Origin of the sequence: Rhodococcus sp. NKCM2511, assembly GCF_014905595.1 — a bacterium.
GTDB classification, from domain to species: Bacteria; Actinomycetota; Actinomycetes; order Mycobacteriales; family Mycobacteriaceae; genus Rhodococcoides; species Rhodococcoides fascians.
In genome coordinates this window covers 225662-341004 of the sequence record NZ_BNHJ02000003.1, presented here as the reverse complement: position 1 = coordinate 341004, position 115343 = coordinate 225662, and the positions used below count along the sequence as shown (strand labels likewise).

Annotated in this window: 98 protein-coding genes (2 of these 98 running past the window's edge); 37 read left to right on the top strand and 61 right to left on the bottom strand. The window is 64.9% G+C overall.

Features of this window, described 5'->3' with window-relative positions; translation table 11 throughout:
• Window positions 1–98, bottom strand: partial view of a DUF4245 domain-containing protein gene (locus JLZ96_RS21075; protein WP_027498134.1) — the 5' end (the start) only. The gene continues 472 nt to the left of window position 1, outside the view; 98 of the gene's 570 nt are visible here — the first part of the coding sequence; its start codon is at window positions 96–98; its stop codon lies off the left edge, out of view.
• Between the two features lie 135 nt (window positions 99–233).
• Here JLZ96_RS21075 and glpX point away from each other — a divergent pair, with 135 nt between their 5' ends.
• Window positions 234–1274 (top strand): class II fructose-bisphosphatase, encoded by a 1041-nt coding sequence (gene glpX / locus JLZ96_RS21070; protein WP_027498135.1) that lies wholly within the window; start codon window positions 234–236, stop codon window positions 1272–1274.
• A gap of 32 nt (window positions 1275–1306) precedes the next feature.
• A complete protein-coding gene (locus JLZ96_RS21065) occupies window positions 1307–2710 on the top strand; it encodes a class II fumarate hydratase (RefSeq protein ID WP_027498136.1) in 1404 nt (467 codons plus the stop codon).
• Between the two features lie 151 nt (window positions 2711–2861).
• Here the strand turns inward: JLZ96_RS21065 and JLZ96_RS21060 are convergent, their stop codons facing one another.
• Complete coding sequence (locus JLZ96_RS21060) at window positions 2862–3719, bottom strand: acyl-ACP desaturase (RefSeq protein ID WP_032381336.1); 858 nt, start codon at window positions 3717–3719, stop codon at window positions 2862–2864.
• Window positions 3720–3848: 129 nt separating this feature from the next.
• Here JLZ96_RS21060 and JLZ96_RS21055 point away from each other — a divergent pair, with 129 nt between their 5' ends.
• On the top strand, window positions 3849–5441 hold the full coding sequence (locus tag JLZ96_RS21055; protein WP_201011263.1) for a serine hydrolase: 1593 nt from the start codon (window positions 3849–3851) through the stop codon (window positions 5439–5441).
• Entirely contained in the window at window positions 5438–5845 is a 408-nt protein-coding gene (locus tag JLZ96_RS21050) for a limonene-1,2-epoxide hydrolase family protein (RefSeq protein WP_373453784.1), read from the top strand. Before JLZ96_RS21055 ends, JLZ96_RS21050 begins: the two co-directional genes overlap by 4 nt.
• A gap of 53 nt (window positions 5846–5898) precedes the next feature.
• On the opposite strand, the gene JLZ96_RS21045 is transcribed toward JLZ96_RS21050, so the two are convergent.
• The 3 genes from JLZ96_RS21045 to JLZ96_RS21035 all read right to left on the bottom strand — a co-directional run bounded on the left by JLZ96_RS21045 (window position 5899) and on the right by JLZ96_RS21035 (window position 10197).
• Window positions 5899–7224: a PhoH family protein gene (locus tag JLZ96_RS21045; RefSeq protein ID WP_201011170.1), complete on the bottom strand. Its 1326-nt coding sequence runs from the start codon at window positions 7222–7224 to the stop codon at window positions 5899–5901.
• Window positions 7225–7653: 429 nt separating this feature from the next.
• Window positions 7654–8937 (bottom strand): serine hydroxymethyltransferase, encoded by a 1284-nt coding sequence (gene glyA, locus JLZ96_RS21040; RefSeq protein ID WP_027498141.1) that lies wholly within the window; start codon window positions 8935–8937, stop codon window positions 7654–7656.
• A 63-nt stretch (window positions 8938–9000) separates the two neighbouring features.
• Window positions 9001–10197, bottom strand: coding sequence for a DUF885 domain-containing protein (locus JLZ96_RS21035; RefSeq protein ID WP_201011169.1), 1197 nt, complete (start codon window positions 10195–10197; stop codon window positions 9001–9003).
• Between the two features lie 126 nt (window positions 10198–10323).
• Between JLZ96_RS21035 and coaA the strand changes: the two genes are divergently transcribed.
• On the top strand, window positions 10324–11256 hold the full coding sequence (coaA, locus tag JLZ96_RS21030) for a type I pantothenate kinase (RefSeq protein WP_027498143.1): 933 nt from the start codon (window positions 10324–10326) through the stop codon (window positions 11254–11256).
• 83 nt (window positions 11257–11339) lie between these two features.
• Here the strand turns inward: coaA and JLZ96_RS21025 are convergent, their stop codons facing one another.
• Window positions 11340–12122 (bottom strand): isoprenyl transferase, encoded by a 783-nt coding sequence (locus tag JLZ96_RS21025; RefSeq protein WP_027498144.1) that lies wholly within the window; start codon window positions 12120–12122, stop codon window positions 11340–11342.
• Window positions 12123–12255: 133 nt separating this feature from the next.
• Here JLZ96_RS21025 and JLZ96_RS21020 point away from each other — a divergent pair, with 133 nt between their 5' ends.
• A complete protein-coding gene (locus tag JLZ96_RS21020) occupies window positions 12256–12921 on the top strand; it encodes a hemolysin III family protein (RefSeq protein WP_201011168.1) in 666 nt (221 codons plus the stop codon).
• A gap of 36 nt (window positions 12922–12957) precedes the next feature.
• Here JLZ96_RS21020 and JLZ96_RS21015 read toward each other — a convergent pair whose 3' ends face one another.
• Genes JLZ96_RS21015 through mca form a run of 3 tightly spaced genes read right to left on the bottom strand, consistent with a single transcriptional unit; the run spans window position 12958 to window position 16111 of the window.
• Entirely contained in the window at window positions 12958–14967 is a 2010-nt protein-coding gene (locus JLZ96_RS21015; RefSeq protein WP_201011167.1) for a thioredoxin domain-containing protein, read from the bottom strand.
• The gene (locus JLZ96_RS21010) at window positions 14967–15239 is read right to left on the bottom strand and encodes a hypothetical protein (RefSeq protein WP_032381331.1); all 273 of its coding nucleotides are present in this window, start codon (window positions 15237–15239) and stop codon (window positions 14967–14969) included. The genes JLZ96_RS21015 and JLZ96_RS21010 overlap by 1 nt, the downstream gene beginning before the upstream one ends.
• Window positions 15236–16111, bottom strand: a complete 876-nt coding sequence (mca, locus tag JLZ96_RS21005; protein WP_176458524.1) for a mycothiol conjugate amidase Mca — start codon at window positions 16109–16111, stop codon at window positions 15236–15238. The genes JLZ96_RS21010 and mca overlap by 4 nt, the downstream gene beginning before the upstream one ends.
• A 103-nt stretch (window positions 16112–16214) precedes the next feature.
• Here mca and JLZ96_RS21000 point away from each other — a divergent pair, with 103 nt between their 5' ends.
• Both JLZ96_RS21000 and greA read left to right on the top strand, forming a co-directional pair.
• Entirely contained in the window at window positions 16215–16655 is a 441-nt protein-coding gene (locus tag JLZ96_RS21000) for a DUF4307 domain-containing protein (protein WP_027498149.1), read from the top strand.
• A 223-nt stretch (window positions 16656–16878) separates the two neighbouring features.
• Window positions 16879–17373: a transcription elongation factor GreA gene (gene greA, locus JLZ96_RS20995; RefSeq protein ID WP_027498150.1), complete on the top strand. Its 495-nt coding sequence runs from the start codon at window positions 16879–16881 to the stop codon at window positions 17371–17373.
• A 68-nt stretch (window positions 17374–17441) separates the two neighbouring features.
• Here the strand turns inward: greA and JLZ96_RS20990 are convergent, their stop codons facing one another.
• From JLZ96_RS20990 to ilvA, 4 genes are all read right to left on the bottom strand, one after another.
• Entirely contained in the window at window positions 17442–18236 is a 795-nt protein-coding gene (locus JLZ96_RS20990) for an ABC transporter permease (protein WP_027498151.1), read from the bottom strand.
• Entirely contained in the window at window positions 18233–19201 is a 969-nt protein-coding gene (locus JLZ96_RS20985) for a daunorubicin resistance protein DrrA family ABC transporter ATP-binding protein (RefSeq protein ID WP_027498152.1), read from the bottom strand. Before JLZ96_RS20985 ends, JLZ96_RS20990 begins: the two co-directional genes overlap by 4 nt.
• 55 nt (window positions 19202–19256) lie before the next feature.
• Window positions 19257–22388, bottom strand: a complete 3132-nt coding sequence (locus JLZ96_RS20980) for an arabinosyltransferase domain-containing protein (RefSeq protein ID WP_201011166.1) — start codon at window positions 22386–22388, stop codon at window positions 19257–19259.
• Between the two features lie 74 nt (window positions 22389–22462).
• Entirely contained in the window at window positions 22463–23626 is a 1164-nt protein-coding gene (ilvA, locus tag JLZ96_RS20975; protein WP_236254201.1) for a threonine ammonia-lyase, read from the bottom strand.
• A gap of 136 nt (window positions 23627–23762) precedes the next feature.
• Here ilvA and JLZ96_RS20970 point away from each other — a divergent pair, with 136 nt between their 5' ends.
• The 3 genes from JLZ96_RS20970 to JLZ96_RS20960 are packed head-to-tail and all read left to right on the top strand — an operon-like array spanning window position 23763 to window position 25647.
• Complete coding sequence (locus JLZ96_RS20970) at window positions 23763–24686, top strand: DUF6286 domain-containing Asp23/Gls24 family envelope stress response protein (RefSeq protein ID WP_201011165.1); 924 nt, start codon at window positions 23763–23765, stop codon at window positions 24684–24686.
• Window positions 24686–25237: a hypothetical protein gene (locus tag JLZ96_RS20965; protein WP_032369687.1), complete on the top strand. Its 552-nt coding sequence runs from the start codon at window positions 24686–24688 to the stop codon at window positions 25235–25237. Before JLZ96_RS20970 ends, JLZ96_RS20965 begins: the two co-directional genes overlap by 1 nt.
• Before the next feature lie 20 nt (window positions 25238–25257).
• Window positions 25258–25647 carry a hypothetical protein gene (locus tag JLZ96_RS20960; RefSeq protein WP_201011164.1) on the top strand — a complete coding sequence of 130 codons (390 nt, stop codon included), beginning with the start codon at window positions 25258–25260 and terminating at the stop codon, window positions 25645–25647.
• 70 nt (window positions 25648–25717) lie between these two features.
• Here the strand turns inward: JLZ96_RS20960 and JLZ96_RS20955 are convergent, their stop codons facing one another.
• The 17 genes from JLZ96_RS20955 to JLZ96_RS20875 all read right to left on the bottom strand — a co-directional run bounded on the left by JLZ96_RS20955 (window position 25718) and on the right by JLZ96_RS20875 (window position 46837).
• Window positions 25718–28243 carry a polynucleotide kinase-phosphatase gene (locus tag JLZ96_RS20955; RefSeq protein WP_201011163.1) on the bottom strand — a complete coding sequence of 842 codons (2526 nt, stop codon included), beginning with the start codon at window positions 28241–28243 and terminating at the stop codon, window positions 25718–25720.
• The gene (locus JLZ96_RS20950; RefSeq protein ID WP_236254193.1) at window positions 28240–29550 is read right to left on the bottom strand and encodes a 3' terminal RNA ribose 2'-O-methyltransferase Hen1; all 1311 of its coding nucleotides are present in this window, start codon (window positions 29548–29550) and stop codon (window positions 28240–28242) included. Before JLZ96_RS20950 ends, JLZ96_RS20955 begins: the two co-directional genes overlap by 4 nt.
• 262 nt (window positions 29551–29812) lie before the next feature.
• Window positions 29813–31003 (bottom strand): elongation factor Tu, encoded by a 1191-nt coding sequence (gene tuf / locus JLZ96_RS20945; RefSeq protein ID WP_032365471.1) that lies wholly within the window; start codon window positions 31001–31003, stop codon window positions 29813–29815.
• Between the two features lie 102 nt (window positions 31004–31105).
• Complete coding sequence (gene fusA, locus JLZ96_RS20940; RefSeq protein ID WP_027498159.1) at window positions 31106–33208, bottom strand: elongation factor G; 2103 nt, start codon at window positions 33206–33208, stop codon at window positions 31106–31108.
• 95 nt (window positions 33209–33303) lie between these two features.
• Entirely contained in the window at window positions 33304–33774 is a 471-nt protein-coding gene (gene rpsG / locus JLZ96_RS20935) for a 30S ribosomal protein S7 (protein WP_003941856.1), read from the bottom strand.
• Between the two features lies 1 nt (window position 33775).
• On the bottom strand, window positions 33776–34150 hold the full coding sequence (gene rpsL, locus JLZ96_RS20930) for a 30S ribosomal protein S12 (RefSeq protein WP_027498160.1): 375 nt from the start codon (window positions 34148–34150) through the stop codon (window positions 33776–33778).
• A 276-nt stretch (window positions 34151–34426) separates the two neighbouring features.
• Window positions 34427–34969, bottom strand: coding sequence for a DUF3558 domain-containing protein (locus JLZ96_RS20925; RefSeq protein WP_201011161.1), 543 nt, complete (start codon window positions 34967–34969; stop codon window positions 34427–34429).
• The gene (locus tag JLZ96_RS20920) at window positions 34966–35484 is read right to left on the bottom strand and encodes a DUF3558 domain-containing protein (protein WP_094652102.1); all 519 of its coding nucleotides are present in this window, start codon (window positions 35482–35484) and stop codon (window positions 34966–34968) included. Before JLZ96_RS20920 ends, JLZ96_RS20925 begins: the two co-directional genes overlap by 4 nt.
• Before the next feature lie 72 nt (window positions 35485–35556).
• Window positions 35557–36972, bottom strand: coding sequence for a guanine deaminase (locus JLZ96_RS20915; RefSeq protein ID WP_201011160.1), 1416 nt, complete (start codon window positions 36970–36972; stop codon window positions 35557–35559).
• A 46-nt stretch (window positions 36973–37018) separates the two neighbouring features.
• Window positions 37019–37642 carry a TetR/AcrR family transcriptional regulator gene (locus tag JLZ96_RS20910; protein WP_032375521.1) on the bottom strand — a complete coding sequence of 208 codons (624 nt, stop codon included), beginning with the start codon at window positions 37640–37642 and terminating at the stop codon, window positions 37019–37021.
• 25 nt (window positions 37643–37667) lie between these two features.
• Window positions 37668–38420 carry an enoyl-CoA hydratase family protein gene (locus JLZ96_RS20905; protein WP_032375412.1) on the bottom strand — a complete coding sequence of 251 codons (753 nt, stop codon included), beginning with the start codon at window positions 38418–38420 and terminating at the stop codon, window positions 37668–37670.
• Window positions 38420–39580 (bottom strand): acyl-CoA dehydrogenase family protein, encoded by a 1161-nt coding sequence (locus JLZ96_RS20900; RefSeq protein WP_201011159.1) that lies wholly within the window; start codon window positions 39578–39580, stop codon window positions 38420–38422. Before JLZ96_RS20900 ends, JLZ96_RS20905 begins: the two co-directional genes overlap by 1 nt.
• The gene (locus JLZ96_RS20895) at window positions 39577–41553 is read right to left on the bottom strand and encodes a biotin carboxylase N-terminal domain-containing protein (RefSeq protein WP_201011158.1); all 1977 of its coding nucleotides are present in this window, start codon (window positions 41551–41553) and stop codon (window positions 39577–39579) included. Before JLZ96_RS20895 ends, JLZ96_RS20900 begins: the two co-directional genes overlap by 4 nt.
• A 7-nt stretch (window positions 41554–41560) precedes the next feature.
• Entirely contained in the window at window positions 41561–43159 is a 1599-nt protein-coding gene (locus JLZ96_RS20890) for an acyl-CoA carboxylase subunit beta (protein ID WP_094715043.1), read from the bottom strand.
• The gene (locus JLZ96_RS20885) at window positions 43156–44304 is read right to left on the bottom strand and encodes an acyl-CoA dehydrogenase family protein (protein ID WP_201011157.1); all 1149 of its coding nucleotides are present in this window, start codon (window positions 44302–44304) and stop codon (window positions 43156–43158) included. Before JLZ96_RS20885 ends, JLZ96_RS20890 begins: the two co-directional genes overlap by 4 nt.
• Entirely contained in the window at window positions 44301–46028 is a 1728-nt protein-coding gene (locus tag JLZ96_RS20880; protein WP_201011156.1) for an acyclic terpene utilization AtuA family protein, read from the bottom strand. Before JLZ96_RS20880 ends, JLZ96_RS20885 begins: the two co-directional genes overlap by 4 nt.
• A complete protein-coding gene (locus JLZ96_RS20875) occupies window positions 46025–46837 on the bottom strand; it encodes a TIGR03084 family metal-binding protein (RefSeq protein ID WP_201011155.1) in 813 nt (270 codons plus the stop codon). Before JLZ96_RS20875 ends, JLZ96_RS20880 begins: the two co-directional genes overlap by 4 nt.
• A gap of 94 nt (window positions 46838–46931) precedes the next feature.
• Between JLZ96_RS20875 and JLZ96_RS20870 the strand changes: the two genes are divergently transcribed.
• Together JLZ96_RS20870 and JLZ96_RS20865 are read left to right on the top strand one after the other, a co-directional pair.
• On the top strand, window positions 46932–48005 hold the full coding sequence (locus tag JLZ96_RS20870) for an endonuclease/exonuclease/phosphatase family protein (protein ID WP_201011154.1): 1074 nt from the start codon (window positions 46932–46934) through the stop codon (window positions 48003–48005).
• 7 nt (window positions 48006–48012) lie between these two features.
• A complete protein-coding gene (locus JLZ96_RS20865; protein WP_201011153.1) occupies window positions 48013–48411 on the top strand; it encodes an ASCH domain-containing protein in 399 nt (132 codons plus the stop codon).
• 241 nt (window positions 48412–48652) lie between these two features.
• Here JLZ96_RS20865 and JLZ96_RS20860 read toward each other — a convergent pair whose 3' ends face one another.
• Both JLZ96_RS20860 and JLZ96_RS25140 read right to left on the bottom strand, forming a co-directional pair.
• The gene (locus JLZ96_RS20860) at window positions 48653–49324 is read right to left on the bottom strand and encodes a class F sortase (RefSeq protein WP_236254192.1); all 672 of its coding nucleotides are present in this window, start codon (window positions 49322–49324) and stop codon (window positions 48653–48655) included.
• Between the two features lie 7 nt (window positions 49325–49331).
• Complete coding sequence (locus JLZ96_RS25140; protein ID WP_201011152.1) at window positions 49332–50765, bottom strand: ice-binding family protein; 1434 nt, start codon at window positions 50763–50765, stop codon at window positions 49332–49334.
• Window positions 50766–51171: 406 nt separating this feature from the next.
• Here JLZ96_RS25140 and JLZ96_RS20850 point away from each other — a divergent pair, with 406 nt between their 5' ends.
• A complete protein-coding gene (locus JLZ96_RS20850; RefSeq protein WP_032365304.1) occupies window positions 51172–51849 on the top strand; it encodes a TetR/AcrR family transcriptional regulator C-terminal domain-containing protein in 678 nt (225 codons plus the stop codon).
• A 7-nt stretch (window positions 51850–51856) separates the two neighbouring features.
• Here the strand turns inward: JLZ96_RS20850 and JLZ96_RS20845 are convergent, their stop codons facing one another.
• The 3 genes from JLZ96_RS20845 to JLZ96_RS20835 all read right to left on the bottom strand — a co-directional run bounded on the left by JLZ96_RS20845 (window position 51857) and on the right by JLZ96_RS20835 (window position 55681).
• On the bottom strand, window positions 51857–52582 hold the full coding sequence (locus JLZ96_RS20845) for an alpha/beta fold hydrolase (RefSeq protein WP_201011151.1): 726 nt from the start codon (window positions 52580–52582) through the stop codon (window positions 51857–51859).
• Window positions 52583–52586: 4 nt separating this feature from the next.
• A complete protein-coding gene (locus JLZ96_RS20840; protein ID WP_052068758.1) occupies window positions 52587–54299 on the bottom strand; it encodes an MDR family MFS transporter in 1713 nt (570 codons plus the stop codon).
• Between the two features lie 92 nt (window positions 54300–54391).
• Window positions 54392–55681, bottom strand: a complete 1290-nt coding sequence (locus JLZ96_RS20835) for a nitrate/nitrite transporter (RefSeq protein ID WP_201011150.1) — start codon at window positions 55679–55681, stop codon at window positions 54392–54394.
• A gap of 73 nt (window positions 55682–55754) precedes the next feature.
• Between JLZ96_RS20835 and aroQ the strand changes: the two genes are divergently transcribed.
• The 5 genes from aroQ (at window position 55755) to JLZ96_RS20810 (ending at window position 60131) form a co-directional block, all read left to right on the top strand.
• Complete coding sequence (aroQ, locus tag JLZ96_RS20830) at window positions 55755–56189, top strand: type II 3-dehydroquinate dehydratase (protein ID WP_045840697.1); 435 nt, start codon at window positions 55755–55757, stop codon at window positions 56187–56189.
• A gap of 79 nt (window positions 56190–56268) precedes the next feature.
• Window positions 56269–57039 (top strand): thioredoxin domain-containing protein, encoded by a 771-nt coding sequence (locus JLZ96_RS20825; protein WP_032390677.1) that lies wholly within the window; start codon window positions 56269–56271, stop codon window positions 57037–57039.
• Between the two features lie 20 nt (window positions 57040–57059).
• Window positions 57060–57644, top strand: a complete 585-nt coding sequence (locus tag JLZ96_RS20820; RefSeq protein WP_201011149.1) for a vitamin K epoxide reductase family protein — start codon at window positions 57060–57062, stop codon at window positions 57642–57644.
• A gap of 134 nt (window positions 57645–57778) precedes the next feature.
• Entirely contained in the window at window positions 57779–59302 is a 1524-nt protein-coding gene (locus tag JLZ96_RS20815; protein ID WP_094692752.1) for an NlpC/P60 family protein, read from the top strand.
• A gap of 37 nt (window positions 59303–59339) precedes the next feature.
• Complete coding sequence (locus JLZ96_RS20810; protein ID WP_236254191.1) at window positions 59340–60131, top strand: acyl-[acyl-carrier-protein] thioesterase; 792 nt, start codon at window positions 59340–59342, stop codon at window positions 60129–60131.
• On the opposite strand, the gene JLZ96_RS20805 is transcribed toward JLZ96_RS20810, so the two are convergent.
• From JLZ96_RS20805 to JLZ96_RS20775, 7 genes are all read right to left on the bottom strand, one after another.
• Window positions 60035–61597 (bottom strand): AMP-binding protein, encoded by a 1563-nt coding sequence (locus tag JLZ96_RS20805; RefSeq protein WP_236254190.1) that lies wholly within the window; start codon window positions 61595–61597, stop codon window positions 60035–60037. The genes JLZ96_RS20810 and JLZ96_RS20805 overlap by 97 nt on opposite strands.
• Window positions 61488–62135 carry an energy-coupling factor transporter transmembrane protein EcfT gene (locus JLZ96_RS20800; protein ID WP_201011148.1) on the bottom strand — a complete coding sequence of 216 codons (648 nt, stop codon included), beginning with the start codon at window positions 62133–62135 and terminating at the stop codon, window positions 61488–61490. The genes JLZ96_RS20805 and JLZ96_RS20800 overlap by 110 nt, the downstream gene beginning before the upstream one ends.
• A complete protein-coding gene (locus tag JLZ96_RS20795; protein ID WP_032369706.1) occupies window positions 62132–62812 on the bottom strand; it encodes an energy-coupling factor ABC transporter ATP-binding protein in 681 nt (226 codons plus the stop codon). The genes JLZ96_RS20800 and JLZ96_RS20795 overlap by 4 nt, the downstream gene beginning before the upstream one ends.
• Window positions 62809–63930 (bottom strand): thiolase family protein, encoded by a 1122-nt coding sequence (locus JLZ96_RS20790; RefSeq protein ID WP_201011147.1) that lies wholly within the window; start codon window positions 63928–63930, stop codon window positions 62809–62811. Before JLZ96_RS20790 ends, JLZ96_RS20795 begins: the two co-directional genes overlap by 4 nt.
• The gene (locus JLZ96_RS20785; protein ID WP_201011146.1) at window positions 63927–65075 is read right to left on the bottom strand and encodes an AMP-binding protein; all 1149 of its coding nucleotides are present in this window, start codon (window positions 65073–65075) and stop codon (window positions 63927–63929) included. Before JLZ96_RS20785 ends, JLZ96_RS20790 begins: the two co-directional genes overlap by 4 nt.
• Window positions 65072–65623: a biotin transporter BioY gene (locus JLZ96_RS20780; protein WP_371828234.1), complete on the bottom strand. Its 552-nt coding sequence runs from the start codon at window positions 65621–65623 to the stop codon at window positions 65072–65074. Before JLZ96_RS20780 ends, JLZ96_RS20785 begins: the two co-directional genes overlap by 4 nt.
• Window positions 65624–65781: 158 nt before the next feature.
• Complete coding sequence (locus tag JLZ96_RS20775; RefSeq protein WP_201011145.1) at window positions 65782–67992, bottom strand: HNH endonuclease signature motif containing protein; 2211 nt, start codon at window positions 67990–67992, stop codon at window positions 65782–65784.
• Between the two features lie 75 nt (window positions 67993–68067).
• On the opposite strand from JLZ96_RS20775, the gene JLZ96_RS20770 reads away from it, so the two are divergent.
• On the top strand, window positions 68068–68580 hold the full coding sequence (locus JLZ96_RS20770) for a GNAT family N-acetyltransferase (protein ID WP_201011144.1): 513 nt from the start codon (window positions 68068–68070) through the stop codon (window positions 68578–68580).
• Here the strand turns inward: JLZ96_RS20770 and JLZ96_RS20765 are convergent.
• Together JLZ96_RS20765 and JLZ96_RS20760 are read right to left on the bottom strand one after the other, a co-directional pair.
• Window positions 68570–69517 (bottom strand): CPBP family intramembrane glutamic endopeptidase, encoded by a 948-nt coding sequence (locus JLZ96_RS20765; protein WP_201011143.1) that lies wholly within the window; start codon window positions 69515–69517, stop codon window positions 68570–68572. The genes JLZ96_RS20770 and JLZ96_RS20765 overlap by 11 nt on opposite strands.
• Window positions 69518–69708: 191 nt before the next feature.
• Window positions 69709–70914, bottom strand: a complete 1206-nt coding sequence (locus JLZ96_RS20760) for an MFS transporter (protein ID WP_201011142.1) — start codon at window positions 70912–70914, stop codon at window positions 69709–69711.
• Window positions 70915–70976: 62 nt separating this feature from the next.
• On the opposite strand from JLZ96_RS20760, the gene JLZ96_RS20755 reads away from it, so the two are divergent.
• Window positions 70977–71519 (top strand): GtrA family protein, encoded by a 543-nt coding sequence (locus JLZ96_RS20755; protein ID WP_027498197.1) that lies wholly within the window; start codon window positions 70977–70979, stop codon window positions 71517–71519.
• Window positions 71506–72039, top strand: a complete 534-nt coding sequence (locus JLZ96_RS20750) for a histidine phosphatase family protein (RefSeq protein ID WP_027498198.1) — start codon at window positions 71506–71508, stop codon at window positions 72037–72039. The genes JLZ96_RS20755 and JLZ96_RS20750 overlap by 14 nt, the downstream gene beginning before the upstream one ends.
• A 6-nt stretch (window positions 72040–72045) precedes the next feature.
• Here JLZ96_RS20750 and JLZ96_RS20745 read toward each other — a convergent pair whose 3' ends face one another.
• On the bottom strand, window positions 72046–72246 hold the full coding sequence (locus tag JLZ96_RS20745; RefSeq protein WP_027498199.1) for a membrane protein: 201 nt from the start codon (window positions 72244–72246) through the stop codon (window positions 72046–72048).
• 157 nt (window positions 72247–72403) lie between these two features.
• Here JLZ96_RS20745 and JLZ96_RS20740 point away from each other — a divergent pair, with 157 nt between their 5' ends.
• From JLZ96_RS20740 to JLZ96_RS20730, 3 genes are read left to right on the top strand one after another with little or no spacing between them, the layout of a single operon-like run.
• Window positions 72404–73003, top strand: a complete 600-nt coding sequence (locus JLZ96_RS20740) for a hypothetical protein (RefSeq protein WP_236254189.1) — start codon at window positions 72404–72406, stop codon at window positions 73001–73003.
• Window positions 73003–74289: a sensor histidine kinase gene (locus JLZ96_RS20735; RefSeq protein WP_201011141.1), complete on the top strand. Its 1287-nt coding sequence runs from the start codon at window positions 73003–73005 to the stop codon at window positions 74287–74289. The genes JLZ96_RS20740 and JLZ96_RS20735 overlap by 1 nt, the downstream gene beginning before the upstream one ends.
• Window positions 74286–74942 carry a response regulator transcription factor gene (locus JLZ96_RS20730; protein ID WP_048316135.1) on the top strand — a complete coding sequence of 219 codons (657 nt, stop codon included), beginning with the start codon at window positions 74286–74288 and terminating at the stop codon, window positions 74940–74942. The genes JLZ96_RS20735 and JLZ96_RS20730 overlap by 4 nt, the downstream gene beginning before the upstream one ends.
• 13 nt (window positions 74943–74955) lie before the next feature.
• Here the strand turns inward: JLZ96_RS20730 and JLZ96_RS20725 are convergent, their stop codons facing one another.
• Entirely contained in the window at window positions 74956–76293 is a 1338-nt protein-coding gene (locus JLZ96_RS20725) for an NAD(P)/FAD-dependent oxidoreductase (protein WP_201011140.1), read from the bottom strand.
• Between the two features lie 131 nt (window positions 76294–76424).
• Between JLZ96_RS20725 and JLZ96_RS20720 the strand changes: the two genes are divergently transcribed.
• The gene (locus JLZ96_RS20720; RefSeq protein ID WP_201011139.1) at window positions 76425–77324 is read left to right on the top strand and encodes a LysR substrate-binding domain-containing protein; all 900 of its coding nucleotides are present in this window, start codon (window positions 76425–76427) and stop codon (window positions 77322–77324) included.
• On the opposite strand, the gene JLZ96_RS20715 is transcribed toward JLZ96_RS20720, so the two are convergent.
• A complete protein-coding gene (locus tag JLZ96_RS20715) occupies window positions 77258–78298 on the bottom strand; it encodes an MsnO8 family LLM class oxidoreductase (RefSeq protein WP_374758058.1) in 1041 nt (346 codons plus the stop codon). The two genes, JLZ96_RS20720 and JLZ96_RS20715, sit on opposite strands and share 67 nt — an antisense overlap.
• Window positions 78299–78362: 64 nt before the next feature.
• Here JLZ96_RS20715 and JLZ96_RS20710 point away from each other — a divergent pair, with 64 nt between their 5' ends.
• The gene (locus JLZ96_RS20710) at window positions 78363–78737 is read left to right on the top strand and encodes a VOC family protein (protein ID WP_027498203.1); all 375 of its coding nucleotides are present in this window, start codon (window positions 78363–78365) and stop codon (window positions 78735–78737) included.
• Here JLZ96_RS20710 and JLZ96_RS20705 read toward each other — a convergent pair.
• Complete coding sequence (locus JLZ96_RS20705; RefSeq protein WP_201011138.1) at window positions 78734–79684, bottom strand: endonuclease/exonuclease/phosphatase family protein; 951 nt, start codon at window positions 79682–79684, stop codon at window positions 78734–78736. The two genes, JLZ96_RS20710 and JLZ96_RS20705, sit on opposite strands and share 4 nt — an antisense overlap.
• A gap of 136 nt (window positions 79685–79820) precedes the next feature.
• On the opposite strand from JLZ96_RS20705, the gene JLZ96_RS20700 reads away from it, so the two are divergent.
• Together JLZ96_RS20700 and JLZ96_RS20695 are read left to right on the top strand one after the other, a co-directional pair.
• Window positions 79821–81461 (top strand): GMC oxidoreductase, encoded by a 1641-nt coding sequence (locus JLZ96_RS20700; protein WP_032390571.1) that lies wholly within the window; start codon window positions 79821–79823, stop codon window positions 81459–81461.
• Window positions 81462–81484: 23 nt separating this feature from the next.
• Entirely contained in the window at window positions 81485–82051 is a 567-nt protein-coding gene (locus JLZ96_RS20695; RefSeq protein WP_094622710.1) for an N-acetyltransferase, read from the top strand.
• Window positions 82052–82068: 17 nt separating this feature from the next.
• Here JLZ96_RS20695 and JLZ96_RS20690 read toward each other — a convergent pair whose 3' ends face one another.
• Window positions 82069–83688 carry an alkaline phosphatase gene (locus tag JLZ96_RS20690; protein ID WP_032390572.1) on the bottom strand — a complete coding sequence of 540 codons (1620 nt, stop codon included), beginning with the start codon at window positions 83686–83688 and terminating at the stop codon, window positions 82069–82071.
• Window positions 83689–83808: 120 nt separating this feature from the next.
• Between JLZ96_RS20690 and JLZ96_RS20685 the strand changes: the two genes are divergently transcribed.
• Window positions 83809–84231 carry a VOC family protein gene (locus JLZ96_RS20685; protein ID WP_032390573.1) on the top strand — a complete coding sequence of 141 codons (423 nt, stop codon included), beginning with the start codon at window positions 83809–83811 and terminating at the stop codon, window positions 84229–84231.
• Between the two features lie 31 nt (window positions 84232–84262).
• Here JLZ96_RS20685 and JLZ96_RS20680 read toward each other — a convergent pair whose 3' ends face one another.
• On the bottom strand, window positions 84263–84757 hold the full coding sequence (locus tag JLZ96_RS20680; RefSeq protein ID WP_032390574.1) for a MarR family winged helix-turn-helix transcriptional regulator: 495 nt from the start codon (window positions 84755–84757) through the stop codon (window positions 84263–84265).
• Window positions 84758–84833: 76 nt separating this feature from the next.
• On the opposite strand from JLZ96_RS20680, the gene JLZ96_RS20675 reads away from it, so the two are divergent.
• A complete protein-coding gene (locus JLZ96_RS20675; RefSeq protein WP_032375382.1) occupies window positions 84834–85196 on the top strand; it encodes a nuclear transport factor 2 family protein in 363 nt (120 codons plus the stop codon).
• Between the two features lie 38 nt (window positions 85197–85234).
• Here the strand turns inward: JLZ96_RS20675 and soxR are convergent, their stop codons facing one another.
• On the bottom strand, window positions 85235–85672 hold the full coding sequence (soxR, locus tag JLZ96_RS20670) for a redox-sensitive transcriptional activator SoxR (RefSeq protein ID WP_174557295.1): 438 nt from the start codon (window positions 85670–85672) through the stop codon (window positions 85235–85237).
• A gap of 67 nt (window positions 85673–85739) precedes the next feature.
• On the opposite strand from soxR, the gene JLZ96_RS20665 reads away from it, so the two are divergent.
• Window positions 85740–87125, top strand: a complete 1386-nt coding sequence (locus JLZ96_RS20665) for an MFS transporter (protein WP_201011137.1) — start codon at window positions 85740–85742, stop codon at window positions 87123–87125.
• Window positions 87126–87142: 17 nt separating this feature from the next.
• On the opposite strand, the gene JLZ96_RS20660 is transcribed toward JLZ96_RS20665, so the two are convergent.
• From JLZ96_RS20660 to rpoB, 3 genes are all read right to left on the bottom strand, one after another.
• Window positions 87143–87532 (bottom strand): VOC family protein, encoded by a 390-nt coding sequence (locus tag JLZ96_RS20660; protein ID WP_045840689.1) that lies wholly within the window; start codon window positions 87530–87532, stop codon window positions 87143–87145.
• Window positions 87533–87732: 200 nt separating this feature from the next.
• A complete protein-coding gene (locus JLZ96_RS20655) occupies window positions 87733–91689 on the bottom strand; it encodes a DNA-directed RNA polymerase subunit beta' (RefSeq protein ID WP_027498213.1) in 3957 nt (1318 codons plus the stop codon).
• Between the two features lie 95 nt (window positions 91690–91784).
• Window positions 91785–95291 carry a DNA-directed RNA polymerase subunit beta gene (gene rpoB, locus JLZ96_RS20650; RefSeq protein ID WP_032365281.1) on the bottom strand — a complete coding sequence of 1169 codons (3507 nt, stop codon included), beginning with the start codon at window positions 95289–95291 and terminating at the stop codon, window positions 91785–91787.
• A gap of 409 nt (window positions 95292–95700) precedes the next feature.
• Between rpoB and JLZ96_RS20645 the strand changes: the two genes are divergently transcribed.
• The 5 genes from JLZ96_RS20645 (at window position 95701) to JLZ96_RS20625 (ending at window position 106751) form a co-directional block, all read left to right on the top strand.
• Complete coding sequence (locus tag JLZ96_RS20645; RefSeq protein ID WP_201011136.1) at window positions 95701–96075, top strand: hypothetical protein; 375 nt, start codon at window positions 95701–95703, stop codon at window positions 96073–96075.
• Window positions 96076–96198: 123 nt separating this feature from the next.
• The gene (locus JLZ96_RS20640) at window positions 96199–102621 is read left to right on the top strand and encodes a type I polyketide synthase (RefSeq protein ID WP_201011135.1); all 6423 of its coding nucleotides are present in this window, start codon (window positions 96199–96201) and stop codon (window positions 102619–102621) included.
• Window positions 102618–103994, top strand: coding sequence for an aminotransferase class I/II-fold pyridoxal phosphate-dependent enzyme (locus tag JLZ96_RS20635; protein ID WP_032369719.1), 1377 nt, complete (start codon window positions 102618–102620; stop codon window positions 103992–103994). Before JLZ96_RS20640 ends, JLZ96_RS20635 begins: the two co-directional genes overlap by 4 nt.
• Entirely contained in the window at window positions 103991–106147 is a 2157-nt protein-coding gene (locus tag JLZ96_RS20630) for an MMPL family transporter (RefSeq protein WP_201011134.1), read from the top strand. The genes JLZ96_RS20635 and JLZ96_RS20630 overlap by 4 nt, the downstream gene beginning before the upstream one ends.
• The gene (locus JLZ96_RS20625) at window positions 106137–106751 is read left to right on the top strand and encodes a GNAT family N-acetyltransferase (protein ID WP_236254188.1); all 615 of its coding nucleotides are present in this window, start codon (window positions 106137–106139) and stop codon (window positions 106749–106751) included. The genes JLZ96_RS20630 and JLZ96_RS20625 overlap by 11 nt, the downstream gene beginning before the upstream one ends.
• Here JLZ96_RS20625 and JLZ96_RS20620 read toward each other — a convergent pair.
• From JLZ96_RS20620 to JLZ96_RS20590, 7 genes are all read right to left on the bottom strand, one after another.
• Entirely contained in the window at window positions 106748–109318 is a 2571-nt protein-coding gene (locus JLZ96_RS20620) for an aminotransferase class III-fold pyridoxal phosphate-dependent enzyme (RefSeq protein WP_236254187.1), read from the bottom strand. The genes JLZ96_RS20625 and JLZ96_RS20620 overlap by 4 nt on opposite strands.
• Before the next feature lie 212 nt (window positions 109319–109530).
• The gene (locus JLZ96_RS20615; protein WP_201011132.1) at window positions 109531–110418 is read right to left on the bottom strand and encodes a hypothetical protein; all 888 of its coding nucleotides are present in this window, start codon (window positions 110416–110418) and stop codon (window positions 109531–109533) included.
• 58 nt (window positions 110419–110476) lie between these two features.
• A complete protein-coding gene (locus JLZ96_RS20610; RefSeq protein WP_032365277.1) occupies window positions 110477–111154 on the bottom strand; it encodes a hypothetical protein in 678 nt (225 codons plus the stop codon).
• Between the two features lie 83 nt (window positions 111155–111237).
• Window positions 111238–112485, bottom strand: a complete 1248-nt coding sequence (locus JLZ96_RS20605; RefSeq protein ID WP_032365276.1) for an MCE family protein — start codon at window positions 112483–112485, stop codon at window positions 111238–111240.
• Window positions 112482–113747 (bottom strand): MCE family protein, encoded by a 1266-nt coding sequence (locus tag JLZ96_RS20600; RefSeq protein WP_094622919.1) that lies wholly within the window; start codon window positions 113745–113747, stop codon window positions 112482–112484. Before JLZ96_RS20600 ends, JLZ96_RS20605 begins: the two co-directional genes overlap by 4 nt.
• A 29-nt stretch (window positions 113748–113776) precedes the next feature.
• Window positions 113777–115057 (bottom strand): MCE family protein, encoded by a 1281-nt coding sequence (locus tag JLZ96_RS20595; protein WP_032381287.1) that lies wholly within the window; start codon window positions 115055–115057, stop codon window positions 113777–113779.
• Window positions 115057–115343: the 3' portion of an MCE family protein gene (locus tag JLZ96_RS20590; RefSeq protein WP_032365273.1), read on the bottom strand. 712 nt of this gene lie beyond the right edge of the window; 287 of the gene's 999 nt are visible here — the last part of the coding sequence; its start codon lies beyond the right edge, outside the window; it ends in the stop codon at window positions 115057–115059. Before JLZ96_RS20590 ends, JLZ96_RS20595 begins: the two co-directional genes overlap by 1 nt.

Sequence of the window (115343 nt, the reverse complement as noted above, 5' to 3'; positions counted from 1 at the left end):
GCCACGCCTGCGATCAACAAACACGCAATGACCAGCGGAATCAGCGACCAGACCATGTCGCGGTTGTTGTTGAGAATCCGAGGTTTGCTGTTTGCCACATCTCCAGTATCCCCTCTGTGCAGCAGTGCTCGGTCGGCGCGTACCTCACAGTCGACCCGACCCCACCGCGGGCATCACAGAAGTGAGATAATCCTGCCTGGGTAACACCCCACCAACCAGGAGGCTACAAACCGATGACGGCCAGCACCGAGTCCACTCGCGCCATGGCGCCAGATCGCAACCTCGCACTCGAACTCGTCCGCGTCACCGAGGCCGGTGCGCTCGCCTCGGGTCGCTGGGTCGGTCGGGGCGACAAGGAAGGTGGCGACGGAGCAGCCGTCGACGCGATGCGTCAGTTGGTCAGCTCGGTCTCCATGCGCGGCGTCGTCGTCATCGGCGAAGGCGAGAAGGACGAAGCGCCGATGCTCTACAACGGCGAGCAGGTCGGCAACGGAAACGGACCCGAGGTGGACTTCGCCGTCGACCCCGTCGACGGAACCACCCTGATGGCCAAGGGCATGCCCAACGCCATCTCGGTACTGGCCGTCGCCGAACGCGGCGCGATGTTCGATCCCTCGGCCGTGTTCTACATGGAGAAGATCGCCGTCGGACCCGATTACGCCGACGTCATCGACATCACCGTCCCCGTCGCCGAGAACATCGCCCGCATCGCCAAGATCAAGAAGGGTTCCGCCTCCGACGTGACGGTGTGCATCCTCGACCGCCCCAGGCATGCCGAACTGATCCAGCAGGTGCGCGACGCCGGATCACGCATCCGGTTGATCTCCGACGGTGACGTCGCCGGTGCCATCGCCGCCGCTCGTCCCGACTCCGGCACCGACATGCTCATCGGCACCGGCGGAACGCCCGAGGGCATCATCGCGGCCGCCGCGATGCGCTGCATGGACGGCGCGATCCTGGGCCGTCTGGCACCCACGGACGACACCGAGAAGCAGAAGGCCATCGATGCCGGGCACGACCTCGATCGCGTCCTCGACACCAAGGACCTCGTCTCGGGCGAGAACGTCTTCTTCACCGCAACCGGCGTCACCGACGGCGACCTGCTGCGCGGCGTCCGCTACGCGGGCGGCGGAGCCCACACCCAGTCCATCGTCATGCGCTCCAAGTCCGGCACCGTGCGCATGATCGACGCCTACCACCGCCTCGAGAAGCTGCGCGAGTACTCCTCGGTGGACTTCGACGCCGACGAATCCGGCCAGGCACCGTCCTTCTGATCCCCGAAACCACGACTGGCAAAGTAAGGCTCATGACGCAGACAGACGAACAGCAGTTCCGGATCGAACACGACACCATGGGAGAGGTTCGCGTCCCCATCGACGCGCTCTGGCGCGCCCAGACGCAGCGTGCGGTGGAGAACTTCCCCATCTCGGGCCGCCCGCTCGAGCGCACCCAGATCCGCGCGATGGGCCTGCTCAAGGCAGCCTGCGCGCAGGTCAACAAGGATCTCGGTCTGCTCGACGGCGCATTGGCCGACGCGATCATCGCCGCCGCCAACGAGATCGCCGAGGGCAAGCACGACGATCAGTTCCCGATCGACGTCTTCCAGACCGGCTCGGGCACCAGCTCCAACATGAACGCCAACGAGGTCATCGCGTCGATCGCCAAGGCCAACGGCGTCGAGGTGCACCCCAACGACCACGTGAACATGTCGCAGTCGTCCAACGACACGTTCCCGACGGCCACGCACGTCGCCGCCACCGAAGCAGCCGTCACCTCCCTGGTGCCCGCGCTGCGGCACCTGCACGAGGCTCTGGTGACCAAGGCCACCGAGTGGAAGCACGTCGTGAAGTCCGGACGCACCCACCTGATGGATGCCGTCCCCGTCACTCTCGGTCAGGAATTCGGCGGCTACGCCCGGCAGATCGAGGCCGGCATCGAGCGCGTCGAAGCCACCCTGCCGCGTCTGGGTGAACTGCCCATCGGCGGCACCGCCGTCGGCACCGGCCTCAACGCACCCGACGGCTTCGGCCCGAAAGTTGTTGCTGCTCTGGTGAAGTCGACGGGCATCGACGCCCTCACCGCCGCCAAGGATTCGTTCGAGGCGCAGGCCGCTCGTGACGGACTGGTCGAGGCATCCGGCGCACTGCGCACCATCGCAGTGTCACTGACCAAGATCGCCAACGACATTCGCTGGATGGGATCGGGGCCGCTCACCGGACTCGGCGAGATCGCACTCCCCGACCTGCAGCCCGGCAGCTCGATCATGCCCGGCAAGGTCAATCCCGTTCTCCCCGAGGCTGTTACGCAGGTCGCCGCACAGGTCATCGGTAACGACGCGGCAGTGGCCTTCGGCGGCGCATCGGGTGCCTTCGAGCTCAACGTCTACATCCCGATGATGGCCCGCAACGTTCTCGAATCCTTCAAGTTGCTCGCCAACGTCTCGGTGCTGTTCGCCGACAAGTGCGTCGTCGGCCTCGAAGCCAATGTCGAGCACCTCAAGACCCTCGCCGAGTCCTCGCCGTCCATCGTGACGCCGCTGAACTCCGCAATCGGCTACGAGGAAGCGGCCGCAGTCGCCAAGCAGGCCCTCAAGGAAAAGAAGACAATCCGCCAGACCGTCATCGACCGCGGACTGATCGGCGACAAGCTCAGCGAAGCCGAACTGGACAAGCGCCTCGACGTCCTGGCCATGGCGAAGGTCAAGGACTAGTTTCGCTGCTCTACCCGCAGGACCCGCAGGACCCGCTGCACCCTTGAACGCGCCCGCCCCCGGTTGGATCAATGTGGGTTTCAGTCACTCTGACTGCAACAAAGTCGCATTGATCCAACCGGGGGCGGGTCGCTTTCGAAAGGGGCGAACCTCAGGCCAGGTGCGCGAGTTCTTCGCGTGCCTTCAGGCCGTCCTCACCCAGATCGGTGCGGTCGAAGATCTTCCAGCCTGCGAGCAACGGCTTGAACACCTTGTCGCGTTCCTGGTCGGCGTCGTAGATGCCGGCTTCGGCGAGGGCGGCGATGCTGCTGCCGCGGTCCGGAAGCTCGATCTCGGGGATCTTGAAGCCGTTGATACGGTCGGCCACTGCGCGCGCAGCCTGATCGGGTACGACAGCGAATGCCTCGTCGAGGATGCTGGCGAAGAATGCCGACTGCAGCTCGTCGTCGTCGGCGATTCTGCCGAGGATGGTGGCCAGCACCGGATCCTTGCCGAGGGCGATGGTGTTGCGGTTACGCAGGGCGGCGGCAGCTTCTTCGATGGCGAAGTGCGCCAGGATGTCGAGCAGCCGCTGGCTGGGCGCGTCGAATCCGAGGGTCATGTGTTCCATCCGGACTCGCTCGAGGGCGACCGGATCGACAGCGCGGGTGAGCACCAGGAAGTTGCGCAGCACGATCGACTGTCGGTTCTCTTCCGACGTCCAGCGGCCCGTCCACTTCCACCAGGCACCGAGGCCGGTGAGGGCGTGGGCCAGTTCCCGGTGGTAGGCGGGGAGGTTGTCGGCCACCAACACGCCCACCGTGGCGGACAGAATTTCGACGTCGCTCAGGTGCGACTGCTCGGGCGACCAATCCTCGCCGCCGAGGAACGCGAAGTTCTTGCCGTCGTCGAACGGCGCGAGCTCATGGGGGTGCCAATCACTCGCTGCCTCGATATGGCGTCGTAGATTCTCTTCGACCGCGGGCTCCAAACGGACCAGCAGATCACCGTCGGACAGGTTCGTAGACATGCGGTAACCGTAGCGCCTGCCGCCGAGCGTCCGACGTCGCGCCCCTGACCTCTGTGAATTCTCCTAACGCCAGGTCGTTGCGGGTCTATCCTCAGGTGCATCCAGTCATCGACGTGAGGACTCCTCATGATGCGGTCGGGTCGAAATTTTTTGTGTCTTTCTGTCGTGTGGTCTCTGGTTCTGTTGGCCGGGTGCTCCGACGACGCACCCACCGCAGACAGTCCACCGGCGTCCGAGCCGGTGCCGACCGAGGATCTGTCCCCCGGCCAGGTTGCCGGCGTCGACGTTCCGGCCGGTCGCGTCGACGATGCGGTCGGCAAGCTCGACGGTATCGCCGACGAACTGATGGCGTCGTCGAACATTCCGGGTATGGCCATTGCCGTCGTGCACGGTTCCGACGTCGTCTACTCGAAAGGCCTCGGCGTTCGCGAAATGGGCAAGGACGACCCGATCGACGGCGACACCGTGTTCCAGCTTGCCTCGCTGTCCAAGTCGGTGGGTGCGACGGTGGTCGCGTCACAGGTGGGAGCGGGTGTGGTCGACTGGTCGACGCCGGTGGTCTCCGAGCTGCCGTGGTTTGCGTTGATCGATCCGTGGGTGACTCAGAACATTACGGTCGGCGACTTCTACGCGCATCGAAGCGGACTCCCAGAGCACGAAGGCGATCTGCTCGAAGACCTCGGCTACGACCGCAGACAGATCCTCGAGCGCCTTCGGGAGGTGCCCCTCGATCCGTTCCGATCCACGTATCACTACACCAATTTCGGGATCACAGCCGCGGCCGAGGCCGTCGCTGCCGCCTCGGGCAAGGACTGGGACACCCTCAGCCAGGACACGATCTACGGTCCGCTCGGCATGACCTCGACCAGCTCGTCGTTCTCCGACTACATCGGCCGCGCCGACCGAGCGGTACCTCACGTCCTCGTGGACGGCGAGTATCAGGCCCGATACCAACGCGAACCCGATCCGCAGACGCCGGCCGGTGGCGTCAGCTCCTCGGTGAACGATCTCGCCAGGTGGCTGACGATGCTCATCGCCGACGGCACCCACGACGGGAAGCAGATCGTCGAGATCGACGCCCTCCTTCCTGCCATCAGCGCGCAGATCGTCTCGAGCCCATCGACGACGGCGGATTCGCGCGCGGGCTACTACGGATACGGATTCAACGTCTCCACCAGTGCAGCCGGCCGCACGACCGTCAGCCATTCCGGAGCGTTCGCACTCGGGGCGGGCACGAACTTTCTCTGGATCCCGTCGCTCGACGTCGCCATCGTCGTACTGACCAACGCCGCGCCACTCGGCATCGCAGAAACGGTCACGGCCGAGTTCGCCGACCTCGTGCAGTTCGGCGAGGTACGCGAGGACTGGCGAACGCTGTACAAGAATGCCTTCGCCGGTATGAGCGAGCCGGAGGGCGAGCTCGCGGGGAAGACCGCTCCGACGAATGCCGCTGCGCCACAACCGCTCACGTCGTACACCGGGGTGTACCAGAACGCCTACTGGGGGCCGGCGACCGTCGCGGAGGTCGACGGGAGGCTGGTGTTGACCCTCGGACCGAACTCGACTTCCTACGAGTTGTCGCACTGGGACGGTGATACGTTCGCGTTCGAGCCGACCGGTGAGAACGCACCGGACGGAACGATTTCACAGGCGACATTCGAGGGGAACACGGTCACACTCGAGTTCTTCGACGGCGATGGATTAGGACGGTTCACCAAGTGACTGATACCCGACAAGCAACCGATATCGTGCAAAACCTGTTCGACGCGTTGAGGCTTCGCGAGACCGATCGCGCGCTGGCCCTTCTCGACGAGAAAATTGTGTGGCACAACGTCGGGCTTCCCAAGGTGCGCGGAATCTCGAACGTAGGCAGATTTCTGACGCTGCTGGCCAAGCCGGGTTACGGCTTCGACGTCGTCGTGCACAACATCGCGGCCGACGGAGATGTCGTGCTCACCGAGCGCACCGACGTCCTGATCTGGCGTCGGCTTCGTGTCGAGTTCTGGGTGTGCGGAACATTCGAGCTGCGCGACGGCAAAGTAGCTGTGTGGCGCGACTATTTCGACAACGTCGATTTCCTCCAAGGCGTTGTGCGAGGAGTACTACGGGCTGCGGTGGGCCGGTGACCCATGTGAGTGGGACTTCGTAGCAGGCTACGAAGTTCCACTCACGAGGGGCGTCAGGCCCCTGACGGACCGAATTCCTCGAGCATTTCGGTCACCAGTGCAGCGATCGGTGAACGCTCACTGCGAGTGAGGGTGATGTGCGCGAAAAGCGGGTGCCCCTTGAGCTTTTCGATGACGGCAGCGACGCCGTCGTGTCGGCCGACCCGCAGGTTGTCTCGCTGCGCGACGTCGTGGGTGAGTACGACGCGGGAACCCGACCCCAGCCGTGACAGCACCGTGAGCAACACGTTGCGCTCGAGCGACTGCGCCTCGTCGACGATCACGAACGAATCGTGGAGCGAGCGACCGCGAATGTGCGTCAGCGGCAACACTTCCAGCATGCCGCGGGCGATGACCTCCTCCATGACCTCCGGGCTGGCCAGCCCTTCGAGGGTGTCGAAGACGGCCTGGCCCCACGGGCCCATCTTCTCACTCTCACTGCCGGGGAGGTAGCCGAGTTCCTGCCCACCGACGGCGTAAAGAGGCCGGAAGACAACAACTTTCCGGTGTGAGCGACGTTCGAGGACGGCCTCGAGTCCGGCAGTGAGAGCCAGTGCGGACTTACCGGTGCCGGCCTTGCCGCCGAGCGAGACGATGCCGATGCTCTCGTCGAGCAGAAGATCGAGCGCCACACGTTGTTCCGCCGAACGACCGTGCAGGCCGAACGCCTCACGCTCGCCGCGCACGAGCTGAAGCTGCTTGTCGGGCGTGACGCGCCCCAGTGCGCTCTGCCGTCCGGCAAGCAGTCGAACTCCGGTGTGACACGGCAGGTCTCGGGCCTCGACGAGATCGATGACGCCGTCGTTGAACAGTGCGTCGACTGCGTCGGACGGCACGTCGAGCTCGGTCATTCCGGTCCATCCGGACGGTACGACGTCATGAGCGTGGTACTCGTCGGCGGGAAGCCCGACAGCACCGGCCTTGACGCGCAGCGGGATATCCTTGCTGACCAACACCACATCTTTGCCCTCGGCCGCCAGATTCAGGGCGCAGGCGAGGATTCGAGAATCGTTGGAGTCGGTACGGAATCCGACGGGAAGCACCGACGGATCGGTGTGATTGAGCTCGACTTGCAGTGTGCCGCCGGACGTTCCGATGGGGACCGGCTGATCGAGTCGGCCGAATTCTACGCGAAGGTCGTCGAGCATGCGCAAGGATTCCCGCGCGAACCATCCCAGTTCGTGATGGTGGCGTTTGCCCTCCAACTCGCTGATCACGATCAACGGAAGTACCACATTGTGCTCGGCGAACCGGATGACTGCCCACGGATCCGACAGCAGGACCGAGGTATCGAGCACGAATGTCCGAAGAGGGGCGGAAACGGAGCGTGAAGTGGTCACGTGGGGCTCCTACGTTTGCGCGGCACCGCGCAAACTCTGTCGCTCGGCCGGTCGGGTCCGATGTGTCAGGTGACACGAGGACCGGGTACCGGCCCTCTCGCGCTCACTAGCTCAGTCACGTATCAGAACCTCCCGCACAGGCAGCTTCCCCGCTGCCTGTTACTGCCGACGGTACCGCCGAAATCCGGTATCGGCTCGCTGGAAGTCTGGCGTGTCGGTGAACAACGCGTTACGGCCGATTCGCCCCAGGTCGGCGGGACGTTCGGTGCCGAGACCGCCCTCCCCCGTCGGATCAATGTGGCTTTGTTGCACTCAGATCGACTGATAGCCACATTGATCCGACCGGGGGCCAGCGTGAATGAACCACTGCAGACGTCTGAACGCTGCAATGGTCCATTGACGCGACCGGGGTGGGCAGGAAAGCCAGGGTCAGCCCAGCAATCCCCAGTCTTCGAGGCCCTCGTACAGCGGCTTGCTCTGCGCCAGTTTCACGACGCGTTCTTTGAGGGCGTCGGTGGCCTGACCCGTGGCCAGGGCGGTTGCGATAATGTCGGCGACCTCGGTGAACTCGGCTTCGCCGAATCCGCGGGTGGCGAGTGCGCCGGTGCCGATGCGCAGGCCGGAGGTGACCATGGGCGGGCGTGGGTCGAAGGGCACGGCATTGCGGTTGACGGTGATGCCGACCTCGTGCAGGAGGTCTTCTGCCTGCTGGCCGTCGAGCTCGGAGTTGCGGAGGTCGACGAGGACGAGGTGCACGTCGGTGCCGCCGGTGAGGACGGAGACGCCCTTGTCGGCGACGTCGGCACCGGTGAGCCGCTCGGCGAGCAGCGACGCGCCGAGGAGGGTGCGTTCCTGACGTTCCTTGAACTCGGGCGTCGCAGCGATCTTGAAGGCGACGGCCTTCGCGGCGATGGCGTGCATCAGCGGCCCACCCTGCTGGCCGGGGAACACGGCGGAGTTGAGCTTCTTGGCCCATTCCTTCTTGGCGAGGATGATGCCGGAGCGCGGTCCGCCGAGGGTCTTGTGCACCGTCGAGGACACGACGTCTGCGTAGGGCACGGGTGAGGGGTGCACGCCCGCGGCGACCAGTCCGGCGAAGTGCGCCATGTCGACCCAGAGCAGGGCACCCACTTCGTCGGCGATGGAACGGAACGCAGCGAAGTCCTGGTGGCGCGGGTAGGCCGACCAGCCGGCGATCAGCACCTGGGGCTTGGCGGCGATGGCCTGTTTCCGCACCTCGTCCATGTCGATGCGGTGATCCTCTTTCGACACCCCGTAGGACTCGACCTCGTAGAGCTTGCCCGAGAAGTTGAGCTTCATGCCGTGGGTGAGGTGGCCGCCGTGGGCGAGATCGAGTCCCATGATCTTGTCGCCCGGGTTGATCAGTGCCATCAGTACCGCGGCGTTGGCCTGCGCACCGGCGTGCGGCTGCACGTTGGCGAACTCGGCACCGAAGAGTTCCTTAGCGCGATTGCGGGCGAGGTCCTCGACGATGTCGACGTGCTCGCAGCCGCCGTAGTAGCGGCGTCCGGGGTAGCCCTCGGCGTACTTGTTGGTCAGGACGCTGCCCTGGGCCTGCAGAACCGCGCGGGGCACGAAGTTCTCCGAGGCAATCATCTCGAGGGTGTCGCGCTGACGTCCCAGTTCACCTGCCATCGCCGCGGCGACCTCGGGATCGAGCTCGGCCAGTGACAGGTTGTTGACGTCAGTCATAACAGGAGTCTCCAAGGGACAGCAGAGTAAGGGGGCATCAATAAACAACGGACCTGGGCCAGTTTACGAGACGCGTACTGCGCCCGGTGTCAGTGGCTCGTCGAGCAGTCTGCCGAACAGCTGCGCCCGCTCACTGGCGGTCTCTCCCTGGTCCAGCCAGCCGGCGAGAAGCCTGTAGCCCTCGACGTAGGTGCTGATGTACGCCCGCCACAGCGGCGAGGACAGAAAGCGCAGACTGTGCCGTGCGCGCTGCGGCGAGGCAAGCGACCATCGCTCCAGGTAGGCGGCCACATCGTCCTCGCTCTTGTGCTGATCGTGCAGCAACAGCGCGGCATCCTGGCGAACCCCCAGCAGTTGGCTCGACGCCGCCGAGAGTCGCTCGGCCTTGTCTCCGTCGAATCGCAGTCCGAGGTCGGCGTAGATTTCCTGCGCCCACGCGCCCCAGCCTTCGCCGACTATCGCCCCGAGAGCGTGGTCGGCGAGCCCCTCGGCCATCAGGCACTGCGGAGTGTTGACCACGAACAACGTCTGCTCGAGTTGTCCTGCGCCGACGAGACCCGTCTCCTTGCGGCAGTGCTCGGTGTGGTGGCCGGGGTAGGACTCGTGCGCGATCAGGTGGGGCAGGTTGGCCATCTGCTGTTCGATGTCGGAGTTGATCGCTACGGTGGACTGGAAGTTGCCGAGGTAGTAGTTGAATCCGGACCACGGCTTGTCGCCGACTACCTCGTACGTCACCTTCTCGTTCTCGGGCAACGAGTATTCGGCGCGGACGCGGTCGCGCAATGCGGACGAGAACGCCTCGACGCAGTCCTGCAGTCGATCCGCTGGAACGACGTCGGCGCGGCGGTGCGCGATCAACCGTTCGCTCAGCGAGCCGGGTCCGGGGAGCACCTCGTCCATCTTGCGATGCGCCTGCAGGTACTGGTCCTGATCCCCCGGTGCGATTCGAACGTCGAAGTAGGCGTGGACCTCGTCGACGAAGCCGATGTTCTCGCCTGCGAACTTGCGCGCGGAGCATTCCAACGCCCGCAGGTGGACGTCGAGAAACGTCCGGCGTTCCGCTGTCAGTTCGACGTTGCCGAGCTCGGCGCGCAGTGTCTGCGCTCGACGGACGAGCTCACGCGGCTCCGGCGCCGGGGCGTTCTCGGTGATTCGACGCAGTTCGGGATCACCGGTGTACGCGTCGACGAAACCGTCTTCGAGTCGGTCGAAACTCAGGCCCAGCAACAGGTATTCGCGAACCAGGGAAGCAGCATCCATATCCGAACCCTAGTACGGCGAACGACCCCGCCCGTGCGCGGTGGACAGGCACCGAGCACAATCTGGAACCATGCGACTCGCGCCCGACAGGAGCACCGCCGAATCCTCAGCAGCTCCGATGCTCAGGTGGCGTGCGTGAGCGAGTCCAGTCCGTACGTCGAGTTCGACCGTGTGCAGTGGCGCACGCTGCGTCAATCCACACCGTTGGTACTCACCGAGGAAGAACTGGTCGGCCTGCGCGGCCTCGGTGAGCAGATCGATCTGGACGAGGTGGCCGAGGTCTATCTGCCGCTGGCCCGGCTGATTCATCTCCAGGTGGCCGCGCGCCAGCGGTTGTTCGCGGCAACGGCCACGTTCCTCGGTGAGAAACATCCCGATCGACAGGTTCCGTTCGTCATCGGCGTAGCGGGCAGCGTCGCGGTCGGTAAATCCACCACTGCCCGTGTGCTGCAAGCACTCCTGGCCCGGTGGGATCACCATCCCCGAGTGGACCTCGTCACCACGGACGGTTTCCTGTATCCGACGGCCGAGCTCATGCGCCGAGGGATCTTGCACCGCAAAGGCTTTCCCGAAAGTTACGACCGACGCAAGCTGCTCAGGTTCGTCACCGAGGTCAAGTCCGGAACCGAAGAGGTGGGCGCGCCGGTCTATTCGCACGTGTCGTACGACATCGTCAAAGGCCAGTACCACATGGTTCGCCAGCCCGACATCCTGATCGTGGAGGGGCTCAACGTACTCCAGACCGGACCTCGGCTGATGGTCTCGGATCTGTTCGACTTCTCGATCTACGTCGACGCTCGCATCGAGGACATCGAGAGCTGGTACGTCAAACGATTCCTGGCGCTACGCAAGACCTCGTTCACCGACCCGTCCTCGCATTTCCATCACTATGCAGGTCTGTCCGACGATCACGCGCAGATCGCGGCCGAGGACCTGTGGCATTCGATCAACCTGCCGAACCTGGTGGAGAACATTCTGCCGACGCGTCCGCGAGCAACGATGGTGCTGCGCAAGGACAACGACCACGCGATCAACCGGCTGCGCCTGCGAAAGTTGTAGGTCCAGGTCGTGAGTGGAAGTTCGTAGCAGGTTACGAGCTGGAGTGGAGCCTGCGGAATGACCAGACGGTCCAGCCGCGCACGTCAGATACCGAACCGGCGGTGCCGTGCGGCGAAGTCGCGGAGTGCGCGCAAGAAGTCGACGCGGCGAAATTCCGGCCAATAGGCCTCGGTGAACCAGATCTCCGAATATGCGCTCTGCCACAGCAGGAAACCGGACAACCGTTGCTCTCCCGAGGTGCGGATGACGAGATCGGGATCGGGTTGACCCGAGGTGTACAGGTGACTGTCGATACCGTCGACGTTGATGGAGGCCACCAACTCGTCCCCGGTGATGCCCTCGGCGATTTTCTCGGTGACCAGCGACTGCACGGCGTCGGCGATCTCCTGACGGCCGCCGTATCCGACGGCGACGTTGACGTGCGTTCCGGTTCGGCCCTCGGTGCGCGCAGCCGCCTCCTTGAGCCGTCGCGAGGTCGATGCAGGCAGCAGATCGAGAGTGCCGACGAGTTTGACACCCCAATTCATCTCGGGTCCGCAGATCTCCTCGACGACGTCGGTGATGATGTCGAGCAGCGAATCGAGTTCGTCGGCATCCCGTCGGAGGTTTTCGGTCGAGAGCAGATAGATGGTGGCCATCTCGATTCCGGCAGCGTCGCACCAGCCGAGCATCTCGGCGATCTTGAGCGCCCCCATGCGGTGGCCGTGCGCGACGTCGGTGAACCCGTTCTCCCGTGCCCACCGCCGGTTGCCGTCACACATCACCGCGACGTGCCGCGGGTGCTGCACACCCTCGAGCTGACTCAACAAACGCCGCTCGTACACGTTGTAGAGAACGCCGCGCACCTTCTGCGGAATGATCACCACTACTTCGTCACCGCTGCTCTCATCACCACGGAGGATCACCTTACGCCGACGTCTTCGAGCGGGCGGCCGGTACAGTAGCGTCCGAACCTACGGTTGCGTAGGTTCACTACGGCGGAACGGGAGGTCATCTGTCATGACGATGTTCGGACTGGACGAGATACCCGTCAAGCCACGCATGCGTGGCTGGATTCACCTGTACGCCTTCGGCGTCGCGGTAGTGTGCGCGATCACCCTCGTCACGATGGCGTTCAGCCTGGTGTCGGTCAGCGCAGGCCTCGCGACGGGCATCTATTCGATCACCGTGTGCGGGGTGTTCGGCGTCAGCGCCACCTATCACCGCGTGCACTGGAAGACCACCGCGTCGCAGATCTGGATGAAACGCGCCGACCACTCCATGATCTTCCTGTTCATCGCCGGTAGCTACACCCCGTTCGCCGTACTGGGTCTGCCGGCCGCGACGAGACGAACTCTGTTGATCGTCGTGTGGATCGGAGCGATCTGCGGGGTGGCTCTGAAGATGCTGTGGCCCACCGCTCCCCGCTGGGTCGGGGTACCGCTGTATCTCGTTCTCGGCTGGGCGATCGTGCCGGTCGCTCCCACCCTGATCGAGCACGTCGGCTTCGCACCGTTCCTGCTGCTGTTGGTCGGCGGCATCTTCTACAGCGTCGGGGCGGTCCTCTACGCCACCAAGTGGCCGAATCCGTGGCCCACGACATTCGGCCATCACGAATTCTTCCACGCAGCAACGGTGTTGGCGGCAATTTGCCACCTCGTGGCAGTGTGGCTCGTCCTGTTCTGACGACCCGTCGGAAGGCGGAACACCGCGTCGGCGACGTCACTTCCGCAGTGCGACCGCCAGATCCTCGACCGACGTCACAGGCCGGTCGCAGACGAATCCGCGACACACGTACGCCGTTTCCTGCCCGTCGACGGGCGGTCGGCCCGTCAGCAGCGCAGACGAGTCTGCGGAGCCTCCGACCACCACGGAACCTCCGGGCGCCAGCGACCGCGCGGCGGCGAGCAACTCACCGCCCGGTGCGAGCGATACGGCGATCTGAATCGGGCCGCGCACTGCTGCCTCGGCCACGGCCAGCCAGTGACCACCCGACCTCGGGGCGCGTTCGAGGATGGCCGCTGCTCGCGCGAGCGAGGCAGCGGCCAGTTCGGCGTACCGTGCGGACGATTCGTGATCGACGAGTGCGGCGGCGGTGAGCAGCGCCTCGGCCATCGTCGACGCTCCCGACGGAGTCGCGCCGTCGATCGGATCCCGCGGCCGGGTCACCAGGGTCTCGGCATCGTCGGCCGTGTCGAACCAGCTGCCGGCGTCGTCGGGATCGGCGAAGTGCTCGATCGCGGCGTCGAGGATCGTCGTCATCCGCCGGGTCCAGACCGCGTCGCCGGTGGCCTGGAACAGCGTGGCAGCGGCCACGGCGAGGCAGGCGTAGTCCTCGAGCACTCCGGTGGCCTCACCCACTGCGCTACCGAGGGACGCCCGCCGGACACGTCCCGATTCGACGTGAGTGGCGAACAGTTGCTCGCCGCATTCGACGGCGGCGTCGACCCAGGTCGGTTCGTTCGCGCCGGTTCCGGCCTCGGCCAACGCGGTGATGGCCAGTGCGTTCCACGCGGTGACCACCTTGTCGTCTCGACCGGGTTGCGGCCGCGACGCTCGAGCCGCCGACAACGCGTTCCGTATGCGGGCGAACCGGTCGTAGTCCTCGGGCTCGGCGGGCAGTTGCAGCACAGACATACCGGCCTCGAACGTGCCGGCGGAGTTCACCGCGAACAGGCCTGCCGCCCACACACCGTCCTCGAAACCGAGGGTGTCGACCAGCTGCTCGGGGGTCCACACGTAGGTCAGACCCTCGACTCCTTCGGTGTCGGCATCGAGCGCCGACGCGAAACAGCCGTTGGCCGTGCGCAATTCACCGAGCATGAAGCGTGCGGTATCCGACGCCACCCGACGCACCAGCGGATCATCGTCGACCCGGGCGGCGTGCGCGTAGAACCGCAGCAGCAGCGCATTGTCGTAGAGCATTTTCTCGAAGTGCGGAACGATCCATTCGGCGTCGACCGAATACCGTGCGAAGCCGCCGGCGAGTTGGTCGTACATGCCGCCGCGCGCCATTGCCGCCGCGGTACGTCGAACCACGTCGAGTACCTCACCGTTGCCGGTGCGCTCGTAGTGCCGGAGCAGACCCTCCAGCAGTGCACCCGGTGGAAATTTCGGTGCCCGGCCGAAGCCGCCGTAGGTGGTGTCCTCGTCGGCGCAGACCGCCGCGACGGACGCGGCCAGAAAATCGGCGTCCAGCGATCGTCCGCCGGCCAGAATTCCGGAACTCTGTTTGCGCAGTTCGGTGACGATGGCCGCGGACGCGTCGAACACCTCCTGTCGCCGGGTGGACCAGGTATCGGCGATTGCGGTCAGTAATTGTTCGAAGGAGGGCATCCCCTGGCGCGGGGCCGGTGGGTAGTACGTCCCGCAGTAGAAAGGTTCGGTCTCGGGTGTGAGGAAACAGGTCATCGGCCAACCGCCTTGACCGGTCATCGCGACAGTGGCGTTCATGTACACCGCATCGAGGTCGGGGCGTTCTTCCCGATCGACCTTGATGCACACGAAGTGCTCGTTCATCAGGGCCGCGGTGGCCTCGTCCTCGAACGATTCGTGTGCCATGACATGACACCAGTGGCACGCCGAGTACCCGATGGACAACAGGATCGGGACGTCGCGATCACGCGCGGACTGCAGTGCCTGCGGTCCCCACTGTTGCCAGTGCACCGGATTGTCGGCGTGCTGACGCAGATACGGACTGGTGGATTCGCCCAGCGTGTTCGCGTCGAGCATCAGGGTTCGTCGGGAACAGCGGGTTTCGGACGGCTGGTGTCCGGTTGTGGGCTCGGCGTGATGCCCCCACGATCGGTGCCCTCGTCGAGCGCCTGATCCAGCGTGGGATCTTCTTTCTCGAAGGTCGCGGGCAGACGCTTGATCTTCTTGTTCATGGACCAGATCAGCAGCGCCGTTCCGACCAGCAACGCCACGAGGATCACCAGACCGATCGGCGACGACTTGCCGAACTCGGGCCCCGTGGGCTGCTGGGCGAGGATCGACACGATCATTGTTCGGTCTCTTCTATTCCCGCGAACAGGTCGGTCTCGGGCAGTGACGTGGTCACGCGGGTGCGGGCGAGCTCGAACTCCTCGGTGGGCCACAACTTGCGTTGGACGTCCACCGGCACCGCGAAGAACGCTCCGTTGGGATCGATCTGCGTCGCATGGGCTCGCAGTGCGTCGTCGCGCTGCTCGAACCAGTTGCCCACGTCGACCTGCGTGGTGATGCGCTCCATGATCTCGTCGCGCTGACCGTCCCACCGCTTCAGCCAGTCGACGAACGGGCTCTCCTCGCCGCGGTCGATGAACCAGTCGTGGAAGAGCTGCATGCGCTTACGCAGGAAACCGTGCGAGTAGTAGAGCTTGAGCGGAGTCCACGGCTCACCCGCATCGGGGAAACGCTCGGGATCGCCCGCGGCTTCCCACGCGGCCATCGAGACCTCGTGGCAGCGTATGTGATCGGGATGCGGGTAGCCGCCTCGTTCGTCGTAGGTGGTGATGACGTGGGGCTTGAAGTCTCGCACCACCTTCACCAACGCCTCGGTGGACACCTCCAACGGCACCAGCGCGAAACAGCCCTCGGGCAGCGGCGGCAGCGGATCGCCCTCGGGAAGTCCCGAGTCCTCGAATCCGAGCCACGTCTGCTGTACCCCGAGGATGCGCGCCGCCTCGGCCATCTCCTCGCGTCGAACCTCCCTGATCCGTTGGTGGACGCCCGGAATGTCCATCGCCGGATTGAGGATGTCCCCTCGCTCGCCGCCGGTGAGCGTGACGACCAGAACGTCGTGCCCTTCGGCCGCATAGCGGGCCGTGGTCGCAGCACCTTTGCTGGACTCGTCGTCGGGATGGGCATGCACTGCCATGAGCCGCAGTCCGGACACGTTCTTCCTCACCTCGGATTCGCCTTGTTCTTGCCTGCCCTATAGTTCCACCTGACGCCGACATGCCCCCAGCGGCACCCCCGATTTCACTCCGAGAGCTGACATGACCAACGCACTTCCCGCAGGTAGATACCCGTCGGGTTCCGGTCCGAGCGGCATTCGGCGAGCTCCGAAACGTGCGACGAAGATCGCACTGGTGGCACTGGTCCTGCTGGTCGGGCTCGGCGTGGCCTACTACGCGTACACGAAATTCTCGGTCAAGCCCGTCGAAGGCAGCCAGCTTTCGTTCGACATCGTCGACGAGAGCACGATGTCGATCCGATTCAGCGTCACCCGGGAGAACCCGGAGCAGCCGGCGGTGTGCATCGTCCGCGCTCGTTCTCGCGACGGTTCCGAGACCGGACGGCGCGAGGTGTACATCCCACCGGAGTCCTCCTCGACCACGGTGGAGCTCACCACCGACGTGACGACGTCGTCCCCACCCGCCGTCGGAGACGTGTACGGCTGCAGCCTCGATGTTCCCGAGTATTTACGAGCCCGATAGGCGAAGAGCCTGTTCGTGGTAAGCTCGGGTCGTACACGGCTGCCGCACAGGTGCCGTGTATTGCTGCATTGCGGGCAGGGTTACCTGCGTCAACGATGTCGACGGCTCCAGGATGCGGGCCGACCAAGGGGATCCATCCATTGGAGTCCCCTCTTCGTTGCGTGCCCTACCGCCTAGAAACCGGAATCGAACTCGAGATTCCGACTACGAGGGAGTGATCGAGATGACCGAGACCCAGGTGACCTGGCTTACCCAGGAATCACACGACAGGCTCAAGAGCGAACTCGACCAGCTCATTTCCAATCGCCCCGTCATCGCCGCCGAGATCAACGAGCGTCGCGAAGAGGGCGATCTGAAGGAGAACGGCGGCTACCACGCTGCGCGCGAGGAGCAGGGCCAGCAAGAAGCACGCATTCGTCAGCTGCAGGAACTGCTCAACAACGCGAAGGTCGGCGAGGCGCCCACCCAGTCGGGCGTGGCTCTGCCCGGATCCGTCGTCAAGGTCTACTACGACGGCGACGAGTCCGACACCGAGACCTTCCTGATCGCCACTCGCGAAGAGGGTGCCCGCGACAGCAAGCTCGAGGTGTACTCCCCCGCGTCCCCGCTGGGTGGATCGCTCATCGACGCGAAGGTCGGCGACACCCGCGAGTACACCCTGCCCAACGGCAAGACCATGAAGGTCACGCTGGTCAGCGCAGAGCCGTACCACACCTGATTCGAGCCTTTTCTCGAACAACACCCCCGGTCGCCCAGCGGCCGGGGGTGTTGTCGTTTCGGACGATCTCAGGCAGTCATCGTCTTCTGGTACTTGCGGACCGACAGCGGCACGAACACCACGAGCATCACCACGACCCAGATCAACGTGTACAGGACCGGGTTCTGCAACGGCCACACCTCGGGCGGTGGGGCCATCGGATTGGTGTTGCCGAACTGCTCACGCACCGCCAGGGTCACCGACGAAATGGGGTTCCATTCCGCGATGGTCTTGAGCACGCTCGGGAAGTTGTCGATCGGCACGAAGGTGTTCGCGATGAACGTGAGCGGGAAGATCACGATGAACGACGCGTTGTTGAAGATCTCCGGGGAGCGCACGATCAGTCCCACCAGAGCCATCACCCACGAAATCGAGTACGCGAACAACAGCAACAGCACGTAACCGAGCAGAGCGTCGAAGAACGACGACGTGATGCGCCAGCCCACGATGAGTCCGGTGATGGACATGATCGTGATGGTGACGACGTTGTTGCCGACGTCGGCGGCCGTCCGCCCGATGACGACGGCAGATCGCGCCATCGGCAGGGACCGGAAGCGATCCATGACGCCCTTCTGCAGATCCTCGGCCAGTGAGGATCCGGTGATGGACGCACCGAAGATCATCGTCTGAACGAAGATGCCACCCATCAGGAAGCTCTTGTAGTCGATGCCGGGTACGTCGATGGCACTGCCGAAGACATAGGCGAACAACAGCACGAACATGATCGGTGACAGCGTTGCGAAGAACAGCAGATCGGGAACTCGCTTGAGCTTGATCAGGTTTCGCTTGGTGATGATCGCCGAATCCAGGAGAACGTTGCTCATTTCTCTTCCTCCGCAGCCTCGGGCTCGCCGGTGGTCTGACCGGTCAGAGACAGGAACACATCGTCGAGGTTCGGCCGTCGCAGACCGACGTCGACCACCCCGATTCCCGCAGCTTCCAGACGACTCAACGCCGTGGACAGATCCTTCGATCCACCGTTGACCGGCATGACGATCCGTCCCACCTGTTCGTCCAGGGTGGGCGGCTCGACGCCGATCGGGGTCAGGATCTCTTTGGCGCGATCGGCCTGAGATCGGTCCGTGAGTACGAATTCGATTCGCTCGCCGCCCGTTTGGGCCTTCAGCTCGTCGGCGGTGCCGCGCGCGATGATCTTGCCCTTGTTGAGCACGATGATCGAATCGGCGAGCCGGTCCGCCTCCTCGAGGTACTGCGTCGTCAACAGGATCGTCGTTCCGTCACGGACGAGATCTGCGATGAACTCCCACATCGTGATTCGGCTGCGCGGGTCGAGACCGGTGGTGGGTTCGTCGAGGAACACCACCCGTGGCCTGCCGATCAGACTGGCCGCGATGTCGAGTCGGCGACGCATGCCTCCGGAGTACTGCTTGGCGGTGCGGTCGCGTGCATATTCGAGGTCGAATCTGCTCAGCAGCTCGTCGGCGCGTTTCCTCGCTTCGGCCTTGCGCAGCCCGAACAGTCTGCCGACCATCTCCAGGTTCTCGTACCCGGTCAGATACTCGTCCACGGCTGCGAACTGGCCCGTCAGGCCGATCGTCCCCCGAACCTCGTTGGCTTGCTTCGCTACATCGAGCCCGAACACCCGCGCCGAACCGGACGTTGCCTGCAGCAGAGTGGCCAGGATCCGCACCGCCGTCGTCTTGCCCGCACCGTTGGGGCCGAGCACACCGAGCACCGTGCCCTCGGGAACCGTGAAATCGATCCCGTCGAGCGCGACGTTCTTCCCGTACCGAAGTACCAGGTTCTCTACTTCTATAGCGTTCGCCATGGCCCTCTCCCCGTTTCTTCCACTGTCGGTATAAGGACTTCCGAACGCGTAGAGATTAACCGGTTTTGATGGGACCGGGCGTCCACAGGCCGGAACGCTGGATCTCGGTGGCTGTGATCTTCGCCGGCTCAGCCGATCGGTCGTACGGTGTGTACTGCTCGATCGATCCCCAGTCGCGATCCCAGTCCCCGTCCAGGTACGACGGGATGGTGCGGGCCGAGGCAACGACATCGATCCATCCGAGCGGGCCGCCGCCGAAATGGTCCTGCCATGCGTTGGTGATGACGGCACCGCTGCGGTCCGGCAACACCCGGTACTGCGGAACTTCGGCAACCCCGAGTCGGTGATCGAACGGATGCTGACACGGAAAGTTGAAGCCCACCTCCCAGTCCAACAGCACCGGATTCTCGCGCCCGACAACCTCGTTCAACGTCTGCGTTCGCGGCACCCGCGGCGGGGTGACCGCAAGCCACTGGTCGGGGTCGCGGTCGGTGTCACTCAGTACCAAACGAATCATGTTGCTGCCGGCGGGAATCAGGTCCATCGGCACCCGCAGGTTGCGCCACGACGGCGTCGGGCCGATGTCGATGGGCGTCACCCGCCCCTGCGCCCGGCCGTCCACTCCGTACTCGAGTTCGAGGTTCTGGCCGTAGGTGACGATGCCGTCGGAGTTCACCGAGCGGATGCGTCCGGCCGCGGCGATGGAGACGAGCTGACCGGGATCGGCGGGCAGCGCGTACCAACCGGTGGTCAGGGTGGCGGGAGTGTCCGATCCGAACGACCCCAGTACCGGCACGGTCGCAGGGTCGAGGCCGTACGGCAGTGCACTGCCCCCGGTTCCGGCTCCGGTGGTCGACGTCGGCTGTTGCTGATCCTCGGTGTCGACGGTGTTCGAGGTGCCCGACGCCGAGGATTCCTTGTCTGCGGTGAGGTCCCGCGCAACCCCGTCCGGGGTGAAACCGTCGTTCTCGGCCCCGAGAGCAGCGAAGGCGTCGCCGCTGACCGGTTGCAGCACATCGGCATTGGGGTTCGTCTCGAGCAGCACGTCGTTCGCGAGTCCACACGTGTTGCCGGCCAGCGCCGACAGGTTCGATTTCGCGACCGAGTACGACGGCCACTGAGCCACCGCGCCCTTGGCCATCGATGCCACGGCCAGCAGCACCATCAGACCTGCGGCCACGGCGATCGGCGGCACCGACCACCATCGCGCCATCGGCTTGTCGGCGCGGACGTACGGCGCACGCAGATGGAACCACACGGCGGCGAGCAACAGCAGTACCGTCAGGCCGAGGAACATCGTCGAGATGCCGAGACCGGCCACGAGAATCGGCTTGTCCCAGAACGGAACTCCCCACGCCGAGACGTACCAGTAGCCGTTGGTTCCGGTGAAGGCGACCGCCGTCAGGAACGATACGGCCGCCGCGAACAGCAAACGGTTGCGCCGCGAACGGAGCACCGCTGCGCCGGTTGCCACGGCCGCGAGCACCGCAACCGAGGCCGCGAGCCCAGCGAACACGCCGAAGTGATGCGTCCACTTGGTGGGGGTGATCATCATCAATGCCATGGCCCCGACGGTGATGCCGACGATGCGTCGAGCGGGCCCGGTGGCGGTGCCGGGAATCTTGCCGCCCTTGCGCAGCATCGCGATCACCACCGCGATCAGCGAGACGACCATGACGAACACCCCGAAGCGGCGCGCCAGCGAGCCGTCGATGTCCATGTTCATCAGCCACTGGTAGCGCAGGTACTCCTCGAACCACGCCTGGCTCGGCCCGGCCGCAGTGTGCACCCGCTGCATCTCGAGCATGCCGGCCACGGTCTGATTCCCGAACGCGAAGACCAGTACCACCGTGCCCGACGCCACCAGCGGGGCGAGCAGTGTTGCCGCGCCGAGTGTAGTGGTGCCGAACGCGCGGGCGCGGCCGACGACGATCTGAATCACCGGCCGGGCACCGGCAATCAGTGGCGCGAAACAGATGAAGCCCGACGGTGCGCACGTGACCGTCAACGCGGCGATCAGAATCGCCGCTGCCGCAGGCAGCAGTCGCCGTGTCGCGATGGACCGCTCCACCGAACACCACGTCAGCAACACGCCCAGAGCAACGAACGGCTCCGGGCGCAGACCGTTGTTGTACGGCAACCAGAACGCCAGCATCACCAGCCCGCCGGTCCACAACGCAGTTTTCGACGCGCGGGCAGCGGCACCGAACCGCGGGATCACCTCACGACTGAGGACGAGCCAGACGACGACGCCGCAGATCAGCGTCGGGATCCGCATCCACACACTGGCCGTCGAGACGTGAGAGAGGAGGGTGAACATGTCGTACAACGGTGTGCCGAACGGTGTTTCGGGCACCCCGAAGTAACGGAAGTAGTTGGCCATGTACCCGGCGTGATCGGCCGTGCGTGCCATGCCCAGTTGATAGCCGTCGTCGGAGGTGTTCGCGCCGATGACGTGCCACACCAGCAGAGTCCCGATCACCACCGCGTCGGCCGGCCCGAAGCTCCACCAGCGACGCGGCAGGAACCGGCGGGCGCGACGGCCGTCGGACAGATCGAGGCGGTGCAGGGCCACCAGCGAGATTCCCGTGGCGAGCACTCCGAAAATCATCGCGAACCACTTGAGCGCACTCGGCGTGGACGAGAACCTACTGTCCAGCTCGGCCTGCAGCTGCAGACCGCGAACGTTGCCCTGCAGATCGCTGAACACTCCGACCAGCTGGGGCCGCACGTCGCCCTCGCGGGAGACGGTGTCGTCACCGGTCAGTCCGACCGTTGTCGCGGTGCCGTTCGAGGTGATCGTCAGCGAGCAGTCGCCCGCAGTCGATGGGCTCAGTTCCGCGACCGGCTTCTCGAGCAGGACCGAATCGCGCAACGTCACCTTCAGTTGCGACGCCTCGCCGCCGGTCACCTCGGCGACAAGACCATAGCGATAGGCGTCGGGCGATCCCTTGGGCGAGGTGGACAGCAACAGGCCGCCGTCGGAGAGATCGGCCGCGGCCGCACACGGGACGGTCGCTTCGACGCTGATCGGGGTGTAGCCGACGAGCGGAGCCTCGACATTGCCGACGGTTCCGCCCTGCGGCCAGGTCAACGACGACTGTTGTTGTTCGATCGGCAACAGCGGTATCGAGATCGTCAGCAGGATTCCCACCAGTGCGGAAACGATCGCGACGAGCCGTGCCATGCAAACTTCTCCCACCGATGTCCTGGTCCAGGTCGCTGATCAAGGTACCAGTGCGACCTGTGTGAACCCGGCCGTCAGCTCTCGACCTGCACCGCATATCCCGCTGCGCCCAGGGCGTCGAGAACCGTGCCGCGGTGATCGGGTCCACGTGTCTCGACGGTCAACATGACGTCGACTTCCTCGAGACCCAGACGTCCCCCGGTGCGGGAATGCACGACGTCGACGACACTCGCACCGGCGTCGCGCACGACGCCCAGGACGCCGGTGAGTCCGCCGGGCTTGTCCGAAATCGTCACCCGCACGGCCAGATAACGTCCACCGGCCCGAAGCCCGTGGGTGATGACATGAGTGAGCAGCAGCGGATCGATGTTTCCGCCCGACATCACCGCGCACACCGACCCCGTCAGACCCAATTCCTCGGCCGAGTGCGTCATCAGCGCTGCCACCGCAGCGGCACCCGCCGGTTCGACGATGAGCTTCGCTCGCTCGATGCACAGCACCAAGGCGCGGGACAGCGCGTCCTCACTGACGGTGACGACGTCGTCGACCCAGCCCTGCACATGATCGAACGGCACCGACCCGGGGAGACCGACAGCGATGCCGTCGGCCATCGTCGACATCGACGTCAGCGCGATCGGGTGGCCCGCCTCCAACGACGCCGGCCACGCGGCCGCGCCCTCGGCCTGCACGCCGATTACTCTGACGTCCGGTTTCGTCAGCTTCACCGCAGCAGCGACCCCCGCCAACAGTCCCCCGCCGCCGGTGGGGATCACGATGGTGCCGACGTCCGGCATCTGCTGCAGCAGTTCGGTTCCGAGCGTCGCCTGCCCGGCGACGATATCGAGGTGGTCGAACGGGTGGATGAGCGTGGCACCGGTACGGTCGGCGAATTCCCGTGCCGACGTCAGAGCCTCGTCGACGGTATTGCCCACCAGATGAACCGTCGCGCCGTACGCCTTGGTGGCGACGAGTTTGGGCAGCGACACTCCGACCGGCATGAACACCGTCGAGGTGATCCCCACCTCCGACGCGGCCCACGCGACACCTTGAGCGTGGTTGCCTGCGCTGGCCGCCACCACGCCTCGGGCGCGCTGGTCGGCGTCGAGCCGGGCGATGCGGTTGTACGCCCCGCGCGGCTTGAACGATCCGGTGCGCTGCAGGTTCTCGCATTTGAGGCGCACCTCGTGACCGGTCAGGTCGGACAGAATCCGTGACGCGACCACCGGCGTCCGGCGCATGACCGGCTCCAGCAACGCCTCGGCCGAGGCAATATCCGACGTGGTCACCCGAACGATTTCCGACACAACCGCAGTATGCCAGGAAGAATTGCGCCGCCGATCCGGCCGAGGTGCACCGCGTCACTACAGTTGTGGAGTGCAACACCACAGTGCCCACGACGAGTCGCGCGGAAGTCTGGAGATCAAACACCGTGCGCTGTCGAGAACGGCCATCGCGGCGGCATCGAAGGACCCTCGGGTCACCCGCACCACCGGCGGCATGTCGCGTTTGACCGGCCGCGAACTTCCCCGAGCCGACGTCACCCTCGGAGAAGACACCGTCTCGGTCAACCTCTACATCGGAGTGCGCTGGCCCTCGCAGATCACCGACGTGACCGAGTCGGTTCACCGCACCGTCGAGGCCGCACTGGCGACGATGACCGGTGTGCACGTGCATCGGGTGAACGTGCTGGTGTCGGATACCGCGCTGGACCGTACGGCGCGCGGTTCTGCTGATGATGTTGCTGCTGCGGTGGTTTCACCTCGACCACCCACGGCCGGTCCTGCGGCCATGCCGGTGGCGCTGGTGTTCGGGTTCGCCCTCCTCGCCGTGGCGTTCGTAGCCGGCCGCGAATTCTTCATCGCTCAGGGACACATCGTCGGCAGTCCATGGATTGCCGATGCCGTGCACTGGGTTTCGCAACTGCACTGGCAGGGGTGGATGATCGCGCCCGCCGTCGGATCGATCGTCGTCGGTGCACTCTTCGTCTTTGCGGGCGTCAAACCTCGGACGAGAACTCATTCGGGATTGGGCGGCCCGACACCCACCGTCTGGGCCACACCGACCGACATCGCTCGATTGTGCAGTGCTGCAGCGCAGTCCACTCGCGGAGTCGTGGACGCGCATACCGTCGTCACACGCAGGAAGATCGAGGTCCGGGTGCAGCGAGATCGAGCTGTTTCTCCGGACAGTGCCGACGCTGCCGTGCGCGCTGCCCTCGGTCCGTTACTGTCCGTCGCCGAGGGTGGGCGGCGTCTGACGGTGCAGCACTCGGTGTCGCAACCGACACGGGTGTCGTAGTGAAAACCTTTGTCGCCGGAGTGGATCGACTCGTTGCCGTCATCGCGGGAGCCACTCTCCTCGCCGGTGGCGGCTTCGCACTTGCGTGGCACTACGACGTTCCGTGGGCACGGGAGACGCTCTCTCGCTTCGAGCGTGCTCGTATTGCCGAACTGCCGCAGCAGGGTTGGTGGGTACCGACTCTGGCAATCGTCGTCGCGGTGGCCGTCGTCGCGGCGCTGGTGTTGTTGATCGGCAACTTCTCACCACGCACGACCGGAACGGCGAGCGTTATCGAGGAGCCACACTTCTCGGCGCATGTGGACCTGAGTGCGATCGCGTCGGGCGTGGCCGCGGAGTTGGCGCAGTTCCCTGGCGTCAGACGGGCCAGAGGAACTGCCATCGACGACCGAGGTATGCCCACCATCACCGTATCGGTCTATGCTGCAGCCGATTTCGACGTCGTCGGCTTCACCGCCGAAGCCGAGTCCCGCGCCGCGTTCGTGGCGCGGTCGCTGGGCGGCGCGGACGTGGCGACACGCGTCCAACTGCACATCGACAAACGGACCTGACGTCACGTTACGGTGGATCCATGACGGCATCGACGCGTAGCAGATTCGAGCGATGGTCCGGCGGAATGCCCCTCTCTGTCCCGGTGGCATTCGGAGCAGTACTGGTGATTGCCGCGTTCGCCTCGAAACTCGGTGACAGTTCCCTCTACTTCTACGTCCCCCTGGTGTTCGCGACGACCGGGACGACGATCTGGCTCAACGCCCGTCGTGCCCCCGATCGAACCGGCCTGCTCCACGCCGCTGTTGGATCAGCACTGCTGATCGGATGCGGCATCGTCGTCGCGGTCTGCGGACTTGCCGGAGGCGTGATGCTGGACTCGACCACCTTCTGGGCATCGATAGCGGTGACCGCGGCAATTGCCGCACCCATCGGTGCCGGAATCACTCCGTTTTCATCGCCGCGGGCCTGAGTGCGGCTTCGCCGCAGTGGTGTGGTTATGTGCCCCAGATGGCGCATAGCCACACCACTGCCGCAGGCACCTACAACCGCGGGTCCACCGGCTCCGATTCCAGTGCGAGTACCGCGAACACGGCCTGGTGGATGGAAAAAAGCGGTTCACCACGCACCGATCGGTCCAACGCCTCCATGCCGAGCGCGTATTCGCGCAGCGCCATCGACTGCTTGTGTCCCACGTTTCGGTTACGCAGTGCAGTGAGACGATTCGGGTCGGTGTAGTCCGCACCGTAGATCAGTCGCAGGTACTCCCGGCCCCGAACCTTCATGCCGGGCTGCATCTTTCCGCGCGGCATGTTGGCCGCCGGTTTGACGACCATGCCCTCACCGCCCTGTGCCGTCAACTCCTCCCACCATCTCTCCCCTGCCGCAACCGAATCCGACGATGCCAGATCGACCTCGATTCGACGGGTCGTCGTGAACAGCTTCGGCGCAGTGGCCACCAGTCGATCGGCCAGTGCAAGGTGCCATTCGTGCGGGCGGTCCGCATACGTTCCGGCGTCGGAGGCCAACAGCTGGAACGGGGCGAGGCTGACGCCTGCCAGTCCATCCGTCGGCCAGCTGTACCGCCGATACGCAGCAGTGAACTCGGCGAGGTTGCGCTGCCGACTCACGTTCCGTTCCTGCAGTTCGGACACGGCCAGGCCGCGCGAGGCCGCCCGAGCGAGCACCGACTCCTCGGCCTCGAGATTCGCCCGGGACACGGCAGCAGGTGCCGCATACTCGGACTTGATCAGGCCCTCCGCCTTGGCAGACCACGGCATCAGTTCGCAGTCGAGAACCAGCCAGTGCGAGGACAATTCGTCCCACACACCGGCCCCCTCCAGAGCGGCTGCCACCCCAGCGATCAGCACCCCGGTCACGGTCTCGTCGAACACCGGCCGACCGGTCCGCGTGTACGCGGTGCCGAGGACACCGTCGGGAGCGTCGAACTTCGCCCGAGCGGTGTCGGCATCGCGGCACACCACGACGACCACCCGCGAGCCCATGTGCTTCTCCTCGCAGATCACCGTCGACGCACCGAGCGCCCGATACGCGTCGAATGCCTCCGTCGGGTACTCGAGATAACCCTCTCGCTCCGAGGTACGACTCGGTGCCATGGTCGGCGGAAGGTAGTGCAGCCACTGCGGAGCCAAGGCGAACCGGCTCATCACTTCCAATGCGCCCGCGGCATTCTCCGGACGAACCGACACACGCCCACGCAGCGCAGTCTCCACTCCGGTCGGTCCGATGACGTCCGACAGATCCAGCGACGACGACCCCCGAACGAACCCGCCCAGCGGCCGGGTCGGCTCGTACCAGACCTGCTCTGCCGGCACCGAGACGACCTCCCGCTCCGGATACCGCAGCGCCGTCAACTTGCCGCCGAAGACACACCCCGTGTCCAGACACGCAGTGTTGTTCTCCCACTGCACCTCCGGCACCGGAGTGTGTCCGTACAGCACAGTCGCCGACCCGCGATAGTCCTGAGCCCATGGATACCGCACCGGCAGCCCGAATTCGTCGGTCTCGCCGGTGGTGTCGCCGTACAGGGCGAAGCTGCGCACTCGGCCCGACGCGCGGTTGTGGTACTTCTCGATCAACCCCGCGTGCGCAACGACGAGTCTTCCGCCGTCGAGCACCAGGTGTGCGACGAGACCATCACAGAATTCGAGCACCTCGCGGCGGAACTCGTCGGTCTCGCCGTCGAGCTGCTCGAGTGTCTCGGCCAAACCGTGTGAGGCAGTGACCTTCCGCCCGCGCAGCGCCTTGACGAGCTTGTTCTCGTGATTGCCCGGAACTGCCAGTGCTGCGCCGTTTGCCACCATCCCCATCACGAGCCGCAGCACACCGACCGAATCCGGCCCACGGTCGACGTAGTCCCCGACGAACACCGCCGTTCGACCCTCCGGCGGCGTTGCACCGACTGCCCTACCGTCTGCGTCGCGCTCGAGCGTGTAACCCAAAGTCGTGAGCAGGCTTTCGAGCTCCGACAGACATCCGTGAATGTCGCCGATCACATCGAAAGGCCCGGAAAGCTCCCGGCGGTCGCTACGCAGCGGGGTACGAACGAACGTCGCCGACGCCACCGCGTCGACGCCGTCGAGTACATGGACCGAGCGAAAGCCTTCTTTGGACAGCCCTCGCATCGAGCGCTGCAACTGGGACTGCTGGCGGCGCAGCACGTCTCGGCCGAACGTCCTGTCGCTGCGGTCCGCGTTGCGCTGTGCGCAGACCGGTTCCGGCACGTCGAGCACCACGGCAACCGGAAGGACATCGTGCTCACGAGCCAAGGCGATCAGGGCCTTGCGAGCCGCCGGTTGCACGTTGGTGGCGTCGACTACGGTGAACAGACCGGCCCGCAGCCTGGTTGCGACGAGAAATTCCAGGAGCGCGAACGCGTCCTTCGTTGCGCTCTGCAGGTTGGGGTCGTTGCTGACCATCCCTCGACAGGCATCACTCGACACGGTTTCGTACGGGCCGAACCGGTCTGCAGCGAAGGAGGACTTCCCCGATCCACTGATGCCGACGAGGACGACGAGGGACAGGTCCGGAATCTCGTAGGTACTCACTGGGACTGCTCCTCTCTGGTGAAAAACGCGATCTGGGTAGGGCTGCCGAGCACGTCGTCGACGGGTCCGATGCGGTCGAAGCGAACGGTGTAGGCGTGTGCGTCCGCCACCGACGTTGCCCACTGCTCGAATTGGGCACGGGTGAACTCGAATCGGTGATCGACGTGCCGAAAGGCCCCGGCGTCGAGGCCCGGGTACAGCACGTTGTATTCCGAGTTCGGCGTGGTGACGAGCACCGTCCTCGGACGGGCCTCTCGAAAGACCGAGCGCACCAACGCCGGAAGGCGTTCGAGGTCGATGTGCTCGATGACCTCCATGAGCACCATCGCGTCGAATCCCTGCAACCGCACGTCTCGATAGGTCGCCGACGACTGGAGCAGTTCGATGCGTCCACGCTGCCGATCCGACATCTCGTCGAGCCGGAGCCTGCGCTGCGCCTTCGCCAGCGCACGATCACTCACGTCGGCACCGAGTATCCGCTCGATTGTGTTGTGCGCAAGCAACTCACGCAACAGGCGACCCTCGCCGCACCCCATGTCGATGACCGACTTCGCACCGGCAGCATCGAGTGCAGCCAGCACCGCATGTAGTCGTTGCTCGGCCAACGTCGGATCCCGTGGGATGACAACCTCTCCGGGGGCATCCGGGACCAGACGATCCAGTGCGGACTCGACGAGCTCCCGACGGTGCGCCAGATACCGGGAGGCGATCAACGACGACTCCGGGTGATCACCGAGCCAATCCCCTGCTGCCCGAACGAGTTTGTCCGCCTCGTCCTCACCGACCCAATAGTGCTTGGTGTCGTCGAGCACTGGCAGCAGTACGTACAGGTGCCGCAGCGCAGCCGACAGAGCAAAGGTGCCGGTGAGTACCAGATCCACGTATTCGGAGTCGCCCCAGTTCGGCTGCGTCGAATCCAGTGGGATCGGGGTGGCCTCGACATTCCATCCGAGGGGACCGAACAGTCGAGGCGCAAGATCAGTCGCACCGCGCGACGGCGCGGCCGGCATCGTGACGATCAAATCGATTGCTGCAGAGACCAATTCGGGTCTTGTGGTACAGACGCCTGCCAGCGTCTGCTTGAACAGGCGAGACAACGCCACAGCAAGCCCTGATGCAGCCGGACTCTTGCCGTCTGTGGCGTCGAGCAGTACTGCAAGGGTTGTCCGCTCTGCCGAGACCTCGGGATACAACACCGTGGTCTGACCCATGGGCAGATTGCGGGTCTGTACGCGATCGGGGTGCTTGTGCAACAAATACCCGATATCGGAGGCGTCCGGGAAATCGGTTGTGGCATTTGCAGTCACGGTCAGTAGCACCGCAGCGACGTTACGGGACAGCCGCGTCCGATGCGTCCCATTTTTCGGTCGTGTACTCCCCTCTACCCGCCGGATCAATGCGACTTTGTTGCAGTCTGAGCGACTGAAACCCACATTGATCCCAACGGGAGGGCCGTCCAACGGGAGGGCCACACAAGGGAGGCCGCACATTGAGGAGGTCGCGTGCACACGCAAAAGCGGCACCCACCAGAAGGTGGGTGCCGCTTTCGTAGAGCTGGGTGAAGCTAGATCACTTGATGATCTTCGTGACGCGACCGGCTCCGACGGTACGACCGCCCTCACGGATTGCGAAACGCAGGCCGACGTCCATGGCGACCGGCTGGATCAGCGTGACGGACATCTCGGTGTTGTCACCGGGCATGACCATCTCGGTGCCCTCGGGGAGGGTCACAACGCCCGTAACGTCCGTGGTACGGAAGTAGAACTGCGGGCGGTAGTTGTTGAAGAACGGCGTGTGGCGGCCGCCCTCGTCCTTGGACAGGATGTAGGCGTTGCCCTCGAACTCCGTGTGGGGAGTCGTGGTGCCGGGCTTGATGATGACCTGTCCACGCTCGACGTCTTCGCGCTTGATGCCACGAACGAGGAGGCCGACGTTGTCGCCTGCCTGACCCGAGTCGAGCAGCTTGCGGAACATTTCGATGCCGGTGACGGTGGTCTTGGTCGAGCCGGGGCGGATGCCGACGATCTCGACCTCTTCGTTGACGTTGACCGAGCCGCGCTCGATACGTCCGGTGACCACGGTGCCACGACCGGTGATGGTGAAGACGTCCTCGACGGGCATGAGGAACGGCTTGTCGGTCTCACGGACGGGGTCCGGAACCGAGTCGTCGACGGCCTGCATGAGCTCCAGAACCGACTCGCCCCACTTCTCGTCACCCTCGAGTGCCTTGAGTGCGGAGACCTTGATGACCGGTGCGTCCTCGTCGAACTCCTGCGAAGCGAGGAGCTCGCGGACCTCCATCTCGACGAGCTCGATGATCTCGTCGTCGTCGACCATGTCGGCCTTGTTCAGTGCGACCAGGATGTACGGCACGCCGACCTGGCGGGCCAGGAGCACGTGCTCGCGGGTCTGCGGCATCGGGCCATCGGTAGCTGCCACGACCAGGATTGCGCCGTCCATCTGTGCCGCGCCGGTGATCATGTTCTTGATGTAGTCGGCGTGACCCGGTGCATCGACGTGCGCGTAGTGGCGCTTGTCGGTCTGGTACTCGACGTGGGAGATGTTGATCGTGATACCACGAGCCTTCTCCTCCGGAGCCTTGTCGATCTGATCGAAAGCCGAGGCCTCGTTCAGGTCCGGGAACTTGTCGTGCAGAACCTTGGTGATTGCAGCCGTCAGCGTCGTCTTACCGTGGTCAACGTGACCGATGGTGCCGATGTTGACGTGCGGCTTCGTCCGATCGAACTTCGCCTTCGCCACTGTGTGTCCTCCTGGACTGATCTGTGCGCGCCCCTGCGGGGCAAGCACGCGTATGTGTTGTTACTTATTACAGGTCGAGCGTGGTCCAGCAAACGAAGAGAATTACTCTCCGTTGACCTTCGCGATGATTTCCTTCGCTACGTTCGCGGGAACTTCTGCGTACGAATCGAAGACCATGGAGTAGTTAGCGCGGCCCTGCGTCTTCGACCGAAGGTCTCCGATGTAGCCGAACATCTCCGACAGCGGAACCAGTGCCTTGACGATACGGGCACCGCTGCGTTCCTCCATGGCCTGGATCTGACCACGGCGGGAGTTCAGGTCGCCGATGACCTCACCCATGTAATCCTCGGGCGTGATGACCTCGACGGCCATGACGGGTTCGAGGATGACGGGGCTGGCCTTACGGGCGGCTTCCTTGAACGCTTGTGAGCCGGCGACCTTGAAGGCCATTTCCGACGAGTCGACGTCGTGGTACGCACCGTCGAGCAGTGTGACCTTGACGTTGACCAGGGGGTATCCGGCGAGAACACCGTACTGCATGGCGTCCTGTGCACCGGCGTCGACCGAGGGGATGTACTCCCTGGGCACACGACCACCGCTGACCTTGTTCTCGAACTCGTACGTCGCGCCGTCTTCGCCCTCGAAAGGCTCGAGCTTGATGATGACCTTCGCGAACTGGCCGGAGCCACCGGTCTGCTTCTTGTGCGTGTAGTCGTGCTTCTCGACCGTCTTGCGGATGGTCTCGCGGTACGCAACCTGCGGCTTGCCGACGTTGGCCTCGACCTTGAACTCGCGACGCATACGGTCGACGAGGATGTCGAGGTGGAGCTCACCCATGCCGCCGATGACGGTCTGGCCGGTGTCCTCGTCCAGCTTCACCGAGAACGTGGGGTCCTCTTCGGCGAGCTTCTGGATCGCTGTTCCCAGCTTCTCCTGGTCGGACTTGGTCTTGGGCTCGATCGAGACCTGGATGACCGGGTCCGGGAAGCTCATGGACTCGAGGATGATCTGGTTCTGCGGATCGCAGAGCGTGTCACCCGTCGTGGTGTCCTTGAGGCCGATGACGGCGTAGATGTGACCGGCAGACGCGGTCGCGATCGCGTTCTCCTTGTTGGAGTGCATCTGGAACAGCTTGCCCAGACGCTCCTTCTTGCCCTTGGTCGAGTTGATGACCTGAGCGCCGGAGTCGACCTTGCCCGAGTACACCCGGACGTAGGTCAGCTTGCCGAAGAAGGGGTGCGTCGCGATCTTGAACGCGAGAGCCGCGAACGGCTCGTCTGCGGACGGCTTGCGAGTGATCTCCTTCTCCTCGTCGCCGACGGCGTGTCCGATGGTCTCGGCAACGTCGAGGGGAGACGGGAGGTAGTCGATGACCGCGTCGAGCATGGGCTGAACGCCCTTGTTCTTGAACGCGGATCCACACAGGATCGGGTACAGCTCGCTGTTGACCGTCATCTTGCGGATGGCGCCCTTGATCTCGTCGATCGTGAGCTCTTCGCCGCCGAAGTGCTTCTCCAGAAGCGCTTCGTCGGACTCGGCCACGGTCTCGAGCAGCTGCGTGCGGTACTCGTCTGCGCGCTCCTTGAGGTTTTCCGGGATCTCCTGGATCTCGTACTTCTCGCCGAGCTTGGTCTCGCCACTCCACACGAGAGCCTTCATCTGCACGAGGTCGATGACGCCCTCGAACTCGTTCTCTGCACCGATGGGCAGCTGGATGACCAGCGGCTTGGCACCGAGACGATCGATGATGGTCTGCACGGTGTAGTAGAAGTCCGCGCCGAGCTTGTCCATCTTGTTGACGAAGCAGATACGCGGCACGTCGTACTTGTCGGCCTGACGCCACACCTGCTCGGACTGCGGCTCGACACCTTCTTTGCCGTCGAACACTGCGACAGCGCCGTCGAGGACGCGGAGCGAACGCTCCACCTCGACGGTGAAGTCGACGTGACCGGGGGTGTCGATGATGTTGATCTGGTTGTCGTTCCAGAAGCACGTCGTGGCAGCAGAGGTGATCGTGATGCCACGCTCCTGCTCCTGCTCCATCCAGTCCATGGTGGCTGCGCCATCGTGAACTTCACCGATCTTGTAGGAGATACCGGTGTAGAAGAGGATGCGTTCGGTAGTGGTGGTCTTGCCGGCATCGATGTGGGCCATGATGCCGATGTTGCGGACCTTGTTGAGGTCGGTCAGCACGTCCTGTGCCACGAGTTAACCCGCCTTGGTGTTGGAAGAGGTATTGCCTGAGCTGATCAACGCTCGGGCGGCATCGGAAAGTTCCGAATACCGCCCGAGCGAGGAGATCACCAGCGGTAGTGGGCGAACGCCTTGTTGGCTTCGGCCATCTTGTGAGTGTCTTCGCGGCGCTTCACAGCGGCACCGAGGCCGTTGCTGGCGTCGAGCAACTCGTTCGCCAGACGCTCGACCATGGTCTTCTCGCGACGAGCGCGCGAGAACGTGACCAGCCAGCGCAGTGCCAGCGTGGTGGAGCGGCCGGGACGAACCTCGACGGGCACCTGGTAGGTGGCACCGCCGACGCGTCGGCTGCGAACCTCAAGGGCCGGCTTGACGTTGTCGAGTGCACGCTTGAGCGTGACGACGGGGTCGGTGCCGGTCTTCTCGCGAGCCTGCTCGAGCGCCTGGTAGACGATGCGCTCTGCGGTCGACTTCTTGCCGTCGAGAAGGATCTTGTTGACGAGCTGCGTGACCAACGGCGATCCGTAGACCGGGTCGTTGATCAGCGGCCGCTTGGGTGCTGGGCCCTTGCGTGGCATATCAGCTCTTCTCCTTCTTGGCTCCGTAGCGGCTGCGAGCCTGCTTGCGGTTCTTGACACCCTGGGTGTCGAGCGAGCCGCGGATGATCTTGTAACGCACACCCGGGAGGTCCTTCACACGACCGCCGCGAACGAGCACCATCGAGTGCTCCTGCAGGTTGTGGCCCTCACCGGGGATGTACGCGGTGACCTCTACCGAGGTGGTCAGGCGAACGCGCGCGACCTTACGGAGAGCGGAGTTCGGCTTCTTGGGGGTGGTGGTGTACACGCGAGTGCACACACCACGGCGCTGGGGACTGCCCTTGAGGGCAGCGGTCTTCAGTTTCGCGACCTTGTCGGTGCGACCCTTACGGACCAGCTGGTTGATCGTTGGCATAAACCGGCTTTCTTCGTGTCGATAAACAGGGATCTAGCAGTTGGAGCAAGAGAACACTGCTCCTCACCCATGACGTCTCCGCGGGTCTCTTGCACCCCGCGGTCGGGTGTGTCGCATACCCCCACACGTCCAGCCGGTTGCGCGCTCTCGAGACGAACGTGCGCACGGCTGTACCTCGCATAGGCACACAAACGGTCCGGCCAGGCCGGACACGACCCATAACGATACCCGGCGGCGCGGCCTCGGGTCAAAACACCCTTCGCTCTGATACGCAACCTATCTGCTCAGGTTGAGTGTGAGGTCTGCCAGCTTCGCTGCCCCCTGGCAGGGATCGGGGTGTGCGACGCCTGGACGGTACTGCACCCACCACCCGAAGATGCCCGCCTGGTCCGCTCCGGCCGACACTCCGCACGAGTCCGGGTCGTTCGGGCGTTGAGCCTGTATTGCCTTGCGGCCCTGCACTGTTGTGTCGCTGACGGTGTACGTCATCTTCTCGTCGGCCGCCCGCTCGGCGGCCAGGGTGCCGGACTCGAACCAGTTGAACGTCACCTTCACGATGCCCGCGGAACCGATCAGATCCCATCGGCAGATCGCTCCGAAGAAGCCACGAGCGATGTCGTCGGCTCCGGTGGCATCGGCAATCTGGTCGTCGGAGACGGCATCGCACTCGGTCAACAACTTGGTGAATTCTTGGTTGCCCGATCCGGCGAAGCTCGCCGGCCGCGGCGTGCCCTCGACCGACTGAGAGCAACCGGCCGCGAGCAGCAGAGTCGCGGCTGCGGCGAAAACCCGTCTCGAAGTACTTGCTCGCGATCTCATTGTTTGCGCTCCACGGTCAGCTTCGCCAGCTCGTTGCCGACGTCGCACGGCGGGCGCGCTGGGATCTGTTCGGAGTAGGTGACCGACCAATGGAAGAAGTCGTCGCCGAATTGCACACCGATCTCGCACAACGGGCCCTGCTCGGCTTCGAACCCGGGGTTGCCGTCGATGGCGATGTCCTTGGCCGGACGGCCGATCAGTTCGGAACCGGCGCGTTCGCGGCCGATCGGGCTACCGCGGTACCAGGAGAAGCTGACACTCGGTCCGCTGATGGCCACGGTTTCCCACTGGCAGCCGACGGAGTTGCGGGTGACTTGGGCAAACGGTCCGGCACCGAACGCGGCCTGCACCTCGGCGTCGCTGATCGATCCGCATTCGCCGAAGAACGGGCCGGGCTCGTACGCGGCCTTGCTCGTCGACGGCTCGGGCGCGGTATCGGCGGCGTCGGTATCCGAGCCACCGCAACCTGCGATCAGCGCGGCGACCGCGGTGATCACCAGTGCCACTCGCTTCATGCCGTCCTTCGCGTGCTGGTCCGATGCTGCAGTTCGCGTCGCACCGAACCTACCAACCGAACAGGGCAGCGGTCATGTGCCGTGCACAGCGCGCCCTTGGACGTACACACCCACGATGGCCGGCTCTCGCATGGCCATCAGCAGGGCGAACAGGTTCTGGTCGCGGGCCAGCTCGGGGTCCTCGGCCCGCACGCCGTGGTCGACGGCCGCGGCCAGCTGCGGCCACGCGTCGGGATCGACCACGACGAAGTCCGCCTCTTTCCCCACGTCGAAGTTGCCGATGCGCTCCTCCATGTCGAGTGCACGTGCCCCGGCGAGCGTCCCGGTGAACAACAGTTCGGCCGGATGCAGCGACAGGCCTGCGTCTCCCGGTTCGGAGATGTGCACCTTGAACGCGTCGGCCAGTACCTGCGGGAGCAGCCACTCGTCACCGCCTCCGAAGTCGGACCCGATGGCGATGTTCACCCCGGCGGCGACGGTTCTCTTCCACGGCATCGTGCCCGAGCCCAGGAACTGCTGCGAGGTGGGACAGTGCGCGATGGACGTACCCGTCTCGGCCAACCTCGTCAGTTCCGCGTCTTCGCAGTGCACCGCGTGCGCCAGAATCGACCGTCGACCCAGCAGGCTCTTGCCACCTAGCTGCGAGCCCGGCAGGAACTTGCCGTCGTAGGTGTCCAGGTAACTCTCGACCTGGTACGCACCCTTGGTGGCGTCGATCTCGCCGGTGCCCGGTCGGTTGTTCTCGTTGAGGTGCGTGTGAAAGTAGACGCCACGTGCCCGCACCGAGTCGTAGAGCTCGCCGAGGTTCCTCAGCGTCTCCGTGGTCACCGACAGAGAAAAACGCGGTACGACGGCGACGTGCAGCATCGCGGTGTCGACATCGCCGGTGTCGGCGGCGTGCCACTTCTCTATCTCCTCGGACACCAGGCGGATCGCCTCGTCCTCACCGGTGATCAGCGCGTGCGCCGACGCGGGGCCGGTGGTCTGGATCCCGCGGCCACTGACGATGCGCAGTCCGTGCTCGAGCGTCTCGGAGAACAAAGAATCCTGTGCGTGCGGGAATGCCGACCCGAACACCATGGCCTGCGTCGTCCCAGCGCGAATGCGTGCTGCGCAGAAGTCGCGCGCGGCCGCCGCCGCGAATTCCGGATCGGCGAATCGTGCTTCGGACGGAAAGATGCACGTGTTCAGCCATTCGAGCAATTGCCCGCCGCCGTAGGAGTCACCGGCGTAGGTCTGTGGGAAATGAATGTGCGTGTCGACGAATCCCGGCAGCAGAAAGCCGGGCCGGTGATCCGACACATCCACATGGGTGTATTGCGTTGGCAGAGAATCGAACTCGCCGCAGAACTCGATCCTGCCCTCGCCTGAGACCACGAGGGCACCGTCGGGAATCGAGACCAACGACGCGGCGGCGTCCAGCACTGTGGGCGAGCCCGCGATGTGAAAGATGTGGCCACGGTGGACGCGTGCGGAATCGGAAGTCACGAGCAGACTCAAGCACAGGTGGATCGGAACTGCAGATCGTGCGCGTCTAGTGCGCTACCGCTCCTACGGCGGACAGCCGCGCGTTCAGCGAGGCGTCGAGCACATCGGCCCAGGCTCGCACGATTTCGACGCGGCGACGCGCGTCATCGGTCAGGACGTCTGCGAGACCGAGCCCACGCGCCAGGTCGAGCGTCGCCTGAACGAGACGGTGGGTGACGGGATCGTTGTCGTCGACTCCGAGGTTCTCGACGGCCATCGAGTGCGCTCGACGACCGAATCGCTCTTCGAGTGGAACGATCCGGTCGCGCAGCTCCGGGTCGGCCGACGCGGCTGTCCAGACCTGCAGCGCCGCCTTGAACATCGGACCCGTGTAGTACTCGACGAGCCTCTCCACCACCAGTTTCGTTCGGCCGGGGCCGGGCGGAATCTCCTGCGCCTCGCGGCGCGCGTGGTCCATCCGGGTGTCGAACATGTACTCGAGTGCCCCGGTGATGAGGTCCTCACGCGTCGGGAAATGGTGTTGGGTGGCACCGCGAGAGACGCCGGCGCGCTCGGCGACGACCCCGACCGTCGTTGCGCTCCAGCCCTGCTCGGCGAGCGAGTCGATCGTCGCCTCGAGCAGTCGCTGACGCGTCACCCTGCTGCGATCCTGCTTGGGTTCGCGCGCCATCACCATCTCCCTGCTCCTTCTCGACCTACTTTTCGGCAGCCCAGGACGGCGGCCTCTTCTCCAGAAAGGACATCATCCCCTCTCGGGCTTCCTCCGATGCAAACAACCTGGCCGATTGCTCGGCGACGGCCGTTCCGCGCTCGTCGATCTCGCGTCGGATCGCGGCGGTGGTGAGCTGTTTGGACTCGGCCAAGCCCTGCGGCGAGCACTTCCTGAACATGATCATGTAGTCGGCCACCGCGGCCGCGGGAACGGCGTCGGCCACGGTGACGAGACCGATCTCCTGGGCGGTGGCACCGTCGAACGTCTCGCCGGTGAGGAAATATCGACTCGCCGCCCGGGACGACAGTCGCGGCAACACGGCGACGGAGATGACCGACGCCGCCAGTCCGAGGCGAACCTCGGTCAGCGCGAACGAGCTTTCCGGTCCGGCAATGGCGACGTCGCACGCCGCCACGAGCCCCATCCCGCCTGCCCGCACATGACCATCGATCTGTACGACGACGGGTTTCGGGGTGTCGATGATCAGCCGCATCAGATCCAGCATCTGCCGAGTCCGAAGCTCCGGCGACGCCCCGGCCTCTCTGAGGTCGGCACCGGCGCAGAACGTCGTGCCGGTGTGACCGAGCACGATCGTTCTGATGTCGTCGTCGTGCGCCGCAGCGATGAGGCCCGCTGTCAGCTCCTCGACCAACACCGACGACAGCGCGTTTCGGTTCTGCGGCGAATCCAACGTCAAATACGCTGTGTCTTTGCCCGACTCGACGAGAACGGCCATCAGTAGCTTCTCGGCAGGCCGAGCGAGTGCTGGCTCACGAAGTTCAGGATCATCTCCCGGCTCACCGGAGCGACGCGGGCGATGCGGGCCGCTCCGAGCATCGCAGCCAATCCGTATTCACTGCTCAATCCGGCACCGCCGTGGGTTTGGATCGCCTGATCGAGTGCCTTGATACTGGCCTCGGCCGCAGCATATTTGGCCATGTTCGCGGCTTCTGCCGCTCCGAAATCGTCGCCGGAGTCGTAGAGCACCGCGGCCTTCTGCATCATCAATTTCGCCAACTCCAGCTCGATCTTGCACTGCGCCAACGGGTGCGCCAAGCCCTGGTGAGCGCCGATCGGCGTCTTCCAGACCGTCCGCTCGTTGGCGTATTTGACCGCCGCGTCCAGAGCGTAGCGACCCATACCGACAGCCATCGCGGCACCGAGAATGCGCTCGGGGTTCAAGCCGGCGAACAGCTGCATCAGGGCAGCGTCGGCCTCACCGACGAGCGCCTCGGCGGGCAACCGGACGTCGTCGAGGAACAGCACGAACTGATGATCGGGCTCGACGATGTCCATCTCCATCTGCGTCTTCTGCAGTCCGGGAGCGTCGGTGGGCACGATGAACAGCGCCGGCTTGAGTTTGCCGGTCTTGGAATCCTCGGTCCGCGCAACGATCAACACGGCGTCGGCCTGATCCACGCCCGAGATATAGATCTTGTTGCCCTTCAAGATCCATTCGTCACCGTCGCGACGCGCGGTGGTGGTGATCTGGTGCGAGTTCGATCCGGCGTCGGGCTCGGTGATGCCGAAGACCATGATCTTGGAACCGTCGGCGAGGGCGGTGAGCCACTCCTGCTTCTGGTCTGCCGTGCCGTACTTGCCGATGATTGTGCCGCAGATGGCCGGGCTGACGACGACGAGCAGTAGACCGGCACCGTGCGCGGCCAACTCCTCCTGGACGAGCGCAAGCTCGTAGATGCCTGCGCCGCCGCCGCCGTATTCCTCGGGCAGATTGACGCCGAGGAAGCCGAGCTTGCCCGCCTCGTTCCACAGTTCGGTCAGTGGCTCGCCCCTGCGAGCCTTGGGCAGCACGTAGTCGATGTAGTTGTACCGCTTGCCCAGTGACGAGACTGCGTTGCGCAGACCCTTCTGCTCTTCGGTTTCGATGAAACTCATGGTTGCTCCACTCCCTGCTCGGTGACTACTGGCGTGTCGGTGACTACTGCCAAGACCTGTCCTACCTCGACTTGCTGACCCTGCTGCACGTTCAGTTCGGTGAGCACACCATCGGCGGGTGCAGTCACGGTGTGCTCCATCTTCATCGCCTCCAGCCACAGAATGGGCTGGCCCGCGGTGACGGTATCTCCCTGCGCAGCAGCAATTCTGATGACGCTGCCCGGCATCGGCGCAAGCAGTGATCCGGCCGCCACCTCGTCGGTGGGGTCGGTGAACCTCGGTGCCCGAGCCAATCGAACGGGGCCCAGGGAAGAATCCACGAACACGTCGGACCCGTAGGTGCTCACTGCGAAGATACGACGAATCCCGTTGTCGTCGAGCGTCACCGAGGTCGGTGTGTGCTCCACCAGTTCGACACCCTCCACCGAGGAGGTGAGTCCGCTGCGTTCGATCGAGTATTCGACGGTGATGTCGTTGTACGTCTTGCGCTGCGGTTGCGACCGGAGATTGCGCCAGCCGCCGGGTAGACCCCGGTTCACCCGAGCTCGCGAGACGTTGCTCGCCGCGTCGGCCAAGGCAGCCGCGAGCGCCGACAATTCCTCGGCCCGGCCGTGCGCGATCGGCTGAGCCAGGACATCGAGGCCGTGCGTGTCGAAGAAGGCGGTATCGGTGTCGCCCGCCAGGAACGCCGGATGGCGCAGAATGTTGACCAGCAGATCGCGATTGGTCTTCAGACCGTGAATGGTGGCGTTCTGCAGTGCTTTCGCCAACAGAGTCGCCGCTCGGTCCCGCGTCGGGGCGAAGGAGATCACCTTGGCGAGCATGGGGTCGTACTGCGTTCCCACCACGCTGCCCGTCTCGACGCCGGAATCGACTCTGATGTATCCCGCTTTGTCCGACACCTCGAACTGCGCACCGGGGATGTCGAATCGGTGCACGGCACCGCTCTGCGGCTGCCAGTCCTGAGCCGGATCCTCGGCGTACAGCCGAACCTCGATCGAGTGTCCCCGTGTCGTGGGCTGTTCGGCCGGTAGCCGCTCCCCCGCCGCAACCTGGATCTGCAGGGCAACGAGATCCAGACCCGTCGTGCATTCGGTGACCGGATGCTCCACCTGCAAGCGGGTGTTCATCTCGAGGAAGAAGAAGTTTCCCTTTTCGTCGGCGAGGAATTCGACGGTGCCTGCACCCTCGTAGCCGATGGCCTCGGATGCCAGTGTGGCTGCCTCGAACAGCTTCTCGCGCATGCCGTCGATGCGTTCGACGAGCGGCGACGGAGCTTCCTCGACGACCTTCTGGTGCCTGCGTTGGATCGAGCATTCACGCTCGCCCACCGTCCACACCGTGCCGAATCGATCGGCCATGACCTGAACTTCGATGTGCCGCCCGGTTTCGATGTACCGCTCGATGAACACCGTTCCATCGCCGAAGGCCGACAGGGCTTCTCGTCCGGCTGCCTCGAGCTCCGACTGCAGTGCATCGAGACTGCGGACGATGCGCATCCCCCTACCGCCGCCGCCCGCGGAGGCCTTGATCAGTACCGGTAGCTCGTTCTCGGTGACCGACTCGGGATCGAGCCGAGTCAGCACCGGCACTCCGGCGTCGGCCATCATCTTCTTGGACTCGACCTTCGAGCCCATCGATTCGATGGCCTTGACGGGCGGTCCGATCCAGGTCAACCCGGCGTCGAGTACCTGCCGGGCGAATTCGGCGTTCTCGGAGAGGAATCCGTATCCCGGATGGACCGCGTCGGCTCCGGCCTGCACCGCGGCGGCGATGATCAATTCTCCGCGCAAGTAGGTCTCGGACGGGCTCTGCCCAGGCAGGCGCACAGCGGAGTCAGCCTCCCGCACATGGGGAGATGCCACGTCGGCGTCGGAGAAGACCGCGACGGTATCGATGCCCTCCGCGCGGCAGGTGGTGAAGACGCGTCGGGCGATTTCGCCGCGGTTGGCCACGAGGACTTTGTTCAGCATGCGGGCATCACATCCGGAAGACACCGAAGTTCGCGGTGCCTTCGATCGGGGCAGAGGCGATGGCCGACAGGCACATTCCCACTACCGTGCGGGTGTCACGGGGATCGATGACGCCGTCGTCGTAGAGGCGCCCGGACAGGAACATCGGCAACGATTCGGCTTCGATCTGATTCTCGATCATCGCGCGCAATCCGGCATCTGCCTCCGCGTCGAACGCTTGACCACGAGCTTCTGCGGCGGCGCGTCCGACGATGGAGATGACGCCGGCCAGCTGTGCGCCACCCATGACGGCGGATTTGCTGGACGGCCAGGCGAAGAGGAAGCGAGGATCGAAAGCACGGCCGCACATGCCGTAATGGCCGGCTCCGTAGGACGCCCCGAGCAGGATCGAGATGTGCGGCACCTTCGAGTTGGAGACGGCGTTGATCATCATCGATCCGTGCTTGATCATGCCGCCTTCCTCGTACTCCTTGCCCACCATGTAGCCGGTGGTGTTGTGCAGGAACAGCAGTGGCGTGTTCGACCGGTTGGCGAGCTGGATGAACTGCGTCGCCTTCTGCGATTCCTCGCTGAACAGCACGCCGCGTGCGTTGGCCAGGATGCCGATCGGGTAGCCGTGCAACTCTGCCCAACCGGTGACGAGCGAGCCGCCGTACATGGGCTTGAACTCGTCGAAGTCGGAACCGTCGACGATGCGGGCGATGACCTCACGGGGATCGAACGGGATCTTCAGGTCGGTGGGGACGATGCCGAGCAGATCCTCGGGATCGGCGAGTGGCTCGATGACCTCGGCCCGTGGCTCGGGCCCCTTCTTCTTCCAATTCAACCGGGAGACGATGCTGCGTCCGATACGGATGGCGTCCTGCTCGTCGACGGCGAAGTAGTCTGCGAGACCCGACTTCCGGGCGTGCATCTCGGCTCCGCCGAGCGACTCGTCGTCCGAATCCTCACCGGTGGCCATCTTCACCAGGGGCGGTCCGGCCAAGAACACCTTGGATCGTTCCTTGATCATGACGACGTGATCGGACATGCCGGGAACGTAGGCACCGCCCGCAGTCGAGTTGCCGAACACCAGGGCGATGGTCGGAATACCGGCCGCCGAGAGCTGCGTCAGATCGCGGAACATGCGTCCGCCGGGGATGAACACCTCTTTCTGCGTGGGCAGGTCGGCACCGCCCGACTCGACGAGAGAGATCACCGGCAGTCGGTTCTGGGTGGCGATGTCGTTGCCGCGGAACCCCTTCTTCAGGGTCCACGGGTTGCTGGACCCGCCACGGACCGTGGGATCGTTGGCCACGATGAGACATTCGACCCCGCACACGACACCGATTCCCATGACGGTGCTGGCACCGACGGGAAAGTCGCTGCCCCACGCCGCAAGTGGGCACAGTTCGAGAAACGCGGAATCCTCGTCGATCAACAATTCGATGCGCTCACGGGCGAGCAGCTTGCCACGCTTCTTGTGTCGATCGACGTACTTCTGACCGCCACCGAGCAGCGCCTTGTCGTGTTCGGCGTCGATCTCGGCCAGTTTGGTGTGCATGGCCTCGGTGGCACCGGTGTACTGCTCCGATGCGGTGTCGAGAGTGGACTTCAGCACGCTCATGCCTGGTATCCCAATCGTTTTGCGGCGAGGCCGGTGAGAATTTCGGTGGTTCCGCCGCCGATACCGAGGATGCGCATGTCGCGGTATTGCCGTTCGACCTCGCTCTCGCGCATGTACCCGAGTCCGCCGAAGAGTTGGACGGCTTGATTGGCCACCCACTCCCCGGATTCGACGGCGGTGTTCTTGGCGAAGCAGACCTCGGCGATGAAGTCACCGTCCTCCTGCATGGACCGCTCGACGAGGGAGCGGGTGTACACGCGGGCGATGTCGATCTTGCGCGCCATCTCGGTGACGGTGTTCTGTACGGATTGCCGTGCGATGAGCGGCTTTCCGAAGGTCTCCCGGTCTCGAACCCACTGCAGCGTCAGATCGAGGCACCGCTGCGCGCTGGCGTAGGCCTGAGCGGCGAGAGCGATACGCTCGGTGAGAAATGCCTGCGCGATCTGGATGAAGCCGCTGTTCTCGGCACCGACCAGGTTGGCCACCGGAACCCGGGCGTCGACGAAGGAGAGTTCGGCGGTATCGGAGGCGCGCCACCCCATCTTGTCGAGCTTGCTGGTGACCTCGAATCCCGGTGTGCCCCTCTCGACGACGAGGAGCGACACTCCGGCTGCCCCCTCGCCTCCCGTCCGGACCGCGGTGACGACGAAGTCCGCACGGCACCCCGAGGTGATGTAGGTCTTCGACCCGTTGACGACGTAATGGTCGGCGTCTCTGACCGCCTTGGTCCGCAGATGACCCACGTCGGAGCCGCCGCCCGGCTCGGTGATCGCGAGCGAGCCGATCTTCTCCCCCGCCAGCGTCGGCCGCACCCACTTGTCGATCTGCCCAGGATCTCTCGCGGCAACCAAGTGCGGCAACGCAATTCCACAGGTGAACAGAGAAGCGAACAGTCCGCCCGACGCGCCGGCCTGGTGCATCTCCTCGCAGATCAGCACCGCGTCCGCGAGATCACCGCCGTCGCCGCCGACGTCCTCGGGAAACCCTGCGCCGAGCAAACCGAGAGCGGCCGCTTTCTTGTGCAGCTCGCGCGGAATCTCGCCCTCGGTCTCCCACTGGTTCATATGCGGCGCGATGTCCTGCTCCACGAAACTGCGAACGGTCTTGCGAAGCTGCTGACGCTCCGGCGTCGTCCAAATGTTCATACGAGTGCTGCTTTCTTGTCGGGTCGTTCCGCAGGCTCCACTCCTGTGAACACGAGTGTTTCGGGAATGTCGATGTGCCGCGACCGCAGCCACTCACCGAGCCCCTTGGCCTGTGGATCGAATCTGGCCTGCGATGCAACGCCCTGGCCGAGAATGCCGTCGATGACGAAGTTCACCGCCCGCAGGTTGGGAAGTACATGCCGAGTGACAGTGAGTTTTTCGGCCTCGGGCAACATCTTCTTCAGGGTCTCGACCGTCAATGCGTGCACCAGCCAAGCGAATTCGTCATCGGTGCGCACCCAGACCCCGACGTTGGCGCTCCCACCCTTGTCTCCGCTGCGGGCGGCGGCGATGGTGCCCAGTGGTAGTCGGATGGTGTCCTCGGCGGCTCGCGGTGCCGGCAGCTTCGGTTCGACCAGCGATTCCAGGACTCGCGTCTGCGCCGAGGGTGCAATGCTGCGTTCGGTGCCGTCGGCCAGGTGGGCCGTATGCGGTACGTCGTGTGCGTCGACGAAACCTGCGGTGAACACCCCGTACGGGGCTCCGTTTCCGGGCGGTGCGGTGACCGAGAAGCCCGGGTAGCTGGCGAGCGCGAGTTCGACCGCCACAGCCGAGAACTGGCGTCCCACCGCGTCGGGGTTACTGTCGCGGGCGACGCAGCGCAGCAACGCGCTTGCGGTTTCCTCGGTCTCGGCGTCGGGCTTGTCGGTACGCACCAGAGTCCAGTCCAACTCGGTCGGTCGGGCGGGCAACCACGACTCGAACTGCCGTTGCGCCAGTTCGGCTTTGGCCTCGATGTCCAGGCCGGTCAACACCATCGTGAATTCGTTGCGGAAGCCGCCGAGTGCGTTGAGCGAGACCTTGTAGGTGGGCGGCGGCGCTTCTCCGGTGACCCCGCTGATCGATACTCGGTTGCTGGACTCCTGCGCCAGGACCGCCGTGTCGATGCGCGCGGTGACGTCGGGGTTCGCGTATCGGCCACCGGTGATCTCGTACAGCAGTTGCGCGGTGACGGTACCGACGCTGACGGCACCGCCGGTGCCCTCGTGCTTGGTGATGACGGAGGATCCGTCGGCTTCGATCTCGGCGATGGGGAACCCGGGACGGGACATGTCGGCGATCTCGGTGAAGAACGAGTAGTTACCGCCGGTCGCTTGAGTACCGCACTCGATGACGTGGCCCGCGATGACCGCGCCGGCCAGTGCGTCGTAATCGGTTGTCGACCAGCCGAAGTGAGCGGCGGCGGGGCCGACGATGACACTGGCGTCGGTGACGCGACCGGTCACCACGACGTCGGCACCGGAGTTCAGGCATTCCACGATTCCCCACGCACCGAGGTAGGCGTTTGCCGTCAGCGGGCTGCCGAGGCCGAGTTCGCCTGCCCTGCCAAGGAGGTCGTCGCCGTCCACGTAGCCGATCTTCGCGCCGGAATCCAGCTTCTCCAACGCCTCGACCAGTCCGCGCGGATTCAGTCCGCCGGCATTGGCGACGATCTTCACGCCCTTGTCGAGTGCCAGTCCGAGACAGTCCTCGGCCTGCCGCAGAAAGGTTTTGGCGTAGCCACGGGTCGCGTCCTTCATTCGGTCGCGTCCCAGGATGAGCATGGTCAGCTCGGCGAGGTAGTCACCGGTGAGGTAATCGAGGTTTCCTCCCTCGAGCATCTCCCGCATCGCGGACAGTCGATCTCCGTAGAAACCGGAGCAGTTGCCTATACGTACGGTCATGCTTTCTCGCGTCCTGCCTTGTCTCGTCCCTGTCCGGGAGGGCCTGCGAAGGCTTGGGCGATGGTGAGCCAGTGTGCGGCGTCGGCCCCGTCGGCTCGAACATCCAGGTCGTCGCGGTGTGCGCGCTGAGTGACGAGAAGGCAGAAGTCGAGTGCAGATCCGGTGACACGCTGTTCTGCGTCGTCGGGACCCCACGTCCACACTTCGCCCGAGGGTGCGGTGAGTTCGACTCCGAACGGTTCCGCCGGCGGAGTCTGCTCGTTGACGGCGTAAGCGAAATCCCGTGTCCTCACGCCGATGTGTGCGACTCCGCGGATTCGGTCGGTCGGCACGCGGGTCACGCCCAGCGCGTCGGCGACATCCTGTCCGTGGGCCCACGTCTCCATGAGACGGGCGGTGGCCATGGACGCGGCACTCATGGGCGGCCCGAACCACTGGATCTTGACGCCCGACGGGACCTGCTTCAGCGCGTCCGTCATGGCGTGGCGGCGGGTTCGCCAGGCGCTCAACAGTTCCGGATTGCCCGCTTCCTCCTCGGCGGCGGCGTCGACGAACCCGGTGGGATTCTCCCAGGCCTTTTTCAGCGTGCGAGCGAACTCCTCCTCGGCCGCGGTATCACCGGACGCTGCGGATGTGGTTCGCTCCGCGACGTGATCCGTCCACGACAGGTGCGCGATCTGATGTGCGATCGTCCAGCCCGCCGCCGGAGTAGGTGCCGCCCAGTGTTCGGGTGCCAGCTCGGCCACCAGCGCGTCGAGGTCGTCACCCTCGGCACGGAGATCGCCGACGAGTAAGTCGAGGTCTGCCATGGAACCAGCTTCACAAAGGCACGAGAAAAAAGCAAGCACGCTTGCTTGTTAATTCGTAACCTTACGTTCGCTTACCGTCTCTACGGTCGGAAACGTGAAAACGTCGAGACTTGTGGCCGTCGCCGTTACCCTCGCCGTCATGGCTGCCGGCTGTTCCACCACGGACCCGTCTGCTGCAGACCCGACCCCCGACGAACCGTCGAGCATCCGGGTGGCGACGTTCAACGCCAGTCTCAATCGGTCCGCGGCCGGACAGTTGGTCACCGACCTGAGCGCGGAGAACGCCCAGGCTCGCGCAGTAGCCGACGTGATCTCCGCGAACTCACCGGATGTGTTGCTGATCAACGAGTTCGACTATTCGGGGTCCGATGGCCCCACCCTCTTCAACGAGAACTACCTCGACGGGCAGTACCCGTTCTTCTTCACTGCTCCGGTGAACACCGGCGTCGACTCGGGACTCGACCTGGACGGGGACGGCGCACTCGGTGGCCCCGGTGACGCCTGGGGATTCGGACAGTTCCCCGGCCAGTACGGCATGGTGGTGTACTCGAAGTTCCCGATCGACACCGGTTCGGTACGCACGTTCCAGAACTTTCTGTGGAAGGACATGCCGAACTCGCTGTTACCGCGCGACTATTACGGAGAGAACGCAGACGCGCTTCGACTGTCCAGCAAGTCTCATTGGGACGTGCCCGTCGACGTGAACGGGAAGACGCTGCACGTGTTGGCTTCGCATCCCACTCCCCCGTCCTTCGACGGACCCGAGGACCGTAACGGTAAGCGCAATCACGACGAGATCCGGTTGAGCGCCGATTACATTTCCGGTGCCGACTACCTCTACGACGACAACGGCGTGCGAGGCGGACTCGACGAGGGAGCCTCGTTCGTGATGATGGGCGACCAGAACAGCGATCCGGTCGACGGCGACTCCGTGGCCGGTGCCATCGCACAGCTTCTGGATCTTCCGCGGGTTCGAGATCCGGCACCCACGTCCGATGGACATGGCACGGACACAGCTGATTTCGCTGATCCGACGCCGGGTGACCTGCGCGTGGACTACGTACTGCCCTCGGACGATCTGACCGTGCGCGGCTCGCAGGTGTATTGGCCCGATCAGGCCGAGCATCCGTCGGACCACAGACTGGTGTGGGTAGACCTCGAAATATGATGCGTGAGTGGCCGATCTGCCGATTGTCGAGTTCGCCTACCCGGGCCCACTACGGGACACGCTGGTTGCGGCCGTGCTGTCCGGAGCGAAGACCAGCACGGCAAGCCTGTTGGCTCAGTACACCGACGAGGAGCTGCCGAGGGTCGGTGAACGCGGTGCGGTGGTGAATTCGACGGGTGCCGCGGTCGGGGTCATCGAGACCACGGCCGTCGATGTCGTTGCGCTGAGCGATGTTCCGCTGCAGCATGCGCTCGACGAGGGTGAGGGATACGCCGATGTGGCGCTGTGGCGTGCCGGACACGAACGATTCTGGCAGTCCGTCGAAGTCCGCGAGGAGCTGGGCAATCCGAATTTCACGGTGAACGACGACACTCAGGTGGTGCTGGAGCGATTCGAGCTGGCATGAGGGTCTGCCTGTGCCGCTGTCACCACAGCCTGAAGACCGCGGGCCTGTGGACTCCGGTCATCCTTGCTGATGGCGTCGAATTCTGGGTCTCCAATGCTGGCACCACTGCCGTCACCGTGCCTGCAACAACGCAGCTCGCCGATTGCGGCCACCTACCGACCGTCTACCGCAGACCCCAAGGCGCGGAACAGCAGGTAGATTCATCGACCTCGAACTCGAGCCGGGCTAGGAAGGTAGCGCGTCAGACCCGATCCGCGTAGACGACGATGTTGTCCTCGTAACTGGCGACATCCGAATCGAATTGGCCACCGCATGTGATCAGACGCAACCCTGGGTGGTCGAGATCGCCGTACACCTTCTGGGTGGGGAAAGCATCCTTCGGATACTGCTCCACAGCGCTGACGACGAACCGGACCGTACTTCCATCCTCGGCAGTGACGGACACATCGTCTCCCTGCTCCAGTTCGCGGAGTCGGTAGAAGACACCTGGACTACCGGCCCAATCCACGTGGCCGGCAACGATGGACGGTCCCAGCTGACCGGGGACCGGCGATCCGGTGTACCAGCCTGCGGGAAAACCGCCCGGCGGGACTTCCATTGCTCCATCGGGATTCAACCCGAGGTCCATCACATCGGAATCGACACCGATCGCGTCGATCTCGATACGTTCGGGCGGAGACGCAACATCCTCGGCCGAACCACCGCCCTGGGCAGGGATCGAATTGGGTTGAGCAACAACGTCAGCCGATGTCGCCGCTGACGTTCGAGTCGGAGCGGGTTCATCGACGGGTGTCGCACACCCCGACACGAGGGCCACCACCATCAGGCAGGCTGCTGCCGCAGCCCGCACTGCAACCCGGCGACGGGTTACAGTGCGGGAAACTTCTGCAGCAGTATCGATCTCAGTGGTCACGTGTTACTCAGCGTCGACGACGGCTGAGCGCCAAGGCGGAGACCCCGCCTGCAGCGAGTACCAACAGCACAGCCCACATCGACGTCATCGACGCCGCGCTCGGCCGCACGCTGGTGCTGCCATCGCCCGTTTCGACTCCACCGTTGGGAATCTGGGTGATCTGGCCACCGGGGTTGTATGTACCCGGCTGATCAGGGCCGCCCGGCTGATCGGGAGTGCGCGGCTGATCGGGAGTGCGCGGCTGGTCCGGAGTCCGAGGCTGGTCCGGGGTGTTCGGCTGATCCGGAGTCCGAGGCTGGTCCGGAGTGTTCGGCTGATCCGGCGTGTTCGGCTGATCCGGCGTGTTCGGGTTGTCCGGCACGTTCGGGATACCCGGAATCGGCGGAAGCGTGATGCCGGGGATCGGCGGCAGACCCGGAATCGGGGGTACTTCGATGACGATCGGCGGCGTACCGCCACCACCGCCGTCACCCGGTGTACCCGGCGTGCCTGGCGTACCGCCACCATCACCCGGCGTACCGCCGCCGCCACCCGGGGCGGTCGTCGTTGTCGTAGGTGCCGGTGTCGTTGTCGTAGGCGCCGGCGGTGTGGTCGTCGTGACCGGAGGCGTCGTGGTCGTGACCGGAGGGTTCGTGGTCGTGACCGGCGGTTCGGTGATCCCACACTCTGCGTTGCTGATCGTGTTCGAGTCGAGGGTGACTGCGCCGGTCAAAGCCAGGAGTCGTCCCCGCACATCGGCATCCGTCGTCGCGGTGATCGAGGCCTGCGCCATGACCGTGCCGACGAAATCGGTGCCGGTACCGAGAGTGGCCGAGCTTCCCACCTGCCAGAACACGTTGCACGGACTGGCCCCGTTGATCAGCGACACACTGCTGTTCGACCCCGTGATGAGAGTGGATCCAGCTTGGAAGATGAAGACCGCAGCGGAATTGCCTTGCGCATCGAGGACCAAAGGCAGAGATCCAGTCAGTCCGAGCGTGTCGCCCTTGTACAAACCGGCATACCGAGTGGTACCGCCCAGCTCGACCGGGACCAGTTCGGGACCAGACCTGTTGGCAGCGTTGGTATATGCAACCTGCAGAGCAGCTTTCGCATTCAAGGCCCGTTCGTTCTTGTCATCGATCACGCCGTTGGTAATTTGGCCTTGCAGCAGGCCGCTGACGCTCGAAGGGTTCCCGTCACCAGGGCTCACACCCACGGAGCCGTTGATCACAGATCCACCCGCATCGGTCACGGTGGAGCCGGCAAGAATTGCGTACGGCTCTGCGGCACCGAGACCGACGGTGGGGACGACGACAGCAGGTGATTGAGCGTCGGCCGAAGAGGCGTTGACCAGCATGAGCGCGCTGGTTGCCAGTGCGACGGTACCGACGAGGGGAATCAACGCCGAGCCCTTGCGTCGGGATGTGGACGGCGCAGGACGGTGTTGCGGAGAGTACATGGTGTGTACCGATCTGCTCGAGGAGATGCGTGCGAGGCTTGTTGCCGCACAACGCGTTATGAATATCGATTCCCCCGACGAGATTCGACAGAATTTAAGATGTCACGCGACGGTCGACGATGGTCACTGGAATTCACCAGGGGCGTCGAGGTCTCGCGGAATCCGTAGATCGGTGGCGTCGCCGGCTGGCTGTTCAACTGCGCGACATGAGTAGAGGGGGCGCGGAGGCTCGTGGCCCACTCCGCAACAGCGAGTTTCCCCGTATCTCTACGGTGTAGAACTACAGCACACCATGTGTAAGGTCTGGGGTCAAGCGAAAAGCGTTGGTGAACAATAAGATTGTTTGTCGACCGAAAGCCGATCGGCGTGCCGCTTACTCGAATACCGACATCGGCGGAGCAATGTGATGACCCCCTCGGATCGCAGTAGCCACAACTCTAGGGACAGAATCGACCACGAATTCGTCGTGTCGGCCGCCCTCGCCATCATCGACGACACCGGACTCGACAGCCTGACCATCCGCAGTCTGGCTGTCTCGATCGATCGCGACCCCATGACCGTGTACCGGTACGTCGCCACCAAGGAAGCACTACTCGACGCCGTTGCCGATTCGATTCTCGGAGACCTCGTGTCGGTGGACGGATCGGACACCGATTGGCGACGTCAGCTGACGATCTTCGGCCGGCACTATCGCGAACTCGCCTTGGCACACCCGCGCGCGGCCGTTTTGCTGGCGACTCGGCCCCGGTCCACTCCGCTGGGCCTGGGCACCACCAGGTCCCTGATGTCACTCGAAGGCATATTGAGCCTGTTTGCCACCGCGGGATTTACTGTCCCCGAGGCGCTCTCGGCCTACCGGTTGCTGATGTCGATGCTCCGCGGTCACGTGCTCAGTGAAACGCAGGAGACGACGGACAACCCGGACGAGACCGTCGACAGACTCAGCCTCGCGTTGCGCAGACTCCCGATCGAGGACTTCCCGATCATGTCCGTACTGCCACCACTCATCACCGCATACGACGGTGCCCGCGAGCTCGATCGCGGATTGAAGGCCCTGTTCGACGGCCTGCGTCACACACCGTGACCACGGATCAGGCTCGGCGAATGGGCGCGAACGTCTGCACTGCATCCCGGGTGAAGAAGTCCAGCAATATCGCATTGGACAACGCGGGCTTCTCGACCAACACACCATGCGAGGTACCCGGGACTATTGCCAGCTCGGCGACCGGCATACCTCGGTAGAACTCGGCAGCATGCTCGATGCTCACCTCGTCGTCGTCACCGATCATCACCAGAGTGCGCACCGACAACGCGGCGAGATCGCTCGCAGTCAGTGCGGGATCTGCACTGTGCATATCGTCGAGCCGGCGTACGAAATCGCTACGGTCGGCGTCGCCGAGTCCGGACTGCCCGCCGCCCCAACCGTCGCGATGAAAGACACTCGCGACGCAGGCGAGACGATCCACCAGATCCGGGCGTAGCAGTGCGACCAGTAGCGCTACGACACCGCCGTCGCTGCACCCGGCCAACCGCGTAAGTCGCCCGACGACCTGCTCGATGAACGCAATGGTGTCGTCGACCATGTCCGAGAACGTCAACTCGGAGGAGAGACCAGGCCCGGAAACATCAGGGGTGCGGCCATGCCCTCGACGTTCGGGGGTGAGCACCCGAAACGCCGAGGACAGCCCGGCGACAGTGACATCCAGCGCTCGCGCATCAGCGCCCCCAGGATGGAGAAGGACCAGCGGTTCCCCGTCGCCCACCTCGGCGTACCAGGTGTCCACCGAGCCGAGCCGAACCCAGTTCTCCGAACTCACGCCATCAATGTAGACCGGTGCCCACGTCGTTCGCTCGCTCTTCGTCGCGTTCCTGCTGAGCTGCCGCCAGACCCGACATCGTGCGCAGCGGCACCTCCTTGAGGAAGAGCACCAGGACGAATCCGAGGAGCATCAGGATCGACACGGCCAGGAACACGTAGTCCATCGCGTCGGAGAAGCCGATGCGGAACGGCTCGGCGAGCGCGGGATCGAGCTTCTGGATGAACGAACTGTCCTGCAAGGCACTACCGGCAACGGATGCATCACCCGAGGCGATGGCCTTCGCGAACCCGGACTCCAACGGATCGGCACTGGTGGCCGCGCTCTGCACGGCCTGCTGGAACGCGGGCGTCGAACCGGCGGCGACCAACGCATCGCCGGTCTTGGGCGTCAGCTGAGTGAACAGCATCGACAGGAACACCGCCACGCCGACCGTCGCACCGATCTGACGGAAGAACGTTGCCGCCGAGGTGGAGACACCCATATCCTTGGGCGGCATCGCATTCTGGATGGCCAACGTGAGCGGCTGCATCATCGAACCGAGACCGAGACCGAACACACCCATCACGACCATCGTCTGCCACAACGGAGTGTCGGCGTGCACGTAGTGGAACGTGAACATGGCGATCGCCATCAGCGCAGTGCCGACGATCGGAAAGATCTTGTACCGCCCCGTCTTCGAGATGATGGAACCCGACACGATGGACGCGATCATCAGTGCGCCGACGAGCGGCAAGGTCTGATAACCGGCGAGAGTCGGCGAGGAACCCTTGACCACCTGCAGGTACTGCGGCAGCAACGAGATACCGCCGAACATGGCTGCGCCTGCGATGACACTGACGGCAATACACAACGAGAACAACGGGTTTCGGAAGAACCGCATAGGGATCAGGGCGTCGTCGCCCATCTTGATCTCGGCGAGAACGAACGCGATGACGCCCACGATGCCGATCCCGAAGCACAGCAGTGCCCGCGGCGAACTCCATCCCCAGACGCGGCCCTGCTCGGCGATGATCAGCAGCGGCACGAGCCCGACGCTGAGAAGCACTGCGCCCCACCAGTCGACGCGGGCCTCGCGGCGGTAGACCGGCAGGTTCAGGACCCGCCAGACGACGACGAGCGCGATGATGCCCAGCGGAACGTTGATGTAGAAGACCCAGCGCCAGCCGGTGATGCCGAGGATGGACGACTGTCCGGCCAGCAGACCGCCGATGACCGGCCCGAGCACACTGGACGTACCGAACACCGCCAGGAAGTAACCCTGATACTTGGCGCGCTCACGCGGGGGCACGATGTCGCCGATGATCGCCAACGCCATCGACATCAAGCCACCTGCACCCAACCCCTGCACGGCCCGGAAAGCTGCGAGCTCGTACATCGATGTCGCGATGCCGCACAGCATGGACCCGACGACGAATATCGAGATGGCCGTCATGAAGAACGGCTTGCGCCCGTAGAGATCGGAGAGTTTGCCGTACAGCGGAGTCGAGACAGTGGACGTGATCAGATATGCCGTCGTCACCCAGGCGAGAACGGAGAACCCGTTCAGGTCGTCGGCGATGGTACGTACCGACGTGGACACGATCGTCTGGTCGAGAGCCGCCAGGAACATGCCCATCATCAGACCCGACAGAATCGTCATGATCTCGCGGTGCGAGTACTCGCCACTCACCGCACTCGCTTCACGCTCGGCGGTCGCTTCAGGCTCGCTTACCATCTCTTTGTTTCACCTTTACGTAACGTTTGCTTGTGTCCTACAACGATATTCGGACCACCAGCATGCTCGTAGAAAGCCGACTAAGCAAAGGTTTATTTGCGGCGCATCCGGTCTCGGACCTCGCGCATCGTGTGCGGGTGGATGCCGTCGGCCGCGAGCACCTTGCGCGTCTTGCGCCGTGTCGCCAGCACCCCGATGATCGCGATGATCCACACGGGAAACTGCACCAGCATCGCGACCCGGAAACTGTCGAAGTCGTAACCGCCCATGGCGTCGAGAATCCACCCGATCGCCGCGATGACCAACAGCGATGCCAGGAAGCCGCCGATGTTGACCATCCCCTGAGCCGTCCCCAGATTGGCACTCGGATTGAACGTGCGGGCGAGGTCGAATCCGATCACCGACCCGGGCCCACCCACGGAAATCACCACGACGAGCAGAACGAGCAGCCACAGCGGCGCAGGTCCGGGCAGCGACAGCACGATGGCCCACATCGTGGCGTTGCTGACCATGATCGCCAGCACCAGCCAGGACCGACGCATCGGGTAGCGCCCGGTGAGCAAACCGAGCACGATGCCCGACGCCACCGCCGACAGCACCGACAACGTCAGCAGCGCTCCGGCCGTCGACGCCGACAATCCCTGAGCGGTGGTCATGTACGGCACACCCCACAACAAGGCGAACGTGGTGATCGAGAACTGGGTCCCCATGTGCGAGAAGAATCCGAGCCGGGTTCCCGGTCGTCGCCACACCTCGCCGATGGAGTCCAGCGTCTGCCGCAACGACGTCGGCTCCGGTTCCGGAACAGTGCTGTCGTCGGGACGATCTCGAATCAGAGCGAGCGAGAGGACGAGTGCGAGCAAACCCAGTGCCGCCGCGCTACCGAAAGCGAACGTCCACCCCGGCCCGTTCAACAGAATCAGAAACGGCACGGCCGAGAGCACCTGCCCGAGCTGACCCAGCAGCCCGGTCAACTGGGACACGATCGGCACCCGCCGCGGCGAGAACCAACGCGGCACCAGACGCAGGACCGAGATGAACGTCAGCGCGTCGCCGATGCCCACGAATGCACGTGCCGCCACCGCGACCGGCAGCGATTCGGTGAGCGCCAACGTGATCTGCGCCGACGCCATGATCAGCGCACCGGCAGCGATCATCTTGCGCGAACCGATCCGATCCAGCAGCACTCCGGCCGGAATCTGCATCGCCGCATACACGACCACCTGCAGCACCACGAACGAGGACAACAGAGACGGGGAGATCGAGAACCGGTCCGCAGCGCTCAGCCCTGCGACCCCGAAGGCCGTCCGATGCAGCACCCCGATGACATACGCGAAGACACCGACGCCCCACACCACCCAGACTGTCTTGCCAGTACTCACCGGACGATTGTGTCAACCACGCTGTGGAATGATCGGACCCGGTAGTTCGTAGAGCAGGAAAGCGAGTGACGTCATGGCCAAGCAAGTGCTGGTGCTCAACGGTCCGAACCTGAACATGCTCGGCACCCGCCAGCCCGAGGTGTACGGCAGCGCCACCCTCGCCGACGTCGTCGCCCTGTGCGAGAAGACCGCCGCCACACACGGACTCGACGTTAAAGCAGAGCAGTCCAACCACGAGGGACAGTTGATCGACTGGATCCACGAGGCACGCGGGGTGGCGTCGGGCATCGTCATCAACCCCGGCGGACTGACCCACACGTCGGTGGCGCTGCGTGACGCACTCGTCATCCCCGAGGTCCCGATCATCGAGGTGCACATCTCCAACGTGCACGCCCGCGAGGAGTTCCGGCACCACTCCTACGTCTCGCCGATCGCCAGCGGAGTCATCGCCGGACTCGGCATCGACGGATACCGATTCGCGATCGAACGACTCGCTGCTCTTATTTGATACTGCTCTTATCTGATACTGCACTTGTTCGACACAGCTCTCATCTGACACTCAGGTTGTCCTGCATAAACTGGTCGCCGTGAACACCAGCAACAAGGCATCGAGAGACGGCAGAGCGTCCAAGGACATCCGGGCAATGCAGAACGGCGACAAGAATCGTCGAACGCTGATCCAGATTGTCGTCGCGGTCGTTCTCATCGCACTCGTTGCAGCCATTGCTCTGTTCATCGTCAACAAGGATTCGACGTCGGGTGAGGCATCTCCCGACGCGAGTTCCACATCGGGCCCGCAGCTGACTCCCACGTCACTCACCGCGAACGGTGCCATTCGTTTCGGCAACCCCGATGCCACCACTGTCGTCAGCGTCGTCGAGGACTTCCAGTGCCCGGCCTGCAAGGCATTCGAGTCGGTCAGCGGATCGACTCTGCAGCAGCTGGCCGACGCAGGCAACGTCGCCGTCGATTACCGTCCCATCTCCATTCTCGATCGCTTCTCGAACGGCACGATGTATTCCACTCGTGCTGCGAGCGCGTCGATCTGCGTCGCCGAGAACGATCGGGACAGTTGGATGAACTGGCACAACTCGATGTTCGCCGAGCAGCCCGCTGAGAACGGCAACGGTTTGCCCGACGACAAGCTCGTCGAGATCGCCGCCGCAGCCGGTGCCGACTCCCCCACCACCGCGTCGTGCATCACCGACGGCAGTTACACGGACTGGGTCACCACCCAGACGCAGACCGTCATCGGCGAGGGCATCAATGGAACGCCGAGCGTCCGCGTCAACGGCACCGACGTCGCCACTCCGACACCCGAGAACATCCTCGCTGCCGCCGCGGCAGCCGGAAACTGAGCAGCAACCGGTAACCGACCATGAGAACTCGCGCCGGCGCTGCAGTCTTCACACTCTTCAGCGCACTGGGGCTCCTCGCCGCACTGACCCTGACGATCGAACGATTCAAGCTCCTCGAAGACGCGTCCTACGTTCCGTCGTGCAGCCTGAATCCGGTCCTCTCGTGCGGGTCGGTGATGGTCACGAAGCAAGCTGCGCTGTTCGGATTCCCCAATCCGATCCTCGGAATCGTGGCGTTCTCCGTCGCTCTCGTCGCCGGTATCCTGTGGCTCGGCCGCGTCGAACTCCCGCACTGGTTCTGGCTCGGACTCAGTGCCGGTCTGCTGCTCGGCGAAGTGTTCGTGCATTGGCTGATCTTCGAGAGCCTCTTCGAGATCGGTGCCCTGTGCCCGTACTGCATGGTGGTGTGGGCGGTGACGATGCCACTGTTCGTACTGGCTCTGAGCCGACTGATCAGCACCGGCTCCAGTAATCCGGACGAACGCCCGGGCACAGTCGGCCGTCTTTTCCTCGAATGGCGGTGGACGCTGCTCGCCGTGTGGTACGCAATCGTCGTCGCGCTCATCGGAATCCGGTTCTCGGACTACTGGGGCTCGCTGCTCTGAGTTTCGCTGCTCTGACAGTTTCGCAAAACTCATGAGTCGATCGGCTGCACCGTGCATGATGGTTGCAGCACCCGGGTGAGTCTGATCACAGCTCCTGGCTCGGGGAAGAACGATCGAGTAACAGGAGTCGAAGCATGGCAGGCGATCCCTTCGCAGTCATCGTTGCCGTCATCGTGTCTGCCGCAGGCGCAGTCGCCGGAACGGACGCCCCAGCTCCACTGCAGAATCAGGCGGTGAAGGATCAGGCAGCCGCGGTCGCTGCCGCTGCCGAGGACCAGGGCAAAACGATGTCCGATCAATGGGCAGACCTGATGGGCACCATGCCCGAACCCGCCGCCGACGTCGCAGACCGGACCCTGAACGACGCCGCCGAGGGACTGCACACCGCCGTCGAACCGATGCTTCCGGACATGCCCACGGTTGCCGAGATCGAGACGCCGGACGCTGCCGCAGCTGCAGGCGCTGCCGACACTGCTGCGCCCGGGGCGGTGTCCCCAGCTGCAGGGGCAGCCGTCACACAGGCTGCGATCACTGCCGGTGCCCCGCTTCCCTTCAGTGTCTTCTCGTCGAACAGTGTCTTCTCGTCGAATGCGGCATCCAGCGCCGTCGCCGGGCTCGCCACCGGCGCTCTGCAATTCGCCGGCCGCACGTACACCGCCGCCGACATCGCGACCCAGACGGCGTTCATGGCGTCGGCCGAAGCCATTCGGCGAGCACTCTTTCCCGGTCTACCCATCACGTTCACCGGCATCAATGTCGGTCCTATCGGTTTGGGCGCGGTGGGAGCGATCACCGCGTTCGTTCCGTGGTTGCAGAAGGCGGGCAACATCTGCGGCGGCGTCAAGGCCACAACGATCGCCGCGCTCTATGCCGCAGAGAACGGATTTCGATACGGTCCGACAGCTCCGGTATCGAGCACCGGCGCACAGGGACCCGGCCAGTTCATGCCGGGAACCTGGGCAACCTACGGCAAGGATTACGACGGCAACGGCGTGGTCGACGTCAACAGCATCGGCGACTCGGTCATGGCGTCGGGAACGATGCTGTGCGACATCTACGGACAGGTCGACGGCTGGAAGCGCGACGGCAAGGTCTCGGGCGACACGACGGACCTGACCCTCGCCGGATACAACGCCGGAGCGGGTGCAGTGTTGCGCTCGGGCGGAATGCCCTCGGGGTCAGTTGATTACGAGACTCAGACCAAGCCCTACGTAGCGCGCATCCGGGCCACCGAGGCCCAGTTCGCGGCCATCCTCACTCCGTTCGCCGGGCTCGACCTCACCGGAATGGGCGGGCGGGCAGTGCAATTGGCGATGGATTACCTGGGCCTGCCGTACGTGTGGGGCGGCGGAAACATCAACGGACCGTCCGGCGGCGGATTCGACTGCTCGGGCCTGACGTCCTACGCACTGTTCAAGGCCTCGGGCGGAAAGGTCACCCTGCCGCGTACGTCGGAGACACAGTGGAACGTGGGCACCGAGGTGCCGATGGCCCTCGCCCAGCCGGGCGATCTACTGTTCGGCAACTGGGGCGCGGCGGGCCCGGGACACGTGGCGATCTACATGGGCAACGGGCAGATGGTGCATGCGCCCACCACCGGTGACGTGGTGCGGGTGGCACCGGTGTTCGACGGGATGCGAGCCCGCCACATCCTCTGACGGGTATCACGTGGGTCCACCCGCGTACAGTGCGGACGTGACCAATGCACGCGTGGAACCGGCCGGCTTCGACGACGAACTGGCACCCGAGCCGCCGCCCGGTGAAGGCTTCGAGACGAGCTGGCCAGTACGTACCGGCGACATCGACCCCAACAACCGACTCCGGTTCGACGGTGTCGCGCGCTACCTCCAGGACATCGGCACCGACAATCTCGACGCCACCCCTCTGGGTAAGACCGACCCGATGTGGATCGTGCGACGCACCGTCATCGACGTCTTCGAGCCCATCCACTTTCCCGACCGCGTGCACCTCCGGCGCTGGTGTTCCTCGATGTCGACGCGGTGGTCCAACATGCGGGTGGCGGTGACGACCCCCAAGGGTGGTCGCATCGAGACCGAGGGCTTCTGGATCAACATCAGCAAGGACACCGGCATGCCGACACGCATCAGCGACGGGGCACTGGAGATGCTGGCCAAGACCACCGATCAGCACCGCTTGCGCTGGAAGGCGTGGCTGACCGAACCGGTACCGTCGCAATCCCAGAGCGACACCGAATTCCCCTTGCGCGCAACCGATATCGACCCCTTCAATCACCTCAACAACGCGGCGTACTGGCACGCGGTCGAAGAACTGCTCGTGGACTTGCCGCACCTGGCCGCAGCGCCCCACCGCGCCGTCATCGAATACCTCACGCCGGTACTGGCGAACGAACGCGTGACGCTGCGTCACCGCTACGAGGGTGGAGCGCTGACCGTCTGGTTCGTCGTCACCGGAGCCTCGGGCGAACCGACGGTCCGGACCGTCGCCAAGGTTGCACCCAAGGCCTGACGATCGAGCTTGCCGCGCGGGGTACGCGGCAAACCGTCGACGATCGCGATGACGACGGGCAGACTCGGGTCGGGTAGCAACGAACGCAGGTGCCGCCGTATCTGCGCTACCGTCGGTGAATCATTCTCTGCTACAACAACTCCGGCGGCCGGTATCTCCCCCGCTCGATCATCGGGCAAGCCCAGAACTCCGGCATCGAGAACACCGGGGACCGACAACAGCGCCGCCTCGATCGGGGGCAACTCGACCGTGAGGCCGGCTCGAACGATCGTCTCGCTGCCGCGGCCGAGCAAGGTCAGCCGGCCCTGGTCGACGCTGCCGCGATCACCGACCGTCATCCACCCGTCGACCGGTCCGCCCGTCAGGGTGGTGTGCTCACCCACCCGACTCAGATAGCCGTCGAACAGCATGTCGCTGCGCACGTGCAGCAGTTCTCCCCTGGTCTCCACCTCGACGCCGTCGAACAGCGCCCCCTCGATCCCCGCCCCCTCGATCCCCGCGCCCTCGGACGTTCGACGGTCGTAGGAGACGAAGCTCAGTTCCGACGCGCCGTAAAAGTGCGTCATGGTCGCGTTCGGTAGCACCGTGGCAAGTGCCGCCCGACCCGACTGCGGCCATCTCGCCGCAGACGACAGCACCTCGCGGACGCTGGGGTACTGCACGTTCGACCGCGCGATGTCCCAGGCGATCGTCGGTACCGAATACAGGTGTGTCGGAACATCTTCGAGAGCAGCAGCCGCCGAGCGCAGGTCCACCGTCGCGCCGCGAGTAAGCCCGTGCAACGCACCGTAGAGAAAGTGCGTGTGATCGAGAGTTCCCGATGCAGACACTCTGTCGCCCGGACCGAGATCGAACAGAGAATCGGAACGGTCGAGCGTGGCCGCCCAGGACGCCTGATCACGAACGAACAATTTCGGTGGGCCGGTGGTTCCAGAGGTGATGCCCACGAGCAGTTCGGCGCTGCGTGCCGGCGGATCGACGCGCGCAACACGGTCGCCGGCGAGCTGCTCGGGTGCCAGCACCGCGTCGGCACCCCACCTGTGCAATCGTGCGTGCTGACGCGGATGGGCCACGATGAGCGACGGTGCAGCGACCGACATCGCGTCGACGAATTCGCCGGGTAGCAGATGCCGATGCAGCAGAACGACACTCACGCCGGCATGCATCGCGGCCGCGACGACGATCAGCGAGTCGATGTCCGACGTCGGCAACACCGCGATTCGATGCATCCCGGCCATCGAAGCGGCCGCACGTTCCACCCGACGCCACAGATCCCGGTACGTGATCCGACCGGTCGCGTCGACGATCGCGATGTCCGCCCGATCGCAGTGCTGCGCTATCCGCGCGGTGAGAAGATCACTCGTCATCTGCACCGTCGTCATCCGCACCGTCGTCGTCCACACCGTCGTCGTCAACACCGCGCGCCACCAGAGCGTCGCCCATCGCATCGGCGGTACGGAGCGCACGCACCAACACCGGTGTGGCCAGGGCCGTCATCGACCACTGCAGGCCGCGGGCCTTTCTTGCCTGCGACACTTCCTGCACGATCGACGCCAACAACGGTATGCAGCGAATGGCAAGGGCGAGAAGCAAACCGATTCGATCCGGGTCGACGCCGAAGCGGCGGACGGGACCGAGGGCTCGGGTGACGGTATCGAGCATGTCGGTGACCCGGGTGGTCAGCGTGACCAAAGCGGCCAACGCGACGGAGACGATCAGCACTCCGCAGACCACCACTGCGCGTTGCCAGGTGGTGATGATCACCTGGAACACGCCAATGATCAGCAGCATCCACAGCACCGGACGTAGTTGCGCCAGAGCTACTTTCGCAGGGATGCGGGCGACCGCGAACAGTACTGCGACCACCACGGCAACCACACCGACCTCGAGGGGTGTGCGTGCAAAAATCACCGTCGCCAGGATGGCCACGGTCAGCGCCAGCAGTTTCGATCCCGGACTCATCCGATGCAGCAACGAATCACCGGGGCGGTAGAGACCGATCATCCGATCAACTCGCGGTAGGCCGGGACCGCGGCAGCCGGGGTGCCGTCGAATGCAATGCGCCCGTCGTCGATGACGATGACGCGCTCGAAACCGTCCAGCAACGCCAGCTGATGAGTCACGACGATGACCTGCTGGTCCATCGAATTCAAGGCGTCTGCGACGACGCGGCCGTTACGCAGATCGAGCAACGTCGTCGGCTCGTCCGCGACGATCACCTCCGGCCGCCGGATGAGGACGGCCCCGATGGCGAGCAACTGCTTCTGTCCACCGGACAGCAGATGCGCAGGGTGGTCGCGGTGCCGATCGAGTCGAAACCTGACGAGCATCTCGTCGACACGCTCGGCCACCTCGGCCTTGCTGAGCCCGGACCTCCGCAGCGAGAACGCGAGATCCTCTGCGACGGTGGGCATGACGATCTGAGAGTCGGGATCGGTGAAGACGAAGCCGACCTTCTTGCGGACCTGCGCGCCCTTCTTCGCCGCGTCGATTCCGTCGACCGTGACCCGGCCGGTATCGGGCTTGATCAACCCGTTGATCATGCGGGCCAGCGTGGATTTTCCCGATCCATTGGACCCGATGATGCCGATACGGCGTTCGTCGAATTCGAGATCGATGCCGCGCAACACCTGCCGCTCGCCGAATGCGTGAGAGATGTTCTCGAAGGCGACCGTACTCATGACACTCTCTCCACCAGCATTGCTATTCCCTGCCCGCCGCCGATAGCGCAGGCCGCCAGCCCCAGCGCAGGGCCTCCGGGCTGCAGCATACGAGAGAGCAACCGCACCAACAATATTGCGCCCGACGCTCCCCACGGATGCCCCATTGCGATGGCACCACCGTCCGGGCAGATGCGGTCCTCGTCGATGCCGAGCTCGTCCGCGACGGCAAGCACGACCGACGCGAAGGCCTCGGTGATCTCGACTGTTTCGATGTCGCTCAGCGCCACCCCGGTGCGGGCGAGCAGTTTGTCGATCGCGGGTACCGGTCCGAGCCCGGGAAGGGCAGGATCGGACCCGGCAACAGCGCTGCCGAGAATGCGCAGCGCCGGCATGCCTGCGGCTCGCTCGAGGCTGGTGACCGCCAGAACGGCTGCGCCGTCGGAGATTCCACACGAATTACCGGCGGTCACAGTCCCGTCCGTGCTGAACGTGGGGCGCAACCTGCTCAGGCGCTGCGCCGTCATGTTGGGCCGAATGCGCTCGTCGGTAGCCATGTTGTTCACAGCCACGATTTCCGCGGAGAAGTCGTACGCTGCCGCTCGGGCGAAAGACCGTGCGGCATAGGCATCCTGGCGTTCGCGACCGATCCCACGACGCCGCGCGAGATTATCCGCCGCAACACCCATGTCCGGGTCGTCGAACCCGTCGGGTGCGAACGGCGCTCGGGTGTAGCGGACCGGCTCCGCGTCGCCGACGGGCGGCCAGAACCGCCACGGGCTGGTACTCGCAGATTCGACTCCCCCGGCCAGAACCATCGTCTCGTCGCCGCTCCGGATGCGCGACGCGGCCTGGGCCAACGCATCCAACCCTGATCCACACTGCCGATCGACGGTGACCCCGGGGACAGCGAACCCGAGCCCGGCACCCAACGCCGCCACTCGGGCGACGTCACCGCCCGGGCCGAGGCAGTTGCCGAGAATCACGTCGTCGATCGGAATACCGAGCGGATCGATCTCTGCAGCAACAGCTTTCAGAACCGGTACCGCCAAGTGAGGTGCCGTGACATCGGCGAACCCGTGCCCCGCGATACCGATGGCGGTCCGTTTACCCGCAACAACAACGGGTGTGGGCGTCACGCCAGTGCTCCTCGAGCTAGCAGTGCCCCGCGTGCGATTTTTCCGCTGGCGGTGCGGGGCAACTGCTGTACCACCGTCCACCGCCTCGGTAGTGCCTCTTTGGTCATGATCGCTCGGGCATCGGCGCGCACCACGTCCAGATCGCGTGAACCGTCGAGTTCGACGACGGCAGAGACTGTTTCGCCGAGAACGGAGTGCGGAGTGCCGATCGCCGCGGCGGCGAGGACGCCGTCGATCGAGACCAGAATTCGCTCGACGTCCTCGGCGATCACGGTGGTGCCGCCGACGTTGATCGCCGCATCTCCGCGCCCGTGGACGACGAGTTCCCGGCCACGCACGTCGGCCAGGTCGCCGACGGCGAACCAATCACGTGCACTCGAGGCGGCGTAGGGGGACCGCACGAACAGGTAACCGTCGTCGGTGCGCACCTCGACGTCGCGAAGCAGCGCCAGCGTCGGCTGCTCACCCACGACCCTCGCTGCGATCAAGGACAACTCGGCGGCCCCATAATATTCGACCAGTCTCACGCTGTCCGGAACAGACTGAGCTGCAACGGAGTCCAGCATCGTTCCAGCAACGACCGCAATCCGAAGGTGCGGCATCCGCGGAGCGACGTCCCGCAACACAGCGGGGACCGCATGTACCACCGTGGCCTGCGCCTGATCGTCGGTGACACAGGCACCGAGCCACAGCGCATGCAAGGCCGCGAACAGATGCATCGTGGCGTGCAGGGGTCCGGTGATCGCTACCGAATCGGTGGGACGGATGCCGGTGATGTCGGTGAACTCGGCGAAGCTGTCGACCCACGACGCCGCGGTTCGCGCGAGCGGCTTGGGCCTGCCGGTGGAACCGGAGGTTGCAACCAGCAGGAAGGTGCCGGGGTCGGGGTCGCCGCTGCGTTCGGGCCCGGCGGCCGGGTCCTCGACTCGCACCGCGCACCCCTGCCGAGCCGCCGCGACAACACAGACCAACGCGTCCGGCAGATCCAGTGCTGACGCGTCGTGTGATTGGGCGTCGTGTGATTGGGCGTGTGCCGGGAGGTGAGGCCACTGCTCGACGGCGGCGTCGAGTTCGGCGTAAGTGAGACTGCGACCGCGCCAGACGATGGCGGTGTCCTGGCCTCGACCTCCCAGCGTGAAAGTCACGCCTTGATCAGTCCCGGGTAAGCGCGGTGCACGCTCTTGGCCACGACCGTGGCGACGACGACCTTCGCGATGTCGCCGGGCAGGAATGGTCCGTTGGTGGTGATCGCGGCCCAGAGCCCGACGTCGGTGCGGAGCAGCAATCCGATGGTGCCGAAGATATAGATAACGAGGATTCCGCCGACGGCGTTGATCAGCAGTCCGAGCACGATCGAGTACTTCGGCAGGATGCGGGCGGTGAGCCAACCGATGATCAGCGCTGCCGGAATCCAGCCGATCAGGTATCCGACGGTGGGGCCGGCCATCGCCGCGAGGCCGGTGCGTCCGCCCGCCAGCAGCGGCAGGCCGATCATTGTCAGGGCGAGGAACACCAGTACTGCGGCCGTGCCCTTGCGTGGTCCCAGAACTGCGCCGGCCAGGATGATGCCGAGTGTCTGCAGGGTGATCGGGACTCCGGAGAAGCCCACCGTGATCGATCCCGGTAGTCCGAGCGCGGCGATGAGCGCCGCGAAGACCGCGATCTGCGCCATGTCGCGGGCGGAGACGTTCATTCGACCGACCTTACGGCTCGGCGGGCGAGTACTGCTGTCGATACCTGACACGGTGGCTCCTCGAGGAAGGGGCGATCACCTGCCCCAGATACTTGAACGGCGTTCAAGGTAGCAGGTGCGTGACCCTGACCACCTATCGGGCACCGGCAGTCCCGGCGTCAGAAGGGCGCGGGATCGTATCGACTCCAGTCCTGTCGTATGCGGGCGTGTACAACGCGGCAATGCTCGAGATAGGCCCGCCTCTTCTCTGCGAGCCTCTTCCTTGCCGAGTCCGTCGAGGCAGCACGGAAGTCCGCGAGCGTCGGGGGTGCGGACCCGCTGTAGTCGAGTTCCCATCGGGTGGGTTCGGACAGGGACGTCACCTTCCTTGAAGACCGCTTCCGACGTCGGCTGCGACCCGCGTGCGATCCGATCGAGAAGTCCGGCAACGTGATCGAGCGCAACCCGAGCGAGTTCGACCACAGAATCACCCCTCCGGCCACCATCGCCGCCGACCACGTTTTCGAGGTCTTCGCCTGATGATGGAACACGCACACCGGTTGAAGATTGGTCACGATGGTCCAACCTCCCCGCCGCGGATCGTCCTGATCGAACGGCACCAGATGATCGATCTGGCACCGCGCCGACGGCACGTCGCAACGGGGGAACGTGCACGTGCGATACGCCGCCCGAACGACAGCAGCGACGCGGGCACTGGGTCGATAGGTCACCGCAGCCTGAGATGGACTGCGCTCCCCGCCGTGGCCGTCGGGAAAGATGCCCCGAGCACGCTCGGGCTTCTCGGCAATCCATGCGAGCCACCGCGCGACCAGCCCATCGCGGACAGACTCCTCCCCCAGCACAGGGGCGGCGGGTGAATTCGCGCAGTCACCTGACCCGAGTATCGACGGAAGCTCGCCGGCAGCGCGCACGCGCCCGATGCCCACCACTCGACGTAGCAACGAACCGGTCGACAACCGCAAGCCTGGGTCCTGACCGCTACCCGGGTGCTTACTGCTGCCCGGGTCTCGACTGCTGCACTCACCGCGCTGCGAGTCTCCAACGCCGTCCGGGCCTCTTCCGCGACGGTCGTCCCGGTCGCCGCCGTCTGGACCCGCGTCGTCGTCGGGACCGGAATCGCCGTCGGAACCGCCATGGCCGTCGGGACCGCCATCGCCGTCAGGGCCGGAATTGCCATCAGGATTCACGTCGTTCGGGTCACCGTCATCCGGCCCTCTGCCAGACGGTCCTCCACCTTTCGGGTTACCGCCCTCAGGGCCGTCGTCGCCCTCGCCGTCGTCGCCGCACTCACCGCCCTCAGGGCCGTCGTCGCCCTCGTCGTCGTCGCCGCACTCACCGCCCTCAGGGCCGTCATCGCCCTCGTCGCCCTCGCCGTCGTCGCCGTCGTCGCCGTCGTCGGGACTGTTTCCCTCGGGTTTGAGCATGTCGACCAACTCGGTCAGCATGGCCTGCCATTTCGCGTCGGTGGCGACGATGCGCGCCACCTCCGGATCGATGGGCGTCCCGTCCGCCAAGGACGCGGGATCCGAGGACAGTCCCAGCAGCGTCTCCACCGCCACCACGATCTGAAGGAGATGCCCGCGCCGAGGAGGGAGATCATCGGTGCCACCCGCAACCGGGCAGTCGTCGCCCAGATCGCACTGACAGGCCAGCGAATGTTCGCCGTGTAGCAACGCCATCAGTCCCGCCGCCCGCAGCATCCCCGTCGACCGCGGATCGTCCTTGCAGACAGTCCCCACAATCTCGACGATGAGCGCATCCGCTTCGGCCGCCTCGAGATGCGTGATTTTTGCGATGAGCGACGAAATACCGCCGGGACCGGCGCGGTCGATCCGCACTCCGACTTCCTCCGACTTCGCGGTCTCGCGAGCCTGCGCAGCGCCGTCCGGATCGGCCCTCATCCACAACCGCCAGATTCGGTTCCGCAAGGCCTGCGGACGCATTCGGCCCCCTGCGGCGCAGACCTCGTATTCGATTGTCGAGATGGTCTCGTCACTGGCGCGATGCAACACCGAGGTGATGGTGACCACCGTCGACCAGTCGAAGCTGCCGGTCACGAAACGCAAGGCCGTCAACGGCATTCGATGTAAACGCTCCGCAACGTCGTGCATCACCCCCGCATCACGACGCGTACCGGTCATCGTCACGGCCAAGTCGCACAACGCGCCGCGGACGGTCTCTCCGGGATCTCCGTCAGCGGCTTCGGCGGCCTCGAGACGCATCTCGAGTACGTCGCAGTATGCGAGCAAAGTCGCTGCCCGCGCGAGGTTTTCCTGAACACGGCTGAGCGCGATGACATCGAGAAACCCCGCAATACAGTCATCGACCGACGGCGTCTCCACCGCTCCCCACCCCCCGGTATCGAACATGTATTCGATAGTACGAGAGGGGTCCGACAAGAAAATTCGATTCGGTCACCGAGTTCGGGCCGGTATAACGGCACCATGCGCAGCTACTCGATTCGTGACATCCGGCCCGGCGACGAGCAGCAGATCGGTACAGCACACGTTGCGATCTGGAAGGCAACGTATGCGGGAATGATGAACGGTGCGAAGTTGGATGCGATGAGGCCCGCGCACCGCATCCATCGGTGGGAGCAGATCATCGCCCATCGCGACGAGTCGTCGGCGCGCGGAGTTCGCACCCGATGTGCAGTCGACGTCGCCGACTCACGCATTGTCGGCTTCGCGACCGGCGGACCCCCGCGCGACGAAAATCCGCCTGCACACAGGGAATTGTGGTCGTTGAACGTTCTGCCCGGACACCACGGCACCGGCATTGCACTGGCGTTGATGAACGACGCACTAGGTGAGGACACTCCCGCTGCGTATCTGTGGGTGGCCGCGGCCAACGAGCGCGCGATCGCCTTCTATCGCAAGAACGGGTTCGAGCTGGACGGCGAAGCCCGCTTCGACCCGACGTGGGAATGCCACGAGGCGCGCATGGTCAGGGTTTGACGGGTGGTTCGTTTCTGGATCGGTCGGAGTTCGCGTTCTCGGGATTCAGCACGACGTCGGTCACCACAGGCGTCGTGTCGACAGCCCGATCGTTGGAACGGACAGCCACCGTGTTCGGCAGGAACGCATCGAGGGCGCGGGGCGTGATCCACCACAGCAGGGCCGCGAACAGGATCAAAATGTTGATCCACTGCAGCACCGTCGCCGAATTGTCGGACGGAATCACCCGGTCGAAGACCTGGATGTTCATCACGAAGCCATGAATGAGGATCAGCACCCACAATCGCCGATAGCGGTAATACACCCACACCGCCGCCGCGCCCCATATGGCTGCCCACAGGAATCCGCCGCCGCCGAAATACAGGTACAGGAAGCCCCGCAACGTTGCCGACAACCCCATGATCGCCCAGATCGGCATCCTGCCCACCAACAGCAGAACCGGCAGAGCCACCAGAATCGGCTCCTCCCTCAGACCGACAGCGAGCGCCGAAACGACTGCAAGCCAATCCCATTCGACTGAGGCAGGGATAGAGAACCCGAACCGAACGATATTCAGTCGCGACAATACGAGCACTATCGCCGACGCCGCGCCGATCGCAGCACACCAAGTCAACGCAGCCTCGCGCGCGGAGCCGTGCCGCAGAGGCATCACCGCCGGCAAAGTCCGTCGCCGCGCGAGATGCACCGCGCCGATCGCGATCGCCCCCACAACGACCTGCAGTGCGCCGACCGCGAGATCGGTCCACTGATCGTGCATCGTGAGGATCGGTGCCGGCGCATGCGGCTCACGAAAACGCCACAGCGCACCCACCAAGCCGATGAAATACACGACGCCCCACCCGACCACCAGAGCGAGCGCCAGAGCAGCCGTACCGGTGACAGACAGCGCCCGCCTGCGTGATTCGTCACGGAGACCCGAGTCGGCATCGGTCGCCATCAAGTCACCACCATTCACTCATCGCCGCATACTGCCCTGCGTCTCGCTATTGCCAACGGGCCTCTCACACCACCGAGACCGTAAACTCCGGACTTGTCTATCACGCACGAGGCCAGAATTCAGTACCGCGCACTCACGGTGACGTATCCCGAGCAACTCACGGCCGACGAGGTACGTCGGTTGTTACGCACTTATCTGGAGCCGCAGTCCTGAACCGAGTCCACGGGAAATTTGCGGCCGTATAGCCACCCGATCAGCGCGACGACGACGCCCGCGGCAGCGATCGCGGCCAATACCGACCCGAAGCCCGATGCCTCGACGACCCGCCCGACCACCAACGGTGCCAGCAGAAATCCGGCACGCGAGATAAGCGACACGGTCGAGATCGCCGCAGCCGACGAGACGCCAGGAAGCCGTCCGGCCAGGCTGAACACGATGGGAAAGAGCGGACTCGACCCCAGGCCGGCGACCGCGAACGCGGCAATGACCAGAACAGGCACGTCGACGGCGAGCACCGACAGCCCCGCGATGCCCGCAAACGCGACCGCTACCAGCGCTGCGCCACCCGTCAGTACCGACGACGGTCCGAACCGATCGACGATCCGGTCACCCACCAGGCGTCCCACCAGCATGGCCACCGAGAACGCGACGAACGCCAGACCGGCAGCGCCAGGACCGGCACCCTGCTCGGTCGTCATGTACACCGCGCTCCAGGACTGCGGAAAATCCTCCATCAGGCCGGCCAGCAGAACCACCGCGCCGAGCATGGCCAGCGCCGCAATCGGACGGCCGACGGCCGGCTGAGGAGTTGGGCCGTCGGCGGACTCATCCGGCCGCGCATCCGGACCCAACAGACCCCGGCCGACCGCCGCGAGCGCAAGAACCAGCACCACCGCCACGAAGCCGAAGTGCACTGCGACCGGAAGGCGAGCACCCGCGGCCGCAGAACCCGCCACTCCGCCCACCACCGCCCCGACGCTCCACGCGGCATGAAAGCCACTGAGCAGAGACCGACCGGCCCGCTCCTCGACGAGAACTCCCTGGGCGTTCATGGAAATGTCCATCACCGCGTCGGCCCCGCCGAGCAGGACCAGAGCTGCCAGCAACGTCCACCATGACACCGCCACAGCGGGGAGCACGAACGCCCCGCACAACAACAGACCAGACGCGAGAACAGCCCACCGACTGCCGAATCGGTGGACCAGCACGGCGGCAACGGGTGCTGCGGCAAGCCCGCCGACACCGACCCCGGCAAGTGCGAGACCCAGCGTGGCTACATCGATGGACAACGAGTTCTGGATCTCGGGAATGCGGGGTGCCCAGTTGGCGAACACCGCGCCGTTGACGAAGAAGACGATCAGAACGGACAAGCGAGCACTGGTTTTCGGGCGGCCCATAGTGCCGCGAGCCTATCGTTGATGGGACTACCCAACCCGTTACTCGAGGTAACGTCGACGGGATGCATGTGTCCGACCGCCTCACCGACCACGTTCCCGAGCGTTGGCTCGCGCCCCTCGTCAAGCACGCCGAGGCTCTGAAGTTCCTCATCGTCGGAGCAATCACCTTCGTCGTCACCGTCGTGCTGTTCTTCGGCTTGAAGTGGACGATCCTGCAGGACAAGCCGGTGACAGCCAATGTTCTGGCCGTGCTGATCGCGACGATCGTGTCGTACGTCCTCAACCGGGAATGGTCGTTCACTGCCCGCGGCGGACGACGTCGCCATCACGAAGCAGCGCTGTTCTTCGCCGTCGCCGGGACCGGTCTGGCCATCAACCAATTGCCGCTCTGGGTGTCGAGTTACGTGCTGGATCTGCGCGCTCCCAACGTGTCTTTCATCACCGAGAACATCGCGGACTTCGTCAGTGGCTCCATTGTCGGCACCCTGCTCGCCACCGCCTTCCGGTGGTGGGCAATGCGGAAGTTCGTTTTCCCCGAGCCGGTGAACGTCGTCCCCGACGAGGTTGCCCTGACCGTTTACGGTGGACGGCATGGCGACCACTAGGACCCTCGTGCTGATGCGGCACGGAAAATCCGGCTACCCCGACGGCGTGCCCGACCACGAGCGGCCACTGGCTCCACGCGGCCAACGGGAAGCAGGACTGGCAGGAGCCTGGATCACCGAGCACGTCGGGGTCGTCGACGCCGTGTTGTGCTCGACGGCTCTGCGGACTCGCGAGACCTTGGCCGCCACCGGCCTCGGCGATGCACCCACCCGCTTCGAGCGAGACATCTACGGTGGTTCGGCCGACGAAATCATCGACGAAATCAAACTGGCGGACACCTACTTCGACGACGTGACCGTCTCGACGCTGTTGGTCGTCGGGCACGAGCCCGGAATTCCGTGGACGGCACTCGAACTGGCCGTCGACGACGACACCGACGTGGCCCGCGAAGTGCGACACCGCTTTCCCACCTCGGCGATCGCTGTGCTGACCACCGAATGCAGCTGGGCCGAGCTGGCAGCAAGTACCGCCACGATCACCGAATTCTGCATCCCCCGCGCCGATTCCGACGGCGCGTAGACCCGACTAACGGTTCCGGAGATACAGGTAGCCGGCACCGCCTGCGGCGATCAGCAGAATCAGCGCGGCAGGAAATCCGAGAAGCCACCACACCACCGCGAGCACCACCAATGCAGGTGCGGCGGCAATCAATGCAATACCGGGATTCTCGCGAACCGTTTCCAGCGCGGACTGTGCATGGACTCTGTCGATCTTCTTGCCTGCCATCGTCGACTCCCTTTTCGTGTCCCGTATGCGTAATTTCCACAGTAGTGCGGCCTACTACGACTTTCGGTGGACTGCCGCGTCGTACGTCGGTAGGAATCACCAGCTACGACGCCGCGGCGGGGTACCGCATCAGAGTCGACTCGCGTGAGATCGGACCATGGACAATCCGATTCTGCTCACCATCGCCGTCTGCGAAGTCGGGTTCTGGGTGCTGGTCCTCGGCGGCCTGTGCGTGCGCTACCTGGCTCGGATGCGGCGAGCCAGCACAGTCGTGCTGGCTCTGCTTCCGGTCCTCGATCTCGTCCTCGTCGCTGCCGTCGCCGTCGACTTGCATCGCGGTGGGGAGGTCGAGTTCGCTCACCGTCTCGCCGGTATCTACCTCGGTTGGACCCTCGTATTCGCACACTCCACTGTGGCCTGGCTGGACGTGCGCTTCGCCCACAGGTTTGCGGGAGGACCGGCACCGTCCACGCCACCCAAGACCGGACCGCAGGCCTACCGCAACGAGATCCGAGGATTCGCGAAATGGCTGTGCGCTGCCGCGATAGCGCTGGCTATCACCTACGTGCTGGCGGCCACCGTGGCAGACTCGGATCAGGCAGCAGCGTTGAAAACAGTGGTGCAACCGCTCGGCGTCATCACGTTCTTCTGGTTCGTCACCGGACCGCTGTGGGTGCTGGGAACCAAGAGCCCTGGGCACGCGAAAGATACTGCAGTAGGCTCGAAAGACACTGCAGGAGAACGGAGTCGACGCTGATGATGGACAGGTCCCGGATACCGAACACGTTCCGCCCTTCCTGGCGGCCGCGTAATCCGGTGGTCCTGCCCGTCGAGATGCTGCTGGCCACCGTCGTCTACGCCGCATTCCAACTCTCGACGGGCATGGTCGGCGACACCAGAGACGAACTCGTCGAGAGCCCGGCCCTGATCACGGTAAGTGTCGTCGCAGTACTGGCGATGACAGCGGCGACCTGCGTCCGCCGGACCTACCCTGTCTTCTCGTACTCGACTGTGGTCGCGATCAGCGTGACACTCATCCTCGTATTACCCGAGCGCACTTTGGGTTTCACTCCCCTGTACTGGTTCGCCATCGCCGCGTTGGCAATTCGTGTGAGCGGCCCGCGACTCTTCGTTCCCCTCGGCGCAGGTTTGATACTGGAGATCCTGGTCAGCGTCGATACACGCCTGTCCTTTCCCGACGCCGCAGCCGGACCTGGCGGCACCGTCGGAGTGGTGGCCGAACAGATCGCCAACCTGGCCATCAACTACACGGTGCTCATCGCGCTGGGTAAATACATCGCACGTGGCCGGGCCCAGGAACTGGAGAGCGAGGCGGCACTGGGGCGGGCCGAATCGGCGCACCGGGAACGCCTGGAGACAGCTCTGGACAACGAGCGGCGCACCATGGCACGCGAATTGCACGACGTCGCAGCCCATCACCTCACCGGCATGCTCATCCAGGCCAAGGCTTCGAGGACTCTCATCACGAGCGACCCCGAGCAGGCACGCGAACTACTCACCGGCGCAATCGGACACGGTCAGCGCACCCTCGACAGTCTCCGCCAAATTGTCGGCATCCTGCGCCCGACCGACAATGACGGCGGCGCACCACAGCCCATGATCTCCGATATCACCGACCTCGTCGAACAGTCTCGAATGTCGTTCGCCTCCATCGACTTCGAGGTCACTGGCGACGCAGCCCGCATGGACAGCGCGGTGCAGTTGACGTGCTTTCGCATCGTGCAGGAGTCACTGTCCAATGCTCGACGCCACGCACCCGGTTGCGCCGCGCTGGTCCAGGTCAGCACTGGAGCCTCGAATGTCGAGGTGACCGTTTCCAACACGATTGCCTCCCCCACCTCCGGTCATGACGATTCCTCGGGTCAGGGATTCGGGATTCCCGGCATGCGGGAGCGAGCAGCCCTGTTCGGCGGGACGCTGGAAGCCGGGCCGAATGAGCTCGCCGACGGCAGAGGCTGGGTGGTGCGCGCGCAACTACCGGTCGACGGCAAAATCTCGCGTCCCGACGGGGTATCGGCATGATCAGAGTACTGATCGTCGATGATCAACCCGTGGTTCGGCAGGGATTCGAGCTGTTCCTGGCCGGCAATTCCACTATCGAGGTCGTCGGACACGCCTCGTCGGGACGTCATGCCGTTCAACAGGTCTCGGCGATGCAGCCCGACGTCGTACTGATGGACATTCGGATGCCGAACGGCGACGGACTCACCGCGACACGGGAAATCCTGGCGCGATTCGACGATGTTCGCATCATCGTCGTGACCACCTTCGATCTCGACGAGTACGTGTTCGCCGCACTCGACAGCGGTGCATCCGGATTTCTGCTCAAGGACGCAGATCCGGACGAGCTCGCCGACGCCGTGACGACCGTCGCCGCCGGCGGAGCGGCCCTGTCGCCGCGCGTCACCCCGCGGTTGATGGCGGAGTTCGCGCGACGCGGGGCACCACAGCGATCGGCGAGAAGCACTGCCCCACAACACGACCTGAGTCTCCGGGAGATGGAGGTGGTGCAATTGCTCGCGACAGGGCTGGGCAACAGCGAGATCGCCCGATCACTGCGACTCGAGCAGAGTACGGTAAAGACCCACATCGGCAACATCTGCCGCAAACTCGAGGTCAGCACCCGAGTGCACGTGGTGATCTGGGCCTACCGCAACGGTCTGGTGAGCAGCTAGCCCTATCCGAATCCTAGGCCGCCGAACGTTCCTCGTCGTCAGATGTCTCGCTGTCCGATGTCTCGTCGGCTAGTTCGAGCATCGACCCGGATTTGTCGGTGTACTGGAAGTGCGGTCGCTTGTCGCCGATGTAGGACGTCATCCACGACACCACTGCAACGTAACGATTGCGGAAGCCCACCAGGTACATCAGGTGCACCGCGAGCCACATCAACCAAGCGATCGGTCCGGACATGTCGACCTTGCCGAACAACCGAGCCACCGCACTGAATCGGCCCACGATCGACATGCTGCCCTTGTCGACATACTTGAACGGCGTTCCTGCGTCGACCTTTCCGATGATCGTCTTGGCTACGTGGCGGCCCTGCTGCATCGCGACCGGCGACTGTCCCGGCAGCTTGTGCAGCGAAGTCACGTCGCCGATCGCGTAGATGTCCTTCGCGGTACCGACGGTGAGGTCGTCGTGCACGAGCAACCGACCGGCCCGATCGGTCTCGCACCCGGTGCGCTCGGCGATCGTCGCCGCCAGCTCACTGGCCTGAACGCCGGCCGACCAGATCACGGTCTTGGCCGGGTAGGTCCGCGAGGTCTTCGTGTCGACATCCTGCACCGTCACGACGTCGTCGGCGATATCGGTGACCATGGCACCGGTGACGACGTCGACGCCCGACTTCTCCAGCTTGGTGCGGGCATAGGCACTGAGCTTGCCACCGAAAGCGGGGAGTACCTCTTTCACACCGTCGACGAGGGTGACCGTGACGTCGTCGGGTCCGATATCGGGGAACGAGCCGGCGAAGTACCGGTGCGCGAGATCCCTGATCTGGCCGGCCAGTTCGACGCCGGTTGCGCCTGCACCGACGACCACGAAGCTGAGCAGTTCTTTGCGTACGTCGAGATCGGTGGTCTGGTGCGCCTTTTCGTAGCAGCTCAGAATCTGCTCACGCAGGGCGATTGCGTCGTCGACTGTCTTGAGCGCGAAGGTGCGGTCCTTGAACTCGTCGCGGCCGAAGTAGGCCTGAGTGGCTCCGGTGGCGACGATCAGGCGACCGAAACCGATGGTGTGGCGTTCGCCGCCACCGACGTAGGTGACCTGATGGCTCGCGGGATCGACGTCGACCACTCGGCCCAGACGCACATCGGCGGAGTCGTACTGCGCCAGAATGCGCCGGATCGGCGGGGCGATCTCGCCCGTCGAGATCATCCCGGTTGCCGCCTGGTAAAGCAGCGGCTGGAACAGGTGCTCGGTGGTGCTGGAGACTAGAGAGAACGTCACACCGGCCTTGCCCAGAGCCTTGGCCGCGGCCAACGCTCCGAATCCCGAACCCACGATGACGACGTCGTACGTTTTCACAGCACTTCCCTTTCCGAGCACACATTTCTTGTAGATCGAAGAACTACCTCCATGAAACTCCGCCGTTCCTGCGCTATCAACGCGAAAGTTGAAATAGCATCCATGAGCAGAACTCATGAATGGAGGTAGCCGTGGAGCTGCGGCAACTGAAGTACTTCCTCGCGGTCGGGGAAGAACTCAACTTCTCCCGTGCCGCCGAGCGGTGCTACGTCTCGCAGTCGGCGATCAGTCTGCAGATCTCCAAGCTCGAACGCGAGATCGGTGAGCCGCTGTTCGAGCGCACCTCACGCACAGTCCGATTGACAGTCGTCGGAGCACAATTGGTGTCCATCGCCCGCCACATGGTGGAGCTCGAACAGGCAGCGTTGGCGCTGACGACCGGGCGTCGAAACCAACTCCGCCTCACCGGAAACATGACGTTCGCCGCGAACGCCATCTCGGCAATCGTCGCGGTACGCGAACGCCATCCCGACGCCGAGATCGACTTCGTCCTCAAACGATTCGCAGAACAGATCGAAGCGGTGACGTCGGGTGACTGCCAGGTGGCACTGATCCGCGGCAGCGTCGAACGCTCCGGTCTGCACGTCACCGAACTGTGGACCGAGGACCTCGTCGTCGTCCTCGCAGAGGGCCATCCCCTGGCCGGGGAACCCAACCCGAGCCTGAGCCAGCTCGCCGAATACCCACTGCTGCTACCCAAACGAAGCGAGCAGATCCTGCTGCACCGCGTCATCGAACGCGAGATGAAACGCAGTGGGCTTCCACTGACCTTCGGTCCGCCGGTGGCGTCCGATCACACCGCGAGCGCCGAACTGCTCAACCACCCGCAATGTTGGTCGATCCTCTACGCCAGCACGGCCGAGAGCACACCCAAAACCGGCCTCGTCTTTCGCACCGAGGCCGACCGTCGGCTGCGACTACCGGTCTCGGCAGTGGTCGACGCGACCGTGCCGGCCACCGACATTCAACGCGATCTGGTTGCCGCGCTGGCCGATACGGCACCGGCCCAGCCCACAGCTCCGGAGAGCTGAGCGAAAGCGGCGTCCGCGGCGAACAGTTCGGCCCGGTCGAACGTCGACGTGGAGGCCATGACCTCGTCCGCGCCGGTGCGCTCGATCAGCTCGTCGAGCCGGGGCCGGACCTGCTCGGCCGTGCCGAGGATGGTTGCATCCAACGAGGATTCGATCCGATCTCGGGTTCGCGGCGTCCACCGCGATTCGTCGATCGACGAGGCGGGTTCGAGCGCCGGAAATTCGCCCTCGCGCCGCGATCGCGCCATCGCCCATGCCTCCGGGAGTGCGAGACGGCGCGCGTCTGCCGCGTCCGCGGCGATCATCACATCGAGCGAGACGATCACGTACGGATCCGACAGTTGCGAACTCGGCCGAAAGTGCTTGCGATACAGCGCCAGTGGGTCGTCCCCGCGCAACACCGGACCACCGACGACCACCGGCAGCCCGGCGCGGGCGGCGACCTCGAGCCCGGCACCGGTCGCGAGCACGAACATCGGCGGCGGCGCGGTTGCCGGCCGCGCAGTCACAGGACCGGACCCGTCGAGATACGACCGCAGTTCGGCGATGTCGGCCTCGAACGTATCCGGGGCGTCACGGTCTCGACGCAGGGCAGCGCGCACCGGCTCGGTGAACCCGAGCGACCGCCCGACGCCCAGGTCTACCCGACCCGGAAACAGCGACTCCAGCATCAGAAACTGCTCGGCCACGATCAGCGGTTGATGGTTCGGCAGCATCACCCCGCCGGATCCGACGCGAATGTGCGAGGTCTGCGACGCCACCGCCGCTGCGAGAACCGCAGGCGCGCCCGAAGCGATACCGGGTACAGCATGATGCTCGGCCACCCAGAACCGGTGCAGCCCGAGCTTTTCGGCGTGCACGCCGCGTTCGACGGTGTGACGGAGCGCCGCGGCGTCGTCGACGCCTGCCCTCGTGCGGGATCGGTCGAGCAGTGAGAAGAACACATCAGCTGCAACCGGCGAGGTGTCGGGCATATTTCTCGGAACGACCTGCTCATCGCGGACCGAATCTGTCCGCAATGGGGCTCATCATTGCTTCATGACTCTCACCATGAAGATCGAACTCATCACCGTCCCTGTCACCGACGTCGACCGCGCCAAGGAGTTCTACACCTCGATCGGGTTCGATGCCGACCACGACGCACGCCCATGGGAAGGCATTCGGTACGTCCAACTCACTCCCCCGGGATCGGCGTGCTCCATCGCCATCGGCGAGGGCATCACCGACGCCGAACCCGGTGCCGGCGCAGGCATTCTGATGGTCGTCGACAGTGCCCAGGAGGCCTACGACCACCTCACCGCGGTGGGCCTGACCGTCGAGGAGCCGAAGGACGAGGGCTGGGGAACATTCGTGTACTTCGCGGACCCCGACGGCAACAAGTGGTCGCTGCAGCAGTTGCCGGCCCAGCCCTAGTTCGGAAAGCTCTGGTTCGGTAAGAAAGCCAATCGCGCAAGGATGCCGCGGTGGTCGGAGCCGGGGACGGTCACGGCCTCGACCGAACGAACTCCCATGTCTGCCACCAGAACATGGTCGATGGCAATGACCGGCGGGTGCCAGGTGTGCGCCGGATACGTCCTGAGCATGCCGGCTCCCGTGGCCACCGCGGCGTCGACGAATCGGCCGTCCTGCAGATCGCGGTAGCGCCGGTGGTCCTGCGTGGCATTGAAGTCCCCGGCCACCACGACAGGTCCGTCGTCGGCCGGGATCTTGGCCAGCAGCTGCCGAAGCAGCCCGAGCTCACGTACCCATTCGGACGGCTCCCGCGGCCACGGCGGCACTGGATGCACCGCGAACACCAGCGGCCGACCCGGCATCTGCACCCGAGCCGACAGCAGTTCCGTGACGAAGCCGTCGTGCCGCTGCTCGTCGGCGAGAGGAAATCGGCTGTAGATGCCGGTTCCGTTGCCTCCGGGTCCGGCGCTGACGTGGGCGTGCGGTAACAGCTCGGACAGCCTGGGTCGAAGACTCGCATCTGCCTCGGGCGTCAGCTCGACGAGAGTGAGCACATCCGGCCGATGGTGTTCGACGAGCGCGATCAACGCATCCGGATCGGCCTGGCCCAGCCAGATGTTGGCGTGCAACACCGTCAGGTCCGACTCGCTCGGCCTCCGGGCGACGCGGCGGTAGCCGAGCCGGAACTGGGTCGCGACCGCCGCGGCAGAGACCGCCGATCCTGCCGTCAGCCCCCACCCACCGAAGGCCACACCAGCCAACACAGTTCCGGGGACGGCCGCGAGCATGAGGACATGTGCCAAAGCCGCAGCGACCGCCATCGGCTGCGCACGTCCGTCGACCAGGTGCGCGACGACCCCGATAACCGCCACGACGAGCAGTAATACAGCCACCGATGCCGACACCATGAGCGGAGTCTGGCAGGCAAACCTGAGGCCGAGCTGGGAGCCGTCCCGAAATACGACCGGACCGTTGGCTTTCTTGTCGCAAACACGACAGAATCGGGAGCGCTGTCCGCGAGGTGTCCGAGGGGGAAGTACTGCCGTGAATAGAAGGCAACTGTTGCGGTTGGCCGCTGCCGGAATGCTCGGTGCCGCTGCAGCCCCGGTCCTGAGTTCGACCGGACTGGCCGGATCCCCCGTCGCCGGCGCTCTGCCGATCGGAGCAGACCGCATCCGGTCGCTGGTACCCGAACTCTTCGCCGACCCTCCCCGGCCACCGGACCACTCGCCCGTCATCGTCATCGGTTCCGGCTTCGGAGCGAGCGCCGCCGCCCTACGCATGGCCCAGGCCGGCACCGCGGTGACCGTCCTCGAGCGCGGACTGCGCTGGCCGCGCGACCCCTGGCGCGAAATCTTCACGGCGGACATGACGGCCGACGGCCGCGGACTGTGGCAGCAGAACTCGTTCACCAACATCACCGGTCTCCCCGTCGGACCGGTCGATCTCTTCGGCGGTGTCCTCGACACCACCCGCTACGAGAACCTCTCGGTCTGGCGCGGCGCGGCCGTCGGCGGCGGATCCGTTGTGTACACCGGCGTCACCATCGCACCGAACAAAAAATTCTTCGACCTCTCGTTCGGCGGACGCCTGAACTACGACGAGATGGCAGCCACCTGGTATCCCAAGGCCCGTTCCATGCTCCGGCCGTCGGCGATGCCCGAGGACGTCTACAACAGCCCCAACTTCGCTCACTCACGAACCTGGGACGATCACGCCCGCCGTGCAGGCTTCCGCCCCGAAGCAGTCGACGGCAACTGGAACTGGAACGTCGTGCGCGACGAGATCGCCGGCCGCTCCCGGCCGTCCGCGACCGTCGGGGAAAGCACTTTCGGTAACTCCAACGGTGCCAAGCACGACCTGACCCAGAACTACATCCCCCAAGCCGAAGCCACCGGTAACGCGACGGTGTGCCACAGCCACCGCGTCGCAGCGATCGGCAGCGAATCCGGCGGCCGCTACCGCGTCGACATCGAACGCCTCGACCCGTTCGGCAACATCGTCGAGACCCGGACACTCACGTGCGACACCCTCGTCCTCGGGGCCGGATCCATCGGTACCACCGAACTGTTGATGCGCGCACGCACCACCGGAGCATTGTCGAACCTCAACGAATTCGTCGGCACCGGCTGGGGCACCAACGGCGACGCCTCGATGACGAGATCCCTCGGACCGATGTCTGCCGGACCGCAGGCTGCGCCCTGCGCATCCCGCATCGTCGACGACTCCGGACTGCCCCTGACCGTCGAGAACTGGTACACCCCAGGCGTTCCCGTGAACATGGGCTTCCTCGGCTCACTCGGTATGACCATCGACCCGCTTCGGGGGAACTTCGGATTCGATTCCGCCGCAAACAGATTGACCCTCAACTGGCCCAAGGGTGGCAGCCGAGACACCGTCGAAGCCCTACGCGCCGTGCAGAATCGCATGGCGCAGGCCGGCGGCACCATCGTCGCCGCCGAACCGTTCACCCGCGATGTCGACGACACCTTCACCGCGCACCCCCTGGGCGGCGCAGTACTCGGCGACGCCACCGACGATTACGGTCGCGTCAAGGGCCACCCCGGGCTCTACGTCGTCGACGGTGCCCTGATCCCGGGCAGCACCGGTGCCGCCAACCCGTCACTGACCATTACCGCACTCGCCGAACGCAACGTCGCACAGATCATCGCCGACGGTCGCTGAGCCGTCTTTCCAGAGGTATACCCATGCACCATCCCGCCACCAGACTTGCCGAAAATCACGATCTGGCACCTGCGGCCGACACACTGCGCGACGCATTTGCCGACTACCCATGGACGCGATGGGTGATCCCGGCCGAGGACTACCTGGCCACGCTGCAGGAACTCCAGCAGCTGTACCTACAACATGCACATCGACACGGAATCGTATTGCTCACCGCCGACTACGCCGGGGTCGCTGCACTACTGCCCGTAGATGCCCCTCCACCCGGTGACGAATCCATCGCGCGGATCATCGAGCTACACGGAGATCGGATCGACCGACTGTCCTCCAGCGACGCAGCACCGGGGTCATGGACACTGGAAACGCTCGGCGTGCAACCGCATCGGCAAGGGCACGGGATCGGCGGACTACTGCTCGAGAAGGCCGTCGAGGAAGCACAGCAACGTGGTGCCTCCGGGTTGGCTTTGGACACATCGGATCTGCGCAACGTGCGCCTGTACGAGCGGGCCGGGTTCCGTGTTTCGAGCCACGCCACACCGAGTGAGGGGCCCGAGGTGTGGTCCATGATCCGAACATTCGGCACGGGATGAGCCTGCGGCACCAGGCGCTACCCCAGCTGGATCTCCGGCCGCCCCTCGGGAACGGTGACCGTCATGGCCGTGCGAACCGGCTTACCCGGCGTCGACACGGCGTCGAGAACCCTTACCTCCGAACGCCATTCGGTGGGTGTCAGGGTGCTGCGCAGGTAGCCGCGACGGGCGTTTCCGTACTTGACGTGGGGTGAACCGTCGGCGATCGCAGCACCGGTCTTGTCGATGACGGCACCGTCCTTGCCCGACGCGATGGACGTGGTGGCGATCTCGACTCCCTGCAACGGCGAGACCTGATCCTGGTAGTCGCGTCGCAACTCCGAGACGATCGTCCGGTGGATGTCGCCGACGATCGACGCCACGTTCTTCGTGCCACGATCCCTGGCTCCGTCGAGAATTCGATGCCGGGACGCTTCGTAGCCGCTCCACGGATCCATGCCGACCTTCCGGTCGTTGCCCTGTCCCTGCGCGAGATCGGACATGACGGTCTGATGCGCCAGGAAGTTCCACCTCGACGGCGACGCGAATCCGTCGAGGATCCATTGTTCCTGTGCCGCACCGGTGATGGTGCGCGCCGGATCCGCCGTCTCGGCGTCCTGCGCGTGCTCACCGTCTCCATGAGCCTGATCGCTGCGGTACTGCCGGGTGTCGAGCACCGAGAAGTCCACCAGATCACCGAACGAGAACCGGCGATAGACCTTCATGTCCGGGCCGACGGGCCGCAGGTTCGCGCGCACCGGAGTGTTCTCCCACCACGCCTTGAACGCATCGGCCCTGCGTAGCAGGAACTCTCGTGGATCGTCGTTGTCCTGGCTGATCTGCGAGGCCCAGTTGTTGTCCACCTCGTGGTCGTCGAACGTCGAGACGAACGGTGCCGACGCATGTGCGGCAGCCAAGTTCTCGTCTGCCTTGTACAGGGCGTACCTATCGCGATAATCGGCCAGCACCATGGTTTCTCGGGCCGCCGACTCGGTGCGCGGCTCGCCCGCCCGCGCACCCTCGTTCTTGATCGCGTACTCGTAGATGTAGTCGCCCAGAAAGAACACCACATCGAGATTCGAGGCCGCCAGGTCCTGGTACGCGCCGAAAAACCCGTCCTCCCACTTCTGGCACGAAGCCCAGGCGAAATCGAGCGTGCTCAGCGGCTGCCCAAGTGCGGGTGCAGTTTTGGTGCGACCGACGGGACTCGCATGTGGGCCGACCAGGAAACGGTAGAAATACTCGCGCGCCGGCTCGAGCCCGCGCACATCGACGTGAACGGACCAACCGTCGAATTCGGTTGCCAGCTCGACCCCCTGCGCTGCGATACGCCCGAACTTTTCATCGGCAGCGATCTGCCACTGGACCGGCACCACACCGGGCGTCATGCCGCCCAGCGGGGCGAACGGATCGGTGGCGAGTCTGGTCCACAGCACCACCGAATCGGGCAACGGATCGCCGGAGGCAACACCGAGACGGAAGGGATAGTCGGGGGTGATCACCGACTGCGCACCTGCAGTCGCGGATGTCCTCGCAAGCTCGGGCGTGAAGGCCAGCGCCCCCACCAACGCACTCCACGTCAGAAACTGTCGACGTGTGGCCCCGGCCCGCAGAGAAATGTCGCGACCGATCCTGACGTCGCTACCTCGGTTCACCATTGCCCGAGACTCTCGTGCCCGGGCAAACTACATCCGTCATCGATTCGACGCAGAAATGAACACGGTAGATCCATTCGATTCAGGACCGTAACCGTCCGCGATCTCGGGAATCGTCAGGGCATGACGAACATCGACCGCACAGGATCCCAGATCGACCACCTCAATATCGGCGTCGCCGATCTCGCCGCCAGTGCCGAGTTCTACGGTGCCGCTCTGGCACCGCTCGGCATCACCGAGATCATGCGCGTGCCGCACACACCCGAAGCGAACCAGCTCGCCATGGTCGCATTCGGCTGGGCGCAGGTGAAGCCCTTCTTCTGGATCGTCGACGCGCCGGGGTCGGCGATCGGCCCCCACACCCATCTCGCGTTCAGCGCACCGGACCGCACCACAGTCGACGCATTCCACGCGGCAGCACTGTCGGCGGGCGCGACCGAACTCCGGCCTCCAGGACTACAGCCGGAATACCACGCGACCTACTTCGGATCCTTCGTGCGGGACCTCAACGGCATCGACCTCGAGGCCGTGTGTCACCACGGATGAACGCCCGGTCGTCATCCGAGGTGGAGGTGTCTCACTGCGGCCGCGGCAGTGTCCCGTTGGCTCGCACGTGGTCTCGCAGACGAGTGAGAAGCGGTTCGAGAGTGGCGACGTCCTCGGGTGCGAGCGCGTCGAAGAACAGGCGACGCACGACGTCGACGTGCCCCGCCGCCGATGCGTTCAGAGCGGCCCTGCCTGCCTCGGTGAGCACTGCATCCGTGGCCCGTCCGTCGGTAGTCGAGACAGCGCGATCGGTGAGCCCTCGCGTGGACATCCGCGCGAGGTGATGGGAGGCCCTGCTGCGCTCCCAGCCGATCTCGGCGGCCAGTTCGGTCACCCGGCGACGACCGTCGGGACTGTCCGCCAGTGCGACCAGCACCGAATAGTCGGCCAGGGACAGACCGTGCTCTTCGGTCAGCTGCCGGTTCATCTCGAACGTCATCTGCAGCGACAAACCCATGTAGGCGCGCCACGCCGATTCCTCGATGGGCGTCAACCACGGAGTGCTTTCGGGGTTACTGGGTGACATGTCACGTACTTTCTGCGATGCTGGGTCCGGGGGCACCGGCGCACCGAACCCCGACCACCAACCCTAGGGGCACACCATGGATCGCAGCACTCCCGCAGAGCTGGCACGCCGCAACGTCGTCGAAGTATTCAACACGAACGACGACGCGAAACGACGCGAACTCATCGAGTCCATGTATCACCCGGACGCGGTGTTCTACGACGCCGAGAACACCGCCACCGGGAGAGAGCCGGTCATCGAGGCTATTCGAGCGCTGGTCGGGCCCTCCGAGGGTCTGACATTCGCCGTCACTGCCGAGCCCACCGCCCTGGGTGACGTCGCCCGAATCTCCTGGGCACTGTCGCCGCCCGACGCCCCCGCCGTAGTCTCGGGCCAGGACTTCGTCGTCGTGAAGGACAACCTGATCACCGAGCTGTACACGTTCATCGACCAGCCATAGCCGGCCACCCACAAGACTCGACACCGCCGACGTACGCGTCAGATGAGCCGCGCCCCGGGGCCCGCCTTGCCCAGCTCGTCGCCTGGATTGAGCAGACTGCATTTGTTGAGGGAGAGACATCCGCAGCCGATGCAGCCGGTGAGTTGCTCCTGCATCCGCGCAATCGACTGCTTCCGATCCTCCAACCGCTGGTTCCATGCAACCGAAATCTTGGCCCAGTCGCGCTTGTTCGGGGTGCGCCCCGACGGTAGGGACGCAAAGACCTCGGCCACCTCGGCAAGCGGTATTCCGAACCGCACCGCCACCTGAATCAGCGAGATCCGCCGAATGGCATGACGGGGGAACTTTCGGACGTTGCCCGCCGTCCGCTCGGCGGGAACGAGCCCGAGAGTCTCGTAATACCGGACCGCGGACACTGCGGCACCGGTTCTGGCCGCGACCTCCCCGATGGACAACAGTTCGTCACTGATACGGATCATGCTGCCTCCCAGCCGACGCGACGAGTTGACCTCGAGTGCACTCGAGATCCTAACCTTCCACACCATGCACTCCCCCACCGAATCCACGACCGGAACCTGGCGGCAGCTACTCGGCGCTCGCTACCTCGGCACCGCTACCGTTCTCGCCGGCGGCGTCGCGCTGTACGCCACGAACGTCTACCTGACGACCAGCCTGCTCCCCACGGCCATCGACGAGATCGGCGGCCAACGCTACTACGCCTGGACCGCAACGGTTTTCCTCGTTGCGTCCGTCATCTCCTCGATGTTGGTCAGCAAAGTTCTGGCCACCCGCGGACCTCGCGGTGCCTACCTGATCGGCCTGACGGTCTTCGCTCTCGGGACCGTCGTGTGTGCAGTCAGCCCCACGATGGAACTCTTACTGGTGGGCCGCACGATTCAGGGCGCGGGAGGTGGCCTACTGGCCGGACTCGGCTACGCCGTCATCAATGCCGCACTGCCGCAACATCTCTGGACGCGAAGTGCGGCTCTGGTCTCGGCCATGTGGGGTGTGGGAACGTTCGCCGGACCGGCCGTCGGCGGCATCTTCGCGCAATTCGGAGCCTGGCGAATGGCCTTCGGTGTGCTCGTTCTCGCAGCTCTGGCCATGGCTGCCCTCGTCCCGCGAGCACTGCCCGCCCACACCGCTGAAGCCACCGAACCCAGCCCGGTACCGACACTGTCGCTGACCCTGCTCACCACGGCTGCCCTGCTGGTGAGCATCGCCGGCGTGGTCTCCAACCTCGCGATCACCGCGGCAATGGTCCTGGGAGGAGTACTCCTGCTGATCGCCTTCGTGGCCGCCGACCGTCGCGCAGCGCACGGCGTACTCCCCCCGTCGACCTTCGGCGCGTCCGCGCTGAAATGGATATACCTGACCATCGTGGTCCTCGCCGTCGCGTCCACAGTGGAGACCTTCATCCCACTGTTCGGCCAACGTCTCGCCGGATTGGCACCGCTGGCCGCCGGATTCCTCGGAGCCGCACTGGCGCTCGGGTGGACACTCGGCGAGATACCGAGCGCGTCGGCCACCGATCCACGCGTCGTACGACGCATCGTCATCGCCGGCCCGATCCTCGTCGCCGCCGGATTGTGCATCGTGGCAGCGTTTCTCACCGACCAGGCAGGTCCCGGTTCGATCACCACGTGGGTAGTGGGTCTGATCGTCGCGGGCGTCGGCATCGGAATCGCGTGGCCACACTTGGCAGTCGGTGCCATGACATCGGTCGCCGAACCGGGCGAAGGCGCACGAGCCTCGGCCGCCATCAACACTGTTCAGCTGATCGCCAACGCCTTCGGAGCAGCTCTGGCGGGCGTCCTGGTGAACCTCGGGGAACCGTCGACGCTGCGATCGGCTCAGTTGCTGCTGTTCACCTTTGCGGCGCTGGCATTCATCGGTGTTGCAGCGGCGGCGCGATCGCAGCGCGCGTAGGTCGTCGGCTGACCGGATCAGGTCTGGACGACCCAGATCGAATTGCCGTCGGGGTCTCGCAAGGCGAACATCGGCGGCACGCCGTCCACCTCTTCCATGAAGTCGTCGAGATCGACGCCGCCGAGAGCGCTGAGCCGCTTGTGCTCGGCCGCGACATCGGCAGTCTCGACACCGATGGATCCACCGCCGGGCGTACCTCCCATCGGCGGGTTCAGGGCGAGCCGCGCCGTCGAACCCGGCGGGGCCACTTCCAACCACCGGTATTCACTCTCGGGACCGAAGCGCAGATCACCGCGAATCTCGAACCCGAGAACGCGGGAGTAGAAATCGAGTGCTGCGTCCTGATCGGCGACGGTGAACATGGCCACGCCGATGTTCACGATTGTGCTGGGTGTTTGCTCGGTCATACCGGTACCGACTCGAGTGCCGCGGGAAACTCACCGCGCCCCCTCCACATAGAACAAAGCCCCGCACCGACCGAAGTCGATGCGGGGCTTTGTTGGTCACGCCCTGTCGTCGTGAGTGGAAACTCGTAGTGGGCTACGAGGCAGGAGTGGAGCCTGCGGAACGACCCAAAACTCAGCCAGTCACATGCGACGGAGTCGCTCTAGCGGTATTCGTTGGAGAAACCGTAGTCGTCGAGCGGCACTGCAGCACCGGTTCCCTGGCCGAAGCCGTCCGGGCTGTAGTACTGATCGTCGTACGACGGCACCGCGTATGCCGCGGCACGTGCCTCTTCGGTCGGCTGCACCGTGATGTTCCGGTACCGGTTGATGCCGGTACCAGCCGGGATGAGCTTACCGATGATGACGTTCTCCTTGAGACCTATGAGCTTGTCGCTACGGCAGTTGATCGCCGCGTCGGTGAGCACACGAGTGGTCTCCTGGAAGGACGCTGCCGACAGCCACGAGTCGGTGGCCAGCGACGCCTTGGTGATACCCATCAGGACCGGACGTCCGGCTGCGGGCTCGCCACCCTCGGAGACGACGCGACGGTTGCTCGACTCGAATTCGCTGCGCTCGGTGAGTGAACCGGGCAGGAATTCGGTGGAGCCGCTGTCGATGATCGTCACGCGACGGAGCATCTGGCGCACGATGGTCTCGATGTGCTTGTCGTGAATCGACACACCCTGCGACCGGTACACCTCCTGGACCTCGTTGACGAGGTGGATCTGCACCTGGCGAGGACCCATCACGCGCAGCACCTCGTGCGGATCGGCAGCACCTTCCATGAGCTGCTGGCCGACCTCGACGTGGTCACCGTCCGCCAGAAGGCGCTCGGTGCCGTCGTCGTGCTTGAAGACGCGCAGACGCTGACGCTTGGAGAGCTTGTCGTAGACAACCTCTTCGCCGCCGTCGTCCGGGACGATGGTGATCTTGTAGAAACGATCGCCGTCCTCGAGCTGGATGCGTCCCGACACGTCCGCGATCGGAGCCTTGCCCTTCGGCACACGTGCCTCGAACAGCTCCTGCACGCGAGGCAGACCGCCGGTGATGTCATCTCCGGCGACACCACCCTGGTGGAAGGTACGCATGGTCAGCTGGGTTCCGGGCTCACCGATGGACTGTGCGGCAACGATACCGACGGCCTCACCGATGTCGACCAGCTTGCCGGTGGCCATCGAACGGCCGTAGCAGGTGGCGCAGACGCCGGTTCCCGTGGTGCAGGTGAGCACCGAGCGAACCTTGACCGACGTGATGCCCGCAGCGAGCAGCGCGTCGATGGCCGGGTCACCGAGATCGTGTCCACGAGCGACGATGACCGTGCCGTTCTCGTCGACAGCGTCGTTCGCCAAGGTGCGGGCGTACGTGCTGGTCTCGACGTGAGCGTCGCGGATCATCTTGCCGTCGGCGGTCTTCTCCGCGATCGTCGTGACGATGCCACGCTCGGTGCCACAGTCGGTTTCCCGAACGATGACATCCTGCGAGACGTCGACCAGACGACGCGTCAGGTAGCCCGAGTCGGCGGTACGAAGCGCCGTATCGGCCAGACCCTTACGAGCACCGTGCGTATTGATGAAGTACTCGAGGACCGTCAGGCCTTCCTTGAAGGAAGACTTGATCGGACGCGGGATGAACTCACCCTTCGGGTTCGTCACCAAGCCCTTCATGCCGGCGAGCGAGCGAACCTGAGTCATGTTTCCGGCTGCGCCGGACTTCACGATCATCGGGATCGGGTTGTCGTCGGGGAAGTGGGCCTCCATGGCCTTACCGACCTGCTCGGTCGCGTCCTGCCAGATCTTGACCAGTGCGGAGTTGCGCTCGACCTTGTCGAGTGCGCCACGCTGGTACTTCTTCTCGATCTGATCGGCCTGAGCCTCGAAGGTCTCCATGATCTGCGGCTTCTCCGGCGGCACGAGGACGTCGGAGATCGAGATGGTGACACCCGAACGCGTGGCCCAGTAGAAGCCTGCGTCCTTGAGCTTGTCGACGGTCTGTGCGACGACGATCATCGGGTAACGCTCGGCGAGATCGTTGATGATGGTCGACTGACGCTTCTTCGGCATCTGCTCGTTGACGAACGGGTAGTCCGCCGGAAGCAGCTCGTTGAAGAGCACGCGTCCCAGAGTGGTCTCCGCGGTCCATGCGTCACCGCGGTTCCAGCCCTCGGGGAACAGCTCGTTCTCGATGTCACGCGGCGGGCGCTGCGTGGTGAGACGAACCCGAATCTGCGACTGCACGGTCAGCGATCCACGATCGACGGCCATCTGAGCCTCGGCCGGGGAGGAGTACGCCCCGAACTCGGCCTGATCGGTCGATGCGTCGACGCGCTCGCCGACAGCACCGGCATCGAGACGCGTCAGGTGGTACAGACCCGTCACCATGTCCAGACGCGGCATGGCGAGCGGACGGCCCGATGCCGGCGAGAGGATGTTGTTCGACGACAGCATCAGCACGCGTGCCTCGGCCTGAGCCTCGGCGGACAGCGGGAGGTGGACAGCCATCTGGTCACCGTCGAAGTCGGCGTTGAACGCCTCACACACGAGCGGGTGCAGCTGGATGGCCTTGCCCTCGACGAGCTGCGGCTCGAACGCCTGGATGCCCAACCGGTGCAGGGTGGGTGCACGGTTCAGCAGCACGGGGTGCTCGGCGATGACCTCTTCGAGAACGTCCCACACCTGCGGACGCTGACGCTCGACCATGCGCTTGGCCGACTTGATGTTCTGCGCGTGGTTCAGATCCACCAGACGCTTCATCACGAACGGCTTGAACAGCTCGAGTGCCATCAGCTTCGGCAGACCACACTGGTGCAGCTTGAGCTGCGGGCCGACGACGATGACCGAACGGCCCGAGTAGTCGACGCGCTTGCCGAGGAGGTTCTGACGGAATCGTCCCTGCTTGCCCTTGAGCAAGTCGGAGAGCGACTTCAGCGGACGGTTACCCGGTCCGGTGACCGGACGTCCACGACGGCCGTTGTCGAACAGGGCGTCGACCGACTCCTGCAGCATCCGCTTCTCGTTGTTGACGATGATCTCGGGAGCACCGAGATCGATCAGACGCTTGAGGCGGTTGTTGCGGTTGATGACGCGGCGGTACAGGTCGTTGAGGTCGGACGTCGCGAAACGGCCACCGTCGAGCTGCACCATCGGACGAAGCTCCGGCGGGATGACCGGGACAGCGTCGAGAACCATGCCCATCGGCGAGTTACGGCCGGCCTGGAACGCAGCGACGACCTTCAGACGCTTGAGCGCGCGCAGCTTCTTCTGACCCTTGCCACTACGGATGGTCTCGCGAAGAGATTCCGCCTCGGCATCGATGTCGAAGGTCTGCATGAGCTTCTGGATCGACTCGGCACCCATCGCACCGGTGAAGTACTCGCCGTACCGGTCGATGAGCTCGCGGTAGATGAGCTCGTCGACGATGAGCTGCTTGGGGGCAAGTTTGGTAAACGTGGTCCAGATCTCTTCGAGACGATCGAGCTCACGCTGCGCGCGGTCACGGAGCTGACGCATCTCGCGCTCGCCGCCGTCCTTGACCTTGCGGCGCACGTCGGACTTGGCACCCTCGGCTTCGAGCTCGGCGATGTCGGCTTCGAGCTTCTGCGCACGAGCCTCGAGATCGGCGTCGCGCTGATCTGCGACGGCCTTCTTCTCGACCTCCATCTCGGCCTCGAGCGTCGAGAGCTCGTTGTGACGGAGCTCGTCGTCGACCGTGGTGATGACGTATGCAGCGAAGTAGATGATCTTCTCGAGATCCTTCGGAGCCAGGTCGAGCAGGTAGCCCAGACGCGACGGCACACCCTTGAAGTACCAGATGTGCGTGACCGGAGCGGCCAGTTCGATGTGGCCCATGCGCTCACGACGAACCTTGGCGCGAGTGACCTCGACGCCACAGCGCTCGCAGATGATGCCCTTGAAGCGGACGCGCTTGTACTTGCCGCAGTAGCACTCCCAGTCCCGGGTGGGGCCGAAGATCTTCTCGCAGAAGAGGCCGTCCTTCTCGGGCTTGAGGGTGCGGTAGTTGATGGTCTCCGGCTTCTTGACCTCGCCGTAGGACCACTGACGGATGTCGTCCGCAGTGGCAAGGCCAATGCGAAGTTCATCGAAGAAGTTGACGTCGAGCACGTAACTTCCTTTCCCCGTTATGGGTGTTGTGCTGGAAGAGCAAATGAGAGAAACGCCTCCGGGCCTGCAGTGACGCAGGCCCGGAGACCACAGAACTACTGAGCGAGGTCGTCGACCGTGGCAGCTTCGTTGCGGGAGAGGTTGATTCCCAGGTTGGCTGCGGCACGCTCGAGGTCTTCGTCGTCACCGTCGGCCATCGTGATGGCAGCGCCGTCCGAGGACAGCACCTCCACGTTGAGGCACAGCGACTGGAGCTCCTTGAGGAGCACCTTGAAGGACTCGGGGATACCGGGCTCGGGAATGTTCTCGCCCTTGACGATCGCCTCGTACACCTTCACGCGGCCGACAACGTCGTCCGACTTGATGGTGAGAAGCTCCTGCAGCGTGTACGCGGCACCGTAGGCCTGCATGGCCCAGCACTCCATCTCACCGAAGCGCTGTCCACCGAACTGGGCCTTACCACCGAGGGGCTGCTGCGTGATCATCGAGTACGGCCCGGTCGAACGAGCGTGGATCTTGTCGTCGACCAAGTGGTGCAGCTTGATGATGTACATGTAGCCCACCGACACCGGGTACGGGAACGGCTCGCCGGAGCGGCCGTCGAACAACGTGGCCTTTCCGTCGGATCCGACCATCTGCTCGCCGTCGCGGTTGGGGATCGTGCTCTCCAGCAGGCCGGCGAGCTGATTCTCCTTGGCACCGTCGAACACCGGGGTGGCGATGTTGCTGTCGGCCGGAGCCGCCAGCATCTCCTCGGGCAGGCGTTCGGCCCAATCGGGCTTGCTGCCGTCCGCGGCGATCTGCACGTTCCAACCGGTCTTGCCGATCCAACCCAGGTGGGTTTCGAGGACCTGACCGATGTTCATACGACGCGGAACACCGTGGGTGTTGAGGATGATGTCGATCGGGGTGCCGTCGGGCAGGAACGGCATGTCCTCCTGCGGGAGGATCTTGCCGATGACGCCCTTGTTGCCGTGACGGCCGGCGAGCTTGTCGCCGTCCTGGATCTTGCGCTTCTGAGCCACGTAGACGCGGACCAGCTCGTTGACGCCGGGAGGCAGATCGTCGTCGTCGTCGCGCGAGAAGACGCGGATGCCGATGACCTTTCCGTTCTCGCCGTGCGGAACCTTGAGCGAGGTGTCGCGAACTTCGCGAGCCTTCTCACCGAAGATGGCGCGCAGCAGGCGCTCTTCGGGGGTCAGCTCGGTCTCGCCCTTCGGCGTGACCTTTCCGACCAGCACGTCGCCGTCACGAACCTCGGCACCGATACGGATGATGCCGCGCTCGTCGAGGTCTGCGAGGACCTCGTCGGAGACGTTCGGGATGTCGCGAGTGATCTCTTCGGCACCGAGCTTGGTGTCGCGAGCATCGATCTCGTGCTCCTCGATGTGGATCGAGGTGAGAACGTCCTCTTCCACGAGGCGCTGCGACAGGATGATCGCGTCCTCGTAGTTGTGGCCCTCCCACGGCATGATCGCCAGCAGCAGGTTCTTGCCGAGTGCCATCTCACCGTTCTCGGTGCAGGGGCCGTCGGCGAGGACCTGGCCGGACTCGACGCGCTGTCCCTCGTCCACGATCGGACGCTGGTTGGCGCAGGTGCCCTGGTTGGAGCGCGCGAACTTGCGCATCCGGTAGGTCTTGCGCGATCCGTCGTCGGCCATGACCGTGACGTAGTCGGCGGAGACCTCTTCGACGACACCGGTCTTCTCGGTGATGACGACGTCACCGGCGTCGACAGCGGCACGCAGCTCCATGCCGGTACCGACGATCGGAGCCTCGCTGCGGACCAGCGGGACAGCCTGACGCTGCATGTTCGCGCCCATCAGGGCACGGTTGGCATCGTCGTGCTCGAGGAACGGAATCATCGCTGTAGCGACCGAGACCATCTGACGAGGCGAGACGTCCATGTAATCGATGTCGTCGGACGAGACGAACTCGACCTCTCCACCCTTACGACGGACGAGAATCTTGTCCTCGATGAAGTGACCCGAATCGTCGACCGGGGAGTTCGCCTGCGCGAGCGTGTGGCGATCCTCCTCGTCGGCGGTCAGGTAATCGACCTCGTCGGTGACCTTGCCGTCGACGACCTTGCGGTACGGGGTCTCGATGAAGCCGAACGGGTTGACGCGTGCGTACACCGAGAGCGAACCGATCAGGCCGATGTTCGGGCCTTCCGGGGTCTCGATGGGGCACATGCGGCCGTAGTGCGAGGGGTGCACGTCGCGGACCTCGAGGCCGGCGCGCTCACGAGAGAGACCGCCGGGTCCCAGTGCCGACAGGCGACGCTTGTGCGTCAGACCCGACAGCGGGTTGTTCTGGTCCATGAACTGCGAGAGCTGGGAGGTTCCGAAGAACTCCTTGATCGCAGCGACGACGGGACGGATGTTGATCAGGGTCTGCGGCGTGATCGCCTCGACGTCCTGAGTCGTCATACGTTCGCGCACGACGCGCTCCATGCGGGACAGGCCCACGCGGATCTGGTTCTGGATGAGCTCGCCAACGGTGCGCAGACGACGGTTGCCGAAGTGGTCGATGTCGTCGACCTCGACCGGAACCTCGACGCCGTCGGGTGCGGTCATCGAGGTCTCACCTGCGTGCAGACGCACGAGGTACTCGATGGTCGCGACGATGTCTTCCTCGGTGAGGGTCGACGCCACGATGGGCTGACCCGAGTTGAGGCCGAGCTTCTTGTTGATCTTGTAGCGACCCACGCGAGCGAGGTCGTAGCGCTTGTCCTTGAAGAACAGGTTCTCCAGCAGGGTCTGCGCCGACTCCTTGGTCGGCGGCTCGCCCGGACGCAGCTTGCGGTAGATGTCGAGGAGAGCCTCGTCGGTACCGGCGGTGTTGTCCTTCTCCAGCGTGGCCATGAGGATCTCGGAGAAGCCGAAGCGCTCCGTGATCTGCTCGGTGGACCAGCCGAGAGCCTTCAGCAGCACCGTGACGGGCTGACGACGCTTGCGGTCGATACGGACACCGACGGTGTCGCGCTTGTCGACGTCGAACTCGAGCCAAGCACCGCGGCCGGGGATGACCTTGACGCTGTGCAGGTCCTTCTCGGTGGTCTTGTCGATCGAGTGATCGAAGTAGACGCCCGGAGAACGCACCAGCTGCGAGACGACGACGCGCTCGGTGCCGTTGATGATGAAGGTGCCCTTGTCGGTCATCATCGGGAAATCACCCATGAAGACCGTCTGGCTCTTGATCTCGCCGGTGTTGTTGTTGATGAACTCGGCGGTGACGAACAGCGGAGCCGCGTACGTCATGTCCTTGTCCTTGCACTCATCGGTCGAGGCCTTGACCTCGTCGAATCGTGGGTCGGAGAAGGAGAGCGACATCGAGCCCGAGAAGTCCTCGATCGGAGAGAGCTCGGTCAGGATGTCCTCGAGTCCGCCGGAGACACCGCTGTCTCCACGGGCGGCGGCACGGTCGCGCCAACTCTGCGCACCTACCAGCCACTCGAACGAGTCCGTCTGTACATCGAGGAGACCGGGTACCTCCAACGGCTCGCGAATGTTCGCGAACGAAACCCTCCTCGGGGCTCCCGGTGTTCCGACAACTGCCTTGGTCTGGCTAGAGACTGCCAAGATGCGTCCTTCCAGCACCTCACGCGGGTCGCGCCGTTCTGTCAACCGAAACGACATGGCGACCGCCGCTGTATCTGTTTGCTATATGTGGGGCGAATTTCGGCTGGTCGCAACCAGACCGAATCCCCATCACAGCGGCCCGAAAACGTGCTTTCGGGTAACAGTGATCGAGAGGTGGACAGGAGGCAGCCAGCGCAACGTCCAAAGGTACCCCAAATGTGCGCGCAGCGCAACGGGGGCATCAAAAGTAACACCCGAGGTCCGTTCTCGCACCGAGTCGAGCAAAGCGTGTCGCCACGGCGGCTCGAACAGGTGTGCGCCCGATACCGCAAGGGGGTGCTCCTGACGACAAGAGTGAACCTTGCGCCTCCCTTCGTCAAGAGGTCCGCGGGAAACCGGCGCATCGACCCGGCCCGAGGCGACCGATGTGACGACTGGCACAGACGCGCTTCTGCCGGCCCTCCCGACCGACACGGAAGCTGATCAGCCCTGCAGTTCACTCGAGCTGTTCGCCTCAGCCGTTCATCCCGCCGATCACGGCGACCCGGACGAATCGCTACCGAGGGATCTGCTGATCGACATTCGGTGGATCGGGACTCTGGCGACTGCGACCCGAGCCGAGTTGCGGACCGCGATTCCGCGATTCCGCGTGAGCTTCCAGATCTTTCGCGGCAATCACGAAAGATTCTGGCGAAGAACATATTTCATTCGCAATGACAACGGTCGAGCCGTGATCGACCATGCAGACCGACCCGATCGACGCAACCCCTCGGTTGCTATGGAAATCCGGCCCGCGGTCTGATTGTATTCACTTTGTCGCAACGGGGGTCGTCGACGAGGGGGTTCGATTCGTCGACGCGCGTCTTTTCTTTTGCGCAACAAACGCATTCGCACAACACAACTCTTTGTCTCTCGGGGGGACAGCATGGTCGCGGTGGCAGTGGTCGGAATCGGATGCAGATTCCCAGGCGGGGTACACGATGGCCCCAGCTTCTGGAAGTTCATGCTCGACAAAGGCGACGGCATCGTCGAAGTACCTGCGGATCGGTGGAACGCCGATCGCTTCTACGACCCCAATCCCGACGCGCCGGGACGCGCCTACACCCGACGCGGCGGATTCCTGACCCAGTCGCTGTGGGACTTCGACCCCGAATTCTTCGGAATGTCGCCTCGCGAGGCCTCGGTGACCGACCCTCAGCAACGTCTCCTACTCGAAGTCGCCTGGGAAGCGCTCGACGACGCCGGGCACGCAGGCCGGGTCAGCGGGCAACCGATCGGAGTGTTCGTCGGCGGATTCACCAACGACTCGGCCGGGCTGCGCGCATCCAGTTCCGCACGCGCCCAGATCAATTCGCACAGCGCCACCAGTTCCTCGCATACGTTGCTCTCCAACCGCATCTCGTTCGCGCTCGATCTCGTCGGACCGTCCATGACGATCGACACCGCATGCTCGTCGTCCCTCGTCGCCGTCCACCAGGCCGTCCGAGCACTCGAGCGCGGCGAATGCACCATGGCCCTGGTCGGCGGAGCCAATGCGATGTTCCGCCCCGAGACGTTCGTCTCGATGTGCAAGGGCAGGTTTCTCTCGTTCGACGGCCGATCGAAGTCCTTCGACGCCGCCGCCGACGGATACGGCCGCGGCGAAGGCGCGGGCATGGTGCTGCTCCGCCCCCTGGCGGATGCGATCGCGGACGGGGACCGGATCTATTCGGTGATTCGAGGTTCCGGCGTGAACCAGGACGGGCGCACCATCGCCATTCCCGTCCCCAATCCCGTCTCGCAACACGCACTCGCCACCCGAGTGTGCGCGGAAGCAGGAATCGAACCCGGACGGGTCGGCTACGTCGAAGCGCACGGCACGGGAACCGCAGTAGGAGACCCACTCGAACTCGAGGCGCTCGGCGGAGCCTACGGCGTGGTCGACGGACGCGAGAGCCCGCTGGTGGTCGGTTCCATCAAAGCCGCGATCGGGCATACGGAAGCGGCCGCGGGCATCGCCGGCCTCATCAAATCGGCATTGACGCTGCACCATCGGACCATCGTGCCGCAGGCGTGGCTGCACACGCTCAATCCGGCAATCCCGTTCGACGAGCTGAACATTCGCATTCCGGTGGCCGTGGAACCCTTCGCCGATGCAGACCCGTACGTGGCCATCAACGGCTTCGGATACGGCGGTACCAACGCGCACGTCGTGATGTCTGCGGCACCGGCCCAGCCCGACGCGCCGGCCACCGGACCTGCGAACGACACCGTCGAACTTCGGCTGTTCCCCGTCTCCGGACGGACCGACACGGCCGCACGTGCGTCCGCCGCGGCATTCGGAACCACGGTGCAGGATCTGATCGATTCCGGCCGCGCGGACGAACTACCTGCGCTCACCTCGGCCGCGTGGTCGCGTCGAGCCCACCACCCTGTCCGGGCCGCACTCCCCTACACCGATGCAGACGACTTGCTCGGCGCCCTGGTCTCGTTCGCGGGCGGCAGTGGGTCGACCGCCCACACCGTCGTCGGCCACAGCGCGGCGCCGGTGTTCGTCTTCAGCGGCATGGGCCCGCAGTGGTGGGCCATGGCCCGCGAACTGCTGCTCGCGGACGGCGAATTCGCCCGTGTCGCACGGCTCGTCGATGCTGCGTTCGTCGACATCGCCGGTTGGTCGATCATCGAGGAACTGACCCGGGACGAGGACGTATCCCGGGTCACCGATACCTCGATCGCGCAACCGGCGAACTTCCTCGTCCAGGTCGCTCTCGTCGCCGAGCTCGGTTCCCTCGGTATAGCACCGACCACGGTCGTCGGACACAGCGTCGGCGAGGTCAGCGCCGCCTACATCAGCGGAGCACTGAGCCTGCACGACGCCCTGCTCGTCAGCTACCACCGCGCCCGATTGCAGGCCACCACAGCAGGCTCCGGCGGCATGCTGGCCGTCGGATTGTCCGAGAACGATGCCATGGCCCGGATCCAGGAGCACGGCGTGTCCGCGGAGATCTCGGTGGCCGCGATCAACAGCCCGACCGCGGTCACGTTGGCAGGCGACACAACCACATTGGCAGCATTCGCCGAGATACTCACCGGCAGCGGAGTTTTTGCCAAGATGCTGCACGTCGAGGTGCCGTACCACAGCCACCTCATGGATCCCATTCTGGCGCAGATCGATTCGGCCCTGCACACCATAGATGCACAGGTCCCTGGTCTCGCGCTGTACTCGACGGTCACGGCAGAGCGAGTCACCGGCGCAGAATGGAACTCGAGCTACTGGTGCGACAACGTTCGACGCCCGGTGCGTTTCGCCGACACGATGGCCGCTCTCATCGCCGACGGCCACCGCGTCTTCCTCGAAGTCGGCCCCCATCCGGTGCTCTCGGGCAACATCAGAGAAATTCTGATCCGAGCCGGCGAGACCGGAACGTCGATCGGAACGCTGGTCCGTGGGGCGGACGACCGATCGAGCCTGACGGCCGCAATCCAGGGTCTGTACGCGAGCGGCTCCTTCGACGGCTCTGCAGCCGTATCGCCACACAGGGAGCTGCCCGCATACCCGTGGCAACGCACCCGCTGCTGGTCCGAGCCCGAATCCTCGATTCTCGACAGGTTCGGTGCCCCCGACACCTACCCCCTGCTCGGCGAACGTTCCGACGCGGCCGGTTCCCACTGGAGCGTCGAACTGGCCGTTGCCCAACTTCCGTGGTTGCGCGACCACGTCGTCGACGGCCTCGTGCTGCTACCCGGTACCGCATACCTCGACGCCGCACTGAGCGCCGCGGCCGCGCGGACCGGACATCCCGAGGCCGCAGCCGAGAACGTGGAGTTCGTCGCCCCGCTGGTGATCGACGCCGACGACGTTCCCGTTCTGCGGATCTCGGTGGAGGACTCGACGAGAAGATTCGTGCTGCGCTCGCGGTCGGCGGCCGACACCCAATGGACCGTCAACGCCACGGGCCGCCTCGTGGAGGGGCGATTCGACGCCCCGTTCGTCGCCGCAGAGATCTCCGACGCCGCCGTCGAGATCACCGGAGACGCGCTGTATCCGCTGCTCGCCGCGGCCGGGTTGCACTACGGACCGGCCTTCCAGGGCATCGTCTCCGCCCGAATCGACCCCGACACAGTCGTCGCTGTCATCGACGCCGGCCGTCACTCCGGCTCCCGCCACCTGGTGCATCCCGCGGTACTGGACACCGCGCTGCAATGCGTCGCTGCACTGGCCGGAACCGCTGCACTGGCTGGAACAGCGCTGGGTTCGTCGGCTGCCGCCGGGGACCGCAGCGGCGCAGTGGTTCCGGCCACCATCGCGTCCGTCCGCAGGTACGGACCGATTCCCGACCATGCCGTCGTCGTGGTGCGGCGCACGGGAACCGACCCGATGCGAGCCGACATCACGGTGACCGACGACGAGGGCCGGGCCGCGGTCGCGTTGGGCGGCGTCGAGTTCAAACCGATTGCGCCGCCGCAGTCGCTGCACACCGAACTGGACCGGTTGTTCTACGAACCGGTGTGGGAATTGCGGGACAACCGCGATGCTCCGATGCCCGCAGCAGACACCGATCACGACTTCGCTCTGGTCGTCGTGCTGGGCGACGCCGCAGCCGACAGCCGAGCACACACGCGCGCCGAGGCCATCGCCCGCGCCCGCCGAACATCGGTGGTGTTGGCGCAGAACACCTTCGACGCCACCGACCTGACCAGAATCCTGCGTACCGGCCTCGAGGCCGACGGTGTCGACCGCGCCACCGTCGTCGCCGTCGCCGGCGAGTTCGCAGACCCGGCGTCGGCCGTGCACGCCCTGACCACCATCGCACGCACCGTGCAGAACGCGCTGTACGGCGACTCGATCGGGCCGGCCTCCGAGCCGGGGTCCGTCACCGCGGTGATAGTGACCGAGAAGGCCTTCTGCATGCCGGGCGATCCCGCCGGCGCGCACCTGACCCACTCCGGCCTCGTCGGTGCCCGACGGTCACTGCGCAACGAACAATCCCCTGCGGCGTGGCGTCTGGTGGACACCGAAGCCGACACCGACCTCGAGCAGGTGGTGACCGAGACGATCGCGTTCGGGCCCTATGCAGGCGACGATGCCGACGAGGTGGCTCTGCGCCAGGGTTCTCGATGGGCGGTGAGACTGCGCAGCAATTTGCGTGACCACATGGCGCTACGCGATACACCCGCCCCGCTACTGGACCGGGAGGCATCCTTCGCGATCGAGGCTCCGGCATCGAAGATGTTGTCCGATATCGCTTTTCGCGCGACAGCGCGCATGGAGCCCGGCCCCGGCCAGATCGAGGTTCAGGTCCGCGCAATCGACATCAACTACAAGGATCCGCTCAAGGTCATGGGAGTGCTGACCGAGCGCGAACTCGCGGGTACCTACTTCGGCACGACACTCGGGCTCGGCGGACTCGGTGTCGTGACTCGCGTCGGACCGAATGTGGACGGCATCGCACCGGGCGATCACATCGGTTTGTGCTCACGAAACATCATGGCGCGCTTCGTCACCCTCGACGCCGACGAAGGGGGCTCGGCGAAGGTACCGTCCGACTGGGAGTTCGGGTGGTGCTCGTCGATCCTGCCGCTGATGTGCGCGCGATTCGGCCTACTCGATCTCGCCCGAGTTCGACCCGGCGAGACCGTCCTGATCCACGGTGCCGCGGGCGGACTGGGATTGGCCGCAATCCAGGTCGCCCGCGGGCTCGGAGCAGTGGTGATCGCGACCGCAGGAACCGAGGAGCGGCGGGCAGTCGCAACCGAGGCCGGTGCTCACCACGTGCTCGCGTCCAGATCACTGAACTTCGCCGACGACATTCGTGTGCTGACCGACGGACGAGGCGTCGACGTCGTCTACAACTCCTCGCCGGGTGAGATCATGGCCCAGAACCTGCATGTGGCAGCGGAATTCGGCCGCATCGTCGAGCTGGGGAAAGCCGACATCTACTTCGGCGGCGTGCTGGACCTCGCCCCGTTCGATCGCAATCTCACCTTCTTCGCCGTCGACATGGACCGAATGTTCGAGTTCAAGCCGGCTCTGGCGCGGCAGGTCACCGAGGCCGTCATCGCGGGGTTGGTGGACCGCACGTACACACCGCTGCCGTACACGACGTACCCGCTCGCTCGCGTCGCCGACGCGTTCGACGCTGTCGTGCGCTCCACTCACACCGGCCGCGTCGTACTGTCCTTCGACGACGACATGCCCTCGGTCCGGCCCGAGGTCCCGACCGTACGCATCGATCCCACGGCCGCCTACATTGTCACCGGCGGATTCGGCGCGTTCGGAATGGCGATCGCGCGCTGGCTCGTCGCCGAGGGCGCACGACACCTCGTACTCGTCGGGCGCAGCGGAGCAACCACCGAGACCGCCATCGCGGGAGTCGCCGCGTTCGAGGCAGCCGGAGTACGAGTGGTCGCCGAACGCGTGGACATCTCGCACTACGACGCAGTGGCCGAACTGATCGGACGCACCGTCGCCGACGCACCGCTCGGCGGGGTGTTCCACACCGCCGGGGTGGTGGACAACCTGCCGGTCGCGAACATCACCGAACAGTCCGTTCGAGAAGTGTTCGCGCCCAAAGTAACCGGCGCACTGAACCTCGATCGCGCACTCGACGTCTCCGGTATCGATCCTGCGATCTTCGTCCTGTTCTCCTCGATGAGCAGCCTCAGCGGTGGCACCCCGCAGGTGTCCTATTCCGCCGCCAACTCCGTGCTCGATGCACTCGCCTGGTCCCGGCGTGCCCGCGGTAAGTCGGCATTGACGGTCAGTTGGGGCGCGATGAGCGGAGGGGGCATGGCGGAAACTGCGGAGGAGGTGGTGCGCTACCTCGACATGCTCGGCTTTCGCAATGTCGACATGGACGCAGCGGCCCGCTATCTGGGCGAATGCCTGACGCTGGATCTCCCGCACGTGGCCGTCGTCGGAATCGACTGGGAACAATGGGGTATCGCCAACCCCGCGTCCGCGCACATCCCACGCTTCGCAGCGCACATCGCCGCAGCGAGCACCGGCGGGTCGGGCGTCACCGCACTGCACGCCGAAATACTCGCGCTGCCCGAGGACCAACGCGCGGACGTGCTGACGTTCGTTCTGGCCGAGCAGCTCGCTGCCGTCATGGGCATCGATCCGGATGCAGTCGACACCTCGACACCGTTACCGGAACTGGGCCTCGACTCACTGATGGCAGTCGAATTCGCCGCTCGGGTCGGCAAATCCGTGGGTCTCGAAATGTCGGTGCTCGAGTTCGGGCGTGGTCAAGGCCTTGCCGCGATCGGAGCGAAACTCGCTGCGAGCATCACCAGGAATGCCGCCGCGGGTAACGCCGCATCCACCGTGCCCCCGTCCGCACCTCTGGAAGCGGTCGCACCATGAGCGTCGATTCACGAGAGATCGCTCGCAGGCTGCTCGCCCGCGGCGGGTACTCCACGGTGAACGTGGACACCGGCCCCGAGTCGATCGGCCGTGGACCCACAGCCGCCGAACCTGCCGCCGCAGGGCACGGTAAGGGGCAGCGAAGCGGGTCTCTGGCCGACCATCCCGACGTCGCGGCGACCACCGCGCAATTCGACGGAGTCGATCGAATGTTCGCGGAACTCGGTGTGCCCAACCCGCTCTACCTGCCGCACGACGGCACGGCCGGCGCGACCATCCGACAGCTCGACCGCGACATGATCAACTTCGGCAGCTTCAACTACCTGGGCCTGAGCTCGGACCGGCGCGTCATGGACGCAGCCAAGGACGCGATCGATCGTTACGGAACCTCGGTGTCCGGCAGCCGCATCGTGAGCGGCCAGATTCCGCTCTACGAGGAGTTCGAGTCGGCGCTCGCCCGCATCTACGACGTCGACGACACGGTGATCACCGCAAGCGGGTACCTCACCAACGCCGCCGCGGTCGGCTACCTGCTGGGCAAAGGTGACCTGGCAGTGTGCGACACCCTGGTCCACAGCAGCATCGTCTCGGGGACCGAATGGGCAGGGTGTCGACGAGTGTTGTTCCGTCACAACGACCCCGATGCACTCGAGGCGATACTGAAGATGTCGCGCGGTAGTTTCGCACGCGCGATGGTGATCCTCGAAAGCCACTACAGCATGGACGGCGACGTCGCCGTACTCCCCGAGTTGATCGCCGTGGCCCGGCGTTACGACTGCGCCGTGATGGTCGACGAAGCACACGCGTTCGGCGTACTGGGTCAGCGCGGCCTCGGCATCCGCGAACTCTACGACCTGCCCGGCGACGCCGTCGACCTGTGGATGGGAACCATGTCCAAGGCCCTCGGCAGCGTCGGCGGGTTCCTGGCCGGCTCCCGCGAGCTGATCCGCGGATTCAAGTACTCCGCACCGGGATTGAGCATGTTCACCGCCGGACCCGCGCCGTCCGCAGTGGCAGCGGCGAACATGGCGCTGAACGTGCTCACCGCCGAACCGGACCGTGTCGAACGCCTGCGCGAGAACGGCCGCTATGCGTTCACCCGCGCACGCTCTCACGGGTTCGACACCGGGACCGCCGAGGGCACGTCCATTCTGCCGATCGTCATCGGCGACACCCAAGGAACCGTACTGGCCTGCGTCGCACTGTTGCACCAGGGCATCAACGTCAACGCCATCACCTATCCCTCGGTACCGGTGGGCCAGGAACGGCTTCGGTTCTTCCTCTCGAGCGAACACACGCACGCACAGATCGACGCCGCGTTGACCGCACTGGCGTCCTTCGTCGACGGCGTCGGCGCCCCGGGTGCGTCGTGACCACCGGCACCGGACCGGTCGACTTCGTCGTCGAACGTGCGCGGTGGGTACTGGTCACCGTGGTCGCGCTCGTGTTGGCCGCGGGTGCGTGGGGCATCGGTGTCGTCGACGAACTGAGCCTGGGCGGGTACACCGACCCGGCCAGTGAATCGGCCGAAGTGGACGCGTTGGTCGAATCGCGTTTCGGCCGAAAGGTTCCCGACGTCGCGGTGGTCTACACCCCGACGGACGGACGCTCGATCGACGACATCGGCAACACCGTTCTCGGTCGGCTCGACGACATCGACGACGGACTGCTCGCCCGCGCTCCCATCACCTACTGGACCGTGCCGGACGCGTTCGCGTCGGGTCTGCGATCGTTCGACGGCCGGTCCGCACTCGCGGTCCTGACGCTGACCGGCGACGAGGACCGACGCGTCAAGACCTACCGGGACCTGCGCGCGGAGTTGACGATCGACGGCGCGACCGTGCAGTTCGGCGGCTTCTCGGCCATCGCCGACGCCTACAACGAGCAGGCGCGAGCGGATCTGGTGCGGGCCGAGACCATCACGTTCCCGATTCTGCTCGTCCTGTTGCTGCTGATCTTCGGCGGACTCGTCGCTGCCGCAACGCCGTTGGTCATCGGCGGCATGAGCGTCGTGGCGTCGCTCGCCGTACTGCGAGCACTGAACGAGGTCACCGAAGTATCGGTGTTCGCCACCAATATCGCCTCGCTCGTCGGGCTCGGGATGGCCGTCGACTACAGCCTGTTCGTCATCACGCGTTTCCGTGAGGAACTACGCGACGGCCGAGACCCGGCAGATGCGGTGCGTCGCACGATGTTCACCGCAGGCCGCACCGTGGCGTTCTCGGCCCTGTTGCTCGTATGTGGGTTCGTGGGCATGCTGATCTTCCCGCAGTCGATGATTCGATCTCTCGGCTTCGGCGGCATGGCCGCGGTGGCCGTTGCTGCCGTCATCTCACTGACCGCGCTGCCCGCAGCGCTCGCGATCCTCGGACACCGTATCGACTCGTGGAGTTGGCGCACAGGCGCGATCGACCGAGGCGACGCCCGCGCCCAGCGGTTCTGGGGCACGGTCGCAGACCGCGTCATGCGCAGACCGGTGCTCGTCGCCGTATCCATCTTCGCGATACTTGCACTGCTCAGTGCGCCGATTCTCGGTGCCCGGTTGGGCGATCTCGACCACACGGGCCTCCCCTCCGACGCGTCCGCAAAAATTGCCACCGAGAAGCTGTTCACCGAATTCCCGCTCGCGAACACCGGTGTCACCGTCCTCGTCGAATCCGACACCGACTCCCCACCGAGTCCCGCAGCGGTCGCCGAAGTGACCAGAGCGGTCGACGCGTCGCTCGGTGTCGTTGCAGCAGTCCCCGGCGGAACCATGGACAACCTGACCGTCGTCGACGCCATCATGAGCTCACCCGATCGCACGGCAGGTGCCCTGGAGACACTGGACTCCATCCGGTCGATCCCGGCCCCGAACGGGACGACACTGCGCGTGGGCGGCGGCACCGCGCAGAGCCAGGACGGCATGGACGCCATCTACGCGACGCTTCCGTGGATGCTGACCATCATGGTTCTCGCCACGTTCGTGATGACGACGATGGCGTTCCGCTCGATCGTGCTCAGCGTCAAGGCAATTGCGATGGCATCGATAAGCCTCGGTGCCACCTTCGGAGTGCTCACCTGGATCTTCGTCGACCGCCACGGTGCCGAGTGGATCGGCGTCACCCCGGGGCCGTTGCAGTCGACGATGAGCATCCTCATCATGGCCATGGTGTTCGGCCTGTCGACCGACTACGAGATCTTCCTGCTCTCCCGCATCGTCGAAGCACACGATTCAGGAGCCACCACCCGGGACGCCGTCCGCATCGGTGCCGCCCACACCGGACGCGTCGTCACGGCCGCCGCGCTACTGCTCATCACCGTCACCGCATTCTTCTCGCTGTCCGAACTCGCCATGATGCGGCTCGTGGGTATCGGCATCATCGTCGGTCTCGTCATCGACGCCACCATCGTGCGCATGATGCTGGTGCCCGCGCTCGTCGCGTCGATGGGCAACGCCAACTGGTGGCTGCGCCCCACCCCAAAGCGACCGCAGGCCACACCACGTCCGCACTCGCCCGCAGAGGAGACCAGCCGTGCCCATTGAGATCCGAACGGCCACCACAGCAGACATCGCCGAGATGTCCGCGATGATGGCACGCGCCTTCCAGGACGACGACCCGGTCAGTGAATACTTCTTCCCGGACGCGTCCAGCCGCCCGAGCAAACAGCGGCGCATGATGGCCGCACTGATCCGCCACCGCTACATTCCCGCAGGTGGGGCCGACCTCGCCGTCGAGAACGGCCGCATCGTCGGAGTGTCACTGTGGCATCCACACGACGCCCCCGCGACACCGCGGTGGCGACAGCTGGTGTCCGGTCCACATCTGTTGTGGGCCATGGGTTCCGGCACCCGGGCCGGCATCGAGATGGATCGGCTCCTGACCGAGAACTCCCCCGCCCCCGACGCTGTGCTGTGGGTCTACCTCGGCGTCGAACCGTCCACACACCGATCCGGGGTCGGTGCTGCGCTGTCGGCCCACGTGCAGGCGCGCACCGATCGCGAGGGCCGACCTCTGTACGGAATCTGCAAGGAGGGCAACCTCGGATTCTGGACGGCGATGGGCTTTGTGCCATGGGGAACCGCCCGCATCGGCGCGACGGGACCGGAGGTCCACCTGCTCTCACGACCTCCGGCCCCGGTCACCTAGTGAGCGTCCTGACGCCACCGGGTGGCCTCGGCGAGCGTGAAGCCGTGAACGTCGGCCAGCGCACCCAACCGTTCGACATTCTCACCGTCCAGAGTGGTCCCGATGCTGCGGAGCGCGAATTCGCCCGACAATGCGATGAGCATCGTCTCGGCCATGCACGCGTACGTCAGCCCCGGAGCCAACCCGTACGTCAAACCGAAGTCCGAGCCCGACGGCACCCGCACGATTCCGCCGTCGAACACCGTCACGTCCGGCCGTTCACCGCGGACGTCCCGGCCGATGTTCGGTGGCTGCGCCACGTCGCAGACGATGGCACCCTGCATCAGGTCCGTCGGATCGATCAACGACTGCGGAGCCGACGTCGCCGCGATGACGATCAGCGAATCACGCACAGCAGCAACAGGATCGGTGAAGAATTCGATGTGTCGCGAACGGATCAGATCGTCGAGGTCGCCGTCGACCTCGGCGGCAGCCACCGCTAGGTCACCCGAACCCGAACCGGCACTCGCCACCATCTCCTGCGCCGCAGCCCACAACTTCGGCGCGATCACCGAGTTCTCGCCGCGCCTGCCCACCAACGCGATACTGCCGACCTCACCGGCCAATTGCTTGCCGATGGTCCGTCCGATCGCCCCACCCGCACCGAGAATCGTCACCCGAGCGCGCGCGACATCGATACCCCGTTCCTGGCATACACGTCGGACGGCCCGCAGACTCGCGGCCGCGGTGAAGGTGTTGCCCGTCGTGATCGGCCGAGATGTCGCACCGAGACCCAGCCCGTTTCCGGTGATCACCGACGAGTACCCGCCGAGTCCGACCACGGTTGCCCCGCGCGAGATCGCGAGTTCGACGGCTCCGCCCACCACTGCCAGCGCACGCTCGGTCGGCAGCTGCAGCAACTGCTGGGAGGTGTACGGCAGCCCGATCAGGTCGCCGTGCGCAGTGGCGTCTCCGAATCCGGACACCCGCCCGCTGCCGATGACGAACGAGGCCGGATCGAGCTCGGACGTCGACGCGGCGAATCGCTCCAGCAAGTCCTGTCTCTCGGCATTGTCGAACACCTCGAGCGCAGGATCGAACGCAGCGAAGAAGCCGAGATCGAGAGGATGGGCGATGAAGGCAAAGCGTCGATCGCCCGGCCGTACCGCGATGTCGGGAGTACGGCCCGGACGCAATGCCGTGAGCGCCGCGGGAGTGGCGACAGTCGGACGCCCGAGCAGATGTCCGAACAATCCGTCCATGTCCCCTTCGGCCGCGTAGCCGAGCGCGCGATCGAGGGCAGCGACCAGACGCGAGCATGCCGACGACGAGACCGTCAACGGTGGTTCGATACGAATCACCCTGTTGCCGAACAGAGTCGGAGCCACGCGAATGCCCTCGACGTTGAGCAGATACGAGCAGATCACCGCGGACAGGTTGTGCTGATCCGCGATCGAACCGAGCAGCGACTGCCGTCCGACGAAGTTCACATCCGCGGTGAGTTCGATGCCCAGCAGTAATCCGCGACCACGTACCTCGGTGACCACTGAGGGGTACTTCTCGGCCAGGCCGGCCAGATCGTTCTTCAGCTGTCGTCCGAGCGCGGCAGCTCCGGTGACCACCGCGCAGTCGTCTCGGGTCAACTCCTCGAGCACGGCCAGGCCGACCCGTGCGGCCAACGCGTTGCCCGCGAACGTCGACGTGTGGCGAAGAGCGAAACTCTCCCCCACCAACTCCGGGCGGCACAGCACCGCGCCCACCGGCACGATCCCGCCGCCGAGCGCCTTCGCGAGAGTCAGAATGTCGGGAACCACGCCCTCGTGCTCCGCCGCGAACATCCGGCCGGTCCGACCCAATCCCGTCTGTACCTCGTCGAGCGCGAGCAACACACCGTGGCGGTTGCAGATCTCCTGGACGTGCCGCAAGTAGCCGTCGGGCGGGCACACCACGCCGCCCTCACCCTGAATCGGCTCGACGAGGAACACCGCATAGTGATCCGGCGCAGCCGCCAGAGCCGCCTCTAGTGCCTCTGCATCGCCGAAAGCGATGTGGTCGAATCCCGATACCGGAGCCCCGAATCCACTCTGGTACTTGATATTTCCCGTCGCCGACAGCGCCCCCAGCGTCTTGCCATGAAAACTGTTCCCGGTCGTCAACACCCCGAGGCGGCCGGTATGGGCCCGCGCGATCTTCAGCGCCACCTCGGTCGCTTCGGTGCCACTGTTGACGAACGTCGTACGCGTCAATCCCTCGGGTGCGATTCTCCCCAGACGATCGGCCAGTTCACCTGCGGCGGTGAGCACCGAGGGCTGCACGAAGATGGGCTCGCCGCTGCACCGAACATCGTTGATCGCCTGCCAGATCGGCGTCGGCCCGTGCCCGAACGGCAGCGCCCCGTAGGCACCCGCGAAGTCCAGATACCGACGGCCCGCAGAATCGAACAGCACGGTGCCGTCGCCGCGGACGTACTCACGATCGAGATTCAGTGCAGTCAGCAGTCGGTACAACTCGGGATTGACGCTGCCCGCAAATCCCGAGCGACCCGACCGCTCGGGTACTACAGATACATCGATTGTCGTGTCAGTCATGACCAGCATGCTCCGTTTTCATCGGATCCATCCCTGGCCGTCGAGCATCGAATGGTTGTCCCGAACAACCAGGGCTCGCCCCAAGCCAGGACGCAAACGCGATGGTAGACCTGGCCAGGGACACCGACGGAGACCGTGAAAACAACGAAAAGCCCCGTCCGAGCAGCGCTGACGCTGCATCGGACGGGGCCGAAGTATCGACCGGTCGGGGTCTACTGGTCGTCGATCGCCGACAACTTCCAGGTGCCGTCGATCTTCTCCATGTTGACCGTCAGAGGGCCTTCCGCACTGCCGGAGGCAACGCCGTTCTGAGTCGCGCTGATGTTGACGTTCGCGATCAGTTCGGCCTTGTCGTCCTCGAGTCGCGAGACGCCGATATCGGTGACCATTGCCTCGGTGCCGGTATCGGTTTGCACCACAGCAGATTTGGTGGTGTCGGCGGTGGAGTTGAACTCGTCGAGCATCGACTGATTGAGCACCGCCCGCGCCGCATCGAAATCTGCATCGATCGTCTCGGCCTTGTACGTGTACAGGGTCTGCAGAGCGTCGGTAGCTGCCGACGTCACCTCTTGCGTCCCCGAAGAATCCACCCACGCCTTGTTGTCGATCGTCGCGAACGGCTTGAATGCAGCGACGGCTGCGAAAGCACCGAGAACCACGGCGATGACCGCGACCGCGATCACGTGCTTGAACCCGATACCCGACGCCGACTTCGGCGATTCGGTCGTCTCGGTCGAGGTCGAGGTGGGCGCGACCGGTTTCTTCAGCCCGGCCCTGGACGGGCGCGACTTGTCCTGCTGCGTGTCTACGGGCTGCGTCTCGGCCGGCTGTGTCGTGGCCGGGGCTGTCGTGGCCGTATCCGTCTCGACCGGATCTGTCTTGTCCAGTCTGGGCTTCTCCGACGCGGGTGTGGTGCCGACGGCTGTCTCGGCAGCCGTGGTGTCGGGTGCCGCTGTCTCGGGTGCCGTTGTGTCGGGTGCCGTGGTCTCGGGTGCCGGTCCGTCGGTCTCGGCCGACGTCGGCTTGGCGGTGCCGGCTACCTTTCGACGTACCTTGCTGGTGGTCGTGGGGGGAACGATCTTGCGACGCTGGGGAGGCACTGCAGAACTCCTTCGAGGCTTACTTCTGTACAGATGGACGACGGCGCTGCCGGCAAACTCAGTTGCCGCCGGTGTTCGGCTGGGGGGCCGGCGTCGCTTCCGTACTGGGGTCGACCGCGTTGGGGTCGGTGGGACCACCCGGTTCCGTCGGAATGACGGGATTGGTGTTCGGGTTGTCGAGAGAGATCCGCGAACCGATGGGATCGACCTTGTTGGTCTTCCACACCCCGTCTACGTCTTCCATGGCCATCCGCATGGTCAGCTTGCTGCGCTCCACCCGGTCGGGCCAGGTGGTGGTCGTGGCGATGACGACGAGCGCCGTTGCGGTGTTCTCGTCGGTGCTCAGCTCGGTGAGGGTGCCGTGCAGCACCTCGGCCTCGCTCTTGGCACCGGACTGACGAACCTGATCGGTGATTCCCGAACGGGTCTGCTCCAGATCGTTGAGCATCAGATCACCGGTGATCGACGACTTCATGTTGTCGAACGACTGGTCGATGTTGGCTGCATCCACAGTGTTCAGGTTGACCGCAGCCTGCTGAGCGCCGGTGAGCGCCGCATCGCGGGTGTCGGCGGTGGGCTTCTCACTCAACAGCGCCGTGCCCCAGCCGTATCCGAAGAACACGGCCGCTGCGAGCGCCGCCACGGCAATCACCGTGACGACGGCCAACAGAATCTTTGCTGTTTTGCTTGACCCTGGAGTCGCGGGCGACTCCAGGGTTTCGGTGCTCGAGTTCACACTGTCACCCTACTACTCGGTAATATCCGGCCGAACCGCTCTCGGCCCGATAGTAGTGCTGAGCAGCAGTTCCTTCGGTCCCGCTACTTCGGCGTAACGCCGAGGAGCGGTGCCAACTGGGTGGCGATGGGATTGAGGTTGAGCTTCTCGGGATCGACCTTGGGCTTGAGGTCCCACGGCTGCGGCACGTCCGGATCGGCGAACACGATTCGGTTCGCGCTACGGACACCGGTGACGCTGCCCTGCGGCGTCGCGCAGTTCGCATCGAGGTTCAGCGGGTAGTTCTCCCGAGTCTCGTCGAAGTTCGGATTCTTCCGCTTCTCCTCGTCCAAGATGGCCTGGCTGCCCTCGTAGCCGACAGTGCACGGCGGCGGGTTGTTGGTTTCGAGCAACAGACCCTGATGGATAGTGCCGTCGTTCGGGACGATGGTCGAGATACCGGCACCGAGCGCAGGCAGGAACGTCAGGAACGGACGGAGCGCGACCGTCCGCGGCTCGGCCTGAGCCGCGACCAGGGCCAGATTGTTGATATCGGTCGTCAACGCCGGGCCTGCGTCGGTGATGAGACCACCGACCTGGTCTCCGGCAGCGGTTCCGGTATCGATGAGACGACGGATATCGGGATCGCTCGACTTCAGCTGAGCCGTCACCTGATCCAGGCTCGTGCTGAATTCGCGGATGAGATCCGACTGCTCGGACTGTGTGTCGAGCACCGGCACCGCGTCACGAACCAGCGACAGAGTCTGCGGTAGAGCCTCGTTGGCCGACTCGGAGATGTTCCCGAGCGAATCGACCAGAGACTGCAGGTCGTTGCCCTTGCCGTCGAACGCGACACCGAGCTCGTTGACCACATTGGTCAACGTGTCCAGCGGCACCGACCTGACCAACGTGTTCGTGTTCGCGAGCACGTCCTCCACCGGAACCGGCGTAGCGGTGTCGGCCTGTGCGATCTCCGAACCGTCCACCAGGAACGGACCCTGATCGGACTGCGGCTGCAGGTCGACGAACTGCTCGCCGATCGCGGAACGGTTCGCGACGACGGCCTTGGTGTCGGCCGGGATGTCGGGTCCACCGTTGTCGAGTTTGAGTGCCACCCGGACACCGTCCGACGTCAACTGCAGATCGCCGACGGTTCCGACCGGCACACCGCGGTACGTCACCTCGGCATTGGAGAAGATGCCGCCGGAGTCGGCCAGGTTGAGTGCGACCTCGTACTGCCCGAACCCGAGCATGTTGTCCAGGCGGACGTACTTGCCACCGACGTAGATCAGCCCGAGCAGGGCGACCACGACGAACGCGACCAACTGAAAGCGAACGAGCTTCGATCTCACTGTCCAACTCCGAATCGTTCGAGCAGATCGGTCACGGGAGCCAACGGGTCGAACGGTGCAGGCTCGGCAGCACCGGCGGCCTCACCCGCAGGCGCACCCGGTCCGGGAACCGGCGACGGAATGATGGGCGGCAACGGCAGCAGCGAGATCGTCGGCCAGCCTGGACGCGGGCCGTTTCCGTTGTAGTACGGATTCGACGGATCCACGACCGGCAGCGTGTTGCCGTACTTCGGCTGGATGTAGACCGGATCGCCCTCTCCCACACCGAAGTTCCGCAGCGCCGTACCGATCGAGAGATCCAGCGAGAGGAACAGGTTGGCCGAGTTGCCCTCGATGATCTTCTCGGTGCCGTCCGCGAACGGCAGTGTCGGGATCACCGCGAGCGAGGTGACGACGTCGTCCGCGGAATCGGCCAGGGCCTGCAGCGTCGGACGCAGTGCACGCAGATCTGCGATCAGGTCGTCCTTGGAGCGATCGATGACATCGGTGCCGACGGCCCCGAGTCGATCGAGTGCCCCGAGCATCTCGGTGAGCTGCGGGCGCTGCTTCTCGAGAACTTCCGTCGCAATCGGCAGGTCTTTGAGAACTGCGTCGATCTTGTCGGTCTGCGAGTTGACGCGACCACTGAGAGTGTCGAGACCGTCGATGGCGCGGGTGATGTCGTCGCGCTGCTGATTGAGACCGTCGATCAACGTATTGGCCTGCTGCAGAAGCTCTTTGGTCTTGCCTTCGCGACCGTCGAACGCCGTGCTCAGCTCTTTGACGATCGGCGAGAGCTGCCCGACGCCGCCGCCGTTGAGCAGCAGCGACAGGGCACCGAGTACCTGCTCGATGTCGGTTGCGTGGCGGGTGCGATCGAGCGGGATCGTGGCACCGTCCTGCAGACGTGCAGCCTCTTCGTCACCGGGAGGTGCGGAGAGCTGCACGAACTTCTCACCGAGCAGGTTGGTCTGCTGCACCGACGCGATCGCGTTGGCCGGCAGATCCACGTCGGAGTTCAGGATGACGTTGACATCGGCGGTCCACCCGTCGTTCGGCACCGAGATGGAGTCGACGCGACCGACGGGGACACCGTCGACCTTGACGGTCGACTGCGGCACCAGGTCCAGCACATCGTCGAACTGCACCGTCAGATTGAACGGGTTGTCGCCGACGTCGGCACCACCGGGCAGCGGGATGGCATAGATGCCGGCCGACGAGCACGCGCCGGCAGACAGCGCCACCACACACAACCCGGCTCCGAGGGTCAACGAACGTTTCACGCGAGCTCGATTCCGATTCACAGAGGTCATCACTGTCCTCCCCCGATGAGCGACTGCTCGAGACCTGGCATGGTGGTGGACCCCAGTCTCGGCGAGACGTTGCCCGGCACGGTGCCCGGCACGGACACGTTCTGCTCGATGTCGTTGGTGAGAACCCCGAACGGCAACACAAGCCGATTCTGGTCGGCAAGAGGAGCCTGGATCATGGTGGTGATGTTGGCGCACTGATCGATGATCGGCTGAATCTGCGCACCGAGCGCCTCGAAACGCGGGTCACCGGGTACCAACTTGCCGAGGTCGAGCAATCGGCAGACGGTTCCGAGCGGATCCTGGGTCTCGTTCTGCAGATTGGCACGCGAGGCCAGCGTGCCGGATTCTGCGTCGTAGGCGTTGACCAGGTTGCTGATGGCCAACGGCAGCAGCGTCAGAGTTTGCACGAGCTGCTCACGGTTGTCGGCAAGGGTCTGAGTGGGGACCACCAGACCGTTCGCTGCGGTGGTCAGCTCGGTCCGGTTGTCCGCCACGAACGTCGCCACGTCACCGAGGGACACCGAGAGCTGCTGCAGGGCGGCTCCCAGGTCCTCGCGCTGGCCCGACAGGAAGCCCGTCAGATCGGCGAGCTGACTGTTGAAGTTACGAACCTGCTGATCGTTGACGGCCAGCGCACTGACGAAGGTCTGCAGATTCTTGATCGTGTCGAAGACATCGGAGCGCGAGTCGCTCAACGTACGGCCGGCAGCCGAGAGCTGAGTGATGCTGTTGCCCAACGCTTCCCCGTTGCCGTCGAGGTTCGCCGCACCGGTGTTCACGAGGTCGGTGAGAGCGCCGTCCTTGTTCGCGCCGTCCGGACCGAGAGCAGTGGACAGATCGTTGATCGACTTGTACAGCTCGTCGACCTCGACGGGAGTGGCAGTGCGATCACGGCCGATCGTGGTGCCGCTGGCCATGGTGTCGCCGCCGGTGTAGACGGGCGAGAGCTGGACGTAACGGTCGGCGACGAGCGACGGGGTGACCTGGACGGCCTTCGCGTCGGCCGGAATGTCGATGCCGCGATCGACTCGCATGACGACCTCGACGTCTTCACCCAACGGCGTGACCGATTCGACGGTACCCACCTTGACGCCGAGAACTCTGACCTCGGATCCAGAGTAGATGCCGATCGACTTGTCGAAGTAGGCGGTGATCTTGGTCGAACCGGCCCTGGTGAACAGCCACCAGCCGGCGACGGCCAGAACCAGCGCCACGATCACGACGACCGCGATCAGTGCGAGCTTGTTCTTGTTCCTCGGTGCTGCCTGAGTCTCTGTCATCAGTTCCCCGCCAACGTATCGAGCGCGGGCTGGCGGTAACCAGGTATCAACGGAACTCCGGGTGGGGTGAGGTTGGCCAGAACGATGTCGAGCCATCGGCCGTTACCGGTCACGTTGGTGTAGAGCCGGATGAACGGCTCGTACAGCTTCAGCGCCCGGTCGAGATTGTCGTTGTTGCGTTGCAGGATGTCGATGACGCCGTTGAGCTGTTGCAACATCGGGTTGATGGTTGCCTCGTTGTCACGGACCAGACCGGTCAGCTCCTGCGACACACGTTGTGTGCCGG

Excerpts from the sequence above, each read along its gene's own strand:
- glpX (WP_027498135.1), top strand. The coding sequence starts at position 234 with ATGACGGCCAGCACCGAGTCCACTCGCGCCATGGCGCCAGATCGCAAC.
- JLZ96_RS21065 (WP_027498136.1), top strand. The coding sequence starts at position 1,307 with ATGACGCAGACAGACGAACAGCAGTTCCGGATCGAACACGACACCATG.
- JLZ96_RS21060 (WP_032381336.1), bottom strand. The coding sequence starts at position 3,719 with ATGTCTACGAACCTGTCCGACGGTGATCTGCTGGTCCGTTTGGAGCCC.
- JLZ96_RS21055 (WP_201011263.1), top strand. The coding sequence starts at position 3,849 with ATGCGGTCGGGTCGAAATTTTTTGTGTCTTTCTGTCGTGTGGTCTCTG.
- glyA (WP_027498141.1), bottom strand. The coding sequence starts at position 8,937 with ATGACTGACGTCAACAACCTGTCACTGGCCGAGCTCGATCCCGAGGTC.
- JLZ96_RS21035 (WP_201011169.1), bottom strand. The coding sequence starts at position 10,197 with ATGGATGCTGCTTCCCTGGTTCGCGAATACCTGTTGCTGGGCCTGAGT.
- JLZ96_RS21020 (WP_201011168.1), top strand. The coding sequence starts at position 12,256 with ATGACGATGTTCGGACTGGACGAGATACCCGTCAAGCCACGCATGCGT.
- JLZ96_RS21015 (WP_201011167.1), bottom strand. The coding sequence starts at position 14,967 with ATGCTCGACGCGAACACGCTGGGCGAATCCACCAGTCCGTATCTGCGT.
- JLZ96_RS21010 (WP_032381331.1), bottom strand. The coding sequence starts at position 15,239 with ATGATCGTGTCGATCCTCGCCCAGCAGCCCACGGGGCCCGAGTTCGGC.
- JLZ96_RS21000 (WP_027498149.1), top strand. The coding sequence starts at position 16,215 with ATGACCAACGCACTTCCCGCAGGTAGATACCCGTCGGGTTCCGGTCCG.
- greA (WP_027498150.1), top strand. The coding sequence starts at position 16,879 with ATGACCGAGACCCAGGTGACCTGGCTTACCCAGGAATCACACGACAGG.
- JLZ96_RS20990 (WP_027498151.1), bottom strand. The coding sequence starts at position 18,236 with ATGAGCAACGTTCTCCTGGATTCGGCGATCATCACCAAGCGAAACCTG.
- JLZ96_RS20985 (WP_027498152.1), bottom strand. The coding sequence starts at position 19,201 with ATGGCGAACGCTATAGAAGTAGAGAACCTGGTACTTCGGTACGGGAAG.
- JLZ96_RS20980 (WP_201011166.1), bottom strand. The coding sequence starts at position 22,388 with ATGGCACGGCTCGTCGCGATCGTTTCCGCACTGGTGGGAATCCTGCTG.
- ilvA (WP_236254201.1), bottom strand. The coding sequence starts at position 23,626 with ATGCGCCGGACGCCGGTGGTCGCGTCACGGATTCTGTCCGACCTGACC.
- JLZ96_RS20960 (WP_201011164.1), top strand. The coding sequence starts at position 25,258 with ATGACGGCATCGACGCGTAGCAGATTCGAGCGATGGTCCGGCGGAATG.
- rpsG (WP_003941856.1), bottom strand. The coding sequence starts at position 33,774 with ATGCCACGCAAGGGCCCAGCACCCAAGCGGCCGCTGATCAACGACCCG.
- rpsL (WP_027498160.1), bottom strand. The coding sequence starts at position 34,150 with ATGCCAACGATCAACCAGCTGGTCCGTAAGGGTCGCACCGACAAGGTC.
- JLZ96_RS20925 (WP_201011161.1), bottom strand. The coding sequence starts at position 34,969 with ATGAGATCGCGAGCAAGTACTTCGAGACGGGTTTTCGCCGCAGCCGCG.
- JLZ96_RS20920 (WP_094652102.1), bottom strand. The coding sequence starts at position 35,484 with ATGAAGCGAGTGGCACTGGTGATCACCGCGGTCGCCGCGCTGATCGCA.
- JLZ96_RS20910 (WP_032375521.1), bottom strand. The coding sequence starts at position 37,642 with ATGGCGCGCGAACCCAAGCAGGATCGCAGCAGGGTGACGCGTCAGCGA.
- JLZ96_RS20905 (WP_032375412.1), bottom strand. The coding sequence starts at position 38,420 with ATGGCCGTTCTCGTCGAGTCGGGCAAAGACACAGCGTATTTGACGTTG.
- JLZ96_RS20900 (WP_201011159.1), bottom strand. The coding sequence starts at position 39,580 with ATGAGTTTCATCGAAACCGAAGAGCAGAAGGGTCTGCGCAACGCAGTC.
- JLZ96_RS20895 (WP_201011158.1), bottom strand. The coding sequence starts at position 41,553 with ATGCTGAACAAAGTCCTCGTGGCCAACCGCGGCGAAATCGCCCGACGC.
- JLZ96_RS20890 (WP_094715043.1), bottom strand. The coding sequence starts at position 43,159 with ATGAGCGTGCTGAAGTCCACTCTCGACACCGCATCGGAGCAGTACACC.
- JLZ96_RS20885 (WP_201011157.1), bottom strand. The coding sequence starts at position 44,304 with ATGAACATTTGGACGACGCCGGAGCGTCAGCAGCTTCGCAAGACCGTT.
- JLZ96_RS20880 (WP_201011156.1), bottom strand. The coding sequence starts at position 46,028 with ATGACCGTACGTATAGGCAACTGCTCCGGTTTCTACGGAGATCGACTG.
- JLZ96_RS20875 (WP_201011155.1), bottom strand. The coding sequence starts at position 46,837 with ATGGCAGACCTCGACTTACTCGTCGGCGATCTCCGTGCCGAGGGTGAC.
- JLZ96_RS25140 (WP_201011152.1), bottom strand. The coding sequence starts at position 50,765 with ATGTACTCTCCGCAACACCGTCCTGCGCCGTCCACATCCCGACGCAAG.
- JLZ96_RS20850 (WP_032365304.1), top strand. The coding sequence starts at position 51,172 with ATGACCCCCTCGGATCGCAGTAGCCACAACTCTAGGGACAGAATCGAC.
- JLZ96_RS20840 (WP_052068758.1), bottom strand. The coding sequence starts at position 54,299 with ATGGTAAGCGAGCCTGAAGCGACCGCCGAGCGTGAAGCGAGTGCGGTG.
- aroQ (WP_045840697.1), top strand. The coding sequence starts at position 55,755 with ATGGCCAAGCAAGTGCTGGTGCTCAACGGTCCGAACCTGAACATGCTC.
- JLZ96_RS20820 (WP_201011149.1), top strand. The coding sequence starts at position 57,060 with ATGAGAACTCGCGCCGGCGCTGCAGTCTTCACACTCTTCAGCGCACTG.
- JLZ96_RS20815 (WP_094692752.1), top strand. The coding sequence starts at position 57,779 with ATGGCAGGCGATCCCTTCGCAGTCATCGTTGCCGTCATCGTGTCTGCC.
- JLZ96_RS20800 (WP_201011148.1), bottom strand. The coding sequence starts at position 62,135 with ATGATCGGTCTCTACCGCCCCGGTGATTCGTTGCTGCATCGGATGAGT.
- JLZ96_RS20795 (WP_032369706.1), bottom strand. The coding sequence starts at position 62,812 with ATGAGTACGGTCGCCTTCGAGAACATCTCTCACGCATTCGGCGAGCGG.
- JLZ96_RS20780 (WP_371828234.1), bottom strand. The coding sequence starts at position 65,623 with ATGAACGTCTCCGCCCGCGACATGGCGCAGATCGCGGTCTTCGCGGCG.
- JLZ96_RS20775 (WP_201011145.1), bottom strand. The coding sequence starts at position 67,992 with ATGTTCGATACCGGGGGGTGGGGAGCGGTGGAGACGCCGTCGGTCGAT.
- JLZ96_RS20770 (WP_201011144.1), top strand. The coding sequence starts at position 68,068 with ATGCGCAGCTACTCGATTCGTGACATCCGGCCCGGCGACGAGCAGCAG.
- JLZ96_RS20765 (WP_201011143.1), bottom strand. The coding sequence starts at position 69,517 with ATGGCGACCGATGCCGACTCGGGTCTCCGTGACGAATCACGCAGGCGG.
- JLZ96_RS20760 (WP_201011142.1), bottom strand. The coding sequence starts at position 70,914 with ATGGGCCGCCCGAAAACCAGTGCTCGCTTGTCCGTTCTGATCGTCTTC.
- JLZ96_RS20755 (WP_027498197.1), top strand. The coding sequence starts at position 70,977 with ATGCATGTGTCCGACCGCCTCACCGACCACGTTCCCGAGCGTTGGCTC.
- JLZ96_RS20750 (WP_027498198.1), top strand. The coding sequence starts at position 71,506 with ATGGCGACCACTAGGACCCTCGTGCTGATGCGGCACGGAAAATCCGGC.
- JLZ96_RS20745 (WP_027498199.1), bottom strand. The coding sequence starts at position 72,246 with ATGGCAGGCAAGAAGATCGACAGAGTCCATGCACAGTCCGCGCTGGAA.
- JLZ96_RS20740 (WP_236254189.1), top strand. The coding sequence starts at position 72,404 with ATGGACAATCCGATTCTGCTCACCATCGCCGTCTGCGAAGTCGGGTTC.
- JLZ96_RS20735 (WP_201011141.1), top strand. The coding sequence starts at position 73,003 with ATGATGGACAGGTCCCGGATACCGAACACGTTCCGCCCTTCCTGGCGG.
- JLZ96_RS20730 (WP_048316135.1), top strand. The coding sequence starts at position 74,286 with ATGATCAGAGTACTGATCGTCGATGATCAACCCGTGGTTCGGCAGGGA.
- JLZ96_RS20715 (WP_374758058.1), bottom strand. The coding sequence starts at position 78,298 with ATGCCCGACACCTCGCCGGTTGCAGCTGATGTGTTCTTCTCACTGCTC.
- JLZ96_RS20710 (WP_027498203.1), top strand. The coding sequence starts at position 78,363 with ATGACTCTCACCATGAAGATCGAACTCATCACCGTCCCTGTCACCGAC.
- JLZ96_RS20705 (WP_201011138.1), bottom strand. The coding sequence starts at position 79,684 with ATGGTGTCGGCATCGGTGGCTGTATTACTGCTCGTCGTGGCGGTTATC.
- JLZ96_RS20695 (WP_094622710.1), top strand. The coding sequence starts at position 81,485 with ATGCACCATCCCGCCACCAGACTTGCCGAAAATCACGATCTGGCACCT.
- JLZ96_RS20690 (WP_032390572.1), bottom strand. The coding sequence starts at position 83,688 with ATGGTGAACCGAGGTAGCGACGTCAGGATCGGTCGCGACATTTCTCTG.
- JLZ96_RS20685 (WP_032390573.1), top strand. The coding sequence starts at position 83,809 with ATGACGAACATCGACCGCACAGGATCCCAGATCGACCACCTCAATATC.
- JLZ96_RS20680 (WP_032390574.1), bottom strand. The coding sequence starts at position 84,757 with ATGTCACCCAGTAACCCCGAAAGCACTCCGTGGTTGACGCCCATCGAG.
- JLZ96_RS20675 (WP_032375382.1), top strand. The coding sequence starts at position 84,834 with ATGGATCGCAGCACTCCCGCAGAGCTGGCACGCCGCAACGTCGTCGAA.
- JLZ96_RS20665 (WP_201011137.1), top strand. The coding sequence starts at position 85,740 with ATGCACTCCCCCACCGAATCCACGACCGGAACCTGGCGGCAGCTACTC.
- JLZ96_RS20660 (WP_045840689.1), bottom strand. The coding sequence starts at position 87,532 with ATGACCGAGCAAACACCCAGCACAATCGTGAACATCGGCGTGGCCATG.
- JLZ96_RS20640 (WP_201011135.1), top strand. The coding sequence starts at position 96,199 with ATGGTCGCGGTGGCAGTGGTCGGAATCGGATGCAGATTCCCAGGCGGG.
- JLZ96_RS20635 (WP_032369719.1), top strand. The coding sequence starts at position 102,618 with ATGAGCGTCGATTCACGAGAGATCGCTCGCAGGCTGCTCGCCCGCGGC.
- JLZ96_RS20620 (WP_236254187.1), bottom strand. The coding sequence starts at position 109,318 with ATGACTGACACGACAATCGATGTATCTGTAGTACCCGAGCGGTCGGGT.
- JLZ96_RS20595 (WP_032381287.1), bottom strand. The coding sequence starts at position 115,057 with ATGACAGAGACTCAGGCAGCACCGAGGAACAAGAACAAGCTCGCACTG.